General features: G+C 70.9%; 100 protein-coding genes and 4 tRNA genes (2 of these 104 only partly in view). 54 read left to right on the top strand and 50 right to left on the bottom strand.

Translation table 11 applies throughout. The annotated features are described in order from the left end of the window. The 3 genes in view from DSC45_RS06325 to DSC45_RS06335 are tightly spaced (each overlapping or abutting the next) and all read right to left on the bottom strand, a layout consistent with a single transcriptional unit that may run on beyond the window. On the bottom strand, nt 1-387 hold the beginning of the coding sequence (locus DSC45_RS06325) for a sugar phosphate isomerase/epimerase family protein (protein WP_119287939.1). Its footprint begins 447 nt before the window's first position; only the first 387 of its 834 coding nucleotides appear in the window; it begins with the start codon at nt 385-387; the stop codon falls past the left edge of the window. Further along, nucleotides 384-1,568, bottom strand: a complete 1,185-nt coding sequence (locus DSC45_RS06330) for a dihydrodipicolinate synthase family protein (protein WP_119287941.1) — start codon at nt 1,566-1,568, stop codon at nt 384-386. Before DSC45_RS06330 ends, DSC45_RS06325 begins: the two co-directional genes overlap by 4 nt. Next, the gene (locus DSC45_RS06335; RefSeq protein ID WP_162929156.1) at nt 1,565-2,728 is read right to left on the bottom strand and encodes a Gfo/Idh/MocA family protein; all 1,164 of its coding nucleotides are present in this window, start codon (nt 2,726-2,728) and stop codon (nt 1,565-1,567) included. Before DSC45_RS06335 ends, DSC45_RS06330 begins: the two co-directional genes overlap by 4 nt. 344 nt (nt 2,729-3,072) lie before the next feature. Here DSC45_RS06335 and DSC45_RS06340 point away from each other — a divergent pair, with 344 nt between their 5' ends. From DSC45_RS06340 to DSC45_RS06350, 3 genes are all read left to right on the top strand, one after another. Then, a complete protein-coding gene (locus tag DSC45_RS06340; protein WP_119287943.1) occupies nt 3,073-4,113 on the top strand; it encodes a LacI family DNA-binding transcriptional regulator in 1,041 nt (346 codons plus the stop codon). A gap of 98 nt (nt 4,114-4,211) precedes the next feature. Continuing rightward, nucleotides 4,212-5,012: a sugar phosphate isomerase/epimerase family protein gene (locus DSC45_RS06345; RefSeq protein ID WP_119287945.1), complete on the top strand. Its 801-nt coding sequence runs from the start codon at nt 4,212-4,214 to the stop codon at nt 5,010-5,012. A gap of 369 nt (nt 5,013-5,381) precedes the next feature. Continuing rightward, on the top strand, nt 5,382-7,226 hold the full coding sequence (locus tag DSC45_RS06350; RefSeq protein WP_119288413.1) for a glycoside hydrolase family 3 protein: 1,845 nt from the start codon (nt 5,382-5,384) through the stop codon (nt 7,224-7,226). Between the two features lie 72 nt (nt 7,227-7,298). Here the strand turns inward: DSC45_RS06350 and DSC45_RS06355 are convergent, their stop codons facing one another. Next, on the bottom strand, nt 7,299-8,726 hold the full coding sequence (locus DSC45_RS06355; RefSeq protein WP_119287947.1) for an alpha/beta hydrolase family protein: 1,428 nt from the start codon (nt 8,724-8,726) through the stop codon (nt 7,299-7,301). 124 nt (nt 8,727-8,850) lie between these two features. Then, entirely contained in the window at nt 8,851-9,246 is a 396-nt protein-coding gene (locus DSC45_RS06360) for a hypothetical protein (protein ID WP_119287949.1), read from the bottom strand. A gap of 316 nt (nt 9,247-9,562) precedes the next feature. Between DSC45_RS06360 and DSC45_RS06365 the strand changes: the two genes are divergently transcribed. The 3 genes from DSC45_RS06365 to DSC45_RS06375 all read left to right on the top strand — a co-directional run bounded on the left by DSC45_RS06365 (nt 9,563) and on the right by DSC45_RS06375 (nt 12,613). Beyond that, nucleotides 9,563-10,909, top strand: a complete 1,347-nt coding sequence (locus DSC45_RS06365) for an MFS transporter (protein WP_119288415.1) — start codon at nt 9,563-9,565, stop codon at nt 10,907-10,909. An 82-nt stretch (nt 10,910-10,991) separates the two neighbouring features. Next, nucleotides 10,992-11,651, top strand: coding sequence for a bifunctional 4-hydroxy-2-oxoglutarate aldolase/2-dehydro-3-deoxy-phosphogluconate aldolase (locus tag DSC45_RS06370; RefSeq protein ID WP_119287951.1), 660 nt, complete (start codon nt 10,992-10,994; stop codon nt 11,649-11,651). Continuing rightward, nucleotides 11,648-12,613: a sugar kinase gene (locus tag DSC45_RS06375; protein ID WP_119287953.1), complete on the top strand. Its 966-nt coding sequence runs from the start codon at nt 11,648-11,650 to the stop codon at nt 12,611-12,613. The genes DSC45_RS06370 and DSC45_RS06375 overlap by 4 nt, the downstream gene beginning before the upstream one ends. A 91-nt stretch (nt 12,614-12,704) precedes the next feature. Here the strand turns inward: DSC45_RS06375 and DSC45_RS06380 are convergent, their stop codons facing one another. Next, nucleotides 12,705-13,502, bottom strand: coding sequence for an IclR family transcriptional regulator (locus DSC45_RS06380; RefSeq protein WP_119287955.1), 798 nt, complete (start codon nt 13,500-13,502; stop codon nt 12,705-12,707). Nucleotides 13,503-13,673: 171 nt separating this feature from the next. Here DSC45_RS06380 and DSC45_RS06385 point away from each other — a divergent pair, with 171 nt between their 5' ends. Together DSC45_RS06385 and DSC45_RS06390 are read left to right on the top strand one after the other, a co-directional pair. Further along, nucleotides 13,674-14,840, top strand: a complete 1,167-nt coding sequence (locus DSC45_RS06385; protein WP_119287956.1) for a mandelate racemase/muconate lactonizing enzyme family protein — start codon at nt 13,674-13,676, stop codon at nt 14,838-14,840. Between the two features lie 2 nt (nt 14,841-14,842). Continuing rightward, entirely contained in the window at nt 14,843-15,760 is a 918-nt protein-coding gene (locus tag DSC45_RS06390; protein ID WP_119287958.1) for a dihydrodipicolinate synthase family protein, read from the top strand. 25 nt (nt 15,761-15,785) lie between these two features. On the opposite strand, the gene DSC45_RS06395 is transcribed toward DSC45_RS06390, so the two are convergent. Both DSC45_RS06395 and DSC45_RS06400 read right to left on the bottom strand, forming a co-directional pair. Next, nucleotides 15,786-19,571 (bottom strand): ABC transporter ATP-binding protein, encoded by a 3,786-nt coding sequence (locus DSC45_RS06395; RefSeq protein WP_119288417.1) that lies wholly within the window; start codon nt 19,569-19,571, stop codon nt 15,786-15,788. A gap of 106 nt (nt 19,572-19,677) precedes the next feature. Beyond that, entirely contained in the window at nt 19,678-19,947 is a 270-nt protein-coding gene (locus DSC45_RS06400) for a hypothetical protein (RefSeq protein ID WP_119288418.1), read from the bottom strand. 205 nt (nt 19,948-20,152) lie between these two features. Between DSC45_RS06400 and DSC45_RS06405 the strand changes: the two genes are divergently transcribed. Genes DSC45_RS06405 through DSC45_RS06415 form a run of 3 tightly spaced genes read left to right on the top strand, consistent with a single transcriptional unit; the run spans nt 20,153 to nt 21,814 of the window. Beyond that, nucleotides 20,153-20,947 (top strand): helix-turn-helix domain-containing protein, encoded by a 795-nt coding sequence (locus DSC45_RS06405; RefSeq protein ID WP_119287960.1) that lies wholly within the window; start codon nt 20,153-20,155, stop codon nt 20,945-20,947. Next, nucleotides 20,940-21,158, top strand: coding sequence for a DUF397 domain-containing protein (locus DSC45_RS06410; protein ID WP_119287962.1), 219 nt, complete (start codon nt 20,940-20,942; stop codon nt 21,156-21,158). Before DSC45_RS06405 ends, DSC45_RS06410 begins: the two co-directional genes overlap by 8 nt. Further along, nucleotides 21,155-21,814 (top strand): HAD family hydrolase, encoded by a 660-nt coding sequence (locus DSC45_RS06415; protein WP_119287964.1) that lies wholly within the window; start codon nt 21,155-21,157, stop codon nt 21,812-21,814. Before DSC45_RS06410 ends, DSC45_RS06415 begins: the two co-directional genes overlap by 4 nt. A gap of 289 nt (nt 21,815-22,103) precedes the next feature. On the opposite strand, the gene DSC45_RS06420 is transcribed toward DSC45_RS06415, so the two are convergent. Next, nucleotides 22,104-22,454, bottom strand: a complete 351-nt coding sequence (locus DSC45_RS06420; RefSeq protein WP_119287966.1) for a VOC family protein — start codon at nt 22,452-22,454, stop codon at nt 22,104-22,106. Between the two features lie 83 nt (nt 22,455-22,537). On the opposite strand from DSC45_RS06420, the gene DSC45_RS06425 reads away from it, so the two are divergent. Then, the gene (locus DSC45_RS06425) at nt 22,538-23,068 is read left to right on the top strand and encodes a TetR/AcrR family transcriptional regulator (protein WP_119287968.1); all 531 of its coding nucleotides are present in this window, start codon (nt 22,538-22,540) and stop codon (nt 23,066-23,068) included. 220 nt (nt 23,069-23,288) lie between these two features. Then, nucleotides 23,289-23,864 carry a GNAT family N-acetyltransferase gene (locus DSC45_RS06430; protein ID WP_119287970.1) on the top strand — a complete coding sequence of 192 codons (576 nt, stop codon included), beginning with the start codon at nt 23,289-23,291 and terminating at the stop codon, nt 23,862-23,864. A 292-nt stretch (nt 23,865-24,156) separates the two neighbouring features. On the opposite strand, the gene DSC45_RS06435 is transcribed toward DSC45_RS06430, so the two are convergent. Next, nucleotides 24,157-24,678: a hypothetical protein gene (locus tag DSC45_RS06435; protein WP_240434493.1), complete on the bottom strand. Its 522-nt coding sequence runs from the start codon at nt 24,676-24,678 to the stop codon at nt 24,157-24,159. Between the two features lie 159 nt (nt 24,679-24,837). Here DSC45_RS06435 and DSC45_RS06440 point away from each other — a divergent pair, with 159 nt between their 5' ends. Further along, on the top strand, nt 24,838-25,242 hold the full coding sequence (locus tag DSC45_RS06440; RefSeq protein WP_119287972.1) for a VOC family protein: 405 nt from the start codon (nt 24,838-24,840) through the stop codon (nt 25,240-25,242). Between the two features lie 45 nt (nt 25,243-25,287). Here DSC45_RS06440 and DSC45_RS06445 read toward each other — a convergent pair whose 3' ends face one another. Further along, nucleotides 25,288-25,644, bottom strand: coding sequence for a MerR family transcriptional regulator (locus DSC45_RS06445; RefSeq protein WP_119287974.1), 357 nt, complete (start codon nt 25,642-25,644; stop codon nt 25,288-25,290). A gap of 98 nt (nt 25,645-25,742) precedes the next feature. Here DSC45_RS06445 and DSC45_RS06450 point away from each other — a divergent pair, with 98 nt between their 5' ends. After that, the gene (locus DSC45_RS06450; protein WP_119287976.1) at nt 25,743-26,867 is read left to right on the top strand and encodes an alkene reductase; all 1,125 of its coding nucleotides are present in this window, start codon (nt 25,743-25,745) and stop codon (nt 26,865-26,867) included. Between the two features lie 11 nt (nt 26,868-26,878). Here DSC45_RS06450 and DSC45_RS06455 read toward each other — a convergent pair whose 3' ends face one another. From DSC45_RS06455 to DSC45_RS06470, 4 genes are all read right to left on the bottom strand, one after another. Then, complete coding sequence (locus tag DSC45_RS06455) at nt 26,879-28,582, bottom strand: thiamine pyrophosphate-binding protein (protein WP_119287978.1); 1,704 nt, start codon at nt 28,580-28,582, stop codon at nt 26,879-26,881. A gap of 154 nt (nt 28,583-28,736) precedes the next feature. Then, complete coding sequence (speB, locus tag DSC45_RS06460; RefSeq protein ID WP_119287979.1) at nt 28,737-29,711, bottom strand: agmatinase; 975 nt, start codon at nt 29,709-29,711, stop codon at nt 28,737-28,739. 10 nt (nt 29,712-29,721) lie between these two features. Continuing rightward, nucleotides 29,722-30,588, bottom strand: a complete 867-nt coding sequence (locus DSC45_RS06465) for a nitrilase-related carbon-nitrogen hydrolase (RefSeq protein WP_119287981.1) — start codon at nt 30,586-30,588, stop codon at nt 29,722-29,724. After that, nucleotides 30,585-31,982: a purine-cytosine permease family protein gene (locus DSC45_RS06470; RefSeq protein ID WP_119288422.1), complete on the bottom strand. Its 1,398-nt coding sequence runs from the start codon at nt 31,980-31,982 to the stop codon at nt 30,585-30,587. The genes DSC45_RS06465 and DSC45_RS06470 overlap by 4 nt, the downstream gene beginning before the upstream one ends. Before the next feature lie 277 nt (nt 31,983-32,259). Between DSC45_RS06470 and DSC45_RS06475 the strand changes: the two genes are divergently transcribed. Continuing rightward, a complete protein-coding gene (locus DSC45_RS06475; RefSeq protein ID WP_119287983.1) occupies nt 32,260-33,807 on the top strand; it encodes a PucR family transcriptional regulator in 1,548 nt (515 codons plus the stop codon). Nucleotides 33,808-34,051: 244 nt separating this feature from the next. Then, nucleotides 34,052-34,840: a phosphatase gene (locus DSC45_RS06480; protein ID WP_119287984.1), complete on the top strand. Its 789-nt coding sequence runs from the start codon at nt 34,052-34,054 to the stop codon at nt 34,838-34,840. 24 nt (nt 34,841-34,864) lie between these two features. Here the strand turns inward: DSC45_RS06480 and DSC45_RS06485 are convergent, their stop codons facing one another. The 4 genes from DSC45_RS06485 to DSC45_RS06500 all read right to left on the bottom strand — a co-directional run bounded on the left by DSC45_RS06485 (nt 34,865) and on the right by DSC45_RS06500 (nt 38,851). Beyond that, complete coding sequence (locus tag DSC45_RS06485) at nt 34,865-35,875, bottom strand: cation diffusion facilitator family transporter (RefSeq protein WP_119287986.1); 1,011 nt, start codon at nt 35,873-35,875, stop codon at nt 34,865-34,867. Nucleotides 35,876-35,928: 53 nt separating this feature from the next. Next, nucleotides 35,929-36,828 (bottom strand): acyl-CoA thioesterase, encoded by a 900-nt coding sequence (locus tag DSC45_RS06490; RefSeq protein WP_119287988.1) that lies wholly within the window; start codon nt 36,826-36,828, stop codon nt 35,929-35,931. A 71-nt stretch (nt 36,829-36,899) separates the two neighbouring features. Beyond that, complete coding sequence (locus DSC45_RS06495; RefSeq protein WP_119287990.1) at nt 36,900-38,057, bottom strand: acyl-CoA dehydrogenase family protein; 1,158 nt, start codon at nt 38,055-38,057, stop codon at nt 36,900-36,902. Nucleotides 38,058-38,251: 194 nt separating this feature from the next. Further along, nucleotides 38,252-38,851: an SACE_7040 family transcriptional regulator gene (locus tag DSC45_RS06500; RefSeq protein WP_119287992.1), complete on the bottom strand. Its 600-nt coding sequence runs from the start codon at nt 38,849-38,851 to the stop codon at nt 38,252-38,254. A 266-nt stretch (nt 38,852-39,117) separates the two neighbouring features. Here DSC45_RS06500 and DSC45_RS06505 point away from each other — a divergent pair, with 266 nt between their 5' ends. From DSC45_RS06505 to DSC45_RS06525, 5 genes are all read left to right on the top strand, one after another. Beyond that, nucleotides 39,118-40,734, top strand: a complete 1,617-nt coding sequence (locus tag DSC45_RS06505; RefSeq protein ID WP_119287994.1) for a carboxyl transferase domain-containing protein — start codon at nt 39,118-39,120, stop codon at nt 40,732-40,734. Between the two features lie 68 nt (nt 40,735-40,802). Next, nucleotides 40,803-42,998, top strand: coding sequence for an ATP-binding protein (locus DSC45_RS06510; protein WP_119287996.1), 2,196 nt, complete (start codon nt 40,803-40,805; stop codon nt 42,996-42,998). 86 nt (nt 42,999-43,084) lie between these two features. Then, nucleotides 43,085-44,044, top strand: a complete 960-nt coding sequence (locus tag DSC45_RS06515) for a hydroxymethylglutaryl-CoA lyase (protein ID WP_119288424.1) — start codon at nt 43,085-43,087, stop codon at nt 44,042-44,044. 2 nt (nt 44,045-44,046) lie between these two features. After that, nucleotides 44,047-45,216 (top strand): acyl-CoA dehydrogenase family protein, encoded by a 1,170-nt coding sequence (locus tag DSC45_RS06520; RefSeq protein ID WP_119287998.1) that lies wholly within the window; start codon nt 44,047-44,049, stop codon nt 45,214-45,216. A 333-nt stretch (nt 45,217-45,549) separates the two neighbouring features. Further along, nucleotides 45,550-46,398 carry a siderophore-interacting protein gene (locus tag DSC45_RS06525; protein ID WP_119287999.1) on the top strand — a complete coding sequence of 283 codons (849 nt, stop codon included), beginning with the start codon at nt 45,550-45,552 and terminating at the stop codon, nt 46,396-46,398. Nucleotides 46,399-46,419: 21 nt separating this feature from the next. On the opposite strand, the gene DSC45_RS06530 is transcribed toward DSC45_RS06525, so the two are convergent. After that, entirely contained in the window at nt 46,420-48,036 is a 1,617-nt protein-coding gene (locus tag DSC45_RS06530; protein WP_240434494.1) for a beta-N-acetylhexosaminidase, read from the bottom strand. A gap of 186 nt (nt 48,037-48,222) precedes the next feature. On the opposite strand from DSC45_RS06530, the gene DSC45_RS06535 reads away from it, so the two are divergent. The 3 genes from DSC45_RS06535 to glmS all read left to right on the top strand — a co-directional run bounded on the left by DSC45_RS06535 (nt 48,223) and on the right by glmS (nt 51,417). Continuing rightward, the gene (locus DSC45_RS06535; protein WP_119288003.1) at nt 48,223-49,134 is read left to right on the top strand and encodes a DUF4429 domain-containing protein; all 912 of its coding nucleotides are present in this window, start codon (nt 48,223-48,225) and stop codon (nt 49,132-49,134) included. An 87-nt stretch (nt 49,135-49,221) separates the two neighbouring features. Next, nucleotides 49,222-49,479, top strand: coding sequence for a hypothetical protein (locus DSC45_RS06540; protein WP_119288006.1), 258 nt, complete (start codon nt 49,222-49,224; stop codon nt 49,477-49,479). A 123-nt stretch (nt 49,480-49,602) separates the two neighbouring features. Beyond that, complete coding sequence (gene glmS, locus DSC45_RS06545) at nt 49,603-51,417, top strand: glutamine--fructose-6-phosphate transaminase (isomerizing) (RefSeq protein WP_119288008.1); 1,815 nt, start codon at nt 49,603-49,605, stop codon at nt 51,415-51,417. Between the two features lie 327 nt (nt 51,418-51,744). Here the strand turns inward: glmS and DSC45_RS06550 are convergent, their stop codons facing one another. Then, complete coding sequence (locus DSC45_RS06550; protein ID WP_119288010.1) at nt 51,745-52,269, bottom strand: universal stress protein; 525 nt, start codon at nt 52,267-52,269, stop codon at nt 51,745-51,747. A 1,363-nt stretch (nt 52,270-53,632) separates the two neighbouring features. On the opposite strand from DSC45_RS06550, the gene DSC45_RS06560 reads away from it, so the two are divergent. The 3 genes from DSC45_RS06560 (at nt 53,633) to DSC45_RS06570 (ending at nt 55,617) form a co-directional block, all read left to right on the top strand. Continuing rightward, nucleotides 53,633-54,832 carry a helix-turn-helix domain-containing protein gene (locus DSC45_RS06560; RefSeq protein ID WP_119288012.1) on the top strand — a complete coding sequence of 400 codons (1,200 nt, stop codon included), beginning with the start codon at nt 53,633-53,635 and terminating at the stop codon, nt 54,830-54,832. 5 nt (nt 54,833-54,837) lie between these two features. Further along, nucleotides 54,838-55,440, top strand: a complete 603-nt coding sequence (orn, locus tag DSC45_RS06565) for an oligoribonuclease (RefSeq protein ID WP_119288013.1) — start codon at nt 54,838-54,840, stop codon at nt 55,438-55,440. Nucleotides 55,441-55,544: 104 nt separating this feature from the next. Continuing rightward, a tRNA-His gene (locus tag DSC45_RS06570) sits at nt 55,545-55,617 on the top strand. Nucleotides 55,618-55,712: 95 nt separating this feature from the next. Here DSC45_RS06570 and DSC45_RS06575 read toward each other — a convergent pair. Continuing rightward, complete coding sequence (locus DSC45_RS06575; protein WP_119288015.1) at nt 55,713-56,786, bottom strand: LacI family DNA-binding transcriptional regulator; 1,074 nt, start codon at nt 56,784-56,786, stop codon at nt 55,713-55,715. A gap of 260 nt (nt 56,787-57,046) precedes the next feature. Here DSC45_RS06575 and DSC45_RS06580 point away from each other — a divergent pair, with 260 nt between their 5' ends. From DSC45_RS06580 to DSC45_RS06595, 4 genes are all read left to right on the top strand, one after another. Beyond that, entirely contained in the window at nt 57,047-58,402 is a 1,356-nt protein-coding gene (locus tag DSC45_RS06580; RefSeq protein WP_119288016.1) for an ABC transporter substrate-binding protein, read from the top strand. A gap of 5 nt (nt 58,403-58,407) precedes the next feature. Then, complete coding sequence (locus DSC45_RS06585; RefSeq protein ID WP_119288018.1) at nt 58,408-59,421, top strand: carbohydrate ABC transporter permease; 1,014 nt, start codon at nt 58,408-58,410, stop codon at nt 59,419-59,421. A gap of 113 nt (nt 59,422-59,534) precedes the next feature. Further along, a complete protein-coding gene (locus tag DSC45_RS06590; RefSeq protein WP_240434521.1) occupies nt 59,535-60,326 on the top strand; it encodes a carbohydrate ABC transporter permease in 792 nt (263 codons plus the stop codon). A 100-nt stretch (nt 60,327-60,426) separates the two neighbouring features. Next, the gene (locus tag DSC45_RS06595; protein WP_119288021.1) at nt 60,427-61,866 is read left to right on the top strand and encodes a GH1 family beta-glucosidase; all 1,440 of its coding nucleotides are present in this window, start codon (nt 60,427-60,429) and stop codon (nt 61,864-61,866) included. Between the two features lie 211 nt (nt 61,867-62,077). On the opposite strand, the gene DSC45_RS06600 is transcribed toward DSC45_RS06595, so the two are convergent. The 3 genes from DSC45_RS06600 to DSC45_RS06610 all read right to left on the bottom strand — a co-directional run bounded on the left by DSC45_RS06600 (nt 62,078) and on the right by DSC45_RS06610 (nt 65,371). Then, entirely contained in the window at nt 62,078-63,115 is a 1,038-nt protein-coding gene (locus tag DSC45_RS06600) for a chitinase (RefSeq protein ID WP_119288023.1), read from the bottom strand. Nucleotides 63,116-63,287: 172 nt separating this feature from the next. Then, nucleotides 63,288-64,682, bottom strand: a complete 1,395-nt coding sequence (locus tag DSC45_RS06605) for a HAMP domain-containing sensor histidine kinase (RefSeq protein WP_119288025.1) — start codon at nt 64,680-64,682, stop codon at nt 63,288-63,290. Next, the gene (locus DSC45_RS06610) at nt 64,679-65,371 is read right to left on the bottom strand and encodes a response regulator transcription factor (protein ID WP_205571261.1); all 693 of its coding nucleotides are present in this window, start codon (nt 65,369-65,371) and stop codon (nt 64,679-64,681) included. The genes DSC45_RS06605 and DSC45_RS06610 overlap by 4 nt, the downstream gene beginning before the upstream one ends. Nucleotides 65,372-65,836: 465 nt before the next feature. Between DSC45_RS06610 and DSC45_RS36900 the strand changes: the two genes are divergently transcribed. Further along, complete coding sequence (locus tag DSC45_RS36900; protein ID WP_346426648.1) at nt 65,837-66,019, top strand: hypothetical protein; 183 nt, start codon at nt 65,837-65,839, stop codon at nt 66,017-66,019. A gap of 49 nt (nt 66,020-66,068) precedes the next feature. Here the strand turns inward: DSC45_RS36900 and DSC45_RS06620 are convergent, their stop codons facing one another. Then, nucleotides 66,069-66,923, bottom strand: coding sequence for a spermidine synthase (locus DSC45_RS06620; protein WP_240434495.1), 855 nt, complete (start codon nt 66,921-66,923; stop codon nt 66,069-66,071). A gap of 46 nt (nt 66,924-66,969) precedes the next feature. After that, nucleotides 66,970-67,431 (bottom strand): hypothetical protein, encoded by a 462-nt coding sequence (locus tag DSC45_RS06625; RefSeq protein ID WP_240434496.1) that lies wholly within the window; start codon nt 67,429-67,431, stop codon nt 66,970-66,972. A 400-nt stretch (nt 67,432-67,831) separates the two neighbouring features. Here DSC45_RS06625 and DSC45_RS06630 point away from each other — a divergent pair, with 400 nt between their 5' ends. Next, a complete protein-coding gene (locus tag DSC45_RS06630) occupies nt 67,832-69,229 on the top strand; it encodes an NsdA family TPR-like regulatory protein (RefSeq protein WP_119288033.1) in 1,398 nt (465 codons plus the stop codon). A gap of 141 nt (nt 69,230-69,370) precedes the next feature. Here the strand turns inward: DSC45_RS06630 and DSC45_RS06635 are convergent, their stop codons facing one another. Continuing rightward, nucleotides 69,371-69,967, bottom strand: a complete 597-nt coding sequence (locus DSC45_RS06635) for a histidine phosphatase family protein (protein ID WP_119288035.1) — start codon at nt 69,965-69,967, stop codon at nt 69,371-69,373. Nucleotides 69,968-70,261: 294 nt separating this feature from the next. Here DSC45_RS06635 and DSC45_RS06640 point away from each other — a divergent pair, with 294 nt between their 5' ends. From DSC45_RS06640 to DSC45_RS06670, 7 genes are all read left to right on the top strand, one after another. Continuing rightward, on the top strand, nt 70,262-71,215 hold the full coding sequence (locus DSC45_RS06640; protein WP_119288037.1) for a phosphatase PAP2 family protein: 954 nt from the start codon (nt 70,262-70,264) through the stop codon (nt 71,213-71,215). Then, complete coding sequence (locus DSC45_RS06645; protein WP_119288038.1) at nt 71,166-72,287, top strand: hypothetical protein; 1,122 nt, start codon at nt 71,166-71,168, stop codon at nt 72,285-72,287. Before DSC45_RS06640 ends, DSC45_RS06645 begins: the two co-directional genes overlap by 50 nt. 76 nt (nt 72,288-72,363) lie before the next feature. Beyond that, nucleotides 72,364-73,965, top strand: a complete 1,602-nt coding sequence (locus tag DSC45_RS06650; protein WP_119288426.1) for a hypothetical protein — start codon at nt 72,364-72,366, stop codon at nt 73,963-73,965. After that, complete coding sequence (locus DSC45_RS06655; protein ID WP_119288040.1) at nt 73,962-75,326, top strand: DEAD/DEAH box helicase; 1,365 nt, start codon at nt 73,962-73,964, stop codon at nt 75,324-75,326. Before DSC45_RS06650 ends, DSC45_RS06655 begins: the two co-directional genes overlap by 4 nt. Nucleotides 75,327-75,496: 170 nt before the next feature. After that, nucleotides 75,497-75,835 (top strand): hypothetical protein, encoded by a 339-nt coding sequence (locus DSC45_RS06660; protein ID WP_119288042.1) that lies wholly within the window; start codon nt 75,497-75,499, stop codon nt 75,833-75,835. 261 nt (nt 75,836-76,096) lie between these two features. Further along, nucleotides 76,097-76,690, top strand: a complete 594-nt coding sequence (locus DSC45_RS06665) for a bifunctional DNA primase/polymerase (protein ID WP_240434522.1) — start codon at nt 76,097-76,099, stop codon at nt 76,688-76,690. After that, nucleotides 76,681-76,754, top strand: a tRNA-Lys gene (locus DSC45_RS06670). Before DSC45_RS06665 ends, DSC45_RS06670 begins: the two co-directional genes overlap by 10 nt. Nucleotides 76,755-76,809: 55 nt before the next feature. Here DSC45_RS06670 and DSC45_RS06675 read toward each other — a convergent pair. After that, nucleotides 76,810-78,063, bottom strand: coding sequence for a M6 family metalloprotease domain-containing protein (locus DSC45_RS06675; protein WP_240434497.1), 1,254 nt, complete (start codon nt 78,061-78,063; stop codon nt 76,810-76,812). 365 nt (nt 78,064-78,428) lie between these two features. On the opposite strand from DSC45_RS06675, the gene DSC45_RS06680 reads away from it, so the two are divergent. Next, nucleotides 78,429-80,306, top strand: coding sequence for a putative bifunctional diguanylate cyclase/phosphodiesterase (locus tag DSC45_RS06680; protein ID WP_162929157.1), 1,878 nt, complete (start codon nt 78,429-78,431; stop codon nt 80,304-80,306). Nucleotides 80,307-80,346: 40 nt separating this feature from the next. On the opposite strand, the gene DSC45_RS06685 is transcribed toward DSC45_RS06680, so the two are convergent. The 3 genes from DSC45_RS06685 to DSC45_RS06695 form a co-directional block, all read right to left on the bottom strand. After that, complete coding sequence (locus DSC45_RS06685) at nt 80,347-81,432, bottom strand: LLM class flavin-dependent oxidoreductase (RefSeq protein ID WP_119288048.1); 1,086 nt, start codon at nt 81,430-81,432, stop codon at nt 80,347-80,349. Between the two features lie 239 nt (nt 81,433-81,671). Continuing rightward, complete coding sequence (locus DSC45_RS06690) at nt 81,672-82,409, bottom strand: maleate cis-trans isomerase family protein (protein WP_119288049.1); 738 nt, start codon at nt 82,407-82,409, stop codon at nt 81,672-81,674. Between the two features lie 102 nt (nt 82,410-82,511). After that, nucleotides 82,512-83,345: a maleate cis-trans isomerase family protein gene (locus DSC45_RS06695; protein ID WP_205571262.1), complete on the bottom strand. Its 834-nt coding sequence runs from the start codon at nt 83,343-83,345 to the stop codon at nt 82,512-82,514. A gap of 253 nt (nt 83,346-83,598) precedes the next feature. Here DSC45_RS06695 and DSC45_RS06700 point away from each other — a divergent pair, with 253 nt between their 5' ends. After that, entirely contained in the window at nt 83,599-84,546 is a 948-nt protein-coding gene (locus DSC45_RS06700; protein WP_119288051.1) for a D-2-hydroxyacid dehydrogenase, read from the top strand. Nucleotides 84,547-84,754: 208 nt separating this feature from the next. Further along, on the top strand, nt 84,755-86,173 hold the full coding sequence (locus DSC45_RS06705) for an amidase (protein WP_119288053.1): 1,419 nt from the start codon (nt 84,755-84,757) through the stop codon (nt 86,171-86,173). Here DSC45_RS06705 and DSC45_RS06710 read toward each other — a convergent pair. Beyond that, a complete protein-coding gene (locus tag DSC45_RS06710) occupies nt 86,154-86,642 on the bottom strand; it encodes a DUF3830 family protein (protein WP_119288055.1) in 489 nt (162 codons plus the stop codon). The genes DSC45_RS06705 and DSC45_RS06710 overlap by 20 nt on opposite strands. A 151-nt stretch (nt 86,643-86,793) precedes the next feature. Between DSC45_RS06710 and ehuB the strand changes: the two genes are divergently transcribed. The 5 genes from ehuB to DSC45_RS06735 all read left to right on the top strand — a co-directional run bounded on the left by ehuB (nt 86,794) and on the right by DSC45_RS06735 (nt 90,868). Further along, on the top strand, nt 86,794-87,720 hold the full coding sequence (gene ehuB, locus DSC45_RS06715; protein ID WP_119288057.1) for an ectoine/hydroxyectoine ABC transporter substrate-binding protein EhuB: 927 nt from the start codon (nt 86,794-86,796) through the stop codon (nt 87,718-87,720). Then, nucleotides 87,717-88,457, top strand: a complete 741-nt coding sequence (ehuC, locus tag DSC45_RS06720; RefSeq protein WP_119288059.1) for an ectoine/hydroxyectoine ABC transporter permease subunit EhuC — start codon at nt 87,717-87,719, stop codon at nt 88,455-88,457. Before ehuB ends, ehuC begins: the two co-directional genes overlap by 4 nt. After that, a complete protein-coding gene (gene ehuD / locus DSC45_RS06725) occupies nt 88,454-89,104 on the top strand; it encodes an ectoine/hydroxyectoine ABC transporter permease subunit EhuD (RefSeq protein WP_119288061.1) in 651 nt (216 codons plus the stop codon). Before ehuC ends, ehuD begins: the two co-directional genes overlap by 4 nt. After that, nucleotides 89,094-89,909, top strand: coding sequence for an ectoine/hydroxyectoine ABC transporter ATP-binding protein EhuA (ehuA, locus tag DSC45_RS06730; protein WP_119288063.1), 816 nt, complete (start codon nt 89,094-89,096; stop codon nt 89,907-89,909). Before ehuD ends, ehuA begins: the two co-directional genes overlap by 11 nt. A gap of 200 nt (nt 89,910-90,109) precedes the next feature. Further along, nucleotides 90,110-90,868 carry an IclR family transcriptional regulator gene (locus DSC45_RS06735; protein ID WP_119288065.1) on the top strand — a complete coding sequence of 253 codons (759 nt, stop codon included), beginning with the start codon at nt 90,110-90,112 and terminating at the stop codon, nt 90,866-90,868. A gap of 86 nt (nt 90,869-90,954) precedes the next feature. Here the strand turns inward: DSC45_RS06735 and DSC45_RS06740 are convergent, their stop codons facing one another. The 5 genes from DSC45_RS06740 to DSC45_RS06760 form a co-directional block, all read right to left on the bottom strand. Then, complete coding sequence (locus tag DSC45_RS06740; protein ID WP_119288067.1) at nt 90,955-91,179, bottom strand: hypothetical protein; 225 nt, start codon at nt 91,177-91,179, stop codon at nt 90,955-90,957. Between the two features lie 94 nt (nt 91,180-91,273). Next, a tRNA-Lys gene (locus DSC45_RS06745) sits at nt 91,274-91,347 on the bottom strand. A gap of 70 nt (nt 91,348-91,417) precedes the next feature. Continuing rightward, complete coding sequence (locus DSC45_RS06750; protein WP_119288069.1) at nt 91,418-93,130, bottom strand: AMP-binding protein; 1,713 nt, start codon at nt 93,128-93,130, stop codon at nt 91,418-91,420. A 173-nt stretch (nt 93,131-93,303) separates the two neighbouring features. Continuing rightward, nucleotides 93,304-93,900, bottom strand: coding sequence for a lytic polysaccharide monooxygenase auxiliary activity family 9 protein (locus DSC45_RS06755; protein WP_119288072.1), 597 nt, complete (start codon nt 93,898-93,900; stop codon nt 93,304-93,306). A gap of 275 nt (nt 93,901-94,175) precedes the next feature. Next, the gene (locus tag DSC45_RS06760) at nt 94,176-95,549 is read right to left on the bottom strand and encodes an SPFH domain-containing protein (protein ID WP_240434498.1); all 1,374 of its coding nucleotides are present in this window, start codon (nt 95,547-95,549) and stop codon (nt 94,176-94,178) included. 681 nt (nt 95,550-96,230) lie between these two features. Between DSC45_RS06760 and DSC45_RS06765 the strand changes: the two genes are divergently transcribed. The 4 genes from DSC45_RS06765 to DSC45_RS06780 all read left to right on the top strand — a co-directional run bounded on the left by DSC45_RS06765 (nt 96,231) and on the right by DSC45_RS06780 (nt 101,447). Then, nucleotides 96,231-96,304: transfer RNA gene (locus tag DSC45_RS06765), tRNA-Lys, on the top strand. 80 nt (nt 96,305-96,384) lie between these two features. Next, entirely contained in the window at nt 96,385-97,107 is a 723-nt protein-coding gene (locus DSC45_RS06770; RefSeq protein WP_119288074.1) for a FadR/GntR family transcriptional regulator, read from the top strand. Between the two features lie 339 nt (nt 97,108-97,446). Next, a complete protein-coding gene (locus DSC45_RS06775; RefSeq protein WP_119288076.1) occupies nt 97,447-99,507 on the top strand; it encodes a glycosyltransferase family 2 protein in 2,061 nt (686 codons plus the stop codon). Next, nucleotides 99,504-101,447 carry a radical copper oxidase GlxA gene (locus DSC45_RS06780; protein WP_119288078.1) on the top strand — a complete coding sequence of 648 codons (1,944 nt, stop codon included), beginning with the start codon at nt 99,504-99,506 and terminating at the stop codon, nt 101,445-101,447. Before DSC45_RS06775 ends, DSC45_RS06780 begins: the two co-directional genes overlap by 4 nt. Nucleotides 101,448-101,544: 97 nt before the next feature. On the opposite strand, the gene DSC45_RS06785 is transcribed toward DSC45_RS06780, so the two are convergent. From DSC45_RS06785 to DSC45_RS06840, 12 genes are all read right to left on the bottom strand, one after another. Then, nucleotides 101,545-102,585, bottom strand: coding sequence for a glycoside hydrolase family 6 protein (locus DSC45_RS06785; RefSeq protein ID WP_119288080.1), 1,041 nt, complete (start codon nt 102,583-102,585; stop codon nt 101,545-101,547). A gap of 159 nt (nt 102,586-102,744) precedes the next feature. Next, a complete protein-coding gene (locus DSC45_RS06790; protein ID WP_119288082.1) occupies nt 102,745-103,407 on the bottom strand; it encodes a class F sortase in 663 nt (220 codons plus the stop codon). 11 nt (nt 103,408-103,418) lie between these two features. Further along, nucleotides 103,419-103,922, bottom strand: a complete 504-nt coding sequence (locus tag DSC45_RS06795; protein WP_240434532.1) for a hypothetical protein — start codon at nt 103,920-103,922, stop codon at nt 103,419-103,421. Nucleotides 103,923-104,154: 232 nt separating this feature from the next. Then, nucleotides 104,155-104,934, bottom strand: a complete 780-nt coding sequence (locus DSC45_RS06800; protein WP_119288086.1) for an HAD-IIA family hydrolase — start codon at nt 104,932-104,934, stop codon at nt 104,155-104,157. Between the two features lie 164 nt (nt 104,935-105,098). Next, nucleotides 105,099-106,151, bottom strand: a complete 1,053-nt coding sequence (locus tag DSC45_RS06805; RefSeq protein ID WP_119288087.1) for a 2-aminoethylphosphonate ABC transporter substrate-binding protein — start codon at nt 106,149-106,151, stop codon at nt 105,099-105,101. Between the two features lie 141 nt (nt 106,152-106,292). Beyond that, nucleotides 106,293-107,090 carry an ABC transporter permease gene (locus DSC45_RS06810; protein ID WP_119288089.1) on the bottom strand — a complete coding sequence of 266 codons (798 nt, stop codon included), beginning with the start codon at nt 107,088-107,090 and terminating at the stop codon, nt 106,293-106,295. After that, nucleotides 107,077-107,961: a 2-aminoethylphosphonate ABC transporter permease subunit gene (locus DSC45_RS06815; protein WP_119288090.1), complete on the bottom strand. Its 885-nt coding sequence runs from the start codon at nt 107,959-107,961 to the stop codon at nt 107,077-107,079. Before DSC45_RS06815 ends, DSC45_RS06810 begins: the two co-directional genes overlap by 14 nt. Next, nucleotides 107,954-109,051 (bottom strand): ABC transporter ATP-binding protein, encoded by a 1,098-nt coding sequence (locus DSC45_RS06820; RefSeq protein WP_119288432.1) that lies wholly within the window; start codon nt 109,049-109,051, stop codon nt 107,954-107,956. The genes DSC45_RS06815 and DSC45_RS06820 overlap by 8 nt, the downstream gene beginning before the upstream one ends. Nucleotides 109,052-109,068: 17 nt before the next feature. Beyond that, nucleotides 109,069-109,770, bottom strand: a complete 702-nt coding sequence (locus DSC45_RS06825; RefSeq protein WP_276145448.1) for a phosphonatase-like hydrolase — start codon at nt 109,768-109,770, stop codon at nt 109,069-109,071. Between the two features lie 74 nt (nt 109,771-109,844). Continuing rightward, nucleotides 109,845-110,966: a TIGR03364 family FAD-dependent oxidoreductase gene (locus DSC45_RS06830; protein ID WP_119288092.1), complete on the bottom strand. Its 1,122-nt coding sequence runs from the start codon at nt 110,964-110,966 to the stop codon at nt 109,845-109,847. 236 nt (nt 110,967-111,202) lie between these two features. Continuing rightward, a complete protein-coding gene (locus DSC45_RS06835) occupies nt 111,203-111,958 on the bottom strand; it encodes a GntR family transcriptional regulator (protein WP_119288094.1) in 756 nt (251 codons plus the stop codon). Between the two features lie 80 nt (nt 111,959-112,038). After that, nucleotides 112,039-113,154, bottom strand: a complete 1,116-nt coding sequence (locus DSC45_RS06840) for a hypothetical protein (protein WP_119288096.1) — start codon at nt 113,152-113,154, stop codon at nt 112,039-112,041. A gap of 315 nt (nt 113,155-113,469) precedes the next feature. Here DSC45_RS06840 and DSC45_RS06845 point away from each other — a divergent pair, with 315 nt between their 5' ends. Further along, nucleotides 113,470-114,549, top strand: the 5' portion of a protein-coding gene (locus DSC45_RS06845; RefSeq protein WP_119288097.1) for a Gfo/Idh/MocA family protein. It continues 3 nt past the right edge of the window; 1,080 of the gene's 1,083 nt are visible here — the first part of the coding sequence; its start codon is at nt 113,470-113,472; its stop codon lies beyond the right edge, outside the window.

The raw sequence follows: 114,549 nt of genomic DNA on the forward strand, positions 1-114,549 counted from the left end.
GAGTTCCGCCAGCGCTTCGGCGATCCGCTCACGCGCGCCGGTCAGGTCCTTGCTGCCCTCGGGCAGGCCGCCCGAGACCAGGACCAGCGTGTCGGTGCCGAGGGCCGCCGCCTCGTCGACGGCCCGCTTGTTGTCGTCGACGGCGGCCACGCGCGCGTGGCCCTCGATATCCGTGAGGAATCCGCCGCGGCACAGCGTGGTCACCGAGAGCCCTGCGTCGCGCATCAGCTTGGCGGCCGACTCGACGCCGTACTCCTGGACCGGCTCGCGCCAGAGCCCCACCTGACCGACGCCCACGCGCGCGCAGGCCTCGGTGAGTTCGGGCAGGGACAGCTGCTTCACGGTCATCTGGTTGATGCTGAAGCGGGACAGGTCCGGCACGGTCATTGGGCGGCTCCGTGTACGTGCAGCAGGGACTTGATACGGCTCTCGGCCAGTGCGGGGTCCGGGAACAGGCCGAGCCCGTCCGCCAGTTCGTAGGCACGCGCCAGATGCGGCAGTGAGCGGGCCGACTGCAGACCGCCGACCATGGTGAAGTGCGACTGGTGCCCGGCCAGCCAGGCGAGCAGCACCACCCCGGTCTTGTAGTAGCGCGTCGGGCGCTCGAACAGGTGCCGGGACAGCTCGACGGTGGGGTCGAGCAGCGCACGGAACCCCTGCCGGTCACCGGTGTCCAGTACGCGCACGGCCTCGGCCGCGATCGGCGCGAGCGGGTCGAAGATGCCGAGCAGTGCGTGGCTGAAGCGGCCTCCGGTGCCCGGCTCGTCCCCCGCGATCAGCTCGGGGTAGTTGAAGTCGTCACCGGTGTAGCAGCGCACGCCCTCGGGGAGCCGGCGCCGGATGTCGATCTCGCGCTGTGCGTCGAGGAGCGAGACCTTGATGCCGTCGACCTTGTCCGGATGGGCGGCGATCACCTCCAGGAAGGTGTCGGTCGCGGCGTCCAGGTCCGACGAGCCCCAGTAGCCCTCCAGGGCGGGGTCGAACATCGGGCCGAGCCAGTGCAGGATCACCGGCTCGGTCGCCTGCCGCAGCAGGTGCCCGTACGTCTCCAGATAGTCCTCGGGCCCGCGGGCGGCGGCCGCGAGGGCGCGCGAGGCCATCAGGATGGCCTGGGAACCCGACTCCTCGACGAGGGCCAACTGCTCCTCGTAGGCGGCCCGTACGGCCTTCAGGGCACCGTCGGCGGAGCCGTGCCCGGCGGGCGGCAGCTGGTCCGTGCCGACACCGCAGGCGATGCGGCCGCCGACGGACTTCGCCTCGGCCGACGAGCGGCGGATCAGTTCGGCCGCGCCCGCCCAGTCGAGGCCCATGCCGCGCTGCGCGGTGTCCATGGCCTCGGCGACACCGAGCCCCTGGGCCCACAGGTGACGGCGGAAGGCGAGGGTCGCCTCCCAGTCGACCACGGCCGGATCGTCGATCGACACGTCCGCGAACGGGTCGGCGACGACGTGCGCGGCCGAGAAGACGGTGCGCGAGACGAGCGGGGCGCCCGGGGAGAGGGCCAGCGGCTCGGTGCGGGGCGTGTGGACGGTGGTGGTGCCGTCCGGGCGGGGCAGTACGACAGTCACAGGCCCAGCTCCGGAACCTCGTAACGGCGGCCCTCTGCCGAGGACTTGAGGCCGAGGTCGGCGAGCTGCACGCCGCGGGCGCCGGCGAGCAGGTCCCAGTGGTAGGGCTCGTCGGCGTACACGTGGCGCAGGAACAGTTCCCACTGCGCCTTGAAGCCGTTGGAGAAGTCCCCGCCCTCCGGCTGGTTGTCGGGGACTTCCTGCCACTGGTCGCGGAACGCCTCGGTGGCGGGCAGGTCCGGGTTCCACACCGGCTTCGGGGTGGCGGAGCGGTGCTGGGCGCGGCAGTTGCGCAGACCGGCGACGGCGGAGCCCTCGGTGCCGTCGACCTGGAACTCGACGAGTTCGTCGCGGTTGACCCGGACCGTCCAGGAGGAGTTGATCTGGGCGATCGCGCCGCCCTCCAGCTCGAAGATGCCGTACGCGGCGTCGTCGGCGGTCGCCTGGTACGGCTTGCCCCGCTCGTCGAAGCGTTCGGGGATGTGGGTGGCGGTGCGCGCGGTGACCGAGGTGACGCGGCCGAACAGCTCGTGCAGGACGTACTCCCAGTGCGGGAACATGTCGACGACGATGCCGCCGCCGTCCTCGGAGCGGTAGTTCCAGGACGGGCGCTGTGCCTCCTGCCAGTCACCCTCGAAGACCCAGTAGCCGAACTCGCCGCGTACGGACAGGATGCGGCCGAAGAAGCCGCCGTCGATCAGGCGCTTCAGCTTGAGCAGGCCCGGCAGGAAGATCTTGTCCTGGACGACGCCGTGCTTGATGCCGGCGGCGTTCGCCAGGCGGGCCAGCTCCAGGGCACCGTCGAGGCCGGTGGCGCTGGGCTTCTCGGTGTAGATGTGCTTGCCGGCGGAGATCGCTTTCTTCAGCGCCTCCTCGCGGGCCGAGGTGACCTGCGCGTCGAAGTAGATGTCGATGCTGTCGTCGGCGAGCACCGCGTCCAGGTCCGTGCTGAAGTGCTCCAGGCCGTGCCGCTCGGCCAGCGCGCGCAGCGCGTGCTCGCGCCGGCCGACGAGCACGGGTTCGGGCCACAGGACCGTGCCGTCCCCGAGGTCGAGGCCGCCCTGCTCGCGGAGCGCGAGGATCGAGCGGACCAGATGCTGGCGGTGTCCCATCCGCCCCGTCACACCGTTCATGGCGATGCGCACCGTCTTGCGTGTCACAGAACTCCTCCGAACGCGGCATCGGCTCGCCCCGGTCCGGCCGTCGGACACTTCACCGGACCTCGTAGCAAGCGCTTTCTATGCGTAAGAAAGCTAGCCTGCCAGCCAAGCCCTGTACAAGGGGGTGTCGCGAAAGTCGCCTCGGCGGGGCTTCGGACACCCCCGGACCTCTCCCGCGGCGCCACGGATGTGCGGCGCGGGCCCGGATTCCCGACGTTCCGGAGGACTGGATGACCGTGAAGTGCCCTCAGTACGCGACGACCGCGGTGGCGTTCCGGAGGCCGCGATGACGACCGCGAACGTCCGGAGGCCGTGATGACGAACGTCGAGCCCCGGAGGACGAGATGACCGTGACCCTGGCGGACGTCGCGGCGCGCGCGCAGGTCTCCCCCGCCACCGTCTCCCGTGTCCTGAACGGCAATTACCCGGTGGCCGCCGGCACCCGCGAGCGGGTGCTGCGTGCGGTCGACGAGCTGGACTACGTCCTCAACGGCCCGGCCAGTTCGCTCGCCGCCTCCGCATCCGACCTGGTCGGCATCCTGGTCAACGACATCGCCGACCCGTTCTTCGGGATCATGGCCGGGGCCGTGCAGTCCGAGATCGGCGGCCCCGGCGGCCGCGCCGGCGGCGAGCGTCTGGCCGTCGTCTGCAACACCGGCGGCTCCCCCGAGCGCGAACTGACCTACCTGACCCTGCTCCAGCGCCAGCGCGCCGACGCGGTCGTCATCACCGGCGGCGCGATCGAGGACGCCGAGCACATGGAGGCGCTGGCCGCGAAGATGGAACGGCTCACGGACGCCGGCACCCGCGTGGTCCTCTGCGGCCGCCCGCCGGCCCCCGGCACCGGCGCCGTCGCCCTCACCTTCGACAACCGCGGCGGCGGGCGACGCCTCACCGAGCACCTGCTCGGCCTCGGCCACCGCGTGATCGGCTACATCGCGGGCCCCGAGGAGCGGACCACCACCCGGCACCGCCTCGAAGGCCACCGCGCCGCACTCGCCGCCGCCGGCCTGCCCGACGGAGCGACCGTGCACGGCCCCTACGACCGCAGCGCAGGCTACGACGCGGCGCTCGAACTCCTGCGCCGCGAGCCGTCGTTGACGGCGATCGTGGCCGCGAACGACTCGGTCGCACTCGGCGCGAGCGCGGCCCTGCGCGACACCGGCCGACGTATCCCCGACGACGTCTCGGTGGCCGGCTTCGACGATCTGCCGTTCAGCATCGACACGGTCCCGGCCCTGACGACCGTACGGCTCCCGCTGCACGAGGCGGGCGCCCGCGCGGGCCGGATCGCGACGGGCCGGGAGAACGAACCGCCGGGCGGCGTCGCCACGGTGCACGGCGAACTGATGGTCCGGGGGTCGACGGCACCGCCGCGTGGCTGAGCGGGCGGCTGTCCGGTTTTCGCCACCCCTTCGGCAGCTTCCCACCGGTCTGGTGCGCGCTTAGGCTCCGCAGCACTGTCTAGGACCGGGAGCCCCTGATGAAGCTCGCCTTTTCCACGCTCGGGGTGCCCGGGCTCGCTCCGCCCGAGGTCGTACGGATCGCGGGTGAGTACGGGTACCACGGCGTGGAGCTGCGGGCACACGCCGAGGAGCCCCTGCATCCGGGGGTCGGGCAGGGCGAACGGGACGACGCCGTGGGGCAGTTCAAGGACGCGGGTCTGGAGGTGGTGGGCGTCGCCGGTTATCCGCGGGTGGCCGCGCCGGGCGACGACGCTCCCGTGCTCGCGGAGATCCGCGCGCTCACCGAACTCGCCCGCGATCTCGGCGCCGGATACGTACGGGTCTTCCCGGGCGGTGGCGGGGCGACGAGCCCCGAGGAGGCGGACGCGACCGCCATCCGCCGCCTCGCCGCGGCGGCCGGCCCCGCGACCGAACTCGGCATCCGCGTGCTGCTCGAGACGCACGACTCGCACCGGACCGGAGCCGACGCGGCCCGTGTGCTCGGGCCCGTCGGACACCGCGGTGCGGGCGCCCTGTGGGACGTGATGCACACCTGGCTCGGCGGCGAGGAGCCCGCCGACACGTATGCCGAACTCGCCCCGTACCTCGGCTATGTACAGGTCAAGGACATCGCCTCGGCCGACGACACCACCCCGCTCGCCCTCGGCTCCGGAGTGCTGCCGCTCGCCGAGTGCCTGGACGTGCTCAGCCGCGCGGGCTGGGACGGCTGGCTGTGCTGGGAGTACGAGGCCCGCTGGTATCCGCAGGCACAGGCGCTGCCGCCGCTGCTCGCCGCGGGCCGGGAGCATCTGGCGCGGCTGCTGAACGACGCGGCGTGACAGCCGTGCCGGCGGGGCGGGGGATCGGCTGAGGACCGCGGTCGCACCCGTCGGGCGGGCGGACGCATCGGCTCGACCCGCCGTCCACGGGCGAAAAGGGACCGCCACCGGCGCTCTGGAGGGTGTGCGCCGGTGACGGCCCGCTGCCGGCCGTACGCGGTGGGAGAGGGGGGTCAGCCATCGCCGGCAGGGTGCGTCGCCGACGCCGCGCCACGGGGACTCCCCGGCAGCTCGCGGCTTGGACGTGCGGGCCGGTCCGTCGGTTCCGCACCCCTTGACCGGCAATAACTTTCCGGATATCCGTAACTCCTTGGAAGTTTCCTTCACTTCACTCCTCCATCCCCGGGAGCGCCCGTGCAGCACAGCCCCGTGAGCCCCTCCAGACGCACCCTGCTCGCCGCCGGCGCGGGCGGCGCCGCGGCCGTCGCCGTCGGCCAGAGCCCCGCCGTCGCTGCCGAGTCCGCCGAGTCCGCCGAGTCCGCCGACGAGGCCCGGGCCGCCCGCCGCGACCGGCTCCGGCGGATCATCGGCCGGATGTCGCTGGAAGAGAAGGTCGGCCAGCTCTTCGTGATGCGGGTGTACGGCACCTCGGCCACCGACCCCGACCAGGCCGACGTCGACAAGAACCTCGAAGAGACCGGCGTACGCAACGCGACCGAGCTGATCGCCAAGTTCCGCCTCGGCGGCATCATCTACTTCGGCTGGGCGAACAACACGAAGGAACCGCACCAGACAGCCGACCTGTCGAACGGCATCCAGCGCGCCGCCCTCCAACAGGACTCCGAGATACCCCTGTTGATATCCACCGACCAGGAGTACGGCATCGTCGCCCGCGTCGGAGAGCCGGCCACCCTGATGCCGGGGGCGATGGCTCTCGGCGCGGGCGGCTCGCGCAGCGACGCGCGCCGGGCCGCCAGGATCGCCGGTGCGGAACTGGCCGCGCTCGGCATCATGCAGGACTACGCCCCGCTCGCGGACGTCAACGTGAACCCGGCGAACCCGGTGATCGGCGTGCGCTCCTTCGGCTCCGACCCCGAGGCCGTGGCCCGGATGGTCGTCGCGCAGGTCGAGGGCTACCAGAGTGCCGGCATCGCCTCCACCTCGAAGCACTTCCCCGGGCACGGCGACACCGAGACCGACAGTCACACCGCGCTGCCGACCATCCACCACACCCGCGAGCAGTGGCAGGAGCTGGACGCCCCGCCGTTCCGCGCGGCGATCGAGGCGGGTATCGACTCGATCATGACCGCGCACATCGTGGTGCCCGCCCTCGACCCCGCCGAGGACCCGGCGACCCTCTCGCACCCCATCCTGACCGGCATCCTGCGCGAGGAACTCGGCTACGACGGCGTCGTCGTGACCGACTCGCTCGGCATGGCAGGCGTGCGCACCAAGTACGGCGACGACCGCGTGCCGGTACTCGCCGTCAAGGCCGGCGTGGACCAGCTGCTCAATCCGCCCGAGCCGGAGATCGCCTGGAACGCGCTGCTCGCGGCCGTGCGGGACGGCGAGCTGACCGAGGAGCGGCTCGACGAGTCGATCCTGCGGATCCTCGAACTCAAGTCCAGGCGCGGCCTGTTCAAGGACCCCTTCGTCACGCACCAGGGCGTGGACCGTACGGTCGGCACCCGGCAGCACCTCGCCGCCGCCGACCGCATCACCGAGCGCACCACCACCGTGCTGGCCAACGCGGACGGCCTGCTCCCGCTCTCGCGCCGCCGGCACCGCAACCTCCTGGTGGTCGGCGCGGATCCGGACTCGCCGTCCGGCACCACCGGGCCGCCGACCAGCACGCTGGCCGAGGCGTTCACCGAACTCGGCTTCTCGGCAACGGCGTTGTCCACCGGCACCGACCCCGAGCAGGCGACGATCGACGAGGCGGTGGCCGCCGCGGACGGGATGGACGCGGTCCTGGTGGGCACGTACAACGTCACGGCCGACAGCCCGCAGCGCGCCCTGGTGAGCGCGCTCGCCGAGACCGGCGTCCCCGTCGTCACACTCGCCATCCGCAATCCGTACGACATCGCGTACCTGCCGGAGGCCGGGACCCGCGCCTCGCTGGCGTCCTACTCGTGGACGGACGTCGAACTGCGCGCGGCGGCACGGGTGATCGCGGGCCGGGCGAGGCCGGCCGGCCGCCTGCCGGTCCCCGTGCCCGGCGCGGACGACCCGGAGCAGGTGCTGTATCCGGTGGGCCACGGGCTGTCGTACTGAACGTCCGCGGGAAAAGGGCCGCGCCCGCTGCCGTGCAGGCAACGGGCGCGGTCGTGCGGAACGGGACGTGCGCTACGGGCGCAGCGCCGGCTCCCGCTGCAGCTTCTGCTGGTCGAGCTCGGCGTCGTAGGTCGCCAGCGGCTTCGCCTTGGCCGGGTCGGCCTCGACCGAGGCCGGTGCGACGCCCGCCCAGTCCAGGATGGCCGCCGTGGCCTGTGCCTTCTCGTCGGGCACCAGGCCCTCGACGTCGGCTCCGTGGTTGGCGCCGGGCGCGGTGAAGACGTGGGTGTCACGGGTGTGCTTGCCCGGGCGGAAACGCTCGGAGCCCCACGGGTCGTTCTCGCCGTAGACCCACATCATGCGGGTGGCCTTGTGCCGGACCCAGGTGTCGACGTCCCGCATCGCGTCGTGCTTGAACTTCATCGGGATCTCGCGCGGTACGAAGTTCCGCGGCGGCTGGTAGCCGTAGCGGGTCAGGCCGTCCAGGTGCGGGACGCTGATGGTGGGCGCGCCCATCTCGGTGCCTGCCTGGTAGTAGTACGGCGTGTACGGCTCCAGGCCCTGGTCGGTGTAGGCGGAGAACCCGGAGACCTCGTCGACGTAGTCGTAGATCTCCTGGTCGGTGGCGGTGGTGGCGTCCGGCACGTCGGCGCAGTCCGCCTCCAGGCCGTACTGCCAGAAGCCCCAGACCAGGTCGAGGACGACGGCCTCGTAGGCCTTGTCGAGGGTGCCGACCGTCGTGAACGTGGCGTCCTCGGACTTCGCCCAGTCCGCGTACTTCTTCTCCAGCGGCTCGCGGCGCACCAGGGCCTCTCGCTGCACGGCGTTCAGGGCGTCGCGGCACTCGGCGGTGCCGACGGTCTCGAAGAACTCGTCGTAGGCCGAATCCTCCTTGTTCACCACGTCGTTGGGGGCGACGTAGGCGACGACGCCGTCCATGTCGCGCGGGTGGAAGCGCTCGTAGTACGTGGCGGTCATGCCGCCCTTCGAACCGCCGGTGGCCAGCCACTTCTGGTCGTAGATCGGCTCGAGCGCCCGGAAGATGCGGTGCTGGTCGTCCGCGGCCTGGCGGATGTCGAGCTTCGACCAGTCGGCGGGCTCGGGGCGGGACGGTGTGAAGTAGCGGTATTCCAGGGAGATCTGGTTGCCGTCGACGATCCGGGTCGGCTCGCTGCGGCCCGGGGTGGTGGAGACGCCGTAGCCGGAGGTCTGGAAGACCGTGGGGCGCGCGGTGTCCTTGTGCAGCACGGTCAGGCGCTGCTGGAAGGTCCCCTTGGACGGGCGACGGTGGTCGACCGGCTGCTCGAAGTTGAGGACGAAGTAGCGATAGCCGTCGTAGGGCTTCTCCTCGATCAGGCTCATGCCCGGTATCGCGAGCAGCCGTTCCTTGATGTCGGTGCTCGCTCCTGCCTCCGGCTGTGCGGCGGTGGCCGCGCCGGCCGTACTCACGGTGCCTATCAGCACCACGAGCGACAGCAGCCATCTGAGCGCCTTGCTCATGCACCCTCCCCTTGGTTCACGTGTGTGCGCCGGAACCTAGCGGAGCAACCGGAGTGGCACCAGGGGCGGTTGGGGAAAGGTCACGTATGCCCGGATCGGGTGGGGAAGGCCGCGGCGGGGAGCATCAGCACAGTATCCAGCCGGAGTTGACCGAAGCCCTGCCGACGGTCGCCTTGATCCGGACGCAGCGCTTGCCCGCGTGGACGTTCACCGGGCCCGCGTACCGCGTGAAGCGGCCCTCGTTCTTGACCGCGCGGTGGCCGCGGGCCTGCACGCTGACACTCATGTGCCGCCGCTTTCCCGGGCGTTCGGCATGGGCGGTCACGCAGACGAAACCGCTCTTGCGGTAGATCTGCACCGTGCCGGTGGAGAAGGAGAGCCCCCGCGCCTTGTGCCCCGAGCAGGCTGCCGCGTGCGCCTGACCGCCGGCGGGTCCGAGCAGAGCGAGCAGCAGTCCGGCCACGAGCGTGCCGACGACCGTCGCCCACCGCCGCCGGCCGGATATCGCCGCAGAATCCACTCCTGCCCCCTCCCCGCACAGCAGCGTACTGATGTACGGACGCGGCAGGGGATCGGATGGTTGCGGCGGCCCCGGGCCGGTGGACGCGTCGCACGACGGCCTGCCGCTCTGCGTAGCTTCACGACTCCTCAGGGCAACACTCGGCCTCATATCGCGTGAGGGTTGCGTTATTAGCAAGCGCCGTGCACATTTGAGTTGCTGCATGGTGGACGCGAGTGCGCCCGACGTCCGGAAGGACCACGGCGCCGCAGGGTCCACGTGCTCCCGCGACAGTCACAGAGGCGCCCGCAGTGCCTTCCTGAGCGATGAGGACGACATGCCAGAACAGACCATTGATCCCGAGCGCCGACCCTCGACCGGGCCCGACCCCGACGGGGTGGCGAAAGCCTCGCCGCGCAAGGTGCTGGTCGCCGCCGGCGCGGGGCACTTCGTCGAGTGGTTCGACCTGGGCATCTACGGCACGCTGTCGACGATCATCGCGGCGAACTTCTTCGCCGACGGGGACGAGACCGCGGCACTGCTCTCGACGTTCGCCGTGTTCGCCGCGGGGTTCGTGGTGCGGCCCCTTGGCGGGCTCTTCTTCGGGCCGCTGGCGGACCGGATCGGCCGCAAGCGCGTCCTGGCGATCATCGTCCTGGTGACGTCGCTGACCACGTTCGGCATGGGGGTCCTGCCCACCTACGCGACCATCGGCGCCGCCGCGCCCCTGCTGCTCGTGGCCCTGCGGCTGATCCAGGGGTTCGCGGCAGGTGGCGAGACCTCGAGCGCGGTCAGCATGCTCTTCGAGTACGCACCACGGAACCGGCGCGGCTACTACACCAGTTGGAGCGCCGCCATCGGCTTCCTGGCGTTCGTGGTCGGATCCGGCCTGGCGCTCGCCCTGACCGCAGGACTCGGTGACGCGACGATGTCCTCCTGGGGCTGGCGGGTGCCCTTCCTCCTCGCGCTGCCGCTCGGCATGACCGGCCTCTACCTCCGTCTGAAGATGGAGGACACCCCGGAGTTCCGCGCCATGAAGGAGTCGGGGGACATCTCGGACTCACCGACGCGCGAGACGTTCCGCACCGCGCGCGTGGCCATGCTGGTGCTCGCCGGAATCATGGTCATCAAGGGCGTGGGCCACTGGATGCTCCAGACCTTCATGGTGAGTTACCTGCAGAACACGATGGACTTCAGCAAGGTCCACTCGTTCCTCGCCGCCACCGTCTGCCTCGCCGTGGTCGCCGTCCTCGTACCGTTCATGGGACTGCTCTCGGACAAGATCGGCCGCAGGCCGCTGCTGATCGGGGGCACGGCGGGGATGCTGGTCCTCGCATGGCCGGCCCTCCAACTGATGGCGCTGCACAACACCGCGTTCGCCATCCTCGGCATGGTGCTTCTGGGGCTGCCGCTCGCCGCCTACGACGGCGCGATCAACGCCGTGATGGCCGAGCTCTTCCCGCCCAGGATCCGCTCCGGCGCCATCGCCATTCCGTACAACATGTCCGTGACGCTCTTCGGCGGCACCGCGCCGTACGTCGCGACCTGGCTGATCGGGGCCACGGGCAACGACTTCTCCCCCGCCTTCTACCTCATGCTGGCCGCCGCCGTAACGCTGATCACGGTGCTGCGCTGGGTGAAGGAGACGAGCGGCCCCAAGGCGGACATCACCGTCGAGGGCTGATCACCGGCGGACACGGCCGCCGGACCGCCTCCGGCCCGCATCGCGCCCCACCTCCCCCGCACTTACGCCCCGAAAGGCCGCCATGCCGCCCGCACCCGCCCCGAGTCCCGACCCGCTGCTGACGGCACTGCGCCGGCACCGGCTCGTGGCCATCCTCCGCACCCGGACCGAGGCTCCCCTCCTCGACGTGATCCGCGTCCTCGCCGACGCGGGCGTACGGATCGTCGAGGTCACCGTCCCCACCCCGGGCAGCACCGGGGCGATCCGCACGGCCGCCGCGGAGTTGGGCCCGGAGGTACTGGTCGGAGCGGGCACGGTCACCCGCGCCGAGGAGGTGACGCGGACCGCCGAGGCGGGCGGACGGTTCATCGTCTGCCCGCACACCGATCCCGCACTGATCGGTGCGGCCCGGGCCGCGGGGCTCGGCTCCCTGCCCGGCGCGTACACGCCGACCGAGGCGCTCACCGCATGGCGCTGCTCCGCGTCGGCGGTCAAGATCTTCCCGGCTTCCCAGCTCGGCCCCCGGTATGTCGCCGACCTCGCCGCGCCCCTGCCTGATCTGCCGGTCGTACCCACCGGCGGCGTGGAGGTCTGCGACATCGCCCCGTACCGCGAGGCGGGAGCCACCGCCGTCGCAGTGAGTTCGCCCCTGATCGGTGACGCGCTCGCCGGCGGTTCGCTGGCCGAACTGCACCGCCGCGCACGCCGCTACGTCCACGCAGCCGAAGGTGCCCCCGTATGAACAGGCAGTCCGCCGTCGACCTGACCACCCTCGGAGAGACCCTGGCCGTCCTCGCGCCCGACCACATCGGGCCTCTGCGGCACGCGCGGTCCCTCGGTCTCACGGTCGCCGGGTCGGAGTCGACGGTGGCGATCGGGGTGCGGCGCCTGGGGCACTCGGCCGCCTGGGCCGGTCGGGTGGGCGACGACGAGCTGGGCCGCCTGGTGACGGACCGGCTGCGCGGCGAGGACCTGAGGGTGCACGCCGTCACCGACGCGTCGGCACCCACCGGTCTGTTCCTCAAGGACCAGCCGCTCGCGGGCAGTCGGCGCGTCCACTACTACCGCGGCGGCTCGGCGGGCTCACATCTGTGTCCCGAGGATCTGCCGCCGGGTGTTGTGGAGGGCAGCCGGGTGGTGCACACGTCCGGAATCACCTCGGCGCTGTCCGACGCGGCCGCGAGGACGGTTCGCACGGCACTGGCCCGGGCCCGGTCCGTCGGCGTCACGGTGTCCTTCGATCTGAACCACCGCACCCGGCTGTGGTCCGACGAGCGGGCCCGTACGGAGCTGTGGCAGGTGGTGCCCCTGGTCGACCTCCTGTTCGCGAGCGACGACGAGGCGGCGCTGCTCGTACCGGAGGCGGGGGGTGACCCGGAACGGGCCGCGCACGCCCTGCGGGAGCACGGACCGGAGACGGTCGTGGTCACCATGGGCGCGGCCGGTTCGCTGTCCGTCGGCCCCGAGGGCGTACGGCTCGGGGCCGCGCCGGCCGTCCTTGAGGTCGATCCGATCGGTGCGGGGGACTCGTTCGTCGCGGGCTATCTCTCCGCGTTCCTCGACGGGTGCGCGGAGCCGGAACGCCTGGTCCGGGCCTCCGCGGTCGCGGCCGTGTGCGTGGCCACCCAGGGGGACTGGGAAGGGCTGCCGGACCGGGCGGTCCTGGAGCTCGCGCTCGCGCCGGCCGGCACCGTCACACGGTGAACCCGACGTCGTGTACCGGAGGTTGACGGAACGGGGCACGCGGAGGCGGGCACCGACCCGCGAGTCGGCCGGCCTCCGCCCCCGTGCCGGATCACCCGACGCTGGGCGCCTGCACCGGTCCCAGGTAGCCGAGGCCGACACTGATGGTGTCCGCGGCCTCGATGACGACGCTGCCGAGCGCGTCCTGGCGGTCGTCGAGCGCGATGGCCGAGAGCGCTCCCGACAGCGAAAGGGCCGCCACCACCTTGCCGGTGTGGTTGCGCACGGGAGCGGCGAGGCAGGCCCGCCCGAGGGCCAACTCCTCGACCTCGGTGGCGTATCCGCGCTCCTCGGCCTCCGTCAGGCTCTCCGTCAACTGCTCGTGGCCGGTCAGCGTGCGCGTCGTGTAGGCGGTGAACGGTTCCTCGCCGAGCAGGTCGACCCGCTCCTGCGCGGAGAGTCCGAGCAGCAGGCACTTGCCCATGCCGGTCGCGTGCAGCGGGTTGCGCTGCCCCATCAGCGAGAACGACTTCTGCGCGAGGTGGCCCTCGACATTGAGCAGGTAGAACAGCTGGTCCCCGGAGAGCACCGCCACGTTGGCCGCGAGGCCGAGCTCCGCGGCGAGACGCTGTGCGACCGGGCGGGCCTGGCGGTAGATGGAGTCGTTGTTCAGCGCGACACCCGCCATCGTGAGGACGGACGGCCCCAGTTCGTAGAGCTGACTGACCGGGTCGCGGCGCACCAACTGGGCGCTCTCCAGGGTCGAGAGCAGTCGCGAGGTGATGGAGAGGCCCAGGCCCACCTCCTTGGCGACGTCGGAGACCCGGAGGGCCGGCCGGCCCAGCGTGAAGGCGTTGAGCACGGCCGCGGCCCGCTCGACGCTCTGATTGCCACCGCGTTCAGAAACCATGGAGCAATCCTGATTCACACTTCCGCTATTAGCAAGGCATGTGCGAAATGCGAAGAAGACGCAAGGGAGGCGACACCACGACAGTCGTGTTCAAATAACGGCACTCGCTTGCACTATTAGCAACTGCGGCGCATGGTTGATGAACCGGCAACGACGAAAGGCCCGAGCCAGATGCGCATCACCGACGTCAGGACGTTCGTCCTGAAGATCCAAGGCCCCCAGGCGTACCTCGGACGACTGGACGACGGCGCGGAACTCACCGCAGACCGCGGCTATGTCGTACGAGAGCCCTGGCGCAGCCTGTACTCGGGACGCTTCGAGACCCTGCTCGTCCGAGTGGACACCGACGAAGGCCTCAGTGGCTGGGGCGAAGCACTCGCCCCTGTCGGCCCGGAGATTCCCCGGGCCGTGGTGGACCGGCTCCTGGCCGGATGGCTCGTCGGCCGCGACCCCCGCGGCGTACGCCCGCTGTGGGAAGAGATGCGTCAACTCATGCGGGAACGCGGCCATCTCGTCGGGCACCAGGCGGACGCGATGGCCGCCGTGGACATCGCCCTGTGGGACCTGCACGGAAAGATCACCGGCCTGTCCGTGGCCGAGCTCCTCGGCGGCCCGCTGCGCACGACCGTCCCCGCGTACGTCTCGGGCCTGCCGGAGCCCACCGACGAGGCGCGGGCCGCGCTGGCCGCACAGTGGGCAGGCAAAGGCGCGACGAGGGTCAAACTCGCCCTCGGCAAGGGCATCGAGGCCGACCTCGCCACCTTCGACGCCGTCACGGCGGCGGCACCCTCGCTGGCCGTCGCGGTCGACGCACACTGGGCCTACCGGCTCGGCGAGGCACTCGAACTGGGCCGTGAACTCGACCGCCGCAAGGCCCTCTTCTACGAGGCCCCGCTGGCGCCGGAGGACATCGAGGGCCACCGCGAGCTCGCCGGACAGCTGTCCACACCGGTCGCCGTCGGGGAAGCGCTGCGCAACCGCTACGAGTTCGCGGACTGGCTGACGCGGCGGGCCGTACGCCTCGCGCAACCGGATGTGGCCCGCACCGGCATCACCGAAGCCATGGTGATCAGCGATCTGGCCTCCGCCCACCATGTGCCGGTCGCCTGCCACCACTCCGTCGGCCTCGGCATCGCGCTGGCCGCCGGCATCCACGTGTCCGCGGTCGCCACCGACAGCCCCTTCTTCGAGTTCCAGGCCGACGTCCTGCCGGTGGCCCAGAGCATCCTGCGCACCCCGCTGGCCGCGGACGCCTCCGGCTACGCGCTGCCCACCGGCCCCGGGCTCGGCATCGACGTCGACACCGAGAAGATCACCGCACTCTCCGAGGAGCACTGACCATGGCCAAGCCGCCCACCGGCCTCATTCCCATCCTGGCGACCCCCTTCACCTCGGCCGGAGAGCTGGACGTCCGCTCGCTCCACTCGCTCGTGGAGTTCCAACTCGACGCCGGTGTCGACGGGTTGGCCGTCTTCGGCATGGCCAGCGAAGGCTTCGCCCTGACCGAGCGGGAGAAGGCCGTCATCCTGCACGAGGTCCGACGGGTGACCGGCCCCGGCCTGCCCGTCGTCGCCGGCGTCAACGGCACGAGCACGGTCACCGCGCTGGAACAGGCCCGGGCCGCCGCGGACGGCGGGGCCGACCAGCTGATGGTGCTGCCCCCGTTCCTCAGCAAGCCCGCACCCGACCAGGTCGGCGAGTTCTTCACCGACGTCGCGGCAGGCGGTGGAGCGCCGGTGATGGTGCAGGACGCGCCCGGCGTCACCGGAGTGACCCTGCCCGCGCCGACGCTCGCGGAGCTCTCGCGCGTCCCCGGCATCACCTCGGTCAAGGTGGAGACACCTCCCACCGTCACGAAGATCGCCGCCCTGCGGGGCCTGCTGCCGGACGAGTTCGCCGTACTCGGCGGGCTCAACGCCCAGGCGCTCATAGAGGAGTACGACCACGGGTCCGTCGGCACCATGCCGGCCTGCGAATTCGCCGACCTGCTGCGGCCGTTGCTCGACGATCTCGCGGCCGGCCGGCGCGACGACGCGCGCGCCGCGTACCACCGGCTGCTGCCGCTGATCCACCTGGGCGTCCGGCCCGGCCAGGCCTGGGCCGTGCACAAGGAGGTGCTGCTGCGCAGGGGCGTCATCGCGTCGGCCGCGGTGCGCCTTCCCGCACGGCCCCTGGACTCCGTCACGCAGAAGGCGCTGAACGAGATCCTCGACGACCTCCCGCTGCCGTCCTGGCGCGCACCCGTCACCACCGGATGAGGCCGGTGCCCGCCCGCCGGCCGGGTCAGCGCCGCGTCACAGCCGCCTCCCGCTCCGGGTCCGCCTCGCCGATGAAGGTGCGCCAGAGGCGGGCGTAGGTGCCGTCGAGGGCGAGGAGTTCGTCGTGGGTGCCGTCCTCGGCGACCCGGCCGCCGGCCATCACCACCACGCGGTCCGCGCGGGCGGCCGTGGTCAGGCGGTGGGCGACGACGAGCGTGGTGCGGCGGCCCGCGAGCCGGTCGGTGGCCTGGTTGACCTGTGCCTCGCTGGCCAGGTCGAGTGCCGCGGTCGCCTCGTCGAGGAGGAGGACGTCCGGGTCGACGAGCTCGGCGCGGGCGAGAGCGATCAGCTGCCGCTGTCCTGCGGAGAGGTTGCGGCCGCGCTCGGTGACATGGTGCAGATAGCCGCCCTCCAGGGTGGCGATCATCTCGTGCGCGCCGACCGCGCGTGCCGCCGCCTCCACCTGGGCGTCGCTCGACTCGGGCCGCCCGTAGGCGATGGCGTCGCGCACGGTGCCCTCGAAGAGGTACGCCTCCTGCGGCACCACACCGAGCCGGTGGCGGTACGAGGTCATGTCCAGGTCGCGCAGATCGGTGCCGTCGGCGGTGACCCGGCCGGCGGTCGGGTCGTAGAACCGGGCGACCAGCTTGACCAGGGTGGACTTGCCGGCGCCGGTCTCACCGACGAACGCGACGGTCTGCCCGGCGGGGATGCGCAGGCTGATCGCGCTGAGCGCCTCCTCCTTGACGCCCTCACGGACCGGGACATCGGCCGGCGGCTCCGCGCCCTCGCCCGCCCCGTACGCGAAGTGGACGTCCTCGAAGGCGATGTCACCGCGCAGCGAGACGACCTCGAGCGGCTCCTTCGCCGCCTTCGTCGAGGTGGGCTCCTGCAGCAGCTCCTGGATGCGCCCGAGCGAGACCGATGCCTGCTGGTACCCGTCGAAGACTTGCGAGAGCTGCTGCACCGGCGCGAAGAACAGGTCGATGTACAGCAGATACGCCACGAGCGCACCCGTGGTCAGCGTGCCCGCCTCGACCCGGCCCGCCCCGACGATCATGACCGCCGCGGCCGCGACCGTCGAGAGCAGCTGGACGAACGGGAAGTAGACGGAGATCAGCCACTGGCCGCGGATACGCGCCTGCCGGTAGCCGTCACTGCGCTCGGCGAACCGGTCCGCACCCGTCCGCTCCCGCCGGAACGCCTGCACGATACGAAGGCCCGACACCGACTCCTGCAGATCGGCGTTCACCACCGAGACCCGCTCACGCGCCAGCTCGTACGCCTTCACGCTGGACTTGCGGAAGAAGTAGGTGCCGATGATCAGCACCGGCAGCGTCGCGAACACCACGAGCGCCAGCTGCACATCGATGACGAGCAGCGCGACCATGATGCCGAAGAAGGTGACGACCGAGACGAAGGCGGTGACCAGTCCGGTCTGCAGGAACGTGGACAGCGCGTCCACGTCCGTCGTCATCCGGGTCATGATGCGCCCGGTCAACTCCCGCTCGTAGTAGTCGAGTCCGAGCCGCTGCAGCTGGGAGAAGATCTTCAGGCGCAGCGAGTAGAGCACCCGCTCGCCGGTGCGGCCGGTCATCCGGATCTCGCCGGTCTGCGCGGCCCACTGCAGCACCACGGCGGCCAGCGCGAGCGCGGCCGCCGTCCACACGGCGCCGAGCGCCGTCTGCGTCACGCCCTCGTCGATGCCGTGCCGGATCAGGACCGGTAGCAGCAGGCCCATGCCCGCGTCCACGGCGACCAGTGCGAGCGCGAGCAGCAGCGGCCGCCGGAAGCCGCTGAGCAGCCTGCGCAGCCCGTACGACTCCTCCGCGGTGACCGCCCGCGCCTCGTCGATGTCCGGGACGTCGTCGGCCGGCGGCAACGCGTCGACCTGCGCGAGGAGTTCAGGCGTCGCCGGAGTGCCGGCCAGCGCTGCACTCTCGGCGTTCTTCGGCTCGCGGTCCCCGGTCCACAGCCGGGGCGTCGTGCCGCGCTCGGCGTCGAACTCGGCGTCCAGCTCCGCGCGTACGGAGGTGTCCGCTTCCTCCTCGGCCGGGGCGGGCGGCAGATGGCCGGGGGACACTCCCCCGAGCTCGTCCGGGTCGGTGAGCAGACGCCGGTAAAGCGGCGAGCGTTCCTGCAGCTCGTCATGGGTGCCGATGTCGCTGAGGCGGCCGGCGTCCAGGACCGCGATGCGGTCGGCGAGGCCGAGTGTGGAGCGGCGGTGCGCGATGAGCAGGGTCGTGCGGCCCGCCATCACGCCGCGCAGCGCCTCGTGGATCTCGTGCTCCACGCGCGCGTCGACGGCGGAGGTGGCGTCGTCGAGTACGAGCAGGCGCGGGTCGGTGAGGATCGCACGGGCGAGCGCGAGGCGCTGGCGCTGGCCGCCGGAGAGGGTGAGGCCGTGCTCACCGACCTTGGTGTCGTAGCCCTCCGGCAGCTCGGCGATGAAGCGGTCCGCCTGGGCCGCGCGGGCCGCCGCCTCGATCTCGTCCTGGGTGGCGTCGGGCTTGCCGTACGCCAGGTTGGCGCGGACCGTCTCGGAGAACAGGAAGCTGTCCTCCGGCACCAGGCCGATCGCGGCGCGCAGGGACTCGAGGGTGAGCTCGCGGACGTCCTGGCCGCCGACCAGTACGGCGCCGTGCGTCACGTCGTAGTAGCGGGGCAGCAGCAGGGACACGGTGGACTTGCCGCTGCCGGAGGCGCCGACGACGGCGACGGTCTCGCCGGGCCGGATCTCCAGGCTGAAGCCGTCGAGCACGGGGCGGCCGTCCTCGTAGCCGAACGACACGTCGTCGAACTCGACCGTCGCCGGGGCGTCCGCCGCCAGCTCCTTCGTGCCGTCCGTGATCACCGGTTCGGTGTCGATCAGTTCGAGCACCCGCTCCACGCCGGCCCGCGCCTGCTGACCGACGGTGAGCACCATGGCGAGCATCCGCACCGGCCCGACGAGCTGCGCGAGATACGTCGAGAACGCCACGAACGTACCGAGCGTGATCTCCCCGCGCACCGCCAGCCAGCCGCCCAGCGCCAGCATCGCGACCTGCCCGATCGCGGGTACGGCCTGCAGTGCGGGGGTGTACTTCGAGTTCAGCTTGATCGTGCGCAGCCGGCCCGCGAAGAGCTTGCGTCCGACCGCCCGCAGCTTGCCGGTCTCCTGATCCTCCTGCCCGAAGCCCTTGACCACGCGTACGCCGGACACCGAACCGTCCACGACACCCGCCACGGCCGCGGCCTGCGCCTGGGCGTACCAGGTCGCGGGGTGCAGGCGGGTCTTGCTGCGCTTGGCGATGAACCACAGCGCCGGCGCCACGGCGAGCGCGACGAGGGTGAGCGGCAGCGACAGCCAGGCCATGATCACGAGGGAGATCAGGAAGAGCAGGATGTTGCCGATCGTCATCGGCAACATGAAGAGCAGGCCCTGGATCAGCTGCAGGTCACTGGTCGCCCGTCCGACGACCTGACCGGTGGACAGCTCGTCCTGCCGCTGCCCGTCCAGCTTGGTGATCGTCCGGAACATGTCGGTCCGCAGATCGTGCTGCACGTCGAGCGCGAGCCGGCCGCCGTAGTACCGCCGGATGTACGCCAGTACGTACACGACGAGCGCGGCACCGATCAGGAGCCCCGTCCACACCCCGAGCGAGCGGGTGGGGGTCTCGATGACGTCGTCGATGATCACCTTGGTGATCAGCGGGGCGAGGGCCATCACGCCCATACCGCCGAGCGAGGCCCCGAGCGCGAGCACCACGTCCTTCGGGTACCGCCATGCGTACCCGGTCAGGCGTTTCGCCCACCCCTTGCCCGCGTCCACCTCGGCTGCCACCTGGGCCCTCCCGTCGATCCGATCTGCCGGAAGCACCAACACGGACGAACATCGATTTCATCCCGCTGCAACAAACAGGCACTCGCGACCTCGGTCACCGCGCGTGATCTGCGGCGCCGCGACTCACCGCGATGCGGCGCACGTCGGTTAGGGACTCGGTCATCCGGGCGAGCAGGAAGCGGAGCTGCGGGGATGTCGCGCGCCGGTCGACGAGGAGGTCGGCCGCGTGGGCGAGGAGCTCGGCGGCCATCTCCAGCTGTACGCGTTCGGTGGCGTCGGCCATCCGGGAGATCAGGCCGCCTTCGCCGCCACCGATCAGGTAGCAGGGCTTGCCCTCCGGTCCGGCCCACGGCAGCAGCCTCACGCCGGCACGATCCTGGCCGTCCTCGTCCTCGTCCTCGTCTTTGTCTTTGTCTTTGTCGATGTTTTCGCCCACCACATGTGCCACACCGGCCACCCGACCCTCGACTGTCGCTGTACGTACGGAACTCGTCACAGCCTGCGAGCGGGCGGGCTAGGCTCGCCAGGGGTGCCGGGGTGACCAGGCAGACGTCACAGGGGAGTTGACGGTGTCGAACAAGTACGGCGACTGGCTACGGGGGCGGCGCGAGGCCGCCGGGCTGACTCAACAGGAGCTGGCCGACTCGGCGATCATGACGCGGTCGCACATCGCACACATCGAGGCGGGGCGGCGAGTGCCGTCGCCGGACGATGCACGGCGGCTGGATCGGGCGCTGGGGACGGGGGATGTGCTGGCGAGTTTCCTGCCGGAGCGGGACATGGCCATCGCCGAGTACTTCGAGACTGCCCGTCTGCTCGAGCAACAGGCCGTGTCACTACGCGAGTTCGCCCTGTCCTTCATCCCAGGCGTCCTGCAGACACCGGCCTACGCCCGCACGGTGCTGAGCACCACGTTTCCGCCACTTCCGGCCGACGAGCGTGACCAGCGCGTCGTCACACGTCTTCAGCGAGCGGAACTCCTCGACGACCCGGTGAAGCCAACGTTCTGGGCCCTGCTCGACGAGGCGGTGCTGCGCCGCACAGTCGGCGGTCCAGCCGTCATGGCCGACCAACTAACTCATCTGATCGACCTGGTGGAGTCCACGCGCATCCGCGTGCACATCCTGCCGTTCGATCTGGGCATGCACCCGCTGATGTCGAGCATGCTGACACTGATGGCCTTCGACGATCAGCCGCCAGTGGCGTACGCAGAGGGGGTCCGGTGGAGCAAGATCCAGGACTCGCCAACCGTCGTTGAAGAGCTGGAGAATCGCTACCAACTCGCCCTGGCCGACGCGCTCCCACTCAATGAGTCACTCGCCCTACTGAAGGCCCGAGCAAAGGACTACGGACACCGTGACTGACCTCGCCATCCCTGACGCTTCCGCCTTTTCCGGCTGGCGCAAATCCTCGTACAGCAACGACACCGCCGGCAGCTGCCTCGAAGTCCTCGACACCCACCCCTCCGGCACCCCCGTCCGCGACTCCAAGAACCCCGCCGGGCCGGCGCTCCTCTTCACCTCCCCCGCGTGGTCGGCCTTCGTCACCGCGGTCGCCGGGGATGAGCTGTCCTGAACGCGGAACCCCACCTCGCCGCCCGCCCTTTCGACGCGGTCCTGTGCGACGTCGACAACGTCATCCGCTTCTACGACCCGGCCCCACTGGCCGAGCTGGAACGCACACTCGGCGTGGCCGAAGGCACCACGCAGCAGATCGCCTTCTCCCCCGAGGTCGACGGGCCGTTCCTCCTCGGCAAGATCTCCCCACAGGCGTGGCGCGACGCCATCGCCTCGGAACTCTCCCGCCGACTGCCGGAAACCTCCGCCCGCGAACTGGCGTCGACCATGACCCGCGCACCGTTCCGGGCCGACGCCCCAGTGGTGACCCTGCTCCGTAGAATCAGGCAGCACGTCCCCCTGGTTCTCGTCACGAACGCGTCCACGGACCTGGAGCGCGACCTCGAGACGATGGGACTTACGGACCTCGCGGACCACGTCGTCAGCAGCGCCCGAGTGGGAGTCGCCAAACCCGACCGAGCGATATACGAGATCGCGGCAGCCCGGGCCCAAGTCCCCGCCCACCGCTGCCTGTTCGTGGACGACCGCGCGGAGAACGTCGACGCCGCGGTCGCACTCGGCATGACCGGTGTGCACTACGGAGGCCCCGCGGACCTTCGGTACGCCGTGGATGCCCTACCCGGCGAAGGGCACGTGTCGGGCCGCTATCAATGAGCACGTCGGCTGCACACCTTGCACTCGACGGGCAGTAGCCGCGCGACAGGTTCGCGGGCCGTCATCACGACGAGGCGGCAGCCGTGGCCGCAGGCCAGCCGCCCTCGGTCACAAGGCCCGCCGGAAACGCAACTCCGTCGAGCGGTACGCAACCGCTCGAAAGCAGTGACGCAGCATCGCTACCCGCTACCAGAGGGCCTGCCCAGCCGGACTCCACATCGCAGGCATCTGCATGGGCCCGCTCCTTGCTCCAGGCGAAGCGAGCCAGGGCTTGTCGTGCTTGTCGCTCTTACGATGCGTTCTGATCTGTCGATTGGTCCATGACGTAGATCGTCGTGCCGCCTGGGTCCTGATAGGTGGCCAGGAAGCCGCCGGGAATCTCCGAGGGCCCCTCGACGACGACCAGGGCCTCAGCACGCGCCGCGTGGAAGGTCTCGACGCTGTCTACGACGAACAAGGGCCCTACTGCGGCCTCGGGGTCGTTGGCATCGAGCATGACCTGCACGTCGCTGCCCGGGAGGGCCAGGGCAACGGTCGCCTCGCCCTCACGCCACATCTCGGTGAAGCCGAGACTGTCCCGATAGAGGGCCAGCGAGGCCGCCAGGTCGGAGGTCGGGATGAACATGAACTCGAGCTTCATGGCAGATCCTTCCGCATCGTGGCGTAACTCAATCTCGCTAGACCGTAATCGCATTATGCTCTGGAGGGGAGCATTATGGCCAGGTGCGCGAGTGGATCCCGATGTCGACCTCCCCGAAGGGCAGACTCGCCCTCGCCGCGGTCAAGGAGTTCGGGGCACGCCCCTTCGACGAAGTCACCGTCGCTGAACTGGCCGCAGCGGCACAGGTCACCACGGGTGCGCTGTACCACCACTTCGGCAGCAAACTCGGGCTGTACACCGTGGTGCGGGAGGACGTAGAACGACGCCTCCTGGACCGCATGGAAGGCGCACTGGCGGCCAGCGGACCTGAGTCGGATCAGTCCGCATCCATAACGTCGGCCTTGCTCGTCGGTCTGGACTTCAGCGTCCGCGAGGACTTCCTCCGCATCCTGGGAGACCCTCCCGCGGGCGCCGACCAGGACCCTCTTGCCGAAATGCTCAGTCGGGCGGCAGTTCCGACGACACCGGTTCTCGGCAGAGTGCTGGCGGCGGCCTGGCGCGCGGCCCTTTCCTCGGTCGCCGAAGGCGCCGAGCCTGAGCACGCCCGCGCTGCCATCGCGGCTCTGCGAATCGACCCGACCACCAGTGACTGAAGATCTCGCGAAAGCCGCACGGACTACATTTCCGGCGAAGGGCACCGGCACGGCAAGCCCCGACGGTTTCCTGAATCCGGTGTGAGCTGCACCGACCGGCTGGTCAGGTCGAATCCGCGGACGTCCGCGTTCTGTCGTGGCCCGATCGGGGCGGTCGAGCATGCCCGCCGACCCCGTAAACCGGTGGACACCCCTCCGGCACTGGGCGAGCATCGCCGCGATGAATCACGACCCCCTCTCCGGCCTCGCACGCGTCCGCTTCGTCGAGCTCGGCGCGAAGGCCCTACGGGCGCTCGCCGGCGGTGATCTTGCCGGTGGCAGTGCCGAGGCCGGGATCGCCCTCGACGAGTACTTCGTCTGCGACCGGGCCCGCTGGGTCTTCGGCTACCGCGCGGACCAACTCGCCGAGGACCCGTCCGTGGCGCCCTGGATCACCCGGGCCGCGGTGTCCAGGGCGGACGGAGCCGTCGTCGGTTACGCAGGGTTCCACGGGCCGCCGGACGAGACCGGCACGGTCGAGCTCGGCTACACCGTCGTGCCCGCGTACCGCCGCCGGGGCTACGCCCGCGCGATGCTGACGGCGCTGCTGGCCCGGGCTGTCGCCGAACCCGGCGTCACGACCGTGCGGGCCTCCATCAGCCCGGACAACGACGCCTCCCTGGCCACCATCGCAGGCTTCGGTTTCACGCGCGTCGGCGAACAGTGGGACGAGCGCGACGGACTCGAGTTCGTCTTCGAGGTTCCGGCGGACGTGATCCCCGCAGAGCGGCTCGAGGGCTCCGGCGGACGTGGCTGATTTCCCCGCCGAACGCCCATGAACGGTGAAGGGCTGTACGGGCCAGGGTGAGTTGGGCCGGCCGCCAGACCCGGACCCGTACGGCGAACGCCGCTCCAGGAGCGGACTCCTCTCGACCGTCGACACCCCAGGAGCGGACTCCCCTCGACCGTCGACACCCCAGGAGCGGACTCCCCTCGACCGTCGACACCCCAGGAGCGGACTCCCCTCGACCGTCGACACCCCAGGAGCGGACGCCTCTCGACCGTCGCCCCTCGACCGGTGACGGGCCGCACGCCCCACCCGGCGCCCGTCAGTCCGAGACGAGGTGGAGGAGCGCCGTGCCGGTCGGGCCCGTGGTCATCTGGATGACGACGGCCTTCGGCTGGGCGGACGGGGCGTCGGTGGCGGTCGGGCCGCAGGTGGTGCCGCTGCCGGTGGCGCGGAGGGCGGTGATGCAGCCCTGGCCCGGGCCTCCCGCGCCGCCCGATGCCTTGCCGTTGCCCGACTTGATCCGGTACTCGACTCTGTTGCGCTCGACCTTGGTGACCGAGAGGGTCGCCTGCCCGTCCGGACCGTCGAAGCGGATCTCCGCCGGATCCGCGACCGTGACCTCGCAGTTGCCGTCCTTGCAGGCGGCGAGGTCGTCGCCGTCCGCGGCCGTCACCGACGGGGAGGGCTCGGCAGGCGGGCTCGAAGTGGCGGGCGCCGGACTGGACTTGGCCTTCCCGGAGCCCGGCGAATCGCTGCGGTCCGCTTCGTCCTGACCGCCGCCGCAGCCGACCAGCGACACCGCCGCCAGCACCGAAAGCACCGCCCCGGCGCGCCTGGCCACCCTTGCCGACCTTGTCTCCATACCGCTCTCCCACCCATCGCCGCCCGCCCCACCGCGACCGCCCGCGCGCGACCGCCGCGGTCAGTCTTCCCCGTACGGGACGACGCCGTACCCTCCCGGTCGGTTGCAGCGGTCGACGGACCGTACTTCGATGAACGTATGACGGAGTTGGAGATCAACCTCGTAGTCGCCGACCCGGAACGCAGCCGGGCCTTCTACACCGCACTCGGCTGCTCCCTCCGGCCGATCTCGCGGGATCCGGACGACGTCCAGGCGTGGATGGCGGTGGACGGGCCGCTGCCGGTCACCGTGCACAGCGTCGAGTTCGCCCGCTGGTGGGACACGACGGGCCCGAGCGTCTCGCCCGGCTCGACGGTCGTCGACGTCACGGTCGACCGGACGACCGCCCACCGCATCCTCGACGCCGTACCCGCCTACGGAGGTGAGGTCGTCCAGCCCTTGCGCAACATGCCCTGGAGGCAGGCCTACGCCATCCTCACCGACCCGGACGGCTACCGCTGGGGCGTGAAGACCGACCTCGCCGAACAGGAAGGGAGCGCTTGACCCAGGGGTCGTCGTCCGGATCGGCACGGGGCAGCGGCGGCAGCCTCAGCCCGCCGCCGTGGCGATGACCTCGTCCAGGATTTCGCGGGTGTAGCGCAGGTCGTCGATCGAGCGGTCGATCCGGCCGCGCTCCTCGGTCAGTTGCTCCAGCAGCCAGGGGGTCGCCTTCTCGGACGGGCCGCCGTCGTAGTCGCGCATGCACGGCAGGACGCGCGCGATCTTGTCGGTGTTCAGGCCGGCGGCAAGGAGTTGCTGGACGAGGATCACGCGGTCGACGGCAGCCTCCGGATAGTCCCGGTGGCCACCCGGTGTGCGATCGGACGCGAGCAGGCACTTCTGCTCGTAATAGCGCACGGAACGCACGCTCACGCCCGTACGCCGGGACAGCTCGCCGATCTTCATACGCCTCGGCCCCTCTCCGTTCGCCACACGCTCCGGGCCGGTCGTCGTGCGACCCGGGACTTGAATCTGACACCGGTGTCAGATTCTACGGTGCTCGCATGACGAACACACCCACTTCCCCGCTGCTCGCCCCGTACACCGCCGGCAGCCTCGCCCTTCCCAACCGGCTCGTCATGGCGCCCATGACCCGGTACCGCGCCCACGCGGACGGAACGCCGCTGCCGGTGGTCGCCGAGCACTACGCGCAGCGGGCGGAGGCCGGACTGCTGGTCACCGAGGGAATCTGGCCGCACCGCAGAGGCCAGAGCGGCTGGCGGCTCCCTGGCCTCGAGACCGAGGCGCACGTCTCAGGATGGCGCGCCGTGACCGATGCCGTGCACGCCCGCGGCGGGCGGATCTTCGCGCAGCTCATGCACGGCGGGCGCCAGGGGCACCCGCTCTCGCGGCTGCTCGGCGACATCCCGGCCGGCCCGTCCGCCGTCCGCACCCCGAGCCCCGTACACGTCAAGGACGGCAAGGCCGAGGCGCCGCTGCCGCGCGAGATGACGACGGCCGACATCCGTACCGCGATCGACGATCACGTGGCCGCCGCGCACAACGCCCTGCGGGCAGGCTTCGACGGCGTGGAGATCCACGGCGCCAACAGCTACCTGACCCACCAGTTCCTCGCCGACAACACCAACCTCCGCACGGACGCGTACGGGCGCGAACGGACCCTGTTCGCCGTCGAGTTGGTGACCGCGGTCGCCGAAGCCGTCGGCGCGGACCGGCTCGGACTGCGGCTCTCGCCCGGCAATCCGCAGTTCGGCATGGCGGAGCGTCACCCGGGTCCGGTGTACCGCGCGCTGCTCGACAGGCTCGACCCGCTGGGCCTGGCCTACCTCCACCTCACCGACAACGACGCCTACCCGGCCCTCGCCGATCTGCGGCCCCACTGGAGCGGCACCCTCATCGCCAACGTCGGCGAGAACCACGCGCCCACCACCCAGCTCCAGGGCGAACAGGTCCTCGCCGCGGGACGCGCGGACCTCGTCTCCTACGGGCGCGCGTTCCTCACCCACCCCGACCTGCCGGCCCGTATCGCCGTGAACGATCCGCTCGCCACACCCATCGACATGGCGCACCTGTACACGCACGGCGCCGCGGGCTACACCGACTACCCGACGCTGGAGGAGGAGCGGGCGCAGCAGCGCAAGCGGACCGTCGTCACCGCCGCGTCGTGAGCGATGCGGTGTCAGACAGCCGGGGCGGGGTCGGTGTGCGTCGGGGCGAAGAGCTTCAGGACGGCGGGCAGGACGAGCACCGAAGGGCCGGGCGCGGCAAGGGACTTGGCGAGGTCGGCGGCGAGGGTCTCGGGGGTGGTGAGGGCGGCCGGGACGTCGAAGGCGGCGGCGAGGGCCACGAAGTCGGGGCGGGTGAGTTCGGTGCCGGCCGTGGTGCCGTAGGCGTCCGTGAGGTAGTCGCGCAGCACGCCGTAGCCGCCGTCGTCGACGATCAGCCAGGTGACGTCCAGGTCGTGCTGGCGGGCGGTGGCGAGTTCGGCGATCGAGTACAGGGCGCCGCCGTCGCCGGAGACGGCGAGCACGGGGCCGGTGGGGTCGGCGACGGCAGCGCCGATCGCGGCGGGGAAGGCGTAGCCGAGGCCGCCGGCGCCCTGGGCGGAGTGCATGGTGTTGGGGCGGCGGGCGTCGAACGCCGACCACGCCCAGTAGCTCAGGATCGTCATGTCCCAGAAGCTGGGCGCACGGTCGGGCAGGGCGCTGCGTACCGCGGCGAGTACGTCCTGTTCGAGACCGAGGTCCTGGGAGCCGATACGGGTACGGACGCGGGCGAGGACGTCACGGACCCGGGCGGCGGCGGACGGGTCGGCCCTGTCGTCGTCGAGTGTCTCGAGCAGCGCGGTCAGCGCGAGACGGGCGTCGGCATGGATGCCGAGCGCCGGGAGGTTGGCCTCCAGCTTGCCCGCGTCGGCCTCGATCTGGATGAGGCGCCCGCGGGGCGCGAACGTGTGGTAGTTCGAGGAGAGTTCGCCCAGGCCGGAGCCGACGACCAGCACGACGTCGGCGTCCTCGAGGAAGTCCGTGACGTGCCGGTCCTCCAGCCAGGACTGCAGTGAGAGCGGATGCTCCCAGGGGAAGGCGCCCTTGCCGCCGAAGGTGGTGACGACCGGTGCCGACAGCTTCTCGGCGAGCGCCCGCAGCTTGCCGGAGGCGTCCGAACGGATCACGCCACCGCCCGCGATGATCGCGGGTCGCTCCGCGTGCGCGAGCAGATGCGCGGCGACGGCCGTCAACTCCGGCCGGGGGACGACCTCGTGGGGTGTCGCGTCCATCGCGGTGACACCGGGCAGGGTCGCCTCGGCGGACAGGACGTCCGCGGGGATCTCGACCCAGACGGGCCCGTGCGGGGCGGTCAGCGCGGACTCCCAGGCCGCAGCGATCGCGGACGGGATCTGCGACTGGGTACGCACGGTGTGCACGGACTTCACCACGTCGCGGAACGAGGCCTGCTGGTCGCGGAGTTCGTGCAGATGACCGCGGCGTCCGCCGCCGAGCCCGGCCACCGGGACCTGGCTGGCGATCGCCAGGACGGGCGCACTGGCCGCGGCCGCCTCCTGCAGGGCGGGCAGTGCGGTGAGGGCGCCGGGCCCGGTGGACAGCAGGAGCGGGGCGGCCTCGCCACTGACCCGGCCGTACGCGTCTGCGGCGAAACCGGCGTTGTTCTCGACGCGCAGGCCGACGTAGCGCAGGTCGCTGCGGCGCACGGCGTCGAGCAGTCCGAGCGCGTGCTGACCGGGCAGGCCGAAGACGGTCGTGGCGCCGAGCCCGTAGAGGGTCTCGACGACCAGGTCGCCGCCGGTGCGGCCGGGAGCGGGCGCGAGGGCGGCGGCGGTCTGGCGCGCGGTGGGCCGCAGCTCCAGGTCGTGGTCGTGCGTCACGGGTGCCCCTTCTCTGGCTCTGGCTCTCTGGCGGTCGCGTCGGTCCCGGCGCGGGCGGCGCACCGCCGGCACACCGCGGCCCTCAGTGTCTCCGCGCTGGACGTGCGGACGCCAGGCGGGGGTGACGCGACCGCCCGCCGCCCGCACGCGGGCCTCAGCCCTCGCGTCCCTCGGCGATCTGCCGCGCCATGATCGTGGTCAGTTCGTACGCCGTGTGGGAGGCCGCGACCGAGGTGATCTCGGCGTGGTCGTACGCCGGAGCCACCTCGACCAAGTCCGCGGAGACCAGGTGGCAGGAGGCGAGGCCGCGCAGGATCTCCAGGAGCTCGCGGGAGGTGAGGCCGCCGGCCTCGGGGGTGCCGGTGCCGGGCGCGTGGGCCGGGTCGAGCACGTCGATGTCGATCGAGATGTACAGCGGACGGTCGCCGATGCGCTGCCGCAGTTGGTCGGCCACCTCGTCGACGCCGCGGCGCATCACGTCCGCGGAGGTGACGATGCCGAAGCCCATCTTGGCGTCGTCGTCCAGGTCCCGCTTGCCGTAGAGCGGGCCGCGGGTGCCGACGTGGGAGAGCGCGGAGGTGTCGAGGATGCCCTCCTCGACGGCCCGGCGGAACGGTGTGCCGTGCGTGTACTCGGCCCCGAAGTACGTGTCCCAGGTGTCCAGATGCGCGTCGAAGTGAAGGAGCGCGACCGGGCCGTGCTTCTTCGCGACCGACCGCAGCAGCGGCAGCGCGATGGTGTGGTCGCCGCCGAGCGTCATCATCCGCGCGCCGGTGGCCAGGAGGTCGTCGGCAGCGCCCTCGACGGTGTCCACGGCCTCGTTGATGTCGAACGGATTGGCCGCGATGTCACCGGCGTCGGCGACCTGCGCGAGGGCGAACGGCGAGGCGTCCTGCGCCGGGTTGTACGGGCGGAGCAGCCGCGAGGCCTCGCGTATCGCGTTGCCGCCGAAGCGGGCGCCGGGCCGATAGGAGACGCCGGTGTCGAAGGGCACGCCGACCACGGCGACATCGGCGGCACCGACCTCGTCCAGGCGGGGCAGCCGGGCGAACGTCGCGGGGCCCGCGTAGCGCGGGATCCGGGAGGAGTCGACGGGACCGCGGGGCGTGGACGGGTTCTCGCTGGTCATGCGGGGCCTTTCACTTCTCGGGGGTTCGGGGCGTGCTTGCAGAGGAACGGGGGCGCCCGGGCTCGTACAACTCCGGCCGCCGGTCGCCCAGTACGTCGTTGTGGTCGCCGAGCCGCTTGTCGCGGGCCCGGTCCAGGTCGCAGTCGGCGAGCAGCAGGGCAGGCCCTTCGGCCGGCCGGTGGCCGGCGAGCGGGAAGCCGTCCGGGTCGACGATCACGGAGCCGCCGGTCCAGGTCACGCCCCGCTCGGTGCCGGCCCGGTCGCAGGCGGCGACGTAGAGGCGGTTGACCGCGGCGTCGGCCTGCACGCGTACGACCTCGCCGGGGCGCTCACCCTCGGGACGCGGGAAGCGCGGCCAGTTGACCGGCGCGCACAGCAGCTCGGCACCGTCGAGGGCGGCGAGCCGTACCCACTCGGGGAACTCCAGGTCGTAGCAGACCATCACACCGATCCGGCCGACGGACGGGACGTCGACGACCGGCGGCCGCTCGTCGCCCGGGACGAAGAACTCGGCCTCGGTGCCGAAGAGGTGGGCCTTGCGGTAGACGCGGCGCAGCTCGCCCGCGGGGTCGATCAGGACCGCCGAGTTGCGCACGCGGCCGTCGGCGTCCCGCTCGCACAGGCCCGCGACCAGGGTGACGCGGTGGCGGCGGGCGGAGGCGGACCAGGCGGTGACGGCGGGCCCGTCGAGCGGCTCCGCGAGCGCGCGGGCCTCGGCCGCGTCGGCGAACACATACCCGCTGTTGGCCAGCTCCGGCAGCACGACGACCTGAGCCCCGCCCGCCGCGGCAGCGGACACGGCCTCCTCGGCCGCGATCCGATTGCCGTCCGCATCCCCGACAGCAAGCGCGAGCTGCGCACAGGCCACCGTCGTCATACCCGCTCTCCCTCCAGCCGGGCCTCGCTCTCGGCGACGGCCACACGTTCCGCGTCCAGATCGATGGTGCGCCCCAGCAGCAGATACAGCAGCCCGCCGACGGCCAGTCCGACCACGAAAGAGATGTCGAAGCCACCGATCGCCTCGGCCAACGGGCCCGTGTAGAACGACGTGGTGAAGAACGGGACCATCGCGGTGAACCCGACGACGTAGGCGGTCAGGCCCTGCCACGACCAGCGCCCGTAAATGCCCTTCGGGTCGAAGATCGCGGTGATGGCGTAGTGCCCGCGGCGGACGAAGTAGAAGTCGACCAGGTTGACGGCCGTCCACGGGATCAGGAAGTACAGCATCATGAGCACGAAGTCGTTGAAGCTCCCGAGATAGTCCTCGGGCAGCAGCAACGCCACGATCAGGACCATGAGTTCGATGGCGACGATGCCGGTGACCCGGGACCGTACCGTCGGGCGGACCGGGCGGAACGCGTCGACGGCGCTGGTCGTGGTCAGCATCGCGCCGTAGGCGTTGACGGCCATGATCGTGATCAGCGCGAGCGCGGAGACGATGACGGCGAAGGTGCCGAAGCCGGGAACGATGGTGTTGCCCACCTGGCGCAGGCTGCCGATCGCGTCGGGGGCCGGCAGCGAGGAGGCGAGCAGCGCGCCGAGCGACATCAACCAGACCGCGGAGAGCGCTGCGCCTGCGTACGTCCACCAGATGACCTTGCGCGAGGAGACGTCCCGCGGTAGGTAGCGGGAGTAGTCCGAGACGTAGACGGCGTAGCTGATCTGGTAGCCGGCCGCACCGCAGAAGACGATCAGGAACGCCGTCCAGGAGTGACTGGTCGACGCGGCCACCTGCTGCGGCTCCAGCTGGACGAGCGCGCCGACGGTGATGATGCCGAACACGGCGAAGAGGACGTACGTCAGCCAGCGCTGGACCAGGTGCAGCAGGTCGTGGCCGACGACGGCGAGCACGACCGCTACGGCGATCAGGATCGCGTACCACATACGCGGGCCACCGGGCAGGACCGTGGTGAGGCCCTGGGCGGCGAGGACCACGTTGAAGACGTTGAAGCCGACGTAGACGAAGACCACGGCGGCGAAGGGGACGACCGCGCCGCGGATACCGAACTGCGCGCGCGACTGGATCATCTGCGGCAGACCCATGCGCGGGCCCTGATTGGCGTGGAAGGCCATGAAGAACGTGCCGAAGCAGGCGCCGAGCGCCACGGCCGCCACCGACCGGGCGAGGCTGAGGCCGAGGGAGGGGCCGATGAAGCCGGTGACCATCGTGGTGAGCACGAAGTTCCCGGTGAACCAGAACGGTCCTTGGTGCCAGACCTTGCCGTGCCGCTCACGCACCGGGACGTAGTCGATGGAACGGACCTCGATCACGCCGCCCGCCTTGCGGGCCTGCCCCTGCCCGGCGCTCGGGCCCGTCGCGCCCGATCCGCCGGATGCCGCTGTCGAAGCACTCACAGCCGCCTCGCCTCCCTCGATCGTCCGGTGCGGACCGCCGTGGAGGGCGTGGGCACGGACACGGGCCGCGGGACTGCGGAACCGCGGCACGGGGAACGTAGCTCTCCCGAGAGTCGACCTTCGATCGCCGCCAGGGCGAATCTCGGCTCCAGGTGTGGACACCGCGTCCATCGTTGTCGGCGAGACTTGAGCCATGGCTCTCCTCGTCTCCGATCTCGTCGACCGCCCGGAGCTGCATCTTTCCGCCGTCACGGGGCGGCGGCACCTCGACCGCCCGGTGCTGGCCGCCCACGCCTCGGAACTGGTGCGCCCCGGCGCCTGGCTGCAGGGCGGTGAGCTGCTGATGACGATCGGGCTGCTGCTGCCGATGGAACCGGACGCCTGCCGGGCGTACGCGGACGATGTGGCCGCCGGCGGCGCGCACGCCCTGGCCCTCGGGCTCGGCCCCGACCTGCCGTATCAGGAGGCGCCCGCGCCGCTCGTCGAGGCCGCGACGGAGGCCGGGCTTCCGCTGCTGACGGTCGGGGCGCAGGTGCCGTTCATCGTGGTGACCAAGGCGGTGTTCGCGGCCCAGGCTGCGGAGCAACGGGCCGCTGTGGAACGGGCGTTCGCGACCCAGCGGCGGCTCACCGCGGCCGCCGCGTCCGGGCAGGGACTGGCCCCGACGCTGGACGCGTGGACGGCCGCGACGGGCGTACGGGCCCATGTCACGGACCCGCTCGGCCGGGTGCTCGCGGCGGACGGGAGCGGTCCGCAGGAGCCTTCGGCCGGCGCCCGCGACCTGATCCGGCGGGTCGCGACGGGCGGGCTGCGCTCCAGCGCCGCGGCGCCCGGGATCGAGGTGCAGCCGCTGGGGGCGCGGCGACTGCGCGGGATGCTGGTCCTCGCGGGGACGCCGGGGCACGACGAGCGGCTGCTGATCTCCGGGCTCGTCTCGCTCCTGTCGCTCGAGCTGGAGCGCCGGCATCTGGCCGGGGAGCCGGAGCGCCGCCGCCGTGCCGCTCTGCTCGGCCGGCTGCTCTCCGCGGACGCCACCGCGGAAGCGGCGGGTGACGCGCTGGCCGTCGCCGGCCTCGCGTCGGCGGCGGTACGCGGTGTGGTGGTGGACGCGTCGCCCGGCGGAGGCGACGGACGGGCGGAGCCCGCGACCACCGGCGAGGCGCCTGCGGCATCCGCCGAGACGGCTGCCCCGGACCTCGCCGCCGACCTCGCGCTCGCCGTGCCCGGCGGGCTCACCCGCGCCCGTGGCTCTCTCGTCGAGGCGCTGGTCGGCGAGGAGCTCGACCTCGACGCGGTACTCGCCCACTTCGCGCCCGGCCGCCCGGCGGGCATCGGCTCCGCCGTCCCGCCCGAGGCGGCCCGTGCGTCGCTGCGCGAGGCGGCCGGTCTCGTCGCGGTCAGCCGGGACTCCGGGCATCCGGTGCGGGCGCGCCGGGCGCAGTCCAGCGGTCTGCTCCTCGGGCTCGGGGACCGGCCGGCCCTCGCGGGATACGCGGACGCGCTGCTCGGGCCGCTGGACGCCGCCGACCCGTCCGGCGCCCTGACGCTCACGCTCGCCACCTGGCTGGACAGCGGCAGCTCCTGGGACGAGACGGCCCGCCGCCTCGGCCTGCACCGGCACACCGTGCGCAACCGCCTCGACAAGGCCGCCCGGCTCACCGGCCGACGCCTGGACGACGGCGACGACCGCTTCGACCTCTGGCTCGCGGTGCGCGCCCGCGGAGCGGCCCGCCCGTCCTGAACCGTGCGCACCCGTCACGCGCCCCGACCGGCACCTCGCCCCCGCCCCCGCACCACGCCTGCCCGGCACCACGAACCCGTGGGCCACGGGGCCCACAGGGCCTGCCGGACCGCCCCCGGCCACCCGTACATGCGGACCGTCACCCCTTGAACCGGTGACGGTCCGCCCACCCGGTCACAGCCCTCCGTGTCCGCCCCTCGGAACCCGCTCCCCCACCCGGCCCCGCCGACGGCACAATGGACCCATGCCGATACCCAGCCGGGTCGCTCTGGTCGACCACCTCGTCCGCACCCGTATCGCCGGAGACGTCGCCACCCCGCGCGACAACAACCTCTCCCACTACCGCAAGCTCGCCAACGGCGACCGCCACTACTGGCTGGGACTCGAGCTCGGCGACCGCTGGACCGACGAGCAGGACGTGCTCGCGGTGATGGCCGAACGCTGCGGCGTCAACGACGACCCGGAGTACCGCCTCGGGCAGGACACCATCGACCCGGAACTCACCGTCGACGCCCTCGACCGGATGGCCGCCCGGCTGCGCAAGGCGGCCGCCGGCCGGCAGCGGGTGCTGTTCGCGACCGGTCACCCGGGCGGACTGCTCGACGTGCACCGGGCGACGGCGTCCGCTCTGCGCCGGGCCGGCTGCGAGATCGTGGTGATCCCGGAGGGCCTCACCGCGGACGAGGGTTACGTCTTCCAGTTCGCCGACGTCGCCGTACTCGAACGCGGCGCGACGCTCTGGCACACCCATTCGCCCGAGCCGATGAACGCGATCCTCGACGGCCTGGAGCGCGAGGGCCGCCCGCTGCCGGACCTGGTCGTCGCGGACCACGGCTGGGCGGGCCGCGCCGGCCAGCGCGGCCTGGACTCGGTGGGGTACGCGGACTGCAACGACCCCGCACTGTTCCTCGCCGAGGCCGAGGGCACCCTGCAGGTCACCGTCCCGCTCGACGACCACGTCACCAGCCCCCGGCACTACGACCCGATGACGGCGTACCTGCTCGATGCGGCCGGGCTCGACACCGACGCGTAGCCGGCGCACCGGGGCCGGAGGCGGTCAGCCGCCGGCCCGGCCCGGCGTCGGATCCAGATACACGCGCTGGATCTGCGGGTAGCGCTGCCGCAGCCGGCGTTCCGCCTCCTCGCAGGACGCCTCGACCTGAGCCGCGCTGGACAGGTCACGGAAGTCGACCTTCGCCGCGATCATCACCTCGGCGGGCCCCTGCACCAGCGTCACCAACTCGATGACGGCCACGATGTGCTCGACGCCGAGCAGTTCCTCGCGCACCCCGTCCCGCATCCGGGCCGGCAGCGGTCTGCCCACCAGGTACTGGGCGTTGGACCGCCCCAGCACCCACGCCACGTAGACGAGCAGCAGGCCGATCAGGAGCGAGGCGACGCCGTCCCACGCGCTCGATCCGGTGAGTTGGGTGGCCAGCAGTCCGCCCGCGGCGAGCAGCAGACCGATCAGTGCGGCGGAGTCCTCCATGACGACGGCCTTGACCGCGGTGTCGGGGGTGTGGCGCAGATACCGGCCGAAGCGGACGCCGTGCCGCTCCGCCTCCCCGGTCGCCTGCCGGAGCCCGGTGCGCAGCGAGTAGCCCTCCAGGAGGAAGGCGATGGCGAGCACCACGTACGACAGGGTCGGGCTGCCGACCTCCTCGCCGTGCGTGAGGGTGTGGACGCCGTCGTACACGGCGAAGATGCCGCCGCCCACGAAGGTGGCGACGGAGGCGAGCAGCGCCCAGATGTAGCGCTCGGGACCGTAGCCGAGCGGGTGTTCGTCGTCCGCCGGACGCTCGCTGCGTTTCAGGGCGGCGAGCAGCATGAGTTCGGTGACCGTGTCGGCGACCGAGTGGGCGGCCTCCGAGAGCATCGCGCTCGAGCCGCTGACCAGGCCGGCGACCGCCTTGGCCGCCGCGATCCCGAAGTTCGCCGCCGCCGCGACCAGCACGGTGAAGGTGCTCTCACCGGATTCCGCCGCGCCGGAGCCGCCCGCCCCCTCGGGGGCCTCTTCGGCGTCGTTCTCGGTGCGCTCCGCCTGCCCGGGGTCCCGTTCGCTGGTCATGCGGCGACGTTAAGGCCGCCGGGTGGGGCGCGCATCGTTACGACGCCACCGCCTCAGCGCGGTACGCGGACGAGCCCCTCCTGGATGACGGAGACGGCGAGCCGTCCGTCCTGGGTGTAGATCCGGGCCTGGCCGAGTCCGCGGCCGCCGAAGGCGGAGGGCGACTCCTGGTCGTAGAGGAGCCATTCGTCGGCGCGGAACGGGCGGTGGAACCACATGGCGTGGTCGAGCGAGGCGCCCACCACGTCGCCGACGGTCCAGCCGCCACGGCCGTGCGCGAGCAGCACCGAGTCGAGCAGCGTCATGTCGGACACGTAGGTGGCGAGGCAGACGTGCAGGTGGGGGTCCCCCTGGACGGAGTCCGGGCGGGCGTCGTCGGCCAGCTTGCCGTTCGTCTTGAACCAGACCTGCGAGTGCGGTTCGCGGGGCACGCCCACGCTGGCGTACGGCGGCTCGTCGACGTAGCGCAGGTCGAAGGCGGCGCGGGCCTCGATCATCCGCCCGACGATGCCGGGATCGCTGAAGCGGTCCGCGTAGCGGGGCAGCATCTCGGCGGCGGTGGGCAGCAGTTCGGGGTCCGTGGTGGGCGGCATCGGCGCCTGGTGCTCGAGCCCGTCCTCCGCGGTCTGGAACGAGGCCGACAGGTGGAAGATCGGCCGCCCGTGCTGCACGGCGACGACCCGCCGGGTGGTGAACGACCTGCCGTCGCGGATCCGGTCGACCTCGTAGACGATCGGCGCGCCCGGGTCGCCCGTCCGCAGGAAGTACGCGTGCAGCGAGTGCGCGTGCCGGCTCTCGGGCACGGTGCGGCCCGCGGCGACGAGCGCCTGGGCCGCGACCTGTCCGCCGAAGACCCGGGGCACGAGTGCGGAGCGCGACCGGCCCCGGAAGAGGTCCTGCTCGATCCGCTCCAGGTCGAGCAGATCGAGCAGGTCATCGAGTTGCTTGTTCACCGTGGTCCGCGCCCCGGGTGCGGGTGGCTGTGCCCCGGGTGCGCGAGGAGCGGTGCGGGTGCGGTCACGTCCTAGAGGCCCATGTTCTTGGCGATGATCATCTTCATGACCTCGCTGGTGCCGCCGTAGATGCGGTTGACCCGGTTGTCGGCGTAGAGGCGGGCGATCGGGTACTCGTTCATGAAGCCGTAGCCGCCGTGCAGCTGGAGGCAGCGGTCGATGACGCGGTGTGCGACCTCGGTGCAGAAGAGCTTGGCGCTGGCGGCCTCGGCGGCGGTCAGTTCGTGTGCGTCCAGGGCCTCGAGGGCGCGGTCGGCGACGGCCTCGGCCGCGTCCACCTCGGCCTGGCAGGCGGCGAGTTCGAACTTGGTGTTCTGGAACGAGGCGACCGTCTTGCCGAAGACCGCGCGCTCCTGCACGTACTCCTTGGCGAAACCGACGGCGGCCTTGGCCTGCGCGTAGGCGCCGAAGGCGATGCCCCAGCGCTCGGAGGGGAGGTTCTGGCCGAGGTAGTAGAAGCCCTTGTTCTCCTCGCCGAGGAGGTCCTCGACGGGGACCTGGACGTCGACGAAGGCCAGCTCGGCGGTGTCGGAGGTCTTCAGGCCGAGCTTGTCCAGCTTGCGGCCGACCGAGTAGCCCTCGGACTTGGTGTCCACGGCGAACAGCGAGATGCCGAAGCGGCGGTCGTCCGCGGTCGGCGCGGCGGTGCGGGCGCAGACGATGACCTTGTCGGCGTGCACGCCGCCGGTGATGAAGGTCTTGGCACCGTTGAGGACGTAGTGCGTGCCGTCGTCGGAGAGCTTGGCGGTGGTCTTCATGCCGGCCAGGTCGGAGCCGGTACCCGGCTCGGTCATGGCCAGGGCCCACATCTCCTCGCCGCTGACGAACTTCGGCAGGAAGCGCTTCTTCTGCTCGTCGGTGGCGAGCATCTGGATGTACGGCAGGCCGAGCAGCACGTGTACGCCGGAACCGCCGAAGGAGACACCCGCGCGGGCGGTCTCCTCGTACATGATCGCCTCGAACTTGTGCGAGTCGATGCCCGCGCCGCCGTACTCCTCCGGGACGCGGATGCCGAAGACGCCGAGCTCGCCGAGCTTGTAGTAGAAGTCGCGCGGCGCCTGGCCGGCGGCGAACCACTCGTCGTAGACGGGGACGACCTCGGACTCGATGAAGTCGCGCAGGGTCTCCCGGAACGCCTGGTGATCCTCGTTGTAGACGGTACGGCGCACTGGAGGCCTCCTGGTCGGCTTCATCTCTTGGTCCGGTCCACGCTCATCCGGTCAACTCGGCTAAGCGCTTGCTCAGACGAAGTTACCCGGCAGTCCGAACGGCTGTCCATAGCGGCGCAACGAGGCACGGGTCACGCCGGGGAGCAGGCCCGCGATGCGGGGGTACGAGGCGGGGCCGATGACTCCCGCGGGCGTCAGGCGGCGCCCGGCCCGGCCGCTGCCGCGAAGGCGCCGCGGGCGACGCGGTGCAGGAGCGCGGCGGTGGCGCGGCGGCCGGGGAGCGCGCCGGAACGGCCCAGGTGCGGTGTGGAGTTGAGCAGCCCGAAGACCGCGTGCACGGTGGCCCGCACCTCCGTCTCGGCCAGATCCGGGTACGCCTTGCCCACCGCCTCCACCCACAGTTCGACGTACTGCCGCTGCAGCTGGCGGACCAGGCGGCGGTCGGTGTCCCGGAGGCGGTCGAGCTCCCGGTCGTGGAGGGTGATGAGAGGGCGGTCGTCGAGAGCGAAGTCGATGTGCCCCTCGATCAGCGCGTCGAGGAGTTCACCGGGCGAGCCGTCCGCCTCGGCGACACATCGCTTGCCACCCGTCAGGAGCCGGCCGCTGATACCCACCAGAAGTTCGGCGAGCATCGCGTCCTTGCCCGCGAAGTGGCGGTACAGACCGGGCCCGCTGATCCCGACGGCGGCCCCTATCTCGTCGACGCCGACGCCGTGGAAGCCGCGCTCGGCGAAGAGGCGGGCGGCCTGCTTGAGGATCTGCTCGCGGCGGGACGTCGGGGTACTGGTGCTCATGGGGATTCATTCTAGACAGGACGGTTAGCGGTCGTTAACCTGAGAGCGCGTGTTAACGCTCATTAACGCGTCGGAGCCGGCGCCCGGACCGTCCCGGAGCCACCAGGGACTCCAGCGGCGGGACGGCGCCCGGGAACCACCGCACGACGTTCGGGCGGATACCGGACACGGAGCAGGCACCGAGCAGTCGCAGAGCACGGACAGAGCAGTCGCAGCGCGGCCACGGAGCCGTCACGGAGCAGTCGTAGAGCAAGGGGGCTCGACCGATGCAGCAGGCACCGGAGCTTCACAGCGGGGCCGACCCCGCATCGGAGGCCTGGCGGGTCAACGAGACGGCGCACCACGCCCTCGTCGACGAGCTGCGCCAGAAGCTGGCGGCGGCGCGCCTCGGCGGCGGCGAGCGGTCCCGGGCCCGCCATGTCGCACGCGGCAAGCTCCTGCCGCGCGACCGCGTGGACACCGTGCTCGACCCCGGCTCGCCCTTCCTCGAGCTGGCCCCGCTCGCGGCGGACGGCCTGTACGGCGGGGACGCACCGGCCGCCGGTGTGATCGCCGGCATCGGCCGCGTCTCCGGCCGCGAATGCGTGATCGTGGCGAACGACGCGACGGTCAAGGGCGGCACCTACTACCCGATGACGGTCAAGAAGCACCTCCGCGCCCAGGAGGTGGCCCTGGAGAACCGCCTGCCGTGCCTGTACCTCGTCGACTCCGGCGGCGCGTTCCTGCCGATGCAGGACGAGGTGTTCCCGGATCGCGAGCACTTCGGCCGGATCTTCTACAACCAGGCGCGGATGTCCGGCGCCGGCATCCCGCAGATCGCCGCGGTCCTCGGCTCCTGCACGGCCGGCGGGGCATACGTACCGGCGATGAGCGACGAGGCCGTGATCGTCCGCGGTCAGGGCACCATCTTCCTGGGCGGCCCGCCCCTGGTGAAGGCCGCGACCGGCGAGGTCGTCACCGCGGAGGAGCTCGGCGGCGGCGAGGTGCACTCCCGGGTCTCCGGAGTCACCGACCACCTCGCCGAGGACGACGCCCACGCCCTGCGCATCGTGCGGAACATCGTCTCGACCCTCCCCGCCCGCGGCCCGCTGCCCTGGACCACCGAGCCGGCCGAGGAGCCGAAGGTGGACCCGTTCGGCCTCTACGGCGCGGTGCCCGCCGACTCCCGTACGCCCTACGACGTGCGGGAGGTCATCGCGCGAGTGGTGGACGGCTCCCGCTTCCAGGAGTTCAAGGCCGAGTACGGCACCACCCTGGTCACCGGCTTCGCACACATCCACGGCCACCCGGTCGGCATCGTGGCGAACAACGGCATCCTGTTCTCCGAATCCGCCCAGAAGGGCGCCCACTTCATCGAGCTGTGCGACCAGCGCGGCATCCCGCTGCTCTTCCTGCAGAACATCTCGGGATTCATGGTCGGCCGGGACTACGAGGCGGGCGGCATCGCCAAGCACGGCGCCAAGATGGTCACCGCGGTCGCCTGCACCCGCGTCCCCAAACTCACCGTGGTCATCGGCGGCTCCTACGGCGCGGGGAACTACTCGATGTGCGGCCGCGCGTACTCCCCCCGCTTCCTGTGGATGTGGCCCAACGCCAAGATCTCCGTGATGGGCGGCGAGCAGGCCGCCTCGGTCCTCGCGACCGTCAAGCGCGACCAGTTGGAGGCCCGCGGCGAGAGCTGGCCCGAGTCCGCCGAGGAGGACTTCAAGGCCCCCGTCCGCGCCCAGTACGAGACGCAGGGGAACGCCTACTACGCGACGGCCCGCCTCTGGGACGACGGCGTGATCGACCCCGTCGACACCCGCAGGACGGTCGGCCTCGCCCTGACCGCCTGTGCGAACGCGCCGCTGGGGGACCCCGGCTTCGGCGTCTTCCGGATGTGAGGGGGCGGCTCGTGACATCCAGCCAGGCAGCAGCGCAAGGACCGGATTCGGGACCCACAGGAGTGGCCATGTTCGACACCGTGCTCGTCGCCAACCGAGGCGAGATCGCGGTCCGCGTCATCCGTACGCTGCGCCGGCTGGGGATCCGCTCCGTCGCGGTCTTCAGCGACGCGGACGCGGACGCCCGGCACGTGCACGAGGCGGACACGGCGGTACGGATCGGGCCCGCGGCAGCGGCCGACAGCTATCTCTCACCGCAGCGGCTCCTGGACGCGGCCGCCCGCAGCGGAGCGCAGGCGGTCCACCCGGGCTACGGCTTCCTCGCGGAGAACGCCGGGTTCGCCCGCGCCTGCGAGGAGGCCGGCCTGGTCTTCATCGGGCCCGGCGCGGACGCCATCGACCTGATGGGCGACAAGATCCGCGCCAAGGAAACCGTGCGTGAAGCAGGCGTTCCGGTCGTCCCCGGATCATCGGGCAGCGGCCTCAGCGACGCCGAACTAGCCGCGGCCGCACGGGAGATCGGCATGCCCGTCCTGCTCAAACCGTCCGCGGGCGGCGGCGGCAAGGGCATGCGCCTGACCCGCGTCGAGTCGGCCCTGCTCGAGGAGATCGCCGCGGCACGGCGCGAGGCCCGCGCCTCGTTCGGCGACGACACCCTCCTGGTGGAGCGCTGGATCGAGCGGCCGCGGCACATCGAGATCCAGGTCCTCGCGGACGGACACGGCGGCGTGGTGCACCTCGGCGAGCGGGAGTGCTCGCTGCAGCGCCGGCACCAGAAGATCGTCGAGGAAGCACCTTCGGTGCTGCTCGACGAGGCGACGCGGACCGCGATGGGCGAGGCGGCCGTGCGGGCGGCACGCTCCTGCGGGTACCGGGGCGCGGGCACCGTCGAGTTCATCGTCCCGGGCGGCGATCCGGCGGCGTACTGCTTCATGGAGATGAACACCCGCCTGCAGGTGGAACACCCGGTGACCGAGCTGATCACCGGGCTCGACCTGGTGGAGTGGCAGATCCGGGTGGCCGCGGGCGAGCAACTCCCGTTCACCCAGGGGGACATCACCCTCACCGGGCATGCCGTGGAGGCCCGGATCTGCGCCGAGGACCCGGCCCGCGGCTTCCTGCCCTCCGGCGGCACGGTGCTCGCACTCGCCGAACCGGGAGGCGACTGGAACTCCCCGCTGCTCGCCCGCGATTCCGGCGGCCCGCGCACCGACTCGGGCCTCAGCGAGGGCACCGAGGTCGGCAGCCGGTACGACCCGATGCTGTCCAAGGTCATCGCGTACGGCCCGGACCGGCCGGCGGCGCTGCGCGGCCTGCGGGCCGCCCTCGCGGACACGGTGACGCTCGGCGTCCCGACGAACGCGGGCTTCCTGCGCCGCCTGCTCGCCCATCCGGCGGTGGCCGCAGGCGAGTTGGACACCGGCCTGGTGGAGCGCGAGGCGGACTCCCTGGTCGAGGACGGCGTACCGGCGCAGGTGTACGCGACGGCGGCGCTGCTGCGGCACGCACGGCTCACCGGGACCGCCTCCTCGACCGCCAACACACCCACGGACAAAGCCAGTTGGTCCGACCCCTTCGACTCCGCCGACGGCTGGCGGCTCGGCGGCGAGGCCGCCTGGACCTCGCACCCGCTGCGCGTGCCCGGACAGGATCCGGTGACGGTACGGGTACGGCCGGCGAGCCCGACCACCGGGCACCGGCCGGCCCCCGGGACTCTGGAGCTCCGGTACGATGACGCGGACACACCCGGCCCCGCCACCACCTCCGACCCTGGGGCGTCCGGTACCGCGCTCGCCCGTCTCGTCACGGTGACCGGCTCCCGGGTCACCGTCGAACTCGACGGTGTCACCCACACGTTCAGCCACGCGCCCGACGGCACCGACGACTGGCTCGGGCGGGACGGCGACGCCTGGCGCGTACAGCAGTACGACCCGGTGGAGGCCGCGCTACGGGGCACGGCGCACGCCGGCGCCGACACCCTGGCCGCCCCGATGCCCGGCACCGTCACCGTGGTCAAGGCCGCGGTGGGCGACCACGTGTCGGCCGGGCAGAGTCTGCTCGTCGTCGAGGCGATGAAGATGGAGCACGTGATCTCCGCGCCGCACGCGGGCACCGTCGCCGAGTTGGACGTCACCCCCGGCGCCACGGTCGCGATGGACCAGATCCTGGCGGTGGTCACCCCCGACGCCGACTCCGCCCCCGACGACCCCGACGGCCCCGCGTCCGGCGCCACCCCCGCCCTCTCCCCGGAGGCCGCCTCATGACCGGCACCCCGCACCCGCCCGGCGCCGCATCCGCGTCCGGCACCCCCTCCCCGTCCGGCGCCGGGACCGGCCCCGGCGCCCTGCCGATGACCGTCCCCGCCCCGGACCTGCCCGCCCGGATCCGTATCCACGAGGTCGGCCCCCGGGACGGCCTGCAGAACGAGGCGTCGACCGTCCCCACCGAGATCAAGGCGGAGTTCATCCACCGCCTGGCCGACGCCGGTCTCCGCACGGTCGAGGCGACCAGCTTCGTGCACCCCAAGTGGGTGCCCCAACTGGCCGACGCCGAGGACCTGTTCCCGCGCCTGTCCGACCTGGACGGCGTATCCCTGCCGGTTCTCGTGCCGAACGACCGAGGGCTCGACCGCGCCCTCGCCCTCGGCGCCCGCTCGATCGCCGTGTTCGGTTCGGCCACCGAGACCTTCGCCGCACGCAATCTCAACCGCACCGTGGCCGAGTCGCTCGCCATGTTCGAGCCCGTCGTCGCGCGTGCCAAGTCCGAGGGCGTCCGCGTGCGCGGCTACCTGTCCATGTGCTTCGGCGACCCGTGGGAGGGCCCGGTCCCCGTCCCCCAGGTGGTACGGGTGGCCAAGGCACTCCTCGACCAGGGCTGCGACGAACTCAGCCTCGGCGACACCATCGGGGTCGCCACCCCGGGCCACGTGACCGCCCTGCTGCGCGCACTCGACGAGGGCGGGGTCCCCACCGCCGCCGTCGGCGTCCACTTCCACGACACCTACGGCCAGGCCCTCGCCAACACCCTGGCCGCCCTGCAGCACGGCGTGACCACCGTCGACGCGTCGGCAGGCGGCCTCGGCGGCTGCCCGTACGCCAAGAGCGCCACGGGGAACCTCGCCACCGAGGACCTGGTGTGGATGCTCCAGGGCCTCGGCATCGAGACCGGCGTCGACCTCGGCCGGCTCACCGCCACCAGCAGCTGGCTGGCCGGACACCTCGGCCGCCCCAGCCCGTCCCGCGCCGTCCGCGCCCTCACCGGGGCCACGGCGGAGACGACCTCGGACCGCACCGACACCAAGGAGTCCTGATCATGCCGCTCGACCACCGGCTCTCCGCCGAGCACGAGGAACTCCGGCGCACCGTCGAGGAGTTCGCGCACGACGTCGTGGCACCCAAGATCGGCGACTTCTACGAGCGTCACGAGTTCCCGTACGAGATCGTCCGCGAGATGGGGCGGATGGGCCTGTTCGGACTCCCCTTCCCCGAGGAGTACGGCGGGATGGGCGGCGACTACCTGGCGCTCGGCCTGGTCCTCGAGGAGCTGGCCCGGGTCGACTCCTCGGTGGCGATCACCCTGGAGGCCGGGGTCTCGCTCGGCGCGATGCCACTGCACCTGTTCGGCACCGAGGAGCAGAAGCGGCAGTGGCTGCCGCGGATGTGCTCCGGCGAGATCCTCGGCGCGTTCGGCCTGACCGAACCGGAGTGCGGTTCGGACGCGAGCGGCACCCGCACCACGGCCCGCCTCGACGAGGCCACCGACGAATGGGTGATCAACGGCAGCAAGTGCTTCATCACCAACTCCGGCACGGACATCACCGGCCTGGTCACGGTCACCGCGGTGACGGGCCGCACCGAGGACGGCAAGCCGCGCATCTCGTCGATCATCGTCCCGTCCGGCACCCCCGGCTTCACGGTCGCCGCCCCGTACTCGAAGGTCGGATGGAACGCCTCGGACACCCGCGAGCTCTCCTTCTCCGACGTCCGCGTCCCCGCGGCGAACCTCCTCGGCACCGAGGGCCGCGGCTACGCCCAGTTCCTGCGGATCCTCGACGAGGGCCGGGTCGCGATCTCCGCACTCGCCACGGGTCTCGCCCAGGGCTGCGTGGACGAGTCGCTGCGGTACGCCAAGGAGCGGCGCGCCTTCGGCCGGCCGATCGGCGCGAACCAGGCGATCCAGTTCAAGCTCGCCGACATGGAGATGAAGTCCCACACGGCACGGCTCGCCTGGCGCGACGCGGCCTCGCGCCTGGTCTCCGGGGAACCGTTCAAGAAGGAGGCGGCCCTGGCCAAGCTGTACTCGTCCACGGTCGCCGTGGACAACGCCCGCGAGGCCACCCAGATCCACGGCGGCTACGGCTTCATGAACGAGTACCCGGTCGCCCGCATGTGGCGCGACTCCAAGATCCTCGAGATCGGCGAGGGAACCAGCGAGGTCCAACGCATGCTGATCGCCCGCGAACTGGGCCTACCGAACCACTGACACACAGGCTGCCCGGCCCGGCCCGACCTGTCGGCATCCGGGCCCGGTCCGGCCGGGCGACTTCCCGGGCCGGGCCCGGCTACATCCCAGGCCCGGCCCGGCGACATCCCAGGCCCGGCCCGGCTACATCCCAGGCCCGGCCCGGCGATACATAGAGCCCGTCCGGCGATTGAGGACGAGCGCGCCAGCGCGAAAAGAAGCCCGTCCGGCGATTGAGGACACGACCTCAGGGCCGAGCCCCCAGCCGGCACCCCTTGCCCCACACCCCACCCATCCGATTGAGTAAGGCGAACCTAACCACCCCAGGGCCCAGCCCCCACAGGAGTACGGACTGTGAAGACCCCCTTCGGCCTCTTCGACCTCGAAGTGACCCGGGGACACGATCTGTCCCCCTCCCTGCGCAGGTTCACCTTCACCGGCGAGACCCTGAACCACTTCGAGTCCGGCGGCCGCGACCAGAGCCTGTCCCTGTTCCTGCCGCACCCGTACCAGGCCGCCCCGGTCCTGCCTCCGGCCCAGGACCAGGCAGCCTGGTACCGGGCGTACCGCGCGATGCCGTCCGACGTCCGGGCAGTGATGCGTTCGTACACGGTGCGCGCACAGCGCCGCGGCGACGACGGCCGGACCGAGGTCGACATCGAGTTCGCCCTGCACCCGGACGGCGGCCCGGCCTGCCGCTGGGCGGAGACGGCCGGCGCGGGCGACCGCGTGGCCGTGCTCGGGCCGATGACGGCGGACAACTCGGGCGTACGCTTCCGGCCGCCCGCCGGCACCGACTGGGTCCTGATCTGGGCCGACGAGACAGCCCTGCCGGCCGCCGCCGCGATCCTGGAAGCGCTGCCCGCCGGCACCCCGGCGAAGGTCTGGCTCGAGGTGCCGTACGCGGCGGACCGCCGCACCCTGCACACCGAGGCCGACGCCGAGATCACCTGGCTGGCCCGCGACGAGGCTCCGGCCGCAGGTCAGGGCGAGCCACTCGCCCTGACCGCCGTCCGCGCGGCCACCCTCCCCGAAGGGACGCCGTACACCTGGATCGCCGGTGAGGCCGGGGCTCTCAGGACGCTGCGCCGCCATCTCGTGGGGGAGCGTCAATTCGACCGCCGCGCCGTGACGTTCGTCGGGTACTGGCGGCACGGCGCCAGCGAGGACCGACTGCGCGAGGAGGCGGAGACGGCGGCCTGACAGCCGCCGCCCACCTGTGGCTCACCCCGCAGGCCAGGGCACCTTCGGCGACTTGTAGTAGTTGACGCCGAGCGCGTCCCAGCGCGGCGCCTGCTCGCCGAGCCGTTCCTTGTAGGTGTCCCAGTCGTGCGTGGCGGCTGGCGACCAGCCCAATTCCGCGATGCCCGGCAGCCGCGGGAAGGCCATGAACTCGACCTCGTCCGACTCCGAGAGGGTCTCCGACCACATCGGCGCCTCGACCCCGAGCACGGCCTCCTCGGCTACACCTTCCAGATACGAGGCCGGGTCCCAGTCGTAGGACCGGTCCACCTCCACCAGACCCGCCCAGGACAGGCCGAGCGGAGTGTCCTCGTCGTACTTCATGTCGAGGTACGAACGGTCCGCGGGCGAGAGGACCACTCCGGTGCCGTTCTTCGCGGCGTCGGCGACCTGCTTGCGCTCCTCGGCGCCCGTCGCGTCGTAGCCCCAGTACTGCGCCACCGCGCCTTCCGCTGGCGTCGCGGCCGTCAACTGGTGCCAGCCCACGACGGTCTTGCCGTACTTGCCGACGACGGGCTGCACCCGGTTCATGAAGGCGATGTAGTCCTCCCGGCTGGTGGAGTGCGCCTCGTCACCGCCGATGTGAAGGTACTTGCCCGGGGTGAGCTCGGCGATCTCGCGGATCACGTCGTCGACGAAGTCGTACGTGATCTCCTTGTCCACGCACAGGGAGCTGAAGCCGACCTCGGTGCCCGTGTAGAGGGGTGGGGCGACGCCGTCGCAGTTGAGTTCGGCGTACGAGGCGAGCGCGGCGTTGGTGTGGCCCGGCAGGTCGATCTCGGGGATCACCTCGAGGTTCCGGGAGGCGGCGTACTTCACCAGGTCCTTGTACTCGGCCTTGGTGTAATAGCCGCCCTCGCCGCCGCCGACCTGCGTGGAGCCGCCGTACTCGGTGAGCCGCGGCCAGGAGTCGATGGCGATGCGCCAGCCCTGGTCGTCGCTGAGATGCAGATGCAACTTGTTGATCTTGTAGAGCGCCAGCTGGTCGATGTAGCGCTTGACCTTGTCGGGGCTGAAGAAGTGCCGTGAGACGTCGAGCATCGCGGAGCGGTAGGCGTACCGCGGCACGTCCTCGATGGTGCCGCCGGCCACCTGCCACGGTCCGGGCTGCTCGGTGTCCTGCTCCACGGAGGCGGGCAGCTGCTGGCGCAGCGTCTGGACGCCGTGGAAGAGGCCGGCCGGTTCGCGGGCGGTGAGGGTGACGGCTTCGCCGTCGGACTTCAACCGGTACCCCTCGGCGCCCAAGTCCTCGTCCTCTGCGGAGAGTTCGAGCCGGATACCGTCGCTGCCCGCGTCCTCGGTGACCGGCAGCGGATAGCCGGTGGAGGGCCGCAGCACGTCCGCCAGATAGTCGCCGATCCGGCGGGTGTCGTCGGAGTCCCCGACGCGGATCCGGGTGTCGCCCGTGACCTCGTAGCCGGGTCCGGCCGCATCCACGGAGGACGGCGCGGGGATCACCCGCCCGAGCGGGACGGGCGCCGGCTCCTCGGCCCCGCTCGCGGGCGCGGCCCCTGCACCGAAGAGGCCGACGGCCCCGGCCAGGAGCAGCGCACCCAGGAAATGACCTGACAGACGTGAAGTGGATCGTGGACGGCTCACTAGCTCGGTTCCCTTCGACGGGCTCGCAGCTGTGGTACCTGGCACTTCGACGGCGGATCGTCGAAGCACGTGCATCCCAACCTCCCCATGGCTACCCGCACACCCACCTCCGGTCAAGGGGTGTAGACCAATTCCGGACCACTCTTCGGGCGACTCTTCGGGCGACTGCGATGACAGAATCCCGGCATGGCGGAAATCATCCAGCGAGACGGGACCTGGACCTTCGACGGCGAGACCCTGCGCATCGTCCCCGGACGCGACAAGGGCGTCGGCCTACTGCGCAAGACACTCGGCGAACTGGCCGTCCCCGTAAGGGCGTTGGCCGCCATCTCGTTCGAGCAGGGCAAGAAGTCGGGCCGTCTGCGGCTGCGTCTACGGGATGGCGCCGACCCCCTGTTGCAGGTGACGCACGGCAAGCTCGACGACGCCTCGGACCCCTACCGCCTGACCGTCGACTCCGACCGCTACGGAGTCGCCGAGTACTTCGTGGACGAGGTGCGCAACGCCCTGCTGCTCGAGCAGATCCCGTCCGAACCCAGCGACAGCTACCTGCTGCCCGGCCCCGCGGTGCCGGTGTCGGCGACCGCCGGTGACGGCACGGTCTCCTTCGACGGCGAGCAGGTCCGCCTGGAGTGGAAGTGGAACGCCGAGGAGGCCAAGTCCGCCGCAGGCATCCGCACCCTCACGCTCGAAGACCTGGCCGCCGTCGAGTGGCACCCCGCGGTCGGCTGGGAGAACGGCTACCTCCGCTTCACCGTGCGGCACGCGCCGACCAAGGCCCCGCCGAAGTACGACCCGAACTCGGTGGAACTCTTCGGCTTCAAGAAGGACCCCCTGATGGCCCTGGTCGCGGCCGCGGTACGAGCCCGTATGCCGCACCCCTCGAGCCCGCAGGAGCCGGCGCCCGCACTCACGAAGTCCCCGCCGTCCGCCCCCTCCGGCACCCCCGAGGACACCCCCGGCTCCGGCACGCCGACGGGCGACGACCATGACGCGCTGCTGCGCCGACTGCGGGAGTTGGGCGAATTGCACCAGTCGGGCATCCTCACCGACGACGAGTTCAGCCTCGCCAAGCAGGCCATCCTCAAACGGCTCTGACCCCCACCACTCCACCGAGCGCCACGATCCTGCCCGAATTCGGGCAGGATTCTTGCGATGCCCTCCTTCGTACCCCAGGATCGTCGAGTGCACGAGGACCTGGTCGACCACCTGACGCGCAGCACGTCCCTCCAGCGGGGCGAGGCCCTGCGCGTCATCCAGGACGTCCTGGCGTACTTCGACGAGACCACGGAGGACTACGTCCGGCGCAGGCACCGCGAACTCCAGGCCCAGGGCCTGCTGAACGCGGCGATCTTCGAGCAGATCGCCGGCGAACTCGGCTACCGGGCCGTGGCACCGCCCGAGCTCTCCCTCAGACAGCTCCGCCGCATCGTCTACGGCTGACCCACCACCCGCCGGCCACCACCCTCGCGGGACTCCACCCGGAACCCGACCCCGAAACCCGACCCCGGCACCCCACCCGGCACCCCACCCAGAGCAGAGCTTCGAGAAGAGGAACCAACACCCATGTGCGGAATCGTCGGATACATCGGCAAGCGCGATGTGGCCCCCCTGCTGCTCGAAGGCCTGCAGCGCCTCGAGTACCGCGGCTACGACTCGGCGGGAGTGGTGATCACCGGCAAGTCCGGCGGCCTGAAGATGGTCAAGGCCAAGGGCCGCGTCCGTGAGCTCGAGTCCCGTATCCCCAAGCGGTTCGCCGGCACCACCGGCATCGCGCACACCCGTTGGGCCACCCACGGCGCCCCCTCCGACGAGAACGCCCACCCGCACCTGGACGGCGAGTCCAAGGTCGCCGTCGTCCACAACGGCATCGTCGACAACGCCTCCGAGCTGCGTGCCAAGCTCGTCGCGGACGGCGTGGAGTTCCTCTCCGAGACCGACACCGAGGTACTCACCCACCTCATCGCCCGCTCCCAGGCGCCCACCCTGGAGGAGAAGGTCCGCGAGGCCCTCCGCGTCGTCGAGGGCACGTACGGAATCGCCGTCCTGCACGCCGACTTCACGGACCGCATCGTCGTCGCCCGCAACGGCTCCCCGGTCGTGCTCGGCATCGGCGAGAAGGAGATGTTCGTCGCCTCCGACGTGGCCGCGCTCGTCTCCCACACCCGCCAGGTCGTCACCCTCGACGACGGCGAGATGGCCACCATCAAGGCCGACGACTTCCGTACGTACACCACCGAGGGCTCCCGCACGACGGCCTCGCCGACCACCGTGGAGTGGGAGGCCGAGTCGTACGACATGGGCGGCCACGACACGTACATGCACAAGGAGATCTCCGAGCAGGTCGACGCCGTGGACCGGGTGCTCCGCGGCCGTATCGACGACCGGTTCTCCACCGTCCACCTCGGCGGCCTCAACCTGGACGCCCGCGAGGCGCGCACCATCCGCCGGGTGAAGATCCTCGGCTGCGGCACCTCGTACCACGCGGGCCTGATCGGCGCCGGACTCATCGAGGAGCTGGCGCGCATCCCCGCGGACGCCGAACCGGCCTCCGAGTTCCGCTACCGCAACCCCGTCGTCGACCCCGACACCCTCTACGTCGCGGTCTCCCAGTCCGGCGAGACCTACGACGCGCTGGCCGCCGTGCAGGAACTCAAGCGCAAGGGCGCCCGGGTGCTCGGCGTGGTCAATGTGGTGGGCTCGGCGATCGCCCGCGAGACCGACGGCGGCGTCTACGTGCACGCAGGCCCCGAGGTCTGCGTGGTCTCCACCAAGTGCTTCACCAACACGGTGGTCGCCTTCGCCCTGCTCGCCCTGCACCTCGGCCGGATCCGGGACCTGTCGGTCGCCGACGGCAAACGGCTGATCGCCGGACTGCGCAAACTGCCCGAGCAGATCTCCGAGATCCTCCAGCAGGAGGACGACATCAAGAAGCTCGCGGAGCTGTACGCGGACGCCAAGTCGATGATGTTCATCGGCCGGGTGCGCGGCTATCCGGTGGCCCTCGAGGCCTCCTTGAAGCTCAAGGAGATCTCCTACATCCACGCCGAGGCGTATCCCGCCTCCGAGCTCAAGCACGGACCGCTGGCCCTCATCGAGCCGGCCCTGCCGACCGTGGCGATCGTCCCCGACGACGACCTCCTCGAGAAGAACCGCGCGGCGCTCGAGGAGATCAAGGCCCGCAGCGGACGGATCCTCGCGGTCGCCCACCAGGAGCAGGAGAAGGCCGACCACACCGTGGTGGTCCCGAAGAACGAGACCGAGCTGGACCCCATCCTGATGGGCATCCCGCTCCAACTCCTCGCCTACCACACGGCGTTGGCCCTCGGCCGGGACATCGACAAGCCCCGCAACCTGGCCAAGTCCGTCACCGTCGAATAGCCGTACCCGCCCGGGGAAGACAGCCGGACCCCCGCGCGCGGAGCACGTACGAGACGGGACGCGGCCCCCTGCGTGTGCCACCACGCACCCAGGGGGCCGCTCCCTTCGGGATGCCGGGGTCGCCCTAACCCCGGCACCGGGCTGCCTCCACCGGCGGCCGTCACCCACCGGCCGGCAGCGCGCCGACCCGGCGTCACCACATGGACGCCAGTGCCTGATACGTACCCGCACCAAGGCGGCCCGGCACCTCTACGCACCGGTAGATTCCGTTGATCCGGAAGGGAATTGACGGCCCGACAGGCCGATCTGAGCTGGCCCGCGGCCGCGTTACGGAATGACGACGACGGGACGCTGCGCCCGCTTGGCGAGCCGGCCCGCCACGGAACCGAACATCCGCCCCACCAGACCGTGCGTGGAGCCGACGACGATGGCGTCCGCCTCGTACTCCCGGCCCACTTCCTCGAGTTCGTGGCAGATGTCGCCGCCGCGCTCGACCAGGATCCAGGAGACGGCGCCCAGATAGTCCGCGCACGCCAGCTCGAGGCCGAGCACCTCGGTGCGGTGGTCGGGGACGTCGACGAAGACCGGCGGTTCACAGCCCGCCCAGACGGTGGTCGGCAGCCGGTTGGCGACGTGCACGATGATCAGGCCGGAGCCGGTACGGCTCGCCATGCCGATCGCGTACGACAGGGCCCGCTCGCTCGACGTGGATCCGTCGAAGCCGACGACGACTCCGTGCCGGAAGGCGGGATCGCAGGGATGACGTGCTTCTTCCGCCGCCAGGGGGTCGACCGTGGGATCGGCGACCTGCCGCTTGCGGTCCGTGGGTTCAGGGAATTCGTGACCGGCCATCGGTGTCTCGGCGAAGAAAGTCCTCGGTGGAGGGCGGCTGCTGGTGTCTCCGCGGCTGCCGGGGCGGCCACGCTGTCGAAGGAACGGGACGAACTGCGAACGGGTCGGGCGGACTGACTGCCGGGGGCGCCTTGTCCGGGATTCATCTTCCCGATCCCATACCCCCAAGGGTACGGCGACACTCCTGTCCTGCCCAGCTCCCGCAAGGGTTCCGCAGCATTCCAGGGAGCATGCACGAGGTCGCCCCAGATGGCAACGGTCGCTGCCAGTTACAGCATTCTGGCCCGCTTCTGCCCCGAACCAGCAGGTGTAAGCCTCCCGAATCCGCGGGCCCCCGTCTCGTCCCGTCACCCACACCTTGCGGCCACGGGGCCGGTACGGCCTGCCGCGCCGTGGCGCCGTACGAGCAGCGACCGGCCGGAAAAGCACACGCCGAACGGGACACATCGAGCCAAGAAGCGCTGACCGCCCGGAGCACCCTCCACACCCGCCCGTGCGTCACCGTCCGCTTCCGCCACGCGACATGGAGCGGCTCCTGCAGACGGCTGACGATCCGTGCCGCCACACCGGAGCCGGCACCCACCCCCGTCACCGGATCGAGGCCTCACCCGCCCCCGCGGACACCCTCGCGATCCGCGCCGCCGCGGATCCGGCGCGCCGGGCCGCCTTCAGCTGCGTCCTGGTACCCGTGGTACTTGTGGTCCACGGCACGGGGCTGATCGGCACCGACGGAACCGCACTCGACCTCGCGGCCGTCACAGGAGTCCGCCGGGTGCTACTGCGACGGTCCGGGCGAGGCGGCGAGGCCCCATCGGACAGCACCTCCGAAGGAGCGCCCACCATCTCGCGCCGGCGCTGCGAGACTGCCGTGAGCCAGACCCGACAGGGCGCACAGAGGGGCGCACGGAAGCGGTCGACACTCGGCTTGAATGCCACCCGGCAACGATGTGATTCGACCGTGCGCCCCCGGCTACTTTCAGCCAAAATCCAGCGCCCTGCGGACCGTTGGCACTCCGGGCCCCCAACCCCCTCACCACCAGGGGCGAAAGGGGCAGAGCGGGCCGACGCACCCTACGGGGACCGGCCATGGATCCAAGGCGCACTTCCACGGAACGCTCTTGAGTGCCACGCTTCGTGATCGAATGCTTCACGCCAAGTTGCCTTATCGACAATGTGTCGAGTCCTGAACTGGTCACGCAGGCCCCACGGGACGCAGTAGATTCGATCATGACCGTCTGGGCGGGGGACTCGTGCAGGACCGAGGGACTGTGACAGGGACTGTGACCTTGAAGGACCATGCGCAGGACCGACAGAGCCGACGACACAGTCGAGGAGCCGCGACCATCGAGGGGGGCTTAGCACCGTGAGCCACGACTCCACTGCCGCACCGGAGGAGGCAAGGAAACTCACCGGACGCCGACGCAGGGAAATCGTCGCCGTGCTGCTGTTCAGCGGCGGCCCCATCTTCGAGAGCTCCATCCCGCTCTCGGTGTTCGGGATCGACCGCCAGGACGCGGGAGTTCCGCGCTATCGCCTCATGGTCTGCTCCGGCGAGGACGGACCGCTGAGAACCACCGGCGGCCTCGAACTCACCGCGCCGCACGGCCTGGAGGCCATCGCGAAGGCAGGCACCGTCGTCGTCCCGGCGTGGCGGTCCATCACCTCTCCGCCACCCGCGGAGTCGCTCGACGCACTGCGCCGGGCCCATCAGGAGGGTGCACGGATCGTCGGCCTGTGCACCGGTGCGTTCGTCCTCGCCGCCGCCGGACTGCTCGACGGCCGCCCGGCGACCACCCACTGGATGTACGCGCCGACGCTCGCCAAGCGCTACCCGTCGGTGCACGTCGACCCCCGCGAACTCTTCGTCGACGACGGCGACGTGCTCACCTCCGCGGGCACCGCCGCCGGTATAGATCTCTGCCTGCACATAGTGCGCAGCGACCACGGCAGCGAGGCCGCCGGGGCCCTGGCCCGCCGCCTCGTCGTACCGCCGCGCCGCACCGGCGGTCAGGAGCGCTACCTCGACAGGTCTTTACCTGAGGAGATCGGCGCCGACCCGCTCGCCGAGGTCGTCGCCTGGGCACTCGAGCACCTCCACGAACAGTTCGACGTGGAGACCCTCGCCGCACGCGCCTACATGAGCCGGCGGACCTTCGACCGACGGTTCCGCTCGCTCACCGGAAGCGCGCCCCTGCAGTGGCTGATCACCCAGCGCGTGCTGCAGGCCCAGCGGCTGCTCGAGACGTCCGACTACTCGGTGGACGAGGTCGCGGGCCGCTGCGGCTTCCGCTCGCCGGTCGCCCTGCGCGGGCACTTCCGACGCCAGCTGGGCTCCTCCCCCGCCGCCTACCGGGCTGCCTACCGGGCCCGCAGGCCGCAGGGCGAACGCCCCGTGGACGCCGAGTTCGCAGGACCCGTACCCGCACAGACCAGGCGGACGGCGGCGGTGGCACTCGGACCGGCAGGCGCCTCGGTGGCGGCGGAGGGCGGCAAGCCCACATCCGACGCCTACGCGCCCGCCCGCCCGACACTGCCCGGCCAACGGGAACGCCCCGTAGGGTGAGACATATGAACGATCGCATGGTGTGGATCGACTGCGAGATGACCGGGCTCTCGCTGACGGACGACGCACTTATCGAGGTGGCCGCACTGGTCACCGACTCGGAGTTGAACGTACTCGGCGACGGCGTGGACATCGTGATCCGCCCGCCGGACGCGGCCCTCGAGACGATGCCCGAGGTGGTGCGCACCATGCACACCACCTCGGGCCTCCTCGAGGAACTCGCGGCCGGCACCACCCTCGCCGATGCCGAGGAACAGGTCCTGGCGTACGTACGCGAACACGTCAAGGAACCGGGCAAGGCCCCGCTCTGCGGAAACTCCGTCGGCACCGACCGCGGCTTCCTCCTGCGGGACATGTCCGAACTCGAGAGCTACCTGCACTACCGCATCGTGGACGTCTCCTCCATCAAGGAGCTCGCGCGTCGCTGGTACCCGCGGGCCTACTTCAACAGCCCGGACAAGAACGGCAACCACCGCGCGCTCGCCGACATCCGCGAATCCATCGCCGAACTCCGCTACTACCGCGAAGCCGTCTTCGTACCGCAGCCCGGCCCCGACTCGGACACCGCCAAGCGCATCGCCGCACAGCACGTGCTGCCTGCCGAGTAACAGCGCCCCACCGGGCGCCCGCGGGCGCCCTCAAAAGGGGTGCGCGAGCACCCGTCCGGACCCTGTACACTTTTTCTCGGCCGGTCGGAAACGACCCGGTCATGGTGGGTGTAGCTCAGTTGGTAGAGCACCTGGTTGTGGTCCAGGTGGCCGCGGGTTCAAGTCCCGTCACTCACCCTGAACGATCAAGGCCCGGTCCGCGAAAGCGGACCGGGCCTTGATCGTTTTTGCGTGCCCGGAGCCGCGGTTGCACCCCGCCCCGGCCATCGCACTCAGGACGAGTCCCGCACCACCAGCTCGTTCGGCAGCACCAGCTGCTCCCGGTCCCGGCGGCGAGCCGGCCCCGAACGCCTCAGGCCCGGCGCCGCGCTCTCCTCGATCTCCTCGATCAACAGCCGCGTCATCTCCCGGCCCATCTCCTCTATCGGCTGCCGCACACTCGTCATCGGCGGGTCCATGTGCCGCGCTATCGCCGAGTCGTCGAAGCCGACCAACGCCACGTCCTGCGGTATTCGACGGCCCGCCGCCCGCAGGACCTGACGTGCCCCCGACGCCATCACGTCCGACCCCGCGAACACCGCATCCACATCCGGACGCCGCTCCAGCAGCTCGACCGTCGCACGCCGGCCGCCCTCCTCCGTGAAGTCCGCAGGACAGACCAGTTCCTCGTCCACCTCACGACCCGCCTCCAGCAGCGCCGCACGGTAGCCGTCCAGACGACGCTGCGCCCCGTACACGTCCAGCCGTCCGGTGATCGTCGCGATCGTGCGCCGACCGCGGGCCACCAGATGCTCCACCGCATCCCGGGCGCCGCCGAAGTTGTCCGAGTCGACCGAAGGCAGCGTCTCCTCCTCCGAACGACGGCCGCTGATCACCGCCGGCATCCCCAACTGCTCGAGCAGATCCGGCAGCGGATCGTCCGCATGCACCGACACCAGCAGCACACCGTCCACCCGCTGCGCCGCCAGATACTGAGCGAGCCGCTGCCGCTCCCGGTCACTGCCGGCGAAGGTCAGCAGCAGCTGGAACTCCGTCTCCGCCAGGGCGATCCCCACCCCGTGCACGATGTCGGAGAAGTAAGGCTCGGCGAAGAACCGCCGCTCCGGTTCCGGCACCACCATCGCGATGGCATCCGTACGATTGCCGGCCAACGCCCGCGCCGCGGTGTTCGGCACATAACCGAGCTCCGCGACCGCAGCCTCCACCGCGGCCCGGGTGCGCTCACTCACCCGTGGAGAGCCATTGATGACCCGCGACACCGTCCCCCGGCCGACCCCGGCGTGCGCGGCCACCTCCTCCAGGGTGGGGCGACGCCCGCTCCACGTACGCGGTTGACGCGAGGTCATGCCTTCCTCCCTACGCTGTGCGCCGAAATCCCGGCGCCGGCGGCAAACTAACAGCCCTATAACCGAAGGCACTCCGGCTGTCCGGTCCCTTGACACCCCCGAACCGAGCCGCGACCCTTCAAGACATCACACATGGGAGCGCTCCCACACTACCCCAGCCATACACAACCCGCACGTTCCCGCCCGAGCCGCAACCCGGGTCCCCACCGTGCCGCAGCGGTGGCCCCAGACGGCGCAGGCCAGGGCACAAGGAGGACGCAATGCGCATCACCGTGCCGAACCAAAGGGCCTCGTCCCCCCGCCGAAGGACCCGCAGACTGGTGGCCGTAGCCGCCGTGGCGGCCCTCGGCGCCGGACTGCTCGCCGGCTGTGCCGAAGACTCGGACAACGGCGGACGTGCCGGCTCAGGAGCCGGCAAGGACGGCAAGACCACCATCAAGATCGGGGTGTTCGGTGTCTTCGGCCTCAAAGAGGCCGGTCTCTACGACGAATACATGAAGAAGAACCCCGACATCGTCATCGAGCAGACCTCCATCGAACGCAACGAGAACTACTACCCGAGGCTTCTCACCCGCCTCGGCGCAGGCAGCGGACTCGCCGACATCCAGGCCGTCGAGGTCAACAACATCGCCGAGATCGTCGAAACCCAGGCCGACAAGCTCGTCGACCTCGGCAAGACCGCCGGCGTCAAGAAGAGCAACTTCGTCGACTGGAAATGGCAGCAGGGCACCGCCAAGGACGGCAAGACCGTCGGCCTCGGCACCGACATCGGCCCCCAGGGCATCTGTTACCGCAAGGACCTCTTCAAGAAGGCCGGACTCCCCACCGACCGCGACAAGGTCAGCGAACTGTGGGCCGGCGACTGGGACAAGTACCTCGACGCCGGAAAGAAGTACAAGAAGAGCGCCCCCAAGGGCACCGCGTTCGTCGACTCCGCAGCCGGCGTCATGGCCGCCGTCACCGGCAGCTACAAGGAGCGCTACTACGACAAGGACGGCGAAGTCGTCTACAAGTCGAACCCACGCGTCAAGGAAGCCTGGGACATCGCCGCCTCCTTCGCCGAAGAGGGACTGACCGCCAAACTCCAGCAATTCCAGAAGACTTGGGACCAGGGCTACGCCAACGGCTCCTTCGCCACCGTCTCCTGCCCGGCCTGGATGCTCGGCTACATCAAGGGCAAGGCCGGCGAGAAGGGCGAGGACCAGTGGGACGTCGCCCAGGCCCCCAGGCCCAGCAACTGGGGCGGTTCCTTCATCACCGTGCCCAAGGCCGGCAAGAACACCGAAGAGGCCGCCAAGCTCGCCGCCTGGCTGACCGCACCCGAACAGCAGGCCAAGCTCTTCGACAAGCAGGGCAGCTTCCCCAGCGCCTCCGCCGCCTACGACCTGCCCCTGGTCGCCGACGCCAAGCACCCGTACTTCAGTGACGCACCGATCGGCAAGATCTTCGCCAAGGCCGCCGAGGGCGCTCCCGTCCAGATCCTCGGCCCCAAGGACCTGATCATCGCCCAGAACCTCGCCGACATCGGCATGCTCCAGGTCGACCAGAAGGGCAAGTCCTCCAAAGAAGGCTGGGACGCCGCCACCAAGGCGATCGACAACGCACTGGACAAGTGACCCGCATGGCAAGCGAGTACCGCACCGCCGCGCCCTCCTCGGATGAGGAGGGCGCGGCCCCGCGCCCCGAGGACACAGCGTCGAAGAGCGACGCCCGCCGCCGCGAACGACGCAGTCGTCGCTACCGCCGTGACATCAAATGGAGTCCCTACGCCTACATCGCACCGTTCTTCCTCTTCTTCGCGGCGTTCGGGCTCTTCCCCCTGCTCTACACCGGCTGGGCCTCGCTCCACCGCGTAGAACTGACCGCGCCCACCGATATGGAGTGGGCCGGACTGCACAACTACTCCCGGCTCCTGAGCGACGACTTCTTCTGGAACGCGCTCAAGAACACCTTCACCATCGGGATCATCTCCACGGTGCCCCAGCTCCTCATGGCGCTCGGCATCGCCCATCTCCTCAACTACCGGCTGCGCGGCTCGATGTTCTACCGCGTCGCCGCCCTCACCCCGTACGCCACCTCCGTCGCCGCCGCCACCCTTGTCTTCGCGCTGCTCTTCGGGCGGGACTACGGGATGATCAACTGGGTGTTCGGCCTCGTCGGTATCGACAACATCGACTGGCAGAACGGCGACTGGACCTCACAGATCGCCGTGTCCAGCATCGTGATCTGGCGCTGGACCGGCTACAACGCCCTCATCTACCTGGCCGCCATGCAGTCCATCTCGCACGACCTCTACGAATCGGCGGCGCTCGACGGCGCCTCACGGTGGCGACAGTTCATCCACGTCACGCTGCCCCAACTGCGGCCCACCATCCTCTTCACCTGTGTCGTCTCGACGATCGGTGCCGTCCAACTCTTCGGAGAGCCACTGCTGTTCAGCGGCAGCGGCGCTACCGGCGGACCGGACCACCAGTACCAGACCCTCGGCCTCTATCTGTACGAACAAGGCTGGGTCAACCTGCACCTCGGCCGGGCGTCCGCGATCGCCTGGGCCATGTTCCTGATCCTGCTGCTGATCGGCGCCGTCAACCTGCTGATCGCACGGCGGCTGCGCAAGAGCGAGGGGGCCTCGTGACCACGCTCACGGACACCGAGCCGAAACCGGACCTCAAGACCCCGCACGGCGCCAGGCGCCTCGGACGCGGGCCACGAGCCGGTCGCCAACTCCACGGCGGCAAGTGGACTTACATCGTCCTCATCGTGGTAACCGTGCTGTCGCTGTTCCCTCTGGTGTGGACGGCGATCGCGGCCTCCCGGAGCAACTCCCGGCTCGCGGAGACGCCACCGCCCTTCTGGTTCGGCGGCAATCTCTTCAGCAATCTCGAGTTCGCCTGGCACGAAGCCAACATGGGCACGGCCCTGCTCAACACGGCAGTGGTCGCAGGCACCGTCTCGATCGGCACGGTGCTCTTCTCCACCCTGGCCGGATTCGCCTTCGCCAAACTGCGGTTCCGTTTCAAGAACCTCCTCCTCCTGCTCGTCATCGGCACGATGATGGTCCCCCCGCAGCTCAGCGTCGTACCTCTGTACATGCTCATCGCCAAGCTGCACTGGACCGATCAGCTCCAGGCCGTGATCCTGCCGACCCTGGTCACCGCCTTCGGGGTGTTCTTCATGCGGCAGTACCTGCTGCAGGCCCTGCCGACCGAACTGATCGAGGCGGCACGCGTCGACGGGGCCAGCAGTATCCGCATCGTCTGGCACATCGTCTTCCCCGCCGCCCGGCCCGCGATGGCCGTGCTCGGCATGCTGACGTTCGTCCAGGCCTGGAACGACTTCTTCTGGCCGATCATCGCCCTCACCTCGTCCGGCAACCCGACCGTTCAGGTCGCCCTCACCGGACTGGCCCAGGGCTTCGACCCCGACCAATCGGTGATCATGGCGGGTGCGTTGCTCGGGACCCTGCCGTTGCTGATCGCCTTTCTGGTGTTCGGGAAGCAGATTGTGGGCGGGATCATGCAGGGGGCTGTCAAGGGTTGACGGGGCTAGGGGCCCCTCCCCTCCCCTCCCCTCCTCCCCACCCACCCACCACTTCCTGACCTGTTCTTCCCTTTCCCTTACCGACCTTGGGAGCGCTCCCGTGTCCGATGCGAAGCTGAGCTTTCCCCCGGAGTTCCTCTGGGGTGCCGCAACCGCCGCCTATCAGATCGAGGGCGCCGCACAGGAGGACGGCCGCACCCCGTCCATCTGGGACACCTTCAGCCGTACGCCGGGCAAGGTCCTCGGCGGGGACACCGGCGATGTGGCCTGCGACCATTACCACCGCTGGCGCGAGGATGTCCGGCTCATGGCCGACCTCGGGCTGCGCACCTACCGCTTCTCGGTGTCCTGGCCACGTGTCCAGCCCACCGGTCGCGGTCCGGCCGTGCAGCGCGGTCTCGACTTCTACCGGCAGCTCGTCGACGAGCTGCTCGAGAACGGCATCGAGCCGATGGTCACGCTGTACCACTGGGACCTGCCACAGGAGTTGGAGACGTCCTTCCCCAGTGGTGACAGCGCGGGCGGGGGGTGGCCGGAGCGCGACACCGCTCACCGCTTCGCCGACTACGCCCGGATCGTCGGCGAAGCGCTGGGCGACCGTGTCCGGATGTGGACCACGCTGAACGAGCCGTGGTGCAGCGCATTCCTCGGATACGGCTCGGGGGTGCACGCCCCTGGCCGGACCGATCCGGCTGCCGCGCTGCGTGCGGCGCACCATCTCAACCTCGCGCACGGCCTGGGCGCCCAGGCCCTGCGCTCGGTATTGCCGGCGCGGGCACGGCTCGGTATCAGCCTCAATCCGAGTGCGGTGCGGCCCCTGACCGATTCTCCGGAGGACCGTGACGCTCAGCGACGTATCGATGCCCTTGCGAACCGGGTGTTCACCGGTCCCCTGCTCAAGGGTGCGTACCCCGGGGATCTGCTCACCGATACGGCGTCGGTCACGGACTGGTCCTTCGTACGGTCCGAGGACCTGTCTGTCATTCATCACCCCCTCGACTTCCTCGGTATCAACTACTACTCACCGGCCGTGGTGTCCGGTGGAGCCGACCCGTCCGCTCCCCGCCACGACGGGCACAACTCCGCTGTTCACTCCCCCTGGCCCGCGGCCGACTCGGTGGCCTTCCATCGCGCGCCGGGCGAACTCACCGCGATGGAGTGGCCGGTGGATCCGACCGGCCTGACCGACCTTCTCCTGAAGTACACCGCGGAGGCTCCGGGGGTTCCGCTTTTTGTCACGGAGAATGGGGCGGCGTTCGACGACAAGCCGAACTCTGCAGGTCAGGTCCATGATCCTGAGCGGATTCGGTACTTGGACGGGCATCTGCGGGCGGTGCACAAGGCGTTGGAGGCGGGCGCGGACGTCCGCGGCTACTTCTTGTGGTCGCTGCTCGACAATTTCGAGTGGGCCTACGGCTACAGCAAGCGCTTCGGTGCGGTGTACGTCGACTACGAGACGCAGAACCGGGTTCCGAAGTCGAGCGCGCGCTGGTACGCGAAGGCGGCGGCGACGGGCCGGCTTCCGGACGTCGAGGACTGAGAGGCCGAGAGGCCGAGAGCCCGCGCACCCGCGCGCCCGAGCAGCCGAGAAGCGGAGAAGTCGAAAAGCTGCAAGGACCTGAGCAGTCAGACGCAAGCGCGTGCCCCGGCCGGAGTGGGGGGAAGCCCGGCCGGGGCACGCTGTGTGGGGGGAGGGGTGCGGTTTTCGGGGGCGGGGCGGGCCCTGGCGGTGAGGACCCGCCCCTGGCGGCCTACTTGTCGGCGCTGAAAGCCTTGGTGAAGGCGAGGGGTTCCTGCTCGATGGAGCTGCAGGTCGGGGAGACCTCGGTGGATCCGCCTTCGCAGGCCTTGTCGCGCGTCGAGGACCACATGGAGAGCCAGCCGATGCCCTTTTCCTGGGCGAATTCGACGAGTTGGGGTGCGTCGTCGAGCTGGAAGATCTCGGTGGTGACGTCGTTGACGCCGATCATCGGGGTGATGGCGACGGTCTTCCAGGCTTCGGCGTCCTCGAGGCCGAGGGATTCCTTGAGCTGGCCCTGGGTGGCGGTGGCTGCCTGGATGGCGTAGTCGCCCATGTCGTCGCTGTAGGAGGGGCCGTAGTCCATGGCCATGATGTTGACGGCGTTGATGCTGACGCCGTTCTCCTTGGCGTCGGCGAGCAGGTCGACGCCGGGCTGGGTGAGGCCTTCGGGCATCACGGGCAGGGTGAAGGACACGTCGAGGTCGGGGTGGTCCTTCTGGAGTTGGGCGATGGCCTGGGCGCGGCGGGTGTTGGCCTCGGTGTCCGGGAGTGCGGCGCCCTCGATGTCGAAGTCGACCTTGGTGAGGTCGTAGGCGTCGACGACCTTGCCGTAGGCCGCGGCGAGTTCGTCGGCGCTGGCGCAGTTGAGGGCGAGTTCGGAGCCGGATGCGCCGCCGAAGGAGACGCGTACGTCGCCGCCCTGGGCGCGGAGATCGCCGATCTGGTTCGCGACGGGGTTGTTGTCGAGGTCGGTGGTGCCGCCCCACAGGGGTGCGCAGGAGCCGCCTGAGGTGACGAAGGCGAGGTTGTATTCCTTGACGCCGGTTTCCTCGGCGGTGGCGAGGAGGTCGTACGCCGGCTCGAGCGAGGTGTCGACGAAGGGGGCGAAGCCGCCGGCTTCGGCGGCCGGCTTGGCGGCGGGGTCGTTCTTGGTGGCCTGGGCGCTGGTGGTGAGGGTGAGGGCGGCTGTGCCGATGGCGGCGGCTGCGATGACTGCGCCTGCCGCTTTGGTCTTGCCGCTGATCCTGCGCCGGTGGGTGTTGCTCATGTGTGCCGCCTCGGAATGTGGGGGTGGGTGCGGCAGCACATTAGCGATGTGGAATCGGACAATCAGCTTGTTGTGGACGGGAGTTGGGGAGTTTAGGGCTGGCTTAAGGAACCATTGGGCGGTGGTTAAGAGCGGCGGCCCCTGAGGGGTGTTCGGGGCCGGGGGACGGCGGTCATGTGCGGCGGCCGGTGGTGGTGCGTCGGCGGCGGCGTACGGATCCGCGGTGGCCGCGGCGGGCGGTGGTGGGGGTGCGTCGGTCGAGTTGGATCCGGACGCGGATCTCGGTGCCGCCGAGGATGGAGCGGCCGATGCGTACGTCGCCGCCGGTGGTTTCGGCGAGGCGGCGGACGATGTCGAGGCCGAGTCCGGTGGAGCCGGCTGTGCCGTTGCTGCGGCCTCGTACGAGGGCGGCTTCGGGGTCGTGGATGCCGGGTCCCGCGTCGGAGACGAGGAGGATGACGGCGTCTTCGCCGTGGTGGACGTCGACGGCGAGGGCGGTGCCTTCGGGGGTGTGGCGGAAGACGTTGCCGAGGAGTGCGTCGAGGGCGGCGACGAGGTCGGCGCGTACGACGGGGATACGTGCGGGGGTGTCGACGCCGGCGACGCGTACGGTGCGTGCTTCGTCCTCGGCGAGTGCGGACCAGAAGGCCATGCGGTCGCGGATGACTTCGGCGGCGTCGCAGCCGACTGCGGGTCCTGCGGGTGCGGTCCGGGGTTTGGCGTCGCGGGCGGTCTGGATGATGGTGTCGACTTCGCGTTCGAGTTGTTGGACGGCGGCGCGGGTCTGGTCGGCTGCGGGGGTGTCGCCGAGGGAGGCGGCGTTGAGGCGCAGCACGGTGAGGGGTGTGCGGAGCCGGTGGGAGAGGTCGGCGGCGAGTTCGCGTTCGTTGGCGAGGAGTTGGACGACCTGGTCGGCCATGGCGTTGAAGGCGGTGGCGGCTTGTTTGAGTTCGGTGGGGCCGTCTTCGGGTACGCGGGCGCCGAGTTGGCCGTCGCCGAGTGCGTGGGCGGCGCCGACGAGTTCTTTGGCGGGTTGGACGAGGCGTATGCCGAGGCGGTCGGCTACGGCGACGGAGCCGATGATGAGGGCGATGCCGACGCCGGCGAGGACGAGCCAGGCGGTGGTGACGCCGTTGCTGACTTCGCCTTCGGGGACGAAGACTTCGACGATGGCGATCTCGCCGCTGCTGAGTGCGGTGGGTTGCAGGAGTGCGGATCCGCCGGGTGCTTCGGTGGTGGAGGCGCGTCCGAGTTCGCGGGTGGTGTCGAGGTCTTCGCGGGTGGCGCGGCGGCGGCCGATCTCGATGGCGGCTTCGTCGTCGGTGGCGGGGATGTGGACGGCGAGCTGTCCGTCGGCGCCGGCTTGGGTGGACATGACGGCGCGGGTGAGCTGGGTGCGGTCGGTGGTGATGGAGAGGGTGGGGCCGAGGGCTGCGGCTTGTCGTTCGGCGTTGGAGAAGGCGCGGTCGGAGGCCATTTCGCGGATGACGAGTCCGAGGGGGATGGCGAAGGCGACGACGACCATCGTGGTGACGGCGAGGCAGACCTTGACGAGCGCCCATCTCATCGGGGCGGTTCCAGTTTGACGCCTACGCCGCGCAGGGTGTGCAGGTAGCGGGGTTGTGCGGCGGTTTCGCCGAGTTTGCGGCGGAGCCAGGAGAGGTGAACGTCGATGGTCTGGTCGTCGCCGTACGACTGCTGCCAGACCTCGGCGAGGAGTTCTTTGCGGGGTACGACGACTCCGGGGCGGCCTGCGAGGAAGGCGAGGAGGTCGAATTCGCGGCGGGTGAGGTCGAGGGGGGTGCTGTCGAGGGTGGCCTGGCGGCGCAGCGGGTCGATGGACAGGCCGCCGACCTCGATGACGCGGGTGAGGGGGGTGTCGGGGGTGCTGCCGGTGCCGGAGCGGCGCAGTACGGCGGCCATGCGGGCGGAGAGGTGTTCGACGGAGAAGGGTTTGGTGAGGTAGTCGTCGGCTCCGTCGTTGAGGAGTCGGACGATCTCGGCCTCGTCGTCGCGCGCGGTGGCGATGATCACGGGGACGTCGGTGATGCCTCGGAGCATTTTGAGGGCTTCCGCCCCGTCGAGGTCGGGCAGTCCGAGGTCGAGGATGACGACGTCGAACCGGAAATGGGCGACCTCGCGCAGCGCCTCCAGAGCGGTGCCGACACTCCGTACGGTGTGGGAGGCGTCGGTCAGGTGCCGGATGAGGGCGGAGCGCACGAACTGGTCGTCCTCTACGACGAGCACACTTGCCATGGGCGGCACCGTACGCCATTCGGGGGACGGTGCGCTGTGGAGGACATGGCCTCGGCGGATGGTGCAGTATGACCGGCGATGCGACGAGGACTGGTGCACACGATGGCGTGGACGCTCGCTACGGGCGCGGCGGTCACGCTGTCGTGGTGGGGGGTGCACACGGTGATGACGGGCACGGTGTACGACCCTCCGCGGGCGGTGCCGATCGCGGGTGCGGCGTCGGGTGTCTCTGGTACGGCGAGTCCGCAGGTGTCGTCGACGCGGCGGCCGAGTGCGACGCCGGAGGGGGATGCCTCGAGCCGGTCGCCGGGTGGTGGGAAGGGTGACGGGGGCGGCAAGGAGGAGGGGGGTTCGGGTGGTGGTCGTTCGCCGTCGCAGTCTCCTTCGAAGTCGCCGGGTGGTGAGAGTTCCCGCCCGGCGTCGAACGGCCGGGTGAAGGGTTATTCGGTCGAGGGTGGCCGGGCCGTGTTCGACATGCGGGCGGCGTCGGCGGAGCTGGTGTCGGCGACTCCGAATGCGGGGTGGGAGATGCAGGTCTGGAAGCAGGAGTCCTGGATCCGGGTGACGTTCACGCGGGACGGCCGGGAGATTTCGGTGTTCTGTACGTGGCACGATCATGCGCCGCTGGTGGAGATCGACGAGCGCTGAGGGACCGCCGAGGCGGGCGCCGGGTCGATCCGGTGCCGGGGCCGCTGGTTCAGCGGCGGAAGGCGCCGGCGGGTGGTGCCGGTGAGGCGGTGGCGCTCGCGTCCCGGACGACGGTGGCGCCGCCGGTGAAGTCGAGGAGTCCGCGGCCGTGTTCGACGCGGCCGGGGTGGGGGTCGGCGGCGATGCGGCGGGTGAGTTCGGGCAGGGGCAGTGGCTGGTCGGAGGCGACGAGTACGGCGTTGCCGAATCGTTTGCCGCGCAGGACGGCCGGGTCGGCGGCGAGGGCGATCTCGGGGAACCGGTGGGCGGCGGTGGCGATCTGGCCGCGGAGGTAGCCGAGCGGAGGGCCGTCGGCGAGGTTGGCGACGTAGGTGCCGCCGGGTGCGAGGACGCGGTGGACGTCGTCGAGGAATTCGGTGGTGGTGAGGTGGGCGGGGGTGCGTGCGCCGCTGAACACGTCGGCGATGAGGAGGTCGGCCCAGTTGTCCGGGATTCTGCCGAGGCCGTCTCGGGCGTCGGTGGAGCGGATCCTTACGCGCGCGTGGGCGTCGAGAGGGAGTTCTCTGCGGACGAGCTGTACGAGTGCGCAGTCGCGTTCGACGACCTGTTGGGTGGAGCGGGGGCGGGTGCCGGCGATGTAGCGGGCGAGGGTGAGGGCTCCGCCGCCGAGGTGGACGGCGCGTACGGGTTTGCCGGTGGGGGCGGCGAGGTCGATGAGGTGGCCGATTCGGCGCTGGTAGGCGAAGTCGAGGTGGGCGGGGTCCTCGAGGTCGACGTGCGACTGGGGGGCGCCGTCCAGGAGCAGGGTCCACGCGCGCGTGCGCTCGGGGTCGGGTATCAGCTCGGCGAGGCCGCCGTCGACTGTTTCGACGATGGCGGCGGCGGTGCGTTTTCTCCTGCTCACCCGGCCATTATCGGTGCTGTGGGTCGGGGGCACCGCGCGAGTCGGTTCAGCCGCAGACGGGTCCGCCGGTCTCGATGATGCGGGCGGCTTCGCCGAGGGCCCGGCGCAGCCGGTCGGGGTCGGTGACGGGTGCGCTGTCGGCGGGTGCGAGGAGCCAGCTGGTGCCGGCGACGGGTGGCTGTTCCGTGCGGGTGTGCGCGGGGCGGGCGCAGGTCTGGGTGCAGGCGCTGCCGGGTACGTTCCAGCGCTCGGCGGTGCCGGGCGGTACGAGGAAGCCGAGGGTGTCGCAGCTGCGGTCGTGGAGGACGGGTCCGAGGGCGGGGCCCGGTCGGCGGCGCAGGATGTCGACGGCTTCGAGGCCGTGGCGGGCGGGCACGGTGACGAGGTCCCACGGGGGTGCGGCGGGTGCGGGGTCGGGGCGTGGCGCGGCGTAGAGGGCCTGGGGTGTGGGGTGGGGTCCGGGGTGCCGGGTGGGTGCGGTCGGCAGTGCTGCGCGGGTGATCTTCATGCCGGCCTCCAACAACGGGTCGCGCCTCGTCCGGGAAGGCTTTCTCGCGGGCGCCTTCTCCGTAAGGTCCAACGTTCTTCGGCGTCAACGGCTACGGCACAACACCCCCGTTTCGGATGGCGCTTCATGGCAGATCTCGCAGGAGATTTCCGGTTTGTAGGCAAACTCTGCGTACTGGTGTCGTCACAGCAGGTACCTTCGAGCCCCGCTGGGACACGGGCGCCGAGGGGCGTGCCGGACGGCCGGTGTGCCGTGCGGTGGCGCCGTGTGTTCCCGGTGCTGTCTGTTCCCGGGCTGTTGTCGGTCCGTACGAGCACGCTCCGCATGAGCACGATCTGCACAAGCACGATCTGGACGAGCACGATCTGTACGAGCAAGATCCGCACGAGAGGGCAAGGCCATGGCGTCGTCAACGGTGACATCGTCCATGCGGTCCCCCCGGCCGAATGCCGCCTTCCGGCGGCTGCGCGGTTCGCTGTCGCCGGGTGAGTTCGCCTCGCTCGTGCGCCGGTCCGGCCAGGAGATCGGCGAGCGGGTGTCTTGCGACGCGCGCTACATCGGCCGGGTGGAGTCGGGTGAGATCCGCTGCCCCAACTACGCCTACGAGCGGGTGTTTCTGCACATGTTCCCCGGCCGGACGCTGTCCGATCTGGGGTTCGCGTCCCGTGCATCGGTACGCGGCCGGGCCGCGCGTCCCGCACCCGCCGACGCCGCGGCGCACGCGTTCGGGCAGCACGGCGCAGGGCGCGTGGTGTCCCAGTGGTCCCCGAGAACCCCGAGTACACAGAGCGACGAGGTGAGCGACGTGCTGCGTCGCGCATTCATGACAGTCGGCGGCGCGGCCGTGGCGGCCACGCTCGGCCGACCCGCGGAGGCCTCCGAGGCGCGGTTGCCGCGCAGGGTGGGTACGGCGGAGGCGCTGGCCCTTGAGGACGCGGTGCGCCGGATCCGGCTGCTCGACGACCGGCACGGCGCGGACGGCCTGTACCGGCGGGCGATGGGTCCGTTGCGTACGGCGTATGCGCTGCTCGATGCCGAGGCAGCACGGCAGTCGGTGTCGGAGCGGCTGCACGCCGGGGCCGGTGAGCTGGCGATCTCGGTGGGCTGGCTGGCGCACGACTCGGGACGTCTGGAGGAGGCGCGGGCGCATTACGCCCAGGCGCTGGCCACGGCGCGGATGGCGGGTGACGGGGCCCTGGAGACGCACGCGTTGTGCAACATGTCGTTCCTGGCGCGGGATGCGGGACGGTCCCGGGAGGCGGTGCGGGCGGCTCAGGCGGCGCAGCGTTCGGCGCGGGCGTCGGGGTCGAGCCGGCTGCAGTCGTTGCTGGCGCTGCGGGAGGCGGGCGGCTGGGCGGGGCTCGGGGACCGGGCGGGCTGTGGGCAGTCGCTGTCGCGGGCGCAGGGTCTGTTCGAGGCCGGAGCCTCGGACGCGGATCCGGAGTGGATGAGTTTCTACGGTGAGGCGGAGTTGTCCGGTCTCGAGGCGCAGTGCTGGTCGGCGCTCGGTGAGTGGCCGCGGGCGGCTCGGCAGGCGCAGCGGGCGGTGGGTCTGCAGGATCCGCATTTCACCCGGAACATCGCGCTGTACACGGCGGAGGCGGCGGACGATCTGGCCCATGCGGGGGCGGTGGACGAGGCGGCGGCGGCCGGGGGCCGGGTGCTCGATGTGCTGGGTGAGGTGGGGTCGGCGCGGATCCACTCGATACTGGCCGGCACGGCGCGGCTGTTGCGGCTCCACGGGGGCGGCGCCGGGGTGCCGGACTTCCTGGAACGGCATGCGGCGCTGGCCGGTTGAGGGGTGGCCGTACCGCGTACGAACGTCACGTCGGTGAACCGCCCTCTACGCGCGCGTGGAGGGCGGTTTCGCGTTCCCGGCGGTCGTCCACGCGCGCGTAGAGGACGCTTTTGACGCTCGCGCGTTCGACGCTCGGGTAGGTCAGGCCGTCAGGTGCCCGGTGTCGTTCCACGCTTCGATGGCCGGCTCTGCGTACGCCCAGCCGAGGATCGACAGGGACGTCGGGTCGAGCCGGATGCGGGCGCCGAAGTCGAGGGGCAGGCCGAGCCAGCGGGCGCCGAGCGCGCGCAGCAGGTGGCCGTGGGCGAAGACCAGCAGGTCGCGGTCGGCACTGCGGGCGCGGTCGACGACGGCGTCGGCGCGGGCGGTGATCTCGGCGGCCGTCTCGCCTCCGGGCACGCCGTCACGCCACAGGAGCCAGCCCGGCTGCCGTTCCTGGATCTCGTCGGGGGCGAGGCCTTCGTAGTCGCCGTAGTCCCATTCGAGGAGGTCGTCGCAGGTTTCGGCGCGGTCGCCGAACCCGGCGATGTCGCAGGTGGCACGCGCGCGTGCCAGTGGGCTGGTGAGCACCTCCGCACCGGGCAGGCCGGACAGTGGTGGGCGGTGCAGCCTCTCACCGACGAGGCGGGCGCCGTGCCGTCCCTGGTCGAGCAGCGGGATGTCGGTGCGGCCGGTGTGCTTGCCGGCCTGTGACCAGGCCGTCTGTCCGTGCCGGACCAGCAGGATGCGGGGTGCCATGGGGGACTCTTCCGTGCGTGTTCGGGGCGGCCCGGTGGGCTGTCGAATGCTGCTCAACCGGCGCAGAGCGGCGGTTTGCGGGACGGGTCCGCCCCGTCCCGGACCATCATCGCGCACGCGCGCCGATGAGCCCCGAGAGGTGCCCTCCGTCAGCAACCCCGAGCGTCGTGCGTGCGTCTAGTACCACGCGCCACGGCAGCAGCGAGAGTGACCGTCCGCCGCCGCCGGGCCACACCGTATGGTGGTTCGCTGGCCGCGCGGCCAGAAGCGATGAGGGAGAGCGAGCGAATAAGTATGGGAGCGCCGCAGACGGACGCGCCGCAGGCGGCCGCGGCACCGGGGGACATACGCGACGAGCCTGCGGCCGGGCGTCCGCGCTGGTGGACGGAACTGCCACTCATCGTCCTGGTGTACGCGGCCTACTCGGCGGGCCGGCTCCTGGCGCGCGGTGACGTGTCGACCGCCGTCGATCACGGCCTGGCGATCCTGCGGATCGAGAAGGCGCTGTTCCTGAACGCCGAGCACCCGCTGAACCGCCTCTTCACGGAGCACGCCTGGATCGGCGTACCCGCCGACTTCGCGTACGCGTCGCTGCACTATCTGGTCACTCCCGCGATCCTGATCTGGATGTTCCGGCGCAGGCCCGCGCACTACCGGATCGCCCGCACCTGGCTGATGGTGTCGACGCTGATCGGTCTGGTCGGGTTCACGCTGCTGCCGACGTGCCCGCCGCGGCTGCTCGAGGCGGGCCACGGTTTCGTCGACACGATGGCGCAGTACAGCTCGTACGGCTGGTGGGGTGCGGAGGCGAGTGCGCCGCGCGGGCTCGGCGGGATGACGAACCAGTACGCGGCGATGCCGAGCCTGCACGTGGGGTGGGCGCTGTGGTGCGGGGTGATCCTGTGGAAGCACGGCAGGTCGCGGCTGACCCGGGTGATCGCGGTCGCCTACCCGCTCGTCACGACGATCGTGGTGATGGGCACGGCCAACCACTACTTCCTCGACGCGGCCGCGGGTGGTGCCGTGATGGCGGCCGGTCTGCTGCTCGCGCCGCGCGTGATGCATCTCGCCGATCGGGCCAAGTCCCTTTTCGTGCTGCGCAGATCGGCTGCTCGTTCCCGCGTTGTCAGTCCTGGATGTCAGACTTCCGCAGGTGAGCGAATTCCCCAACAGCGCGGGTCCGCAGCCGGACCCGCCGATGCCGAAGCAGGAGCCGCGGGCGACGGGGCTGCGGCAGCGGCTCGCTGAGCTGCGGGGCCCGTCGGTCCCGCCCAAGGCCCTCGATGCCCGCGCCCTCGCGGCGCTCGCGGCGAATCCCGGTTGCCGGCGCCGCGCCCTGCTGGACGGCGCGGGGGTGGACAAGGCGACGCTCGCCGAGGCACTGGGTTCGCCTTCCGGCTTCGGCCAGTCCCAGTTCGCGTTCGTACGAGGGAACGCCTTCGAGGCGCGGGTCAAGGCGGACGGCGGTGCGGAGCTGCTGCGTCTGGCGCACGGCCTGCTGGGTGGCGGCCCGGAGCCGGAGCCGGGTACGGCGCGGGTCCCGGAGTTGGGCGCGGCGGGGCCCGAGGGGCGGGCGGCGCGTACGGCACTCGCGCTGCGGGAGGCCGCGTCGGCGGCGGAGTGGACGCTGCTCGACCATCCGTTGCTCGCGCTGGACGTGGCGGGGTCACCGGCGTATCTGGAGCCGGATGCGGTGGTGGTGCATCCGGACGGCCGGTGGACGGTCGTGGAGATCAAGTCGTTCCCGATGGTGGACGGTTCGGCGGACGCCTCGAAGGTGGGGGCGGCGGCCCGCCAGTCCGCGGTGTACGTGCTGGCGCTCGAGGAGGTCGCGCGGCGTCTCGATCCGGTCCCCGGGGTGCGGCACGAGGTGCTTCTGGTGTGCCCGCGCGACTTCTCGAACCTGCCGACGGCGTCGGCGGTGGACGCCCGTAAGCAGGTCGCGGTCACGAAGCGGCAGTTGGCCCGGCTGACCCGGATCGAGGAGATCGCCGAGGCGTTGCCGCCGGGCACCACGTTCGATGTGGAGCGTCCCGCGGCGGAGATCGAGGAGGCGGTGAGCGCGGTGCCGGCGACGTACGCCCCGCAGTGCCTGTCGTCGTGCGAGCTGGCCTTCCACTGCCGCGACCGGGCGCGGGAAGCGGGGACGGTCACGGCGCTCGGGCGGTCGCTCCGCGGCGAGCTGGGCGGTCTGACCGAGGTGGAGCGGGTGCTGGCCGCGGCCCGCGGTGCGGAGGGCGATCCGGACGATCCGGCGGTGGCCGCGCTGCGCCGTGCGGCGGCGCTGCGGGCCGAGGCGCTCGGGGGTGCGCCGTGCTGAGCCGGCGGCCGTGGGCCGCTGCCCGTGCGCGGGACTGCGATGAGCCGTGGCTCTCCGGTCGCTGCTGGGGGCCGTCATGTCGCTGATGCAGGCACTGGCCCGGCTCGAGGCCACCGAGTCGGGGCGGGCGCAGCCGCTGGCGACGGTCCGGCACCGGCATGTGGCCGAGCGGCCGCTGGTGTTCGTGCCTTTGACGACGGCCGGTGAGACGGGTGCGCCGCTCGGTGCCCTGGTCGGTACGGACCGTGCGGCGCCGCAGCTGCTGGTGGTGCCGCAGCCGCGCGATCGTGACCTGCGGTTCGGTTTCCTGTCCGAGCTGGCGGAGGTGGTGCTTCCGTACGTCGACGGGTTCGCCGGGGAGACGGAGTCGACGGAGCGTTCGACGAAGGATCCGGAGAGCGGCAAGCGCGTCAAGGTCGAGGTCGAGCTGTGCACCGATGCGCCGCAGATCCTGGTGCCGAGCCGGGCGGGCCTGGAGTTCGTGCGGCTGCTCGGTCGGTCGATGCGGTTCCGTCGTACCGCCGAGCAGGATCCGGACACTCCGTATCCGGCGCCGCCTCGGGTTCCGCTGCTCGGGCGCTGGCTGACGCATTTCGGCGAGCGGGCGCGGGTGCCCGGCTCCGCGCTCCTGATGGCGATGACGGATCTGCTGTCGCGGCACTGGGCGGCGGGCCAGTCGAGTCTGGAGGACCAGCACCTGGGGGCGCTGCTCGCCTGGATCGATCCGCCGGAGGGTGCCTCGGGGGCGTGGGCGGCGCGCGAGGCGGAGCTTGCGCGGGACGCGGCCGGCCAGTTGCGCTGTCCGCCGGCGGGTCCGGCGACGGACCCGGCGTTCGACAACCGGCTCCTTGCCCCGGCCGTCGAGCGTTTCGACCGGGCACGTACGGCACTCGCGGCGGCCGACGACGGTGTGGCCGCGGACCGCAGGCTCGCCGAACTGACCGCGGCGGAGCGGGAGATCCGCGATCTGGTGGCGGGCTGCACCCGTCCGACGTGGGACGCGATGTGGCGGGGCATCGACCTGCTGCGGGACCTGCCGCGGTCGCTTCGTGACGAGGACCGCTGGACGCGCGACCGCTGGTCGTACACCGGTCACCGGGACCGGGTGCTGGCCGGTGAGCCGCCGCAGCCGCGCCGCGACGACGCGGTGACCGCGGCGAACAAGCTGTCGGCGCGGGAGACCGCGCAGGCCAGACTGGAGGCGCAGGAGGCGCTCGACGATCCGCTGGTGATGGCCGGACGGCGGCTGTCCGGTGAGGCGTTCGTCGGCGAGGTCGTCGACGTGACGATGGCGTACAGCGAGAGCAAGCGGCCGAGCCCGCGACCGCTGGTGACGCTGCGGACGGCGGACCGACCGCATCTCGGGGAGCGGACCAAGGTGTTCCGCGATCTGGCGGGCAAGCCGCAGTCGGCGGAGTTCGCGGGGTGGGCGGAGGCGGGCGAGGCCGAGGCCGGGGCGGTGGTGCTGCGGATCCTCGACAAGATGGGCCGCGGCAAGGAGCCCGAGGCGGGTTCGGTGCCGGAGCCGGGCGAGCGGGTGTGCTGGACGCTGTTCGAGCACACGCCGCGCGGCGGCCCCGGGCTGCCGGAACCGGAGGACACACCCTGGACGCACGGTGGCCCGCCCGGAGCCGCGGCGGAGAACCCCGACCTGGTGACCGCGGAGGATGTGCTGTGACGGCCGGAGAGGATGCCCGGAATCCCGCCCCCGAACCCTTCGACCCGGCACGCGCGGCGGGCCGCGCCACGGACGCGATCCTGCACGACACCCTGCACGGCACGGCCCGCGGTGTGGTCGTCGACTCCCCGCCCGGCGCGGGCAAGTCGACCCTGGTGGTGAACGCGGCACTGCGTCTCGCCGCCGCCGGCCGCCCGCTGATGATCGTGGCGCAGACCAACGCACAGGTGGACGACCTGGTCCTGCGCCTCGCCGAGAAGAACCCGTCGCTGCCGGTGGGCAGGCTGCACAGCAGCGACTCCGATCCGTACGACCGGGCCCTCGACGATCTGGAGCAGGTCCGCAAGTCGGCGAAGGCCGGCGATCTCGCCGGCCTCGACGTGGTCATCTCGACGGCCGCGAAGTGGGCGCATGTGAACGGCACCGATCCGTGGCCGCACGCCATCGTCGACGAGGCGTACCAGATGCGTTCGGACGGGCTGCTCGCCGTGGCCGGGCTGTTCGAGCGGGCGCTGTTCGTCGGCGATCCCGGTCAGCTCGACCCGTTCTCGATCGTGGGGGCCGAGCAGTGGGCCGGGCTCACGCACGACCCGTCGGCGAGTGCCGTGTCCACGCTCCTCGCGCACAATCCGGAGCTGCCGCAGCACCGGCTGCCGGTGTCGTGGCGCCTGCCGGCCTCGGCGGCCGGCCTGGTGTCGGACGCGTTCTATCCGTACACGCGGTTCCGCAGCGGCACGGAGCACGGGGACCGCACGCTGGCGTTCTCAGTGACGTCGGACGGTTCGGGCCCGGACCGGGTGATCGACGAGGCGGCGGTGTCGGGTTGGGGCCTGCTGGAGCTGCCCGCCCGGCACACACCCCGCACCGACCCGGAGGCGGTACGGGCGGTGGCGTCGGTGGTGCGCCGGCTGCTCGACCGCGGCGGCGTGACGACGAGCGAGCGGACCACGGACCCGGTGCCGCTGACCAGCGACCGGATCGCGGTGGGCACCGCGCACCGCGATCAGGCCGCGGCCGTACGGTCGGCGCTCACGGAGCTCGGTGTCACGGACGTCACGGTCGACACGGCGAACCGGCTGCAGGGCCGCGAGTACGACGTGACGGTCATGCTGCACCCGCTGTCGGGCCGGCCGGACGCGACCGCGTTCCATCTGGAGACGGGCCGGCTGTGCGTACTGGCCTCGCGGCACCGGCACGCGTGCATCGTGGTGTGCCGGGCGGGCGTGGCGGAGCTGCTCGACGACCATCCGTCGACGGAGCCGGTGCAGCTGGGTGTGACGGTGAAGTTCCCCGACGGCTGGGAGGCCATGCAGCACACCTGGGACGCCTGGTCCAACCACCGTGTGCCGATGCGCACTTGAAGGGGTACCCATCTGGGGTGACCGGTGCAGCGGCGATGGCCACGGGGCGTACTTGCACGAGGTTGGACAATGGAAGGTGGCCCGGAGCCGGTCACCGCGCAGCGGGCTTCGAACCAGCCCGCGGGGCGGCACGGGACGACGTACCACGGCACGACGAGAGGACCAGGCACATGGCGGAGCCCGAGCAGACCGAGCGGCGGCTGCGACCCGCGCCGCTGCTCTTCGAGCCGGCCGAGGCGACCGCCGACCCGGAGCATTTCTTCGACCTGGAGTCGCTCGAGGATCCGAAGGAGCTGCTCGCGCGGGCGACGGAGCTGACGCTCGCGTTCCGCGCGGCGACGGACCGGTCCCTGGAGTTCCAGGCGATCGCGGCGGCCCAGCTGGCCGATCCGCGCCGGTTCGACCGGCTGACGACGGCGGCGATCGCCGAGCGGGCGGACTGGACGGAGGACTACGCCAAGAAAATGGTCGAGTTCGGCCGCGAACTCCTGCGCGACGGGGACAGCTGACCGACGGCTGACGGGTTCCCGGTACTGCCGCGCCCCGGCGGCCAGTTGCGCGCCCCCGCTCGAAAGAGCTGATGGCATATGCGGCGGGGGCAAGGTACTCCGTCGCCTCAGGTCCTGTCCCGATTTCCGGCAAGTCGCGGAAATGGCCTCATTACCGCCAGTAGACCTGTGTGTATGAGCACCCGGCAGCACACCGCAGACAACCGTGACCGGCACGGCGCGACCTCTTCCCCGGCCCCCGCCGCCCCCTTCGGCACGATCGTGCACGCCACGATCGACACCCCGCACCCCGCCAGCGTCACCTCCGAAGGCGCGGCCTGGCTCGCCGCCTGCACCTCCCACCCGCGCAGCACACTCGCCCTGTGGAACTCACGGCCTGCGGCTCCCGTGGTGGTGCCCTGCGGTACGGGGTTCGACGCGGTGAGCGTGCCCGCGGTGTTCGGTCGGCGTGTGCTCGACCAGCTCTGGGAGGCGGGCCCCGGCTCCGGGCCGGTCGCCTCGCACCGCGGCCGGACGCTGCTGTTCGCGGCGCCGGGCACCGCGCAGCGGCTGCCGTCTCTGCTCGCCTGGGAGGAGTGGCACCCGTCGGTGCCGCCTCCGCTGTGTCACGGTGCGGGCGATGCGATCACCGTGCCGCCGGTGCACGGAGCCGGCGGTGAATACCCGCCGCACCCGATGGATTCCCGCTGGCTGGTGGCGCCCGACAGCCACCATCCGTGGCTGCCGGGGCCCGAGGTTCTGCTCTGGGCGTGCGTCCGCGCGGCCCGTTCGGGGGCCCGTGCGGCGGTCCGTATATCGATTTTTCCTCGCGCCGATCAGGGTGCTAAGGTCTACGACGTCAGCAGGCGCCGTTAGCTCAGTTGGTTAGAGCAGCTGACTCTTAATCAGCGGGTCCGGGGTTCGAGTCCCTGACGGCGCACAGACGACGAAAGGCCCCTCGCTTCGGCGAGGGGCCTTCGTGCTGCTCCACGGGCCTAGGTGGTGATCTTCACCGTCCAGGTTCCGGATGCGGACTGCGACACCACCTGGACCGTGACCCGCTCCCCCGGAACCGTCCGGTTCTCCCCCACCTGGACAGGCGCGTCGGCCAGCTCCGGATACACCGAGGAGTCCCAGCAGGCCCCGGAGTCCGGATGGGCGTCGACGACCTCGACGGGCCCGTGCCCGGATGCGGAGTCGGTGTGGACCCGGTAGATCAGGACGCCCTCGGTGCAGGTCTCCCGGTCGTTTCCGGTACGGCCCCGCGCCTCGATCGCCACCGCACTGTCGCGCCCCGTGCGCACCACCGCGAGCCGTTTGCCGCCGAGCTGCCCGCGCTCGGGCGCCGCCGCGATCGGCTCCAGGCTCAGCAGACTGTCGCCCGTGCCCTGGACGCAGGTGACCTGATGCCCGTCGAGCCAGCCGAGCTTCCACTTGTGCCAGCCGAAGAGGTCGGGGGCGAGGCCGAACTGACTGCCCATCACGTCCCAGTCGCCGACGTGGGTGTCCCAGTCGCCCTTGCCGTCCGTCGGCCGGTGGTACAGGTCGGGCAGGTCGAAGACATGGCCCGTCTCGTGCGCCAGGACGTTCCGGTCGGGCGGGTGCCGCTCGAAGACCGTGACGATGCGTCGCAGGTCGGTGCCGTCGGCGCGCAGCGGACGCTCGAAGTTCACGACCTTCGTCGCGTCCGAGTCGACACCCGGGGCATCGGGGTCGGCCACGAAGTAGACGACGTCGTAGCGGCTGAAGTCCACCGAAGGGTCCGCGACCGCCAGCGCGTCACGCAGATAGGCGCTGCGCTTCTGCGTCGGCCAGTCGCGCTGTATCTCGTACGAGGTGGACGGCTCGGGCATCTCGAGCCAGTCCTTGCCCGGATGCGCCTTGAGGTCGAAGCGTCCGTACGACGCACGGTCGAAGAACTCGCTGGTGGCCGGGAAGTGGTCCGCGGCCAGCTGGGCCGGCGTGGCCAGCGGCTCCGAGTCGGGGAACGAGAGGAACACCATCACCGCGTCGAGTTGCTCGACCGGCTTGGGGTAGGCGCTGTTCCAGGTGTCGAGGCCCTCGGAGTGGTGGGCGGAGGTCCGCTCGAGGGCGCACGGGCCGGCGAAGGCGTCGGCGGAGACGGGCCCCGCCGCGAGGGAGGTCGCGGCGAGCGCGACGAAGGAGGTGAAGGCTGCGGCCGCACGGCGCACGCGCGGCGAGAGCTCCCGCTCACGAGGTGGAGTACCGGGGTGGAGCGGACGCGGCACGTCGGGCCTCCGGGGGACGGGCAACAGAACACCGCACCCAGCCTGTTCCGGTTCGTGCGGGTATGCCCTGTTCAGCTGCCCCGGACGAGTGAGAGGCGACACTCCGGGGATCACACAACGTCACAGAGGCGCCAACAAGCGGTCCCGCACGGAAGAGTTGCGCCGCCGAGCCGACCAGCCTTGAGCAGAAACGATCTGTCAAAGGGGTGACACCCAGGGGCTTCACCCGTCCCGTACCCCGGAGGAGTACACCTGCCCGTACAAAGGCTGGATCGGTGCTCCGGCCAGCCTCTATGATCGGCACACTTTCCGGCCGACCACCCATCCGACCTGTACAAGAAACGACTGCCCTCCGGGAGCGAGCGGTGAGCGGAATGTCCGAAGGGCCGACCTTCACGGCGCCGACGGCCACCGATGACATCGGGCCGATCGTCACGGATGGTGATGAATTGACCGGTCCGGGTCCGGAGCTGTCGTACCCGGAACCGGATTCCGACCTCCCGTACCAGGACGCCGAGCTGCGCGACGGGCACGCCGCGTTCCACGCGTCCCGGTCCGCGATGGCCGTGGTCGACACCGACGGCCGGATCACCTCGGCGAACGACGCGCTCGGCACCCTGCTCGGTCTCTCCCCCAGGGAGCTGCGCGGCCGGTCCGCGGCCGGTCTGGTGGATATCGCGGCGCAGGCCCGCAGCTGGCACGCGTACCAGGAGATCCTGCGGGGCCGCCGCGCGGGGCTGCGCTGCACGCGGCGGCTCAAGCATCCGGCCGGGCACGCGGTGTGGGCGCAGATCACCGTGGCGCCGCTCGCCCAGCGCGGGTCGGTGCTGGTGACGGTCACCGATGTCACGGCCCGGCGCGAACTGCAGGCGCAGCTGCGTCACGTACGGCTGCACGATCCGGTGACCCGGCTGCCGAACCGGACCCTGTTCTTCGAACGCCTCACGGGCGCGCTCGAGGCCGCGGACGAGGCGACCGGCACCGGCCGGATCGGCCTGTGCTACCTCGACCTCGACGGCTTCAAGGCGATCAACGACACCCTCGGGCACGGCAGCGGCGACCGCCTCCTCGCCGCCGTCGCCGACCGTCTGACCCACTGCGCCGAGCGGGCGGCCGCCGAGGACGGTGGCCGCGAGATCCTGGTGGCCCGGCTCGGCGGCGACGAGTTCGCGCTCCTGGTCGAGGACTCGACCGGTACGGAACAGCTGACCTCGCTCGCCCAGTCCGTGCTCGACGGTCTGCGCGAGCCCTTCGAACTCGGCGGACGGCAGCTCGCGGTGTCCGCCTCGGTCGGTGTGGTGGAGCGCCGCGCCGCCGGCACCAGCGCGACCGGCCTGATGCAGGGCGCGGACACGACGCTGTACTGGGCGAAGGCGGACGGCAAGGCCCGCTGGACCCTCTTCGATCCCGAGCGCAACGCCCACCGGATGACCCGTCAGGCGCTCGCGGCGACTCTGCGGCCGGCCGTGGAGCGCGGTGAATTCGCCCTGGAGTACCAGCCGTTGGTGGGTCTGGACGACTGCGGCGTGCGGGGCGTGGAGGCGTTGGTGCGCTGGCATCACCCGCAGTTCGGGACGCTGGCGCCGAATCGGTTCATCGCACTGGCCGAGGAGGACGGCTCGATCGTCGAGCTCGGCCTGTGGGTGCTGCGCACCGCCTGCGCCCAGGCCAGGGCCTGGCAGCTGGAACACCCGGAGAGTGCGCCGGTGTTCGTCAGCGTCAATGTCGCCGTACGGCAGGTGTGGGACTCGGATCTCGTGGCGGATGTCGCCGCGACTCTGCGCGAGACCGGGCTCGAACCCGGGCTGCTCCAGCTGGAGCTGACCGAATCCGCGGTGATGGGTTCGGCGGGCCGGCCGCTGGAGACCTTGCAGGCGCTGAGCGAGATGGGTGTCCGGATCGCCATCGACGACTTCGGCACCGGCTACTCGAACCTCGCCTATCTGAGCCGGCTGCCGGTCTCGGTGCTGAAACTCGACGGATCGTTCGTGCGCGGGTTCCAGTACGAGAGCGGCGACGGGGACGCAAGTGAGGCCGACGAGACCATCGTGGAGGCCATGGTGCAGTTGGCGCACCGGCTCGGTCTGACGGTGACGGCGGAGTGCGTGGAGACGCCGCAACAGGCGGACCGGCTGCGGCGGATCGGCTGCGACACCGGCCAGGGGTGGCTCTACTCGCGGGCGGTGTCGCCGGATCGCATCTCCACGCTCATCGGCTCACCGGTGGGGACGAGCGGGGCCTGAGCTCCGGCCGACGCGCGAGACGCCGGCCGGGCCCCTCAGGTCACAGCCGCGGCAATGCGTAGGCGTCCGCGATCAGTTCGTAGCTGCGCAGCCGGGCCTCGCCACCGTGCGCGTTGGCCGTGATCATCAGCTCCGCGGCTCCGGTGCGCTTCTGCAGATCGTCGAGTCCGGTGCGTACGGCGTCCGGGGTGCCGTGAATGACGTTGCCGAGCCAGCCGTTGACGAAGTCCTGCTCCATCTCGCTGAACGTGTGGGCCTCGGCCTCTTCGGGGCTCGGCACCAGACCGGGACGGCCGGTGCGCAGCCGCACCATCGACAGGGCGCCGGTCAGGACCTGGCGGCGTGCCTCTCGCTCGTCGTCGGCCGCGAGGGCTGCGACACCGATGAGGGCGTACGGCTCGTCGAGGACCGCGGACGGCCGGAACGACTCGCGGTACAGGTCGAGTGCCGGGATGGTGTTCTGAGCCGAGAAGTGGTGCGCGAAGGCGAACGGCAGTCCCAGCATCCCGGCGAGGCGGGCGCTGAACCCGGAGGAGCCGAGCAGCCACAGCGGCGGCCGCGCGGGCGACTGCACACCGCCGGGCGAGGTGGCCTGGACGGGCCCGGGGACGGCGTGGATCTTCGCGTAGGGGTGCCCGTCGGGGAAGTCGTCGTCGAGGAAGCGGGTCAACTCGGCGAGCTGCTGCGGGAAATCATCGGCGCCCTCGTTGAGCCGCTCGGTACGGCGCAGGGCCGCGGCGGTCGCACCATCGGTGCCGGGGGCGCGGCCGAGGCCGAGGTCGACGCGGCCCGGGGCGAGCGCCTCGAGGGTGCCGAACTGCTCGGCGATCACCAGCGGGGCGTGGTTGGGCAGCATGACGCCGCCGGAGCCGAGCCGGATGCGGCTGGTCGTGGCGGCGAGGTGGGCGAGGATCATCGCGGGCGAGGAGGAGGCGATTCCGGGCATCGAGTGGTGCTCTGCGACCCAGTAACGGTGGTAGCCGCGGCTCTCGGCGAGCGCGGCGATCCGCACGCCGGTGGCGAGCGCCTCGCTCGCCGTGTGGCCGGTCCCGACGGTGGCCAGATCGAGCACCGAGAGGGGTACGGATGCTGTGCCCTGTGCCTTGCCGCGGATGTCGTCGCTCACCGGTGCTCCTTCTGCATAGCTGCCCGCAGTCGCCCGTACGTGGGCGTGCGATGGTCTTCTGACGTCCCGCTGCGGAGAACAGGAGGGCGTCTCCGGTTATTCCGGGGAGCCGGGAGCCGGCAGCCGGGGCGAGCACGGAAACGGGGCGAGCACGGAAACGGGGCGAGCAGGGAAACGGACGGGGCACGCACCCGGCGTACCTGCCCGGTGCGTGCCCCGCCGTACGGTCGCGCCTCGGTCTACCCCTCGGCCTGCACCAGGGGCTCGCGGGTGAACAGGGCCCCGAGGGCAGGGGCGTTGACCCGCCGGTCGGCCAGCCGCAGGGCCTCCCAGACGGTGACCTGATTGGCGGTCAGGACCGGCTTGCCGAGTTCGGTCTCCAGGTCGCGGACGTACGCCGCGGTGTGCAGGGCGGTGTCCGGCAGGAGTACGGCGCCCGCGTCGGGGTGGTCGCCGGCCCGGGCGAGCGCGAGCACCTCGTCGTATCCCCAGGTGCCGACCTCGGCCGCGGTGATGATGCCGCTGCCGCGCATGGCGACCACCTCGATGCCGGCCGCCTTCAGGAAGTCGGTGAAGTGCGCCGCCACGTCCTCGGGATAGGTGGCGGCGATCGCGACCTGCCGCACGCCCAGCTCACGCACCGCGTGGGCGAACGCGAACGACGTGCTGGAGGCGGGCATGCCGGCCGCGAGCGCGAGCCGGCGGACCTGTTCGTGCGCGCCGTCCCAGCCGAAGACGAAACTGCCGCTCGTGCAGGACCACACGACCGTCTCGGCCCCCTCCAGACGCAGCTCCTCCACCCCGTCGGCCAGGCGGTTCGCCGAGCCCATCTCGAGCAGGGCGTCCACCCGGTGCGCGTCCTCGCCGATGTCGGTGTGGACCAGCGCGAGCCGGATGTCGCTCCCGAGGAGCTGTTCGATACGCGGGTAGTCGTCCTCGGCGGAGTGGCCGGGGTACAGGAATCCGAGTGCGGTCATCTGCGGCCTCCGTACGGTTCGCTGTGCACGGTTCACTTCGGGGCGGCGGCTCGTCCGGCCGCACCCGGCGGTGCCCGCCCCCGGGCGGCCGGGGGCGGGCGGTCATTCGGTGGTCGGGTATTCGGGATACGCCGGAGGTTCCGGCACGGGGGGCGGTTCGGGCAAGGGTGCCTGAGGGACTCCCTCGCTCAGGGTCCGGCGCGCCGAGTCGTCGATCAGCGCCTGGTAGGGGCCGACCGGTGTGGTGCCGAGGCGGCGCAGGGCGGCCCACATGGTGACCTGGTTCGCCGAGATGACGGGGATCCGCAGCTCCGCCTCGAGCTGCGGGATCGCGTCGTACGTGGCGAGGTTGGTGCAGCTGATGAACAGCGCGTCCGCGTCGCCGACGAGCGCCTCGCGCGCCATGCCGACGACGTCCTTGTAGGGGACCTTCCAGATGTGCCGGGTCAGTCCGAGCGAGGAGCGGCCGGTGACCTCCACTCCGGCCTCGCCGAGGAAGTCCTCGAGCGCTCCGGTCACCGACTGGGTGTAGGGGGTGACGAGGGCGATGCGGCGGGCGTCGAGTTCGGCGAGGGCTTCGAGCACCGCGCCCGAGGTGGTGAGCGAGGGGACCTCGCCGGCGCTCTCCATGGCGGCACTCATGGTGCGTTCGCCCGCCATTCCGTCGACGAAGCTGCCCGAGGTGCAGGCGTACGCGATGACCTCGGGTTCCGCGGCGTTGAGGGCGCGTACGGCGTCCCGCAGCGTCGCGTGCTCGCTGACGAGCCGGGCGAGGTCGAGGCTGACCTCCACCGGAACGTAGGGAGTGCGCGTCAGGTGCAGTGAGATCTCGTCCGGAACCCAGCGCCAGAGTTCCCGGTCGAGCGCGAAGTCGAAAGGGGCGACGATTCCGATACCGCGCTGCGGATACGGTCCACCCAGAAATGAGACGTCCATAGCTGGCCCCAGCTGTATGAGCAGGTATGACGGAGGGCCGGCCGGTGGCCGGAAAGGAACGTTGAACCGGCACTCGCCGGGACGTCGGGACAGAGAAAGCTTCAGACGGGACTGTCGTCGCGAGGGACGCGTGTTGTGCCCTTGTTGACGACGGTAGGTTCGGGTGCGAGCGTGGTCAATCCGCACATCTCACACGGCTTCGGCCCATTCCTACCAGGGAAGCGGATCAGCGTTGCAAAACGGTTTCCCCGCGATGTCCGAACTCAGTCTTCTGGTCCTCGACGCCGACCCGCCACCGCGGCTCGGCAGCCTCTCCGGGCGCGTCCGCGTCACTCACGCCGACCCCTCGAACCTGGCCGAACAGCTCCCCTCGGCCGACGTACTTCTGGTGTGGGACTTCCAGTCGCACGCGGTACGGCACGCCTGGCCGGGTGACGGCCCACGACCGCGATGGGTGCACACGGCGAGCGCCGGGGTCGACCATCTCCTCAGTCCCGAACTGGCCGCGTCCGACACGGTCGTGACGAACGCACGCGGTGTCTTCGACCGGCCGATCGCCGAGTTCGTCGCCGGTCTGGTGCTGTCCTTCGCGAAGGATCTGCCGGGCAACTGGGCGCTGCAGCGCGAGCGCCGCTGGCAGCACCGCGAGACCCAGCGGGTGGCGGGCACGCGCGCGTGCGTGGTGGGTACCGGGCCGATCGGGCGGGCCATCGCGCAGACCCTTCAGGCGCTCGGCGTCACCACGGCTCTGGCCGGCCGGACCGCCCGGGAGGGAGTGCACGGGCCGGAGGACCTGCCGCAGCTTCTCGCCGGGGCCGACTGGGTGGTGTGCGCGGCGCCGTCGACCGCCGCGACGCGGGGCATGTTCGACAGCAGCAGGTTCCAGCAGATGAAACCGTCGGCGCGGTTCATCAACGTCGGCCGCGGCGATCTGGTCGTCGAGGACGACCTGGTCGAGGCGCTGACGAAGCGGACGATCGCGGGCGCAGGACTCGACGTCTTCGAGCAGGAGCCGCTGGCGGCCGACAGCCCGCTGTGGGACACCCCCGGCATGCTCGTGTCGCCGCACATGAGCGGGGACACGATCGGCTGGCGGGACGAACTCGGCGAGCAGTTCCTGGAACTCTTCGAGCTGTGGGCCGCCGGGAAACCCCTGAAGAACGTGATCGACAAACAGCGCGGCTACGTCCCCGGCCACTGAACTCCGGTACGCAGCCGTTCAACTCCGATGCGTGACCGACGATTCGGTGCCGGCGCGGTGCGTAACCGGCCCCTGACTTCGGGTACGTACTCGGCGACCGTCCGCGAGTGATCGCGGACGGTCCACCTACCCCTCCGGCACGTCCCCGGCTTCCTTCGCCGGGGTGCCCACGACCCGGCACATCTCTGGCGACCCCTTGGGAGGGCGGATGACCGACCTCGGCGAACTCACCGCGGCACAGCTCATCGACGGATACCGCAAGGGCGAGTTCACACCCCTCGACGCGACCCGCGCGGCCCTCGACCGTGTGCAGGGCACGGAGCCGGCGGTGAACGCGTTCGTCCGGGTGGACCCGGAAGGAGCCCTCGCGCAGGCGGCCGAGTCGGCGGACCGGTGGCAGCGAGGCGATCCCGCCGGTCTGCTCGACGGAGTTCCGGTGTCCGTGAAGGACATCCTGCTGCAGCGCGGCGGGCCCACCCTGCGCGGCTCCCTGGGCATCGATCCGGACGGCGCCTGGGACGAGGACGCCCCGTCGGTGGCCCGGCTGCGGGAGCACGGCGCGGTGTTCATCGGCAAAACCACCACGCCCGAGTTCGGCTGGAAGGGTGTCACGGACAGCCCCGTGTCCGGCGTGACCCGCAATCCGTACGACCCGACGCGTACCGCGGGCGGCTCAAGCGGCGGGGGTGCGGCGGCGGTCGCGCTCGGCGCGGGGCCGGTGGCGCTCGGCACGGACGGCGGGGGCAGTGTGCGGATCCCGGGTTCGTTCTGCGGGGTGTTCGCCCTGAAGCCGACGTACGGGCGGGTGCCGCTGTACCCGGCGAGTGCGTTCGGGACGCTGGCGCACGTGGGCCCGATGACGCGGGACGCGGCGGACGCGGCACTGGTGATGGACGTGATCAGCGGCCCGGACGTCCGGGACTGGTCGCAGCTCGCGCCGCCGCCCGGATCCTTCCGGGACGGCCTGGACGGCGGGGTCGCGGGCCTGAGGGTGGCGTACTCCCCCACGCTCGGCGGGCAGGTCAACGTGCAGCCGGCCGTCGCCGCGGCGGTACGCGGCGCGGTCGAGCGGCTCGCCGAGCTCGGCGCGTACGTGGAGGAGGTCGACCCGGACTTCAGTGATCCGGTGGAGGCGTTCCACACCCTGTGGTTCAGCGGCGCAGCCCGGGTGACGCAGCACTTCAACGACGACCAGCGGGCCGCACTGGATCCGGGGCTGCGGGAGATCTGCGAGGAGGGCGCGAGCGCCAGTGCGCTCGACTACCTCGCGGCGGTGGACGTACGGATGGAACTCGGCCGCCGGATGGGCCTGTTCCACCAGACGTACGACCTGCTGGTCACGCCGACCATGCCGATCACCGCGTTCGAGGCGGGTGTCGAGGTGCCGAAGGGGTCCGGTCACCGGCGCTGGACGGGCTGGACCCCCTTCACGTACCCCTTCAATCTCACTCAGCAGCCCGCCGCGTCGGTGCCCTGCGGGGTCGATCCGGCGGGACTGCCCATCGGGGTCCAGCTGGTGGCGGCCCGGCACGCGGATCCGCTCGTCCTGCGGGCGGCCCACGCGCTGTACACGTCGGGGGCCGCCGATCTGCCGGGTCCCGAGCTGCCTACACCCGGCGGAAGCTGAGCGTCTCGCCGAGGGCGCCCGCACGCCACAGGTCCTGACAGGCCTCGGCCATCCGGTCGAGGCCGTCGACCACCTGTCCCCAGACGATGCCGGGGACGTAGCCCACGTCCGCGTTCAGGAGCAGGTTGTTGCGCTCGTAGAACAGTGCGAGGTCGACGACGGTCTCCTGCTGCGGGGCGCCGTATCCGTAGGCCTTGGTGGCCAGTTCGGTACCCGAAAAGGTGAAATAGCAGAGGTCGCCGGGGATCGGGGTGATGGTCGGGTTCTCCAGCGGCGGCTCCTGGAGGGCGAAGGTGGGCAGGAGGGCGTAGATCTCGTTGCGGGCGTACTTGGCGTGGTAGACGTCGCCGCCCAGCGGCAGTGCGTCCCAGACCGCCTGACAGGTCACGGGTGCGCGGTCGTCGAGGAGTTTCGCCGTGCAGCGCACGTCCCGCTTGTCGAGCGAGACTTCGATGTGACGGTCGGTCATTTGCCCTCCTATCGCTACGTTTGATGCCTCTGCGGATCAATACTGAGCCACCCGACAGGTCCCTGCATACCTCCTTCGGACGCGCGTCCATCTGCATCAAGGCCTGAAAACGATCGGCATATCTCGTCGACTGTCGGGTAGCCGCGCGCCCATGGCTCCACCACAGGGGAACAACTCAGGAAGCACGAAAAGCGGGCTCCGGCGCCGCTCACTGCTGGCCGGCGCGGCAGCGCTCGGCGCGGTGGGCGCGGTCGGCGCGACCAGCGGATGCAGCCGGGTGGCCACCGCCGATACCGAGGACGGAGGGTCCCTTCTCGACCAATTGCGGGCGAAGGGCACGGTGACCCTCGGCCTGGCCGGCGAGCAGCCGTACAGCTACATCGGCACGGACGGGAAGATGACGGGCTCGGCTCCGGCGATCGCGCGGCGCATCTTCAAGGAGCTCGGCGTGGATCACGTCGAGCCCTTCGCCACCGAGTTCAACTCGCTCATCACGGGCCTGAACTCACTGCAGTTCGACGTGGTCGCGGCAGGCATGTACATCAACGAGGAACGCTGCGGCCAGGTCGTCTTCGCCGACCCCGAGTACCAGATGCTGGACGCCTTCATCGTGAAGGAGGGGAACCCGAAGAACCTGCACACGTACAAGGACATCGCGAAGAGCGGCGCGAAGATGGCCACCGGTATCGCCTGGGCTGAGATCGATTACGCCAAGGAGGCCGGCGTCAAGAACATCGGCACTTTTCCCGACCAGCTGGCCGGCCTGCTCGCCGTGCAGCAGGGACGGATCGATGTCTTCGTCGGCACCGCCGTCACGGTGTTCAACGCGGTCGAGCAAGCGGGCAAGGGCTCCGGTATCGAGGCGACGAAGGAGGTCCAGCCGTACGTTGACGGAAAGCCCGTCACGGACGTGGGTGCCTTCGCCTTCCGTACGCCGGAGACGAATCTGCGCGACGCGTTCAATCGCGAGCTGCACAAGCTCAAGAAGAGCGGTGAACTGCTGGAGATCATGCGTCCGTTCGGCTTCACGAAGGACCAGATGACCACGACCCGCGCCGAGGAGAAGTGCAATCCATGAGTGAAATCACTTCAGGTCTGTGGGGACTCCTCTTCAACGGCCTCTGGATCACAGTCCAGTTGACCGTCTACAGCGCGGCGCTCGCCGTGCTCGTGGCCTTCGTCATCGGCCTGGCCAGGACCCACCGCCTGTGGATCGTCCGTTTCCTGTCCGGGACGTACTTCGAGATCTTCCGCGGCACGTCCGCGCTGATCCTGATGTTCTGGATCTTCTTCGTGCTGCCGCTGCTCTTCGGCTGGCAGCTCGTCCCGATGTGGGCCGCGGTACTCGCCCTCGGTCTCACCTACGGCGCGTACGGCTCGGAAGTCGTACGTGGCGCGGTCGCGGCGGTCGCACCGGCTCAGCGCGAAGCGGGGATCGCACTGAGCTTCACGTCCGCCCAACAGCTGCGGAAGATCATCCTGCCGCAGGCCTGGCCCGAGATGGTGCCGCCGTTCAACAACCTGGCCATCGAGCTGCTCAAGGGCACCGCACTGGTCTCGATCGTCGGCGTCGGCGACCTCACCCGCGAGGGGAACCTGGTGCGCAACGCCACCGGTGACAGCGCCCCGGTCTTCACGGTCATCCTGCTGATGTACTTCGTCCTCGCCTTCGTGATCACCCGGGGTATGCGGGTCGTCGAGCGCCAGGCCAAGGCGAACATCGGCCAGGCGTCGCCCAAGACCGGTGGCATCACCGCCAAGCTCGGTCTGCGCCAGCAGAACGAGACCTCGCAGAGCGCCGGAGGTGCCGCGTGAACTGGGATTGGTCCGCAGTCGGCGATTTCATGCCGAAGTTCTGGGACGGTCTGCTGGTCACTCTGCAGGCACTGGTCCTGGGATCACTGATCGCCTTCACCCTCGGCCTGGTCTGGGCCCTGGCACAGCGCTCATCACTGAAGGTGGTGCGCTGGCCGGTCTCGATCGTCACCGAGTTCATCCGTAACACGCCGCTGCTCGTGCAGCTGTTCTTCCTTTTCTACGTACTGCCCGAGTGGGGCATCACGCTCTCGGCGATGACCACCGGTGTCATCGGCCTCGGCCTGCACTACTCGACGTACACCGCCGAGGTCTACCGGGCCGGCATAGACGGTGTCCCGGTCGGCCAGTGGGAGGCCGCGAAGGCGCTGAGCCTGCCGCGGGCGCGCACCTGGACCTCGGTGATCCTGCCGCAGGCGATCCGTCGCGTCGTCCCCGCACTCGGCAACTACGTCGTCGCGATGCTGAAGGACTCGCCGATGATCATGACCATCGGTGTGCTCGACATGCTGGGTGAGGCGCGCCAGTTCGGCTCGCAGACCTTCCAGATGGCCGAGCCCGTCACCGTCGTCGGCATCGCCTTCATCCTCATCGCCTACCCGGCTTCTCTTCTTCTCCGAGCACTGGAGCGTCGCCTTGTCCGCTGACAGCACTCCCACGACCGACAACATCAATCCCGCCGTGGACGGCAGTGAACTGATCCGCTTCGACAAGGTCACCAAGCGGTTCGGCAGCAATGTCGTCCTCGACGCACTCGACTTCTCGGTGAACTCGGGCAAGCACGTCACGCTGATCGGCCCGTCCGGTTCCGGCAAGACGACGATCCTGAGACTGCTGATGACCCTGCTGACGCCCGACGAGGGCACCATCAAGGTTGGCGGCGAGTACCTCACGCACGAGGAGCGTGGCGGCAAGCTGGTGCCGGCGGGCGAGAAGCACACCCGGGACGTACGCAAGAACATCGGGATGGTGTTCCAGCAGTTCAACCTCTTCCCGAACATGAAGGTGCTGCGGAACATCACCGAGGCACCCGTGCATGTCCTGGGCCTGTCCAAGGACGAGGCGGACGAGCGGGCCCGGGAGCTGCTCGACCAGGTCGGCCTCGGGGACAAGGCGAACTCCTACCCCTCGCAGCTCTCCGGCGGTCAGCAGCAGCGGGTGGCGATCGCGCGGGCGCTCGCGATGCGCCCGCAGGTCCTGCTGCTCGACGAGGTCACCTCGGCGCTCGACCCGGAGCTGGTGGCGGGGGTGCTCGATGTGCTGCGGGACATCGCACGCAGCACCGACATCACGATGCTGTGCGTCACGCACGAGATGAGTTTCGCCCGGGACATTTCGGACCAGGTGCTGATGTTCGACTCCGGTCGAGTCATCGAATCCGGCAGTGCGGAAAAAATCTTCGGCGATCCCGATCATGAGCGGACACGGGAGTTCCTCAGCGCGGTTCTGTGAGCGCGGAACGTAATCGCAGAGCTTACGGCGCCAGCGTGTGACGTGGGCATATGCCAGTGTGGTGCGCTCCAGCGTATCGGGCCTCTCCGGTACATGGAGCGCACCACTTTGTTCGTCAACAGCCCCTCCGGACCGGGTGTTTGACCGCTATCGTGGTACGAGCCCAGCTGTCCGGAACCGGTCCACGCAGGGGGGATACCGTGGCGCTGAAGCCAGAGCCGACCGCGCCGTACCACTCGGTGCAGCACGCCCTGCGTGTGCTCGAAACCGTTTCGAGGCACGGCACGGGGGTGACCGACGTACAGATCGCCCGTGAGACGCATCTGCCCGCCAAGGCACTCGCCTCACTGCTCTTCATGCTCCGGCGCGAGGGGTACGTGCAGCAGGTCGCCGACGGCGCTTATGTCCCGGGCGTGAATCTCGCGATGATGGGCTCCTCCGCGGGACACGACGGCGCCATCACCGAACGCCTCCAGCAGATCCTCGACCGGCTGCGGGACTCGGTGGGAGCCGCGGTCTACATCAGCCGGTACGTCGACGGCGAGGTCAAGATCACCCAGTTCGCGGCGGGCCCCGACACCCCCGCGGTCAACGAGTGGGTGGACTTCCGTTCCGCGGCGCACGCCAGCGCGGTCGGCAAGAGCCTGCTCACCCAGCTGGATGTGAACGGCCGCCGGGACCACCTCTCCCGGCACCGCCCGGCCCGCCTCACCTCACGCACGATCACCAACGAGCGGCTGCTCTTCAACCGCCTCGATTCCCAGCCGCCCACCGTCCCGGTGCTCGATATCCAGGAGTACGCGGTGGGCACGGTCTGCGCCGCCGTCCCGATCACCGCCGGCGCTTCGGTGGGCTGTCTGGCGCTGTCGATGCCGATCGAGCACGCACACCGGCTGCGGCAGGCGGCCGACACCCTGAACCGGGGCGCGGCACCGGTCCTGCTGTCGCTCGCCCTCTGAACTGCCCTTCCTGGCCCGGCACTTCGCTGCCCCGCCCCTCAACAGAGCGGGGCAGCAGGCTTTCTGGGCACGCGTGCGAACCTCGGCTACGCAGGCCTGACGGCAAACATCTCCAAGTGCCCGCACTTGGGGCACCGATGGGCGTCGATCTGCCAGCGGGGCCGCCCCATCCGCTTCGCGCCACCGAACACACCGCGCTCGAGCGCTCCCGCGATCCACCGCGAGTAGCCACGGGCGCCCTGGCCCAGATCCTCCACGAAGCCGGGCTCCAGCCCGGTCGTCCCGCACTGGGTGCACCGTATGCCGCTCATCGGGGCAGTGTAGGCCGCGTACGACGGCGCGCACCCATGCGAAAGGGCTCCCCGGAGAACCGGGAAGCCCTTCGATCAGCCGAAGAAATACAAGTGCGCCGTCAGGGACTCGAACCCCGGACCCGCTGATTAAGAGTCAGCTGCTCTAACCAACTGAGCTAACGGCGCCTGCTGACCGGTAAATAGTACCCGCCCCTCGGGGGTGCTCATGACCACCCTCAGGGCACGGGCACCCAGGTCAGCGGCCGAGCAGATCCTCACGGTCGTGGGCACGGTACTCGGCGAGCAGGCCCGTCCGGTCCTCCTCGGTCAGACGGCGGTACGCGTTCGAGCCGGGCGGGAGCCACCACACGGGGTCCTGGCAGCGGAAGCCCGCGCGGCGCAGGGCCGCCCGGTGGACCTTGTTGGTGGCGGTGACCGGCAGCCGGTGCGCGACCCGGACGAAGCGGGGCACCATCTTGGGCCCGAGGTCCGGTTGGTCGTCGAGGAAGCGGCGGAAGGCCCCGGGATCGAACGTGGGCGCCGCCTCGTCCGGGAGCCCCTCCCCCGCGGCGAGCGCCACGGTCGCCATGACCTGGTCGCCGGCCACCGGATCCGGCACCGCGTGGACGGCGACCGCGGCGGCGGGCCCGTATCGGGCGAGGATGTTCTCGATCATCGCGGCGGCCAGATTCTCGCTGTCGACGCGGAGCCTGTCGTCGTCGCGGCCCGCGAAGTAGAGGTAGCCCTCCTGGTCGCGGAAGAAGAGGTCGCCGGTCCAGTACCAGCCGTCGCGGACCCGGGCGGCGTCGGCCTCGGGGTTGCGCCAGTAGCCCTCGAACGGACTGCGGCCCCGGTTGACCAGCTCGCCGATCGCCTCCGAGCCGTTGAGCAGCCCTCCGTCCGGGGCGAGCAGCGCCGGCGGGCGTTCGCGGCCGGTCTCCGGGTCGACGACGGCGAGGTCGTCGGCGGGGCCCGCGCGGCCTATCGCGCCCGGCGGGGTGCCCTCGGTGCGCTGGATCGCGGCGCCGCCCTCGGAGGAGCCGTACCCCTCCACCAGGCGCACACCGAAGCGATCGGCGAACCGGCCCGCGTCGACCGCACCGGCCTCCGTGCCGAAACCGACGCGCAGCGGGTTGTCCCGGTCGTCGGGCCGCTGCGGCGTGGCCAGGATGTACTGCACGGCCCGGCCGACGTAGGTGAAGTACGTGGCTCCGAACTCCCGTACGTCCGGCAGGAAGGCGGAGGCCGAGAAGCGGCGGCGCAGCGCGATCGACGCTCCGGCGGCGAGGGCCGGGGCCCAGTCGGCGAGCACGGCGTTGCCGTGGAACATCGGCATGCAGATGTAGTGCACGTCGTCCTGCCTCACCCCGAACTGCCCGGCGAGGGAGCGGCCCGCCGACGCGAGGCGGCCCTGGGTGCAGATCGCCGCCTTGGGTGCGCCGGTCGAGCCGGAGGTGAAGTAGAGCAGGACCCTGCTGCGGGGGCCGACCGGTGCGACGGTGGCTTCGCCCGGCCGGGCGCCCGCGCAGGAGGCGAGCAGCCGGTCGTACTCGGGCGTGCCGGTCACCAGGACGGTGACGCCGGGGAGTCGGAGGTCGTCCAGGAGGTGGAGGTGGGTCCGCTCGGTGATCAGGAGGCGGCATTCGGTGTGCAGGATGTCGCGGGCGAGTTCGGGGCCGCGACGGGTGGGGTTGATCCCGGCCACGGCGGCGCCGGCGAGGGCGGCGGCGCTCAACCACAGGGGATATTCGGGGGTGTTGTCGAGCAGTACGCCGACATGGGGCCGGGCGTCGGCGGGGAGCAGCTCGGCCAGCAGAGCGGCTCGGACCGCGGCGCCCGCGGCGACCTCGTGGTGGGTCATCACCAGGCCCTCGAAGCGGAGTCCGGTGCGGTGGTCGTTCCAGCGGTCGCGGACCAGTTCGGCGACGGTGGGTCCGAGTGCTGCTGCGGTGGCTGCCTGCGGCTCCATGGGGCCGCACGATAAATGACGTTCCGTCAGATAGGGAGAGTCACGTGGGAGTCGGTGACGGACGGTCGCCCTCCGCGCGCGTCACGGCCGTCGCCGGTGACGCGCGCGGACCTCGCTCGGGCCCGGCCGGGAGAGGGGGGGGAAGACCCGGTCGCGGGCGCGCGGGGTGCCCCTCAGAAGGTGACGTCGGAGCAGGCGTAGAAGGCGTTGCCCGTGTCCGCGACGTTCCAGACCGAAAGGATCACGTGGTGCCCGGACTTGCCCGAGGGCAGGGCGCCGACGTGCTCGAGGGTGGCCGGCGGCTGCCCCTCGAAGGGCAGGGTGAGGAACGGCGCGGGCTCCAGCGAGTCCCGGGTGATCGGCTCGTTCTCGTTCCAGCCGTCCTTGGTGACGAAGTACTGGAAGTCGGCGGTGCTGTGACGTGCGGTGAACTGCCAGCGGAACGTGTGGTCCGCGCCGCTGTCGAGCTTGGTGGCGGGCCAGGCGTCGCCGTTCGGGGCCTTCGGCTGGTTGAGGGTGTCGAAGCCCTCGTTGCCTCCGGAACAGATCTGGCCGTCGGCGGGACCCTCGGCCGGGAAGCCCTTCGGGCCCTCGACGCTCTGGGGCTCGTACTGGATGGCGCCGCAGTCGCTGACGTCGCCGTTGGCGCAGGCCTTCTGTCGGCTCACGGGTGAGTCGGTGTAGCCGTGACTGCTGGCACCGCCGGTGGAGAGCGCTATCGCACCCACTGTGGCGAGGCCGACGGCACTGGCGTAGAGCCTCTTTCGCATGGTGATGCTCCTGTGCTCCTGGGGAATGTGGGGATTCTTCGAGGCGCCGGAGTTCTGCGGTCTAGACCAGGATTAGATTATTGCCGACTGTTGAACATGTCCATACCAATGAGGGGTTCGGTTCCGGACGCCAACTCCCCTTGATACGCCCGGTGTTCACCCGGGGCACCGAAACGCGGACCGGCCGCCGTCCCGCCCGCGTGTGCGGGGGTGGGACGGCGGCCGGTGCGGTGGAGCAGACCTCTGTCGATACCGGCCGATGGACCGGGCGGACGTCAGCGGTCGGACTGGCCGGTGCAGAAGGCGACCGTCAGGTCCTTCACCAGGGCCTTGCGCTCGCCGTCGTCCAGCTCGACCAGGCCGCGCCGGGTGAGCCGGCTCACCGTGTCCTCCACCGAGTCGACGACCTGGGTCAGGACGGTGTCCCGGTGCCGCGCCTCGAGTTCGGCGACCCGGCGACGGCCCATCGCCTCGGCGACCTCGGGCGCGTACTCGATCCGTGTCGGCTGGGCCGAGAACACCTCGATGCCCGCCGGCGCCGCCTCCGCCACCAGGATCCGGGTCAGCGCGTCGCCGACGGCCTCCGCGTCGCGCAGCGTCGGAGTCCGGTCGCCGAGGAGGCTCGACGCCGGTGCGTCCAGCGGGAGTCGGGACATCACGCGGGCCGTCGCGGCCTCCACGCACGCGCGCAGGTACGCGGTGTGGTCCTCGACGGCGAGCGCGGCGCGCGCCGTGTCCTTGACCCGCCAGGCCACAAGCACCGCCGCGCGTACGGCCACCCCGTGGGCGTCCACCGCGGGCATCGGCTCGCTCTGCCAGTGCCGCAGCCGGACATCGATACGGCGTCGGCGCAGAAACGGGTTCAGCCACACCAGGCCCGTACGGCGCACGGTCCCCCGGTACCGCCCGAAGAGCGAGACCACCCAGGCCCGGCCGACCCGTCCGCGCCCGATACCGCCGAAGGAGAACAAGGAGAGCGCGCCGGAGCCCGCGATCAGCGCCCACTGTTCCGGGCCGAGCCCGGCGCCTTCCAGCACAGGCAGGCGCGCGAGCTGGACCGCGAGCGGCGGCAGCACCCCCGCCCACCAGAATCCGGCCGCACAGCAGGCCAGGCCCGCGGCCCCCACGGCGGCCGCGGCAGCACCCGACAGCGAGGGCCCTTCGAGTTCGGTGATCGACGCGTCCACCGGCGGTGCCTGGCGCGCGGGCTGCGCGAACGCCGGCGGCACCCGCAGCGACGGAGGCGCGGCGGTCCGCGCTCCGGCCCGGTGTGCGCCGTTCCAGGGGATACCGCTGCTGCGGCCGGTCGCGCCCGGATCCGAACGCGGGGTCGCGTCCGCTCCGCCCGGCGTGGCCGACCCCACGCGCACCGGCACCGCGCCGGGGTCGTCACGGAAGAGGAGGTGGACCGGGATCTCGGTGGTCGCCTCGTTCTGGATGAGCCGAGCGGAGCGGGCCCCGCTTCCTGAGCGCCGCCCCTCGGGGATGCCTTCTCCTTCTGCCGCTCCGTCCGCTCCCCCGCTCGCGCTGTCGGTGTCCGACGCCGGGCCGGCTACCGGCCGGCCGGACTCGCCGGCCTCCCGATGCGCCGCCCCGGTCTCGTCCGTGTCTCCGCGGCCGTCGTCGGACCGCTCGGCGATCGTCGTCATCGGTGCCCTGCCTCCGTCGTGCGTGCCGCTGCCGTACGTCCCGTCCGAGCCGTTCCCGTCCTGTCCGCACCACCGGCGGAATTGCTCCGATGGGCGTACGCGACCACTGGCGTCCGTGCCGTGCGACGGGCCTGCGAGGAGGGTCCGTAATGCGTACGTGATACTCCGGACCGGCCGCCGGAAAGGCGCGTGAAATGCTCACCTGTCGGGCACTTCGAATGGACCGCCTGTCCAATTGCGCCGAGGGCTGGTCCGGTACACCTGCCGCATTCACGGCGCGAAACGGAAGACATATCCGGGCCGGCCGCACGATCCCCCTCCGTCCCACTGCCACCGGGCCCGGACAGCGGCCCGGGCCCACATCGCGAATGAAGGGATTTCATGCTCTGCCACCCGAGAGGAATACAACCGGCACATTCTCCACGACCCTGCCGATCCCCCTTCTCGCACACCGCCGGATCATCAGGAGCCACCTCGCGACTTTTCCCGTTCCGCCGCACCGAATCTTCGCGAATCTGCACGGTCGTAAGTTTCTCAACTATGAGCGGACACCGCATGTTGACGGACCGCCACTTCCGTCGGCCGCGAGCGCCGGCAGGAGGGCGCCTCCAGCGCTCCCGGACCCGTCGCGAGGTGTCCGGAGCACCGTCCGGGATCGGGTAGAGTTCTCCAGGTCAGCAGGCGCCGTTAGCTCAGTTGGTTAGAGCAGCTGACTCTTAATCAGCGGGTCCGGGGTTCGAGTCCCTGACGGCGCACAGACGGATGAAGGCCTCTCGCGAGAGCGAGGGGCCTTTGTCGTGTCCGCACACGGCAAGTCCCCGCTACCTTGGCCCTCATGGCTCGCGACATACAGGAACGGATCAAGAAGCTCATCATCGACCGGCGCCTGCCCCCGGGTTCGTCCCTGCCCACCGAGCCGGAGCTGGTGGAACTCCTCGGTGCCAGTCGCAACTCGGTGCGCGAGGCACTCAAGGCACTGCAGGCGATGGGCATCGTCGAGATCCGGCACGGCTTCGGCACCTACGTGGGGCCGATGTCGTTCGCGCCGATGGTCGAGGGCCTCACCTTCCGTACCGTCGCCGGCCACTACCGGGGCGAGGACAGCCTGCTGCAGCTGCTCGAACTGCGCGAGGCCGTGGAGACGGGCCTGATCGCGCGTCTCGCGGGCAAGGCGTCGGCCGGCGACCTGGAGCTGCTCGACGTCCTGGTCGCACGGATGGAGAGCGAGGCGGCGGCCGGTGGCGTCGCGGCGGAGACCGACCGCGCGTTCCACGCCACCCTCTACCGCGGTCTGGACAACCTGCTGCTCGGCGAGGTCCTGGAGGCCTTCTGGGACGCTTTCCACCGGGTACGGACGGATCTGGTGGACGTCCCGCAGGATCCGCACACCACCTGCAGCCAGCACCGGGAGATCCTCGACGCGGTGCGCTCGGGGGACGCACTCAGGGCGGAGCAGGCCATTCACGAGCACTTCGGTAACATTCGTGCACGACTGAGCTCTCCCGCCCCGGCGGGCGGTCCCGGCAGCTGTGCCATAGCGGCAGGCCCGGGGCCCTGACCGGCGGATCACGGGGAGCTCTTGCGATCATGATGTAGGTCGTAGAACCCTGCTGGAGTATGGGGGCTACTGCCGTCCATGGGGCGGGCGTTGTGTGAAACCCGACACCGGGGGGCGGGACACGCAAGACTGCCGTTCGTGGAGCGCACGGGGAGGGGGCCCCGTTCGTGACCGAAGGCCGGGGCGGGGCATCATGCAACCGGAAGGTTGTCTTTTCATGTCCTACGGGACGTGGGAGGCAGGTGGCCGACCACTGATGCGTGCGTGACGGTCGAGGGGGACCCGAGCGGACGGAAGGACCAACGAACACGCAAGGGATTGCGTGCGGGGGGATGACTCATGACGTCGACGCCGACGGGCGCCCGGCAGAACCCGGACCCGTCTCAGACGACCCAGCTGCGGGTGCCACCGAATCGCACCGGCGGCTTTCTGCGCTTGAAGAAGGCGCTGCCGCGTTACGACTACGAGCACTACAGCCGGCTCGCCGGACCCCTCACCCAGCCGGACCGGAACAAGCCGTACAAGGTCCAGTACCGCACGCTGCTGTCCCAGGAGACGCACCGGATACGCGCGGCGCTGATGCTCGGCGCCGCCCCCGTGCTCTCGCTCGTCCTGCTCTTCTGGCTGCTGCAGCCCGAGCACTGGACCAAGCGCGACTACGTACCGAACGCGTACCTGGAACACCTCGACGTCGTGATGCTGGTCTCGATCGGACTGATCGAGTTCTTCCGCTGCATGAACGTCCTGTCGAACGCGCACGCCACCCTGGTCGCCCGCGACCCGATCCCGGTGGTGCCCGAGACCGGCACCCGTGTGGCCTTCCTCACCTCCTTCGTGCCCGGCAAGGAGCCGCTCGAGATGGTGACGAAGACGCTGGAGGCCGCGGTCAAGATCCGCCACCGCGGGCTGCTGCACATCTGGCTCCTCGACGAGGGTGACGACCCCGAGGTGAAGGCCGTCTGCGAGCGGCTCGGCGTGCACCACTTCTCCCGCAAGGGCGTCGCGAAGTGGAACCAGGCCAAGGGCCCGCACCGTGCCAAGACCAAGCACGGCAACTACAACGCCTGGCTGGACGCGCACGGCGACGACTACGACTACTTCGCCTCCGTCGACACCGACCACGTGCCGCTGCCCAACTACCTGGAGCGGATGCTCGGCTTCTTCCGCGACCCGGACGTCGGCTTCGTCATCGGCCCGCAGGTCTACGGCAACTACGACAACTTCATCACCAAGGCCGCCGAGTCCCAGCAGTTCCTCTTCCACGCCCTGATCCAGCGCGCGGGCAACGCCTACGGCTCCCCGATGTTCGTGGGTACGTCGAACGCCGTACGCATCAGCGCGCTGAAGCAGATCGGCGGCCTGTACGACTCGATCACCGAGGACATGGCGACGGGCTTCGAGATCCACCGCGCCAAGAATCCGACCACCGGCAAGAAGTGGAAGTCGATCTACACGCCCGACGTGCTCGCGGTCGGCGAGGGCCCCAACGCCTGGACGGACTTCTTCACCCAGCAGCTGCGCTGGTCCCGCGGCACGTACGAGACGCTGCTCAAGCAGTTCTGGAAGGCACCGTTCTCGCTGCCGCCCGGCCGGTTCTTCAACTACACGATGATGGTCATCTTCTACCCGATGTCCGCCATGAACTGGATCCTGGCCGCACTGAGCTGTGCCCTGTTCCTCGGTCTCGGCGCCTCGGGTGTGAACATCGACCCGACCATCTGGCTGATGCTCTACGGCAACGCCACCGCACTCCAGGTCGGCCTCTACATCTGGAACCGCCGGCACAACGTCTCGCCGCACGAGCCCGAGGGGTCCGGGGGCGTGGCCGGTATGGCGATGTCCGCGATGTCCGCACCGGTCTATGCCCGGTCCCTGCTCGATGCCGCGCTGCGCCGCAAGAGCAAGTTCGTCGTGACGCCGAAGGGCGAGTCCGCGAGTCCGGACACCCTGTTCGGGACCTTCCGGATCCACCTGTTCTTCATCCTCGTCTTCGCGGGTTCGATGGGCGCCTCGTTCTCCAACGGCAACGCCCATCCGGCGATGATCATCTGGGCCACGCTCGCCCTGCTGATCACCGCGGCGCCGATCCTGCTGTGGCAGTACGCCTGGCAGAAGGAGAAGAAGGAGCGCGCCAGGGGCGGGCCCTCGTCCGGCGAACCCGCCGCGGCGGACCCGACCGCGCCGTCACAGCAGCCGGGTCAGGGGCCGGCGGGCGCTCACGCCCCGCAGCAGAAGCCCAGTTGGGCCGCTGCCGACCAGACCATGCAGATCGCCGTGGGGGGCTCCGCGAGGGGAACGCACGGGCAGGCGGGTCTCCCGCCACGGGCCGACGGCCCACCGGCAGGTGCCGCACCTCAGCATCAGGCACATCACTACGAGGCAAATCGGGGTAAGCAGTGAAAGACCGTTCCAGCCGTCGGCGCCGGGCTCGGCGCATCACGATCGGCGCGGCGGTGGTGATAGCGCTGGCGGGGATGAACGGGCCGGCGCTGTACCGGTTCGGTTCGGAGCAGTACCACGAGTACAAGATCAACCGACCTGAGTACAAAGCCGACAACGGCAAATGGGACACCGTCAACATACCGAAGGAGTTCCGGCTCAACACGATCCACGCGGCGCTGCTGCACACCGGCAAGGTGCTGCTGGTCGCGGGTTCGGGCAACGACGAGCGGAACTTCGACGCGAAGAAGTTCAAGACGGTCCTGTGGGACCCGGACAAGAACACCTTCAAGACGATCGGGACGCCGAACGACCTGTTCTGCACCGGCCACACCCAACTGCCGGACGGCAAGCTCCTGGTCGCGGGCGGCACCCGGCGGTACGAGAAGCTCCAGGGTGACGTGACGAAGGCCGGCGGCCTGATGATCGTCCACAACGAGGACCCGGACAAGCCGATCAACCTGCCGGCGGGCACCAAGTTCTCCGGCAAGAAGAACGGCAAGACGTTCATCTCCAAGGACCCGCTGAACATCCCGCGGGCCAAGAAGGTCTTCGACAAGGCGACGGGCAAGTTCCTGCGCAACGACCCCGGCATCGGCCGGGTCTACGTCGAGGCGGCCAAGAGCGGCAAGAAGTACGAGACCGGCACCCAGGACAACTACCGGGTGCAGGGCCTCAAGGGCTCCGACGCGCGCAACACCTACGGCATCGCCCAGAAGCTCGCCCTGGACAAGAAGGACTTCCAGGGCATCAAGGACGCCTACGAGTTCGACCCGGTGGCGGAGAAGTACATCACCGTCGATCCGATGAACGAGGCGCGCTGGTACCCGACGCTCACCACTCTCGAGAGCGGCAAGATCCTCGCCCTGTCCGGACTCGACGACATCGGCCAGGTCGTCCCCGGCAACCGCAACGAGGTCTACGACCCCGAGACCAAGAAGTGGAAGTACGTCAAGCAGAAGAAGCAGTTCCCGACGTACCCCGCGGTCTTCCTGCTGCCGAACGGCAAGCTCTTCTACTCGGGCGCCAACGCCGGTTACGGCCCGGACAACGTCGGCCGCAAGCCCGGCATCTGGGACTTCGAGAACGACAAGTTCAAGAACATCAGCGGTCTCAGCGACCCGAAGCTGATGGAGACGGCCGGCACGGTCATGCTGCCGCCCGCCCAGGACGAGCGGTTCATGGTCGTCGGCGGCGGCGGTGTCGGTGAGTCCGAGAAGTCCAGCAAGAAGACCCGGATCATCGACCTGAAGGACGACAACCCGGTCTTCAAGGACGGCCCGTCGTTCGACAAGGGCACCCGCTACCCGCAGTCCTCGATCCTGCCGAACGACGACGTCCTGGTCACCGGCGGCTCCGAGGACTACCGCGGCCGCAGCGACTCCAACATCCTCGAGGCGAGGATGTACGACTCGAAGGCCAACGAGTTCCGGCGGGTGGCCGACCCGCTGGTCGGCCGCAACTACCACTCGGGCTCGATCCTGCTGCCCGACGGCCGCGTCGTCGTCTTCGGATCGGACTCGCTCTACTCGGACAAGGGCAACACCAAGCCGGGCAAGTTCGAGCAGCGCATCGAGATGTACACGCCGCCGTACCTCTACCAGGGTTCGCAGCCGAAGCTGTCCGGTGGCCCGAAGTCGATCAAGCGCGGTGGCACGGCGACCTTCAAGACCGAGCACGCGTCGTCGATCAAGAAGGCGCGGCTGATCAAGCCGAGCGCCTCCACCCATGTCACCGACATCGACCAGCGGTCCGTCGAGCTCGGCCTGAAGAAGACCAGCGGCGGCATCCAGGTCACCATGCCGAGCAACAAGAACCTGGTGCAGCCGGGTTGGTACATGCTGTTCGTGACGGACGACCAGGGCACGCCGAGCAAGGCGGTCTGGGTCGAGGTGCCGTAGGCGCACACCACAACGCCTGACACACCACAACGCCTGAGGGGCGCCTCCCGGTCGGGAGGCGCCCCTCAGGCGTTGTGCGGTAACTGCTGTGTGCGGGCTACCAGTTGCTGGCCTCGGCCAGCTTCACCGCGTAGTCGTCGTACCACTCGCCGGCCTTGGGGCCGCCCCTGCACTCGCCGTCGGACTCACCGGGACGCTTGATCCACAGGTAGGCGTCGACCTGCTTGTCGGCGGTCTTGGTGGTGGGTGCCTCGCCGAGCGCACGGCCGGGCGGGTTGCACCAGCGCTGGTCGGCCTTGCCGCCGGTGTACGGGCCGTTGCCGTTGCGGCTGGTGTCGATGACGAACGGCTTGTTGCCCACCTTGGCGGAGAGCTCCTTGCCGAAGGCGATCGACTCCTTGGTGGTGTAGTAGTTCGACACGTTCACCGCGAAGCCGTCGGCCTTGTCGATGCCGGCCCACTTCAGTGGCTCGTAGTACGAGTCCGGCTTGGCCGCGCCCGGGTTGCCGCCGTCCAGGTACACCCTGGTGTTCTCCAGGGACTTGAGCTTCTCGATGGCGCCCTTGATCAGGTCGTAGCGCTCCTCGTGGTACTGGTCCGGCGTGCAGCCGTCGACCAGGTGCAGGAGTGCGTCGGGCTCGAGGATGACTGTCGCGGGACGGTCGCCGATGCCCTTGGCCACGTTGTCGATGAACGTGCGGTACTCGTTGCCGTCCGCCGCGCCGCCCTTGGAGTACAGGCCGCAGTCGCGGTGCGGGATGTTGTAGAGGACCAGGATCGCTTCCCGGTCGGCCTTCTCCGCGGCCTCGGTGAAGCCCTTGGACTGTTCCTCGGCGTTCTCCGGGATGATCCATTCGCCCGCCGGCTGCTCGGCGATCTTTCTGACCTGCTCGAGCTTGTCCTTGTCGCCGCCCTGCTCGTATTCGGCCGCCTGCTTCGCCGCCTTGCTGTCCGGGTTGACCCAGTACGGGTCCTCGCCCTTCGGCTGCTGCTTCACCGGCTTGCTGGACTTGTCCGATTCCGGATCGTCCGAGGAGGAGCATGCGGAGAGCATCAGGGCCGCCCCCACGGCCACCGCTCCCGCCTTCCACCCACGACCCGGGGACTTGCGCTTACGGCGGTCATCGCTGCCGTACATCCACTCCCCCTTGGGTGCACTGTATTAAGGCCCAATCCTGACATACGTGTTCCGAGCACCACGAGGCCAGCCCGGTCCGCTTCCGCCGATCGTAGGTGAGCTGTTACGCGGACGTCGCTTGCCGGGCACCGCAGCGCACAGGCCCACCGGCATACGGGCTCAGTCGCCGTCGCCGGTGAGGTAGGCGGAGACGACCACGTTGGAGCTGTAGGTGCGGGTGGCGCTGTCGAAGGTGCCGCCGCAGGTGATCAGGCGCAGTTCGGCGCGGTCCGACTCCTGCTTGCCGTAGGCCTTCTGGGCGTCGAAGGAGTCCCGGCCGACGACGGCCACGTCCTCGACGGTGAATTCGGCGAGCGAGCCGTCGTGGCGGGTGACCCGGATCTTCTCGCCGGGCTCGAGGGCGCTCAGGTCGTAGAAGACGGCCGGCCGGGTGTCGGTGTCCACGTGTCCGACGAGCAGGGCGGTGCCCTCGGTGCCGGGCTGGGTGCCGGCTCCGTACCAGCCGACGGCCTCGGACTGTGCGTACGAGGGCGGGTCGACGGCCCCGTCGGCGTCGAGGCCGCGGCGTACGACCGGGGCCTTCACCCCTATCGCGGGGATGTCCACGCGGTCGGGGCGTGCGGCGTCCAACGGCTTGTGCGCGGGCGGCAGTTGGGCGCCGAACGGGCGGCCGACCGCGGCCACGTCGCCGGTGGTGGGCGCCGAGTCGCCGCCGGGGGCGCCGGTCAGTTCGCGGCCCCAGAGCCAGAGGCCGACCAGGAGAACCGCCCAGGCCACTCCGGTGAGCAGCCGGCCGGTGCCGGGTGCGCGTTCCTCAGCCATGGGCACGCCGCCTACTCCGGTCGTCGGCGCCGGCGCACCAGGCGGCCGGTGACGGCGAGGGCGGCGGCCGAGGCGAGCAGCAGGCCGATGACGGCGTGCCGGGCGCCGGGGCCTTCGGAGGCGGCACGGTCGGCGGTGGAGTCGGCGGCGAGTTCCGCGGTGCCGCCGCCGCCCGCACGGACCGGGGCGGTGGGTGAGGGCCTCGGCGACTGCGACTGCTTGACCTGCTTCTGCCGGGCCTGGTCCTCGTCCTCGTTCTCGTCGGAGGCGACGACGGTCAGCGTTCCCTTGGCCTTGTCCTCACCGTCACAGCTGACGGTGATGCGGTAGCCGCCGGGGGCCGCGGTGGAACGGACGGTGGCCTCGCCGGCGAGCGGGGCGTCCTGGTCGTCGTCCGGCTGGCTGAGGGCGGCGTCCGCGACGAACGCCCGCGACTTGGCGGCGCCCGTATTGCCGTCGCAGCCTGTGACCTGCAGTTTCACCTGGCTGCCCGGGGTGGGCTTGGTGGGGCTCACGCGGACGGTGCCGGCCGGGTCGTCCAACGGGGCGGATATCGCGGGTGAAGCTGTCAGCGCGGCCACCGCAGTCGCCGCACAGAGAGTAAGCGCGTATGTGCGCATCGTGAAACCTCCAGACACTCCGAGGTTCCTCCCGCGACGCCGCTCCCGCATCCGGAGCAGCCGCACCACGGCCCGGACGCAGCCGTTCGAGTGACTGCGGGGCGGACCGCGGTGATCCGCGCCCGGGTCAGATGCGGTCGACCAGGTCCGCGATGGAGTCCACCGTCTCGGACGGCCGGAAGGGGTAGCGCTCGACCTCGTCGGGCTTGGTGAGACCGGTGAGTACCAGGTAGGTGCGCATGCCCGCCTCGAGGCCCGCGAGGACGTCGGTGTCCATCCGGTCGCCGATCATGGCGCTGGACTCGGAGTGGGCGCCGATCGCGTTCAGGCCCGTGCGCATCATCAGCGGGTTCGGCTTGCCCGCGAAGTAGGGGTCCTTGCCCGTGGCCTTGGTGATCAGGGCCGCGACGGCGCCGGTGGCGGGCAGCGGGCCCTGCAGGCTGGGGCCGGTCTCGTCCGGATTGGTGCAGATGAAGCGGGCGCCGTCGTTGATCAGACGGACGGCCTTCGTCATCGCCTCGAAGCTGTACGTACGGGTCTCGCCGAGCACCACGTAGTCCGGGGCGTGGTCGGTGAGGACGTAACCGATGTCGTGCAGGGCGGTGGTGAGGCCGGCCTCACCGATGACGTACGCCGTGCCCCCGGGGCGCTGGTCGGCGAGGAACTTCGCGGTGGCGAGCGCGGACGTCCAGATGTTCTCCACGGGGACTTCGAGGCCCATGCGCAGCAGGCGGGCGTGCAGGTCACGGGCCGTGTAGATGGAGTTGTTGGTCAGCACGAGGAAGGGCTTGCCGGACTCGCGGAGCTTTTTCAGGAAGGCTTCGGCGCCGGGGATGGGCACGCCCTCGTGGATCAGGACGCCGTCCATGTCGGTGAGCCAGGATTCGATCGGCTTGCGGTCTGCCACGGGTAGTTCTCCGCCCTGCGTCCGTCGTTCGACACCATCTGTCGCGCGCTACGGTCTCTCGTTCGATCGATCCTAAGGGGCGCGGACTGCGGACGGTCCGGTTGTCCACAGCCCGGGATCCCTGCCGCCGAGTTGTCCACAGGCCGCCGCGGGGGTACGCCCGGTCAGCTGCCGGTTGCGGACTTCCAGGCGTCGACGTAGTCGGTGAGGTTCTTCTCGATGTCGGTCCAGTCCGGCTCGAAGACCTCCACGCCGTCCATGAGCTTGGTCAGTGCCACGGCGTTGGCGTCGGTGGGCTCGATGTCGGAGCGGGCCGGGAAGCCGCCGCCGATCGAGCTGACCTGCTTCTGGGCCTGCGCGCCGAGCATGTGGTCGAGCAGCTTCTTGCCGTTCTCGCTGTGCGGGGCGTTCTTGACCAGGCCGCCGGCGTACGGCAGGGCGAAGGTGGTGGGCTTGCCGCCCCGCTTCTTCGGGAACCAGATGCCGAGGTTGGGCATGGACTTGGACTGCGCGAAGTTCATCTGCACATCACCGTTGGCCACCAGGAGTTCTCCCTTGTCGACCTTGGGCGCGAGCTTGGAGGTCGAGGAGGACGGGCCGACGTTGTTGGACTGCAGCTTCCCGAGGTAGTCCATGGCTGGCTTCTCGCCGCCGAAGTCGTGCATGGCCTTGATGACCATGGCGGTGCCGTCGCCCGCGACCCCGGGGGTGGAGTACTGCAGTTTGTTCCGGTACTCGGCGTCGAGCAGTTCGTCCCAGGTGGCGGGCGGCCGCCGCAGCTCGTCCTTGTTGTAGATGAACGAGAAGTAGTTGTTGACCAGGGCCGTCCAGGTGCCGTCGGCGGCCTTGTCCGCGCCGTTGACCTGCCCGGATCCCTTGGGCTCGTAGCGGTCGAGCAGGCCCTTGCCGGTGGCCTGCTGGATGAAGGGCGGCAGGGTGACCATGACGTCGGCCTGGGTGTTGGACTTCTCGCGCAGGGCGCGCTGCACCATCTCTCCGGAGCCGCCCTCGACGTACTTGACCTCGATGCCGGTCTTTTTCTCGAAGTCCTTGAAGACCTGGTCGTACCAGCCCTTGCCGTCCTCGCCCTTGAGGCCGTCGGCGCTGTAGACGGTGACGACGTCGGTGTCGGAGGCGGAGGAGTCGCCGCCGCAGGCGGTCAGGGAGGCGGTGAGGGCGAGGCCGCCGACGGCGGCGACGAGCGTTTTGGCGCGCATGGGACGGATGTCTCCTCGTCAGGAAGATGCTTTGGTACGGGCTACGGCGTACGGGGGTGTGCGGATACGGGAGTCGTGGGCGGTCGCCGGGTTACGGAGGCGGGCGCGCGCAAGGCGCCGGTTCGGTGGTACGACGCCCTTTCAGCGGTAAGAGGCTCTGGTCCTGATCCGGGACACGGCGAGCAGGACGAGCAGCGTGGTGCCCATCAGGACCACCGCGACGGCGGATCCGGTGAAGAGCGCACCGCGGTCGGTGGCCGTGTAGATCTGCACGGGCAGCGGCATCCAGTCCGGCGGGTAGAGCATCATCGTGGCGCTCAACTCGCCCATGGACAGCGCGAAGCAGAGGCCGGCGGCCGCGTTCAGGGAGGGCAGCAGGAGCGGCAGTTTCACCCGGCGCAGTACGTGTCCGGGCCGGGCGCCGAGGGAGGCCGCGGCCTGCTCGAAGGCCGGGTCGAGCCGGGTCAGGGCCGCGGACACCGACTGGTAGGCGAAGGCGGTGACCAGGATGGTGTGGGCGAGGATCACGATCCAGCGGGTGCCGTTGAGCAACACCGGCGGCTGCGAGAACGCCACCAGGACCGCGAGCCCGACCACCACGGAGGGCACAGCCACCGGCAGTACGAACAGCGCGTCGAGTACGGCCTTCCCGCGCTTCTTCAGGCCGGCCGCGGCCAGCGCGGCCCAGCTGCCCGCGGTCAGCGCGAGCAGGCTCGCGGTCACGGCGGTGACGAGGCTGGTGGTGAGGGCCTGGAGGGAGTCGCCCCGGGTGGCCGCGGCGTAGTGACCGCCCGTCGGACCCGAGGGGAAGGCTCCGGACCAGCTGGTCGAGAAGGACGCCGCGACGATCACCACGAGCGGCAGCGCGAACAGCGGCAGGAAGAGGACGAAGAACACCGCCCAGGCGGTCCACTTGCCCTTGCGGCTATGCACCAACACGACGGCTCACCACCCGGTAGAGGCCGTAAAGACCCACGGAGATCGCGATGTTGACGACGGCGACGACACAGGCCGCCGGATAGTCCGACTCGAGGATGGCCTTGCCGTACACCAGCATCGGGAGTGTGGTGACGCCCTTCGCTCCGGTGAAGAGCACGATGCCGAACTCGTTGAGGCACATCACCAGGACGAGGCTGCCGCCCGCGGCGAGTCCCGGCAGCGCCTCGGGCAGGATCACCCGGCGCACGATCCGCGCCGGCCGCGCACCGAGCGAGGAGGCGACCTCCAGCTGTGTGGTGTCCAGTTGCGAGAACGCGGCGAGCAGCGGCCTCATCACGAACGGGGTGAAGTACGTGATCTCTGCGAGGAGTACGCCCCACGGCGTGGTCAGGAACTGGAAGGGCCCGGTGGCCGCACCGGTGGCGTCCGTCCACAGTCCGTTCGCCATGCCCACGGTGCCGTAGACGAACAGCAGCGCCAGCGTGATGAGGAAGGACGGGAAGGACAGGAAGACGTCGATGAACTTGGCGACGGCCTTCCCGCCGGGGAACGGCACGAACGCGATGATCAGCGCCAGCACGAAGCCGAGCACCAGACAGCCGACGGTCGATCCGACGGCCAGCCACACGGTGGTGCCCAGCGCTTCCCGGAACGCCTCGGAGGCGAACACTTCGGTGTACGGCTGGAGGGACGTTCCGCCCTCGTCGGGCGACACCGACTGTTCGACGACGAGGGCGAGCGGATAGACGAAGAACGCCCCGAGCAGGGCGACGGGTGGCAGCGCCCAGACCCAGCGGGGGACGGTCCGTGCGCGAGGGGACGGTCCGTCACGCCGCAGGGCATCGCGCGGCTCGACGAGGGCGCTAGTCATGGCTGCCCACCCCCGAGCCGAGGAGCACCGCGTCCTCCGCGGCGAAGTGCAGGGCGACCGTGTCCCCGATCGCCGGCGGTTGCTTCAGCTCCCGCAGGTCCGCCTTGAGCCGGTGGCCGTCGACGTCCACGTAGAGCCGGTGGGTGGCGCCGCGCCACTGGATCTCGGCGACGGTGCCGTGCAGGGCGTTCGGTCCGTCGCCGAGTCCGACGAGGTGCGGGCGTATGCACAGGGTCGCGTCGGCGCCGGGAGCCGCATCGCCCGTGGGCGTCCGCAGTGCCTTGCCCGCGAATTCGACGCCGTCGTCGTGCACGGTGACCGGCAGCAGGTTCGCTTGGCCGACGAAGGACGCGGTGAACTCGGTGCGGGGCCGCCGGTAGAGCTCCTGCGGGGTGCCGCAGTCGCGCAGCCTTGCCTGGTCCATGACGGCGATACGGTCGGCCAGGGTGAGCGCCTCGACCTGGTCGTGGGTGACGTAGAGGATCGAGACGTCGGGCAACTCCCGGTGCAGACGGGCGAGTTCGGCGAGCATGTCGCTGCGCAGCCGGGCGTCGAGCGCGGACAGCGGCTCGTCGAGCAGCAGGACGCGGGGCCGGATGGCGAGCGCCCGGGCGATGGCTACGCGCTGCTGCTGGCCGCCGGACAGTTCGCGGGGGTAGCGCCGGGCGTAGGCGGCCATGCCGGTCATCTCGAGGGCCTCGGCGACGCGGGCGGGGATGGCCGACCTGGGGACCTTCTGGGCTCGGAGGCCGAAGGCGACGTTCTCGTCGACCCGCATGTGCGGGAAGAGGGCGTAACTCTGCACGACCATGCCGATGCCGCGCCGGTGCGGAGGCAGTTCGGTGACGTCACGGTCGCCGAGGAGCACCCGTCCTGCCGCGGGCCGGACGAATCCGGCGACGGCGCGCAGGGCGGTGGTCTTGCCGGAGCCGGAGGGGCCGAGCAGGGCCATGACCTCACCGGGTTCGACGGTGAGGTCGAGGGAGTCGAGGACGACGTTGCTGCCGTAGGCGACGGTGACGCCGTCGAAGCGGATGCCGCTGCGCGGTGCGCCACCGGTGGCCGCCGCCTCGTCCTCGGCCCGGGTCATTTCGGCCGGGGCGGCGCTCACCGGTCCACTCCTCGCGGCGCGGTCTCCCACGTGCCCAGTGCGGCGGGGAGTTCTGCGACCGAGCCGAGAATCCGGGTGGCACCCGCGGCGCGCAGGGCGTCGGCTTCGTGTGCGCCGGTGAGGACTCCGGCGACCAGTCCGGCTCCGGCGCTGCGTCCCGAGCGCATGTCGTACGAGGTGTCGCCGGCGACGGCCACCTGGCGCACGTCGTCGGCCGCGCCGGTGCGCAGCAGGGCGCCGAGGACCAGGTCGGGGTAGGGGCGGCCGCGGCCGCCCACGTCGGCGGGGCAGAGGGTGAGGCCGACGAGGCCGCGCCAGCCGAGCGCGTCGAGGATGGCGTCCTGGGTCACGCGGGCGAAGCCGGTGGTGAGGACGACGGTGCGGCCCGACTGCTGCAGGGCCTCGATCGTCTCGCGGGCGCCCGGTACAGGGGCGATGCGTCCGCCGTCGACGAGGGCGCCGTAGGCCTCCTCGAAGGCCGAGTTCGCGGCCTGCGCCTTCTTCTCGTCGCCGAACAGGGCGCGGAAGACGGTGATCTTCGATTCGCCCATGGTGGCCCGGACATAGGCGAGTTGCTTCGCATGGCCGGGGCTGCCGGGTTCGACGCCGAGGCGTTCGGCGGCGCGCGAGAAGGCCTGCTCGACGAGCCCGCCGTCGGCGACGGTGGTGCCGGCCATGTCGAGGACGACCAGGGTGATGCCGGGGGTGTGTGCCGGGGTCCCGGGGTGCGGTGTTCCGGGGGCGTGTTCGGGGGTCGGCTGGGTCAACTTCCTCACCAGTTCAGCTCGTCGGCGGTGGTTTCGGCTATCGCGGGCGAGCAGGTCATACCGCGCCCGCCGGGCCCGGTGACCAGCCACACGCCGTCGCGCACCTGCTCTCGGTGCACCACGCGGCTGGTGTCGGTGCACTGTGCGTACACCCCGGCCCAGCGGCGCCTGATCTTCGGCAGCGGCCGGCCGAGGAACGACTCGACGACGGCGGCCAGATGCTCGTAGGGGTCCTCCAACACGTCGAAGGAGAAGGGGTGTTCGTACTCATGGGTGTCGCCGATGGTCAGGCCGCCGTCCTTGCGCTGCACCATGAGCAGTTGCATGCGGTGGGCGGCGGCGGTCGGCGCCTGCGCCTGTCCGGCGTTGAGCTCGTCGAGCGCGACCGAGCGGTACGCCGGGTAGTAGCGGAAGCTGTCGGCGTCCGCGACGGAGGTGGGGAGCGGCTCGCCGAGCGGATCGGTCTGCATCATCTGGAGCCGCACCCGGCGAACCGGCAGGTCGGGGGACAGTTCGCGGACGAGCCCGCCGAGTGCGGCGCCGGTGCAGAGCACCACGGCGTCGCCGGAGTGCACCTCGCCGCGATCGTCCCGTACGGCCTGCTCGCCGACGACGTCACGGACTTCGCGGTCCGACAGGAAGGTGTACCGGCCGCTGGCCAACAGGGCTCGGCGCAATGCCAGTTGGGCGGTACGAGGCTCCACCGCCGCATCACGCTCGCAGTGCAGAGCGGCCTCGAAGTCGCCGCGCAGCGCCGGGTTGACCGCGCGCGCCTCCTGCGGGGTGAGCAGCTTGTAGCCGCGGTCCGGTGCGTCGTCGAGGGCCGACGCCGCTTCTGCCACTGCCAGTTCACGCTGGGTGCGGACCGGGGTCAGGGATCCGTTCGGCCGGAATCCGAGCTCCGGCACCCGGCCGCCGAGGCCCTCCCACAGTTCCCGGGCACGCAGTGCCGTGCCGAGCTCCTCGCCGGCCGCCCGGCCACTGACCCAGATCTGACCGAAGTTGCGCAGGGATGCGCCTCTGGCCTCGCTCTCCCGCTCGATGTGTACGACCTCGTGGCCGCGTTCCACTGCATGCCAGGCGTGCATGGTTCCCACCACGCCGGCTCCTACGACGATGACTCTCACGTCGGCAACGCTCCTGGCGGGCGGTGTCCTGATCCCGTCCGGACGGTGACCGGGCGGTGAACGACCACCCAAGCTTGGCCTAGACCCGTTATGTTTCCGTGATACTGGAGTGGACGTCCGGGCACTGGCGTACTCAACGCACCTCACCGGCACGCGAGTTGGGCACCCCGGCACCGGGGGCGGCCCACGCGAACCTCCCCTACGGCCCCGCGGATGAACGGCGTACGGTCCGACCGCTACCCGAGATGGGTCGTGAAACTGAACCGGTCCCCGCGGAACAGCGTCCGCACCCGCTCCAGCCGCCGCCCGTCGGCATCTCTGGACAACCGGTGCAACAAGATCATCGGCAGGGCCGGCGGCGTGCCGATCAAGAGCGCCTCGCGCGGGGTGGCGAGCACCGTCTCGATCCGCTCGTCGGCTGCGCCGAAGACGATGCCGAGCCGCTCGCGCAGATAGCCGTAGAAGGACGAGTCGGGATCGAAGTCGCGGTCCAGGTGCGGGACTCGGGCGACCGGGACGTACGTACTCTCCAGGCCCATACGCTCGTCGTCCGCGAGCAGGACCCGCTCCAGGTGCCAGACCGGCTCACCTGCTTCGACGCCGACCTCGCCGGCGAGCGGGGCCGGGCAGGGGAAGCGGTCGAGGGTGATCAGACTGCGGCCCGGGCGCAGCCCCTGCCGCCGTACGCCCTCGGTGTAGCTCGCCAGGGCCAGGGGCTGTTCCAGTTTGGGACCGGCGACCACGGTGCCGCGGCCGAGCCTGCGCAGCCGGCCCTCCAGGAGGAGTTCACGCAGCGCCTGTCGGATCGTCTCGCGGGCGACCTCGTAGCGCTCGGCGAGATCCCGCTCGGTCGGCAGCAGACCACCTTCGCCCAACTCGTCGAGCAGGGCGGCTATATGGGTCTTGACCGCGTAGTACTTGGGGATGCGGCCGTGCTCGGGGACACCGGCCCGTACCGGTGCGCCGGGATGCTGGTCGTTCGGGTAGTCCACCGGAGGAACTCTAAGCGGGGTCGGTGTCGGGGGTGGGCCGAGGCCGGGCGCCGGGCTCGCGGCGGTGCTTCAGGCCGCGCTCAGGGTGCGCGGCGGCCCCGGAAACCGAGCCCGGCACAGGAGCGGCCGAAGCTGCGTCGGGTGGCGGTGACCATCCCGGCACCGAGGAAGGTGAGGACGGCTGATACGGCGGCGAGGCGGGCGAGGGCGTCGTGTCGGCGGTCGCCGGTCTCGGCCAGTCGGGGTGGCGGGCCGCCGTGTTCGCCGCGGGGGGTCTCGTCGTGGCGGGGTGTGCCGGTGGACGGGCCGGTGTCAGGTGAGGGGTCCCGTCGGGGTGCGGATCCCGGGTCCGTTCCCGGGGTGTGCGGGGCCGGGTCCGTTCCGGGGGTGTGCGGGGCCGGGTCCGTTCCGGGCTGTCGGCCAGGGGCGTCGCCGCTCGCCTCGGGCTCGGCGGGGCCCGTGGGGCTGGACTTGGACTCCGGGTCGCGCCCGGGCTGCGAGTCCTCGGGGCGTACGGAAGGGTCGAGGGCGAACTCGTACGCGTCGGACTCGCCGACCCACTCCCCGTCGCCGCCCCGGCGCTGGACCAGCGCAACCGTGGCCTCCACCGCGTCCGCTCGCGGGTCGGGCCGGGTGTCGGCCGCGAAGGCGAGCCGCACGTCGACCGACAGTTTCGCGCCCGGGGAGAGCACGAAGCCGTGGAAGCCCTCGCCGGTCGCAGGCCCGTCCGCCAGGATCCCGACGTTCTCGTCCCGGTCCGTGTGCTCGACCTCCGCGGGACGCCACTTGCCCTCGGGGTCGCGGAACTCGAGTCGTACCTGGTCGGCGGTCAGGGTCCGCGCCCGGTCCACGAGAACGACGATCGGGTGGATGCGCGCGCAGGGCTGAGCCGTGGTGTTGGTCAGCTCGATCCGCCAGTTCGCCGGTGCTCCGCCGGGGCGGTAGCCACTCGACCCGTCCGCGATCTCGGCGCGCACCGGGAAGGGATCGGCGTCGGGGGCCTCGCCCGTGGCGCAGGTCGGCGGCCGCACGGCCCCCAGCGGGGCGACGGGAACGGCCCACGCCGGTACGGAGGCAGCCGGAGCCGCGGCCCCCGGAACGACGGACGCCTGAGCGGTGACCGTGGTGGAGGCCCCGCCGCAGGCCAGAGCGACGAGGACGGTGGCGGCGAGAACCGGGGCACATCGCGGTCGCATGGGGCCAGCCTTCACGGGTCGCGTACGGGAACGGGCACGGGCAGGGGCGCAGGTGCGAGCACTCGCGGCTCAGGAAAAGAAGCTTCTGCGGGACACCGGGGGCGCGGGACGGGCCGCAGGGGACCGCCGACGTGCCGCGACCCTGCCACGCGGCTCCCGCGATCCCCCGTACCGCACAGGTCAGTTGAGCGGACAAGACGCCGAATTCGTCCGATCGGCGCACGTCGTCCCGCCCGTACGGGCGACCTGCGCCGGCCGCCCGGGGGCCGCCGGCGTGCTTTGCACTCCGGGCGGGCGATTGCTTAGGTTCGGCGCATGACCACCTCGCGCACCGCCCCGCTCCGCGTGGCCCTCGTCGGCTACGGCCTCGCCGGCTCCGTCTTCCACGCACCCCTGGTGACAGCCACCGCAGGGCTCACGCTCGACACGGTCGTCACGTCGAACCCCGAGCGTCAGGCGCAGGCCCGCGGGGAGTTCGGTGACACCCTCCGTTTCGCCGACTCGCCGGACGCGCTGTGGGAGCGCGCCGGCGAACTCGACCTGGTCGTGATCGCCTCACCGAACAAGACCCACGTACCGCTCACGACGGCCGCGCTGGAGGCCGGTCTGCCGGTCGTCGTGGACAAGCCGATCGCCGGCACCGCGGCGGAGGCCAGGGCACTGGCCGCATTGGCCGAGCAGCAGGGACTGCTGCTCTCGGTCTTCCAGAACCGGCGCTGGGACAACGACTTCCGCACCCTCAAGTCTTTGATCGACGCCGGCGAGCTCGGCGAGGTGCAGCGCTTCGAGTCACGCTTCGAGCGGTGGCGGCCGGCCCTCAAGGGCGGCTGGCGCGAGTCGGGAGCACCCGAGGAGATCGGCGGTCTGCTCTACGACCTGGGCAGCCACGTCGTCGACCAGGCGCTCGCCCTCTTCGGCCCCGCCGCAACCGTCTACGCCGAGACCGACGTACGGCGCCCGGGCGCGGAGGCCGACGACGACACGTTCATCGCCGTCAGCCACCGCAGCGGCGTGCGGTCGCATCTGCACGTCTCCGCGACCACCGCTCAACTCGGCCCGCGCTTCCGCGTGTTGGGCTCGTCGGCCGGCTACGTCAAGTACGGTCTCGACCCGCAGGAGGCGGCGCTGCGCGAGGGCCTGCGCCCCGGCGCGTCGGCGTGGGGCGAGGAGCCCGAGGCGCTGTGGGGCCGGCTCGGCGCCGGCGAGTCCCCGCTGACCGGCGGCGGCACTCCCGTACGAACGCTGCCGGGCGACTATCCGGCGTACTACGCGGCGATCGCCGCGGCCCTGCTAGAGGGCACGGCGAACCCGGTCCCGGCACTCGAGGCCGCCGCCACTCTCGACGTACTCGAAGCGGCCCGCCGCTCGGCGACCGAGGGAGTACTGGTCACGCTC

It is taken from the genome of Streptomyces sp. YIM 130001 (genome assembly GCF_003574445.1).
Classification (GTDB): Bacteria; Actinomycetota; Actinomycetes; order Streptomycetales; family Streptomycetaceae; genus Streptomyces.

What these genes read in the sequence shown, in the direction of transcription:
- DSC45_RS06340 (WP_119287943.1), top strand. Translation starts at nt 3,073, where the DNA reads ATGACCGTGACCCTGGCGGACGTCGCGGCGCGCGCGCAGGTCTCCCCC.
- DSC45_RS06345 (WP_119287945.1), top strand. Translation starts at nt 4,212, where the DNA reads ATGAAGCTCGCCTTTTCCACGCTCGGGGTGCCCGGGCTCGCTCCGCCC.
- DSC45_RS06355 (WP_119287947.1), bottom strand. Translation starts at nt 8,726, where the DNA reads ATGAGCAAGGCGCTCAGATGGCTGCTGTCGCTCGTGGTGCTGATAGGC.
- DSC45_RS06365 (WP_119288415.1), top strand. Translation starts at nt 9,563, where the DNA reads ATGCCAGAACAGACCATTGATCCCGAGCGCCGACCCTCGACCGGGCCC.
- DSC45_RS06370 (WP_119287951.1), top strand. Translation starts at nt 10,992, where the DNA reads ATGCCGCCCGCACCCGCCCCGAGTCCCGACCCGCTGCTGACGGCACTG.
- DSC45_RS06375 (WP_119287953.1), top strand. Translation starts at nt 11,648, where the DNA reads ATGAACAGGCAGTCCGCCGTCGACCTGACCACCCTCGGAGAGACCCTG.
- DSC45_RS06380 (WP_119287955.1), bottom strand. Translation starts at nt 13,502, where the DNA reads ATGGTTTCTGAACGCGGTGGCAATCAGAGCGTCGAGCGGGCCGCGGCC.
- DSC45_RS06385 (WP_119287956.1), top strand. Translation starts at nt 13,674, where the DNA reads ATGCGCATCACCGACGTCAGGACGTTCGTCCTGAAGATCCAAGGCCCC.
- DSC45_RS06390 (WP_119287958.1), top strand. Translation starts at nt 14,843, where the DNA reads ATGGCCAAGCCGCCCACCGGCCTCATTCCCATCCTGGCGACCCCCTTC.
- DSC45_RS06420 (WP_119287966.1), bottom strand. Translation starts at nt 22,454, where the DNA reads ATGAAGCTCGAGTTCATGTTCATCCCGACCTCCGACCTGGCGGCCTCG.
- DSC45_RS06430 (WP_119287970.1), top strand. Translation starts at nt 23,289, where the DNA reads ATGAATCACGACCCCCTCTCCGGCCTCGCACGCGTCCGCTTCGTCGAG.
- DSC45_RS06440 (WP_119287972.1), top strand. Translation starts at nt 24,838, where the DNA reads ATGACGGAGTTGGAGATCAACCTCGTAGTCGCCGACCCGGAACGCAGC.
- DSC45_RS06445 (WP_119287974.1), bottom strand. Translation starts at nt 25,644, where the DNA reads ATGAAGATCGGCGAGCTGTCCCGGCGTACGGGCGTGAGCGTGCGTTCC.
- DSC45_RS06450 (WP_119287976.1), top strand. Translation starts at nt 25,743, where the DNA reads ATGACGAACACACCCACTTCCCCGCTGCTCGCCCCGTACACCGCCGGC.
- speB (WP_119287979.1), bottom strand. Translation starts at nt 29,711, where the DNA reads ATGACCAGCGAGAACCCGTCCACGCCCCGCGGTCCCGTCGACTCCTCC.
- DSC45_RS06465 (WP_119287981.1), bottom strand. Translation starts at nt 30,588, where the DNA reads ATGACGACGGTGGCCTGTGCGCAGCTCGCGCTTGCTGTCGGGGATGCG.
- DSC45_RS06475 (WP_119287983.1), top strand. Translation starts at nt 32,260, where the DNA reads ATGGCTCTCCTCGTCTCCGATCTCGTCGACCGCCCGGAGCTGCATCTT.
- DSC45_RS06480 (WP_119287984.1), top strand. Translation starts at nt 34,052, where the DNA reads ATGCCGATACCCAGCCGGGTCGCTCTGGTCGACCACCTCGTCCGCACC.
- DSC45_RS06485 (WP_119287986.1), bottom strand. Translation starts at nt 35,875, where the DNA reads ATGACCAGCGAACGGGACCCCGGGCAGGCGGAGCGCACCGAGAACGAC.
- DSC45_RS06500 (WP_119287992.1), bottom strand. Translation starts at nt 38,851, where the DNA reads ATGAGCACCAGTACCCCGACGTCCCGCCGCGAGCAGATCCTCAAGCAG.
- DSC45_RS06505 (WP_119287994.1), top strand. Translation starts at nt 39,118, where the DNA reads ATGCAGCAGGCACCGGAGCTTCACAGCGGGGCCGACCCCGCATCGGAG.
- DSC45_RS06510 (WP_119287996.1), top strand. Translation starts at nt 40,803, where the DNA reads ATGTTCGACACCGTGCTCGTCGCCAACCGAGGCGAGATCGCGGTCCGC.
- DSC45_RS06515 (WP_119288424.1), top strand. Translation starts at nt 43,085, where the DNA reads ATGACCGTCCCCGCCCCGGACCTGCCCGCCCGGATCCGTATCCACGAG.
- DSC45_RS06520 (WP_119287998.1), top strand. Translation starts at nt 44,047, where the DNA reads ATGCCGCTCGACCACCGGCTCTCCGCCGAGCACGAGGAACTCCGGCGC.
- DSC45_RS06535 (WP_119288003.1), top strand. Translation starts at nt 48,223, where the DNA reads ATGGCGGAAATCATCCAGCGAGACGGGACCTGGACCTTCGACGGCGAG.
- glmS (WP_119288008.1), top strand. Translation starts at nt 49,603, where the DNA reads ATGTGCGGAATCGTCGGATACATCGGCAAGCGCGATGTGGCCCCCCTG.
- DSC45_RS06550 (WP_119288010.1), bottom strand. Translation starts at nt 52,269, where the DNA reads ATGGCCGGTCACGAATTCCCTGAACCCACGGACCGCAAGCGGCAGGTC.
- orn (WP_119288013.1), top strand. Translation starts at nt 54,838, where the DNA reads ATGAACGATCGCATGGTGTGGATCGACTGCGAGATGACCGGGCTCTCG.
- DSC45_RS06575 (WP_119288015.1), bottom strand. Translation starts at nt 56,786, where the DNA reads ATGACCTCGCGTCAACCGCGTACGTGGAGCGGGCGTCGCCCCACCCTG.
- DSC45_RS06580 (WP_119288016.1), top strand. Translation starts at nt 57,047, where the DNA reads ATGCGCATCACCGTGCCGAACCAAAGGGCCTCGTCCCCCCGCCGAAGG.
- DSC45_RS06585 (WP_119288018.1), top strand. Translation starts at nt 58,408, where the DNA reads ATGGCAAGCGAGTACCGCACCGCCGCGCCCTCCTCGGATGAGGAGGGC.
- DSC45_RS06600 (WP_119288023.1), bottom strand. Translation starts at nt 63,115, where the DNA reads ATGAGCAACACCCACCGGCGCAGGATCAGCGGCAAGACCAAAGCGGCA.
- DSC45_RS06605 (WP_119288025.1), bottom strand. Translation starts at nt 64,682, where the DNA reads ATGAGATGGGCGCTCGTCAAGGTCTGCCTCGCCGTCACCACGATGGTC.
- DSC45_RS06610 (WP_205571261.1), bottom strand. Translation starts at nt 65,371, where the DNA reads ATGGCAAGTGTGCTCGTCGTAGAGGACGACCAGTTCGTGCGCTCCGCC.
- DSC45_RS06625 (WP_240434496.1), bottom strand. Translation starts at nt 67,431, where the DNA reads ATGAAGATCACCCGCGCAGCACTGCCGACCGCACCCACCCGGCACCCC.
- DSC45_RS06630 (WP_119288033.1), top strand. Translation starts at nt 67,832, where the DNA reads ATGGCGTCGTCAACGGTGACATCGTCCATGCGGTCCCCCCGGCCGAAT.
- DSC45_RS06635 (WP_119288035.1), bottom strand. Translation starts at nt 69,967, where the DNA reads ATGGCACCCCGCATCCTGCTGGTCCGGCACGGACAGACGGCCTGGTCA.
- DSC45_RS06640 (WP_119288037.1), top strand. Translation starts at nt 70,262, where the DNA reads ATGGGAGCGCCGCAGACGGACGCGCCGCAGGCGGCCGCGGCACCGGGG.
- DSC45_RS06645 (WP_119288038.1), top strand. Translation starts at nt 71,166, where the DNA reads ATGCCGAAGCAGGAGCCGCGGGCGACGGGGCTGCGGCAGCGGCTCGCT.
- DSC45_RS06650 (WP_119288426.1), top strand. Translation starts at nt 72,364, where the DNA reads ATGTCGCTGATGCAGGCACTGGCCCGGCTCGAGGCCACCGAGTCGGGG.
- DSC45_RS06660 (WP_119288042.1), top strand. Translation starts at nt 75,497, where the DNA reads ATGGCGGAGCCCGAGCAGACCGAGCGGCGGCTGCGACCCGCGCCGCTG.
- DSC45_RS06690 (WP_119288049.1), bottom strand. Translation starts at nt 82,409, where the DNA reads ATGACCGCACTCGGATTCCTGTACCCCGGCCACTCCGCCGAGGACGAC.
- DSC45_RS06695 (WP_205571262.1), bottom strand. Translation starts at nt 83,345, where the DNA reads ATGGACGTCTCATTTCTGGGTGGACCGTATCCGCAGCGCGGTATCGGA.
- DSC45_RS06700 (WP_119288051.1), top strand. Translation starts at nt 83,599, where the DNA reads ATGTCCGAACTCAGTCTTCTGGTCCTCGACGCCGACCCGCCACCGCGG.
- DSC45_RS06705 (WP_119288053.1), top strand. Translation starts at nt 84,755, where the DNA reads ATGACCGACCTCGGCGAACTCACCGCGGCACAGCTCATCGACGGATAC.
- DSC45_RS06710 (WP_119288055.1), bottom strand. Translation starts at nt 86,642, where the DNA reads ATGACCGACCGTCACATCGAAGTCTCGCTCGACAAGCGGGACGTGCGC.
- ehuB (WP_119288057.1), top strand. Translation starts at nt 86,794, where the DNA reads ATGGCTCCACCACAGGGGAACAACTCAGGAAGCACGAAAAGCGGGCTC.
- ehuC (WP_119288059.1), top strand. Translation starts at nt 87,717, where the DNA reads ATGAGTGAAATCACTTCAGGTCTGTGGGGACTCCTCTTCAACGGCCTC.
- DSC45_RS06740 (WP_119288067.1), bottom strand. Translation starts at nt 91,179, where the DNA reads ATGAGCGGCATACGGTGCACCCAGTGCGGGACGACCGGGCTGGAGCCC.
- DSC45_RS06750 (WP_119288069.1), bottom strand. Translation starts at nt 93,130, where the DNA reads ATGGAGCCGCAGGCAGCCACCGCAGCAGCACTCGGACCCACCGTCGCC.
- DSC45_RS06755 (WP_119288072.1), bottom strand. Translation starts at nt 93,900, where the DNA reads ATGCGAAAGAGGCTCTACGCCAGTGCCGTCGGCCTCGCCACAGTGGGT.
- DSC45_RS06760 (WP_240434498.1), bottom strand. Translation starts at nt 95,549, where the DNA reads ATGACGACGATCGCCGAGCGGTCCGACGACGGCCGCGGAGACACGGAC.
- DSC45_RS06770 (WP_119288074.1), top strand. Translation starts at nt 96,385, where the DNA reads ATGGCTCGCGACATACAGGAACGGATCAAGAAGCTCATCATCGACCGG.
- DSC45_RS06775 (WP_119288076.1), top strand. Translation starts at nt 97,447, where the DNA reads ATGACGTCGACGCCGACGGGCGCCCGGCAGAACCCGGACCCGTCTCAG.
- DSC45_RS06785 (WP_119288080.1), bottom strand. Translation starts at nt 102,585, where the DNA reads ATGTACGGCAGCGATGACCGCCGTAAGCGCAAGTCCCCGGGTCGTGGG.
- DSC45_RS06790 (WP_119288082.1), bottom strand. Translation starts at nt 103,407, where the DNA reads ATGGCTGAGGAACGCGCACCCGGCACCGGCCGGCTGCTCACCGGAGTG.
- DSC45_RS06805 (WP_119288087.1), bottom strand. Translation starts at nt 106,151, where the DNA reads ATGCGCGCCAAAACGCTCGTCGCCGCCGTCGGCGGCCTCGCCCTCACC.
- DSC45_RS06815 (WP_119288090.1), bottom strand. Translation starts at nt 107,961, where the DNA reads ATGACTAGCGCCCTCGTCGAGCCGCGCGATGCCCTGCGGCGTGACGGA.
- DSC45_RS06820 (WP_119288432.1), bottom strand. Translation starts at nt 109,051, where the DNA reads ATGACCCGGGCCGAGGACGAGGCGGCGGCCACCGGTGGCGCACCGCGC.
- DSC45_RS06840 (WP_119288096.1), bottom strand. Translation starts at nt 113,154, where the DNA reads ATGCGACCGCGATGTGCCCCGGTTCTCGCCGCCACCGTCCTCGTCGCT.